General features: G+C 59.1%; 113 protein-coding genes, 1 tRNA gene and 1 pseudogene (1 of these 115 only partly in view). 70 read left to right on the top strand and 45 right to left on the bottom strand.

Annotation, left to right across the window (positions count from 1 at the left end):
* Positions 1-1,871: the 3' portion of a threonine--tRNA ligase gene (gene thrS, locus FKM97_RS10045; protein WP_144292288.1), read on the top strand. Its footprint begins 85 nt before the window's first position; only the last 1,871 of its 1,956 coding nucleotides appear in the window; its start codon lies off the left edge, out of view; the stop codon is at positions 1,869-1,871.
* Positions 1,872-1,913: 42 nt separating this feature from the next.
* Here the strand turns inward: thrS and FKM97_RS10040 are convergent, their stop codons facing one another.
* Together FKM97_RS10040 and FKM97_RS10035 are read right to left on the bottom strand one after the other, a co-directional pair.
* Positions 1,914-2,669 carry an outer membrane protein gene (locus FKM97_RS10040; protein WP_144292287.1) on the bottom strand — a complete coding sequence of 252 codons (756 nt, stop codon included), beginning with the start codon at positions 2,667-2,669 and terminating at the stop codon, positions 1,914-1,916.
* Between the two features lie 207 nt (positions 2,670-2,876).
* A complete protein-coding gene (locus FKM97_RS10035) occupies positions 2,877-3,563 on the bottom strand; it encodes an outer membrane protein (RefSeq protein ID WP_170240845.1) in 687 nt (228 codons plus the stop codon).
* Positions 3,564-4,114: 551 nt separating this feature from the next.
* On the opposite strand from FKM97_RS10035, the gene FKM97_RS10030 reads away from it, so the two are divergent.
* From FKM97_RS10030 to FKM97_RS10015, 4 genes are all read left to right on the top strand, one after another.
* Positions 4,115-6,046 carry a mechanosensitive ion channel domain-containing protein gene (locus tag FKM97_RS10030; RefSeq protein ID WP_205014880.1) on the top strand — a complete coding sequence of 644 codons (1,932 nt, stop codon included), beginning with the start codon at positions 4,115-4,117 and terminating at the stop codon, positions 6,044-6,046.
* A gap of 94 nt (positions 6,047-6,140) precedes the next feature.
* Positions 6,141-6,758, top strand: coding sequence for a nitroreductase family protein (locus tag FKM97_RS10025; RefSeq protein WP_246105016.1), 618 nt, complete (start codon positions 6,141-6,143; stop codon positions 6,756-6,758).
* Positions 6,759-6,773: 15 nt separating this feature from the next.
* Positions 6,774-7,493: an HAD family hydrolase gene (locus tag FKM97_RS10020; protein WP_144292284.1), complete on the top strand. Its 720-nt coding sequence runs from the start codon at positions 6,774-6,776 to the stop codon at positions 7,491-7,493.
* 11 nt (positions 7,494-7,504) lie between these two features.
* Positions 7,505-8,131, top strand: coding sequence for a flavin reductase family protein (locus FKM97_RS10015; RefSeq protein WP_144292283.1), 627 nt, complete (start codon positions 7,505-7,507; stop codon positions 8,129-8,131).
* A gap of 6 nt (positions 8,132-8,137) precedes the next feature.
* Here FKM97_RS10015 and panC read toward each other — a convergent pair whose 3' ends face one another.
* Entirely contained in the window at positions 8,138-8,980 is an 843-nt protein-coding gene (gene panC, locus FKM97_RS10010; RefSeq protein WP_144292282.1) for a pantoate--beta-alanine ligase, read from the bottom strand.
* A 128-nt stretch (positions 8,981-9,108) separates the two neighbouring features.
* On the opposite strand from panC, the gene putA reads away from it, so the two are divergent.
* Positions 9,109-12,279: a bifunctional proline dehydrogenase/L-glutamate gamma-semialdehyde dehydrogenase PutA gene (gene putA / locus FKM97_RS10005; RefSeq protein WP_144292281.1), complete on the top strand. Its 3,171-nt coding sequence runs from the start codon at positions 9,109-9,111 to the stop codon at positions 12,277-12,279.
* Between the two features lie 20 nt (positions 12,280-12,299).
* Here the strand turns inward: putA and FKM97_RS10000 are convergent, their stop codons facing one another.
* The 4 genes from FKM97_RS10000 to uvrC are packed head-to-tail and all read right to left on the bottom strand — an operon-like array spanning position 12,300 to position 15,603.
* The gene (locus FKM97_RS10000) at positions 12,300-12,749 is read right to left on the bottom strand and encodes a hypothetical protein (RefSeq protein WP_144292280.1); all 450 of its coding nucleotides are present in this window, start codon (positions 12,747-12,749) and stop codon (positions 12,300-12,302) included.
* A gap of 23 nt (positions 12,750-12,772) precedes the next feature.
* Positions 12,773-13,024 carry a molybdopterin converting factor subunit 1 gene (moaD, locus tag FKM97_RS09995; RefSeq protein WP_144292279.1) on the bottom strand — a complete coding sequence of 84 codons (252 nt, stop codon included), beginning with the start codon at positions 13,022-13,024 and terminating at the stop codon, positions 12,773-12,775.
* On the bottom strand, positions 13,021-13,629 hold the full coding sequence (pgsA, locus tag FKM97_RS09990; protein WP_144292278.1) for a CDP-diacylglycerol--glycerol-3-phosphate 3-phosphatidyltransferase: 609 nt from the start codon (positions 13,627-13,629) through the stop codon (positions 13,021-13,023). Before pgsA ends, moaD begins: the two co-directional genes overlap by 4 nt.
* A gap of 18 nt (positions 13,630-13,647) precedes the next feature.
* A complete protein-coding gene (gene uvrC / locus FKM97_RS09985) occupies positions 13,648-15,603 on the bottom strand; it encodes an excinuclease ABC subunit UvrC (RefSeq protein WP_144292277.1) in 1,956 nt (651 codons plus the stop codon).
* Positions 15,604-15,850: 247 nt separating this feature from the next.
* Between uvrC and FKM97_RS09980 the strand changes: the two genes are divergently transcribed.
* Genes FKM97_RS09980 through FKM97_RS09960 form a run of 5 tightly spaced genes read left to right on the top strand, consistent with a single transcriptional unit; the run spans position 15,851 to position 19,176 of the window.
* A complete protein-coding gene (locus FKM97_RS09980; protein ID WP_144292276.1) occupies positions 15,851-16,474 on the top strand; it encodes a 50S ribosomal protein L25/general stress protein Ctc in 624 nt (207 codons plus the stop codon).
* A 33-nt stretch (positions 16,475-16,507) separates the two neighbouring features.
* Positions 16,508-17,125, top strand: coding sequence for an aminoacyl-tRNA hydrolase (gene pth, locus FKM97_RS09975; protein ID WP_144292275.1), 618 nt, complete (start codon positions 16,508-16,510; stop codon positions 17,123-17,125).
* A 3-nt stretch (positions 17,126-17,128) separates the two neighbouring features.
* Positions 17,129-18,226, top strand: a complete 1,098-nt coding sequence (ychF, locus tag FKM97_RS09970) for a redox-regulated ATPase YchF (protein ID WP_144292274.1) — start codon at positions 17,129-17,131, stop codon at positions 18,224-18,226.
* A 10-nt stretch (positions 18,227-18,236) separates the two neighbouring features.
* Entirely contained in the window at positions 18,237-18,704 is a 468-nt protein-coding gene (locus FKM97_RS09965) for a MaoC family dehydratase (protein WP_170240843.1), read from the top strand.
* Positions 18,697-19,176, top strand: coding sequence for a MaoC family dehydratase (locus FKM97_RS09960; RefSeq protein ID WP_144292272.1), 480 nt, complete (start codon positions 18,697-18,699; stop codon positions 19,174-19,176). Before FKM97_RS09965 ends, FKM97_RS09960 begins: the two co-directional genes overlap by 8 nt.
* 4 nt (positions 19,177-19,180) lie before the next feature.
* On the opposite strand, the gene mtnA is transcribed toward FKM97_RS09960, so the two are convergent.
* Both mtnA and FKM97_RS09950 read right to left on the bottom strand, forming a co-directional pair.
* Entirely contained in the window at positions 19,181-20,278 is a 1,098-nt protein-coding gene (gene mtnA, locus FKM97_RS09955) for an S-methyl-5-thioribose-1-phosphate isomerase (protein WP_144292271.1), read from the bottom strand.
* Positions 20,279-20,280: 2 nt separating this feature from the next.
* Positions 20,281-20,826 (bottom strand): adenine phosphoribosyltransferase, encoded by a 546-nt coding sequence (locus FKM97_RS09950; protein WP_144292270.1) that lies wholly within the window; start codon positions 20,824-20,826, stop codon positions 20,281-20,283.
* Positions 20,827-20,976: 150 nt separating this feature from the next.
* Between FKM97_RS09950 and FKM97_RS09945 the strand changes: the two genes are divergently transcribed.
* From FKM97_RS09945 to FKM97_RS09925, 5 genes are all read left to right on the top strand, one after another.
* Positions 20,977-21,207 (top strand): hypothetical protein, encoded by a 231-nt coding sequence (locus tag FKM97_RS09945; protein ID WP_144292269.1) that lies wholly within the window; start codon positions 20,977-20,979, stop codon positions 21,205-21,207.
* Positions 21,208-21,366: 159 nt separating this feature from the next.
* Positions 21,367-21,609 (top strand): hypothetical protein, encoded by a 243-nt coding sequence (locus tag FKM97_RS09940; protein WP_144292268.1) that lies wholly within the window; start codon positions 21,367-21,369, stop codon positions 21,607-21,609.
* A 185-nt stretch (positions 21,610-21,794) separates the two neighbouring features.
* Positions 21,795-22,412 carry a hypothetical protein gene (locus FKM97_RS09935; protein WP_144292267.1) on the top strand — a complete coding sequence of 206 codons (618 nt, stop codon included), beginning with the start codon at positions 21,795-21,797 and terminating at the stop codon, positions 22,410-22,412.
* 59 nt (positions 22,413-22,471) lie between these two features.
* Complete coding sequence (locus tag FKM97_RS09930) at positions 22,472-22,954, top strand: hypothetical protein (protein ID WP_144292266.1); 483 nt, start codon at positions 22,472-22,474, stop codon at positions 22,952-22,954.
* 154 nt (positions 22,955-23,108) lie between these two features.
* Entirely contained in the window at positions 23,109-23,690 is a 582-nt protein-coding gene (locus tag FKM97_RS09925; RefSeq protein ID WP_144292265.1) for a hypothetical protein, read from the top strand.
* A 160-nt stretch (positions 23,691-23,850) separates the two neighbouring features.
* Here FKM97_RS09925 and FKM97_RS09920 read toward each other — a convergent pair whose 3' ends face one another.
* From FKM97_RS09920 to petA, 4 genes are read right to left on the bottom strand one after another with little or no spacing between them, the layout of a single operon-like run.
* Positions 23,851-24,717, bottom strand: a complete 867-nt coding sequence (locus FKM97_RS09920) for an S-methyl-5'-thioadenosine phosphorylase (protein WP_144292264.1) — start codon at positions 24,715-24,717, stop codon at positions 23,851-23,853.
* Between the two features lie 10 nt (positions 24,718-24,727).
* Positions 24,728-25,567: a cytochrome c1 gene (locus FKM97_RS09915; RefSeq protein WP_144292263.1), complete on the bottom strand. Its 840-nt coding sequence runs from the start codon at positions 25,565-25,567 to the stop codon at positions 24,728-24,730.
* Between the two features lie 11 nt (positions 25,568-25,578).
* Positions 25,579-26,838: a cytochrome b gene (locus FKM97_RS09910; RefSeq protein WP_144292262.1), complete on the bottom strand. Its 1,260-nt coding sequence runs from the start codon at positions 26,836-26,838 to the stop codon at positions 25,579-25,581.
* 14 nt (positions 26,839-26,852) lie between these two features.
* Positions 26,853-27,416, bottom strand: a complete 564-nt coding sequence (petA, locus tag FKM97_RS09905) for a ubiquinol-cytochrome c reductase iron-sulfur subunit (protein WP_144292261.1) — start codon at positions 27,414-27,416, stop codon at positions 26,853-26,855.
* 267 nt (positions 27,417-27,683) lie between these two features.
* On the opposite strand from petA, the gene FKM97_RS09900 reads away from it, so the two are divergent.
* The 6 genes from FKM97_RS09900 to FKM97_RS09875 all read left to right on the top strand — a co-directional run bounded on the left by FKM97_RS09900 (position 27,684) and on the right by FKM97_RS09875 (position 32,812).
* Positions 27,684-28,136, top strand: a complete 453-nt coding sequence (locus FKM97_RS09900; RefSeq protein ID WP_144292260.1) for a tRNA (cytidine(34)-2'-O)-methyltransferase — start codon at positions 27,684-27,686, stop codon at positions 28,134-28,136.
* A 2-nt stretch (positions 28,137-28,138) separates the two neighbouring features.
* Positions 28,139-29,035, top strand: a complete 897-nt coding sequence (hemF, locus tag FKM97_RS09895; protein WP_144292259.1) for an oxygen-dependent coproporphyrinogen oxidase — start codon at positions 28,139-28,141, stop codon at positions 29,033-29,035.
* A gap of 80 nt (positions 29,036-29,115) precedes the next feature.
* Positions 29,116-30,279 carry an MFS transporter gene (locus FKM97_RS09890; protein WP_144292258.1) on the top strand — a complete coding sequence of 388 codons (1,164 nt, stop codon included), beginning with the start codon at positions 29,116-29,118 and terminating at the stop codon, positions 30,277-30,279.
* A gap of 124 nt (positions 30,280-30,403) precedes the next feature.
* The gene (locus tag FKM97_RS09885; RefSeq protein WP_144292257.1) at positions 30,404-31,528 is read left to right on the top strand and encodes a hypothetical protein; all 1,125 of its coding nucleotides are present in this window, start codon (positions 30,404-30,406) and stop codon (positions 31,526-31,528) included.
* Positions 31,529-31,537: 9 nt separating this feature from the next.
* Complete coding sequence (locus FKM97_RS09880; RefSeq protein WP_144292256.1) at positions 31,538-31,729, top strand: hypothetical protein; 192 nt, start codon at positions 31,538-31,540, stop codon at positions 31,727-31,729.
* A 135-nt stretch (positions 31,730-31,864) separates the two neighbouring features.
* Positions 31,865-32,812, top strand: coding sequence for a DMT family transporter (locus FKM97_RS09875; RefSeq protein ID WP_144292255.1), 948 nt, complete (start codon positions 31,865-31,867; stop codon positions 32,810-32,812).
* A gap of 21 nt (positions 32,813-32,833) precedes the next feature.
* Here the strand turns inward: FKM97_RS09875 and FKM97_RS09870 are convergent, their stop codons facing one another.
* The 4 genes from FKM97_RS09870 to FKM97_RS09855 form a co-directional block, all read right to left on the bottom strand.
* Positions 32,834-33,574 (bottom strand): type 1 glutamine amidotransferase, encoded by a 741-nt coding sequence (locus tag FKM97_RS09870; protein WP_144292254.1) that lies wholly within the window; start codon positions 33,572-33,574, stop codon positions 32,834-32,836.
* Positions 33,571-34,251, bottom strand: a complete 681-nt coding sequence (locus FKM97_RS09865; protein WP_144292253.1) for a ribonuclease T2 family protein — start codon at positions 34,249-34,251, stop codon at positions 33,571-33,573. The genes FKM97_RS09870 and FKM97_RS09865 overlap by 4 nt, the downstream gene beginning before the upstream one ends.
* Before the next feature lie 109 nt (positions 34,252-34,360).
* Entirely contained in the window at positions 34,361-34,750 is a 390-nt protein-coding gene (locus FKM97_RS09860; RefSeq protein WP_144292252.1) for a Dabb family protein, read from the bottom strand.
* A 147-nt stretch (positions 34,751-34,897) separates the two neighbouring features.
* Positions 34,898-35,440, bottom strand: coding sequence for a hypothetical protein (locus tag FKM97_RS09855; protein WP_144292251.1), 543 nt, complete (start codon positions 35,438-35,440; stop codon positions 34,898-34,900).
* A 232-nt stretch (positions 35,441-35,672) separates the two neighbouring features.
* On the opposite strand from FKM97_RS09855, the gene FKM97_RS09850 reads away from it, so the two are divergent.
* Entirely contained in the window at positions 35,673-36,275 is a 603-nt protein-coding gene (locus tag FKM97_RS09850; RefSeq protein ID WP_144292250.1) for a TIGR00645 family protein, read from the top strand.
* Here FKM97_RS09850 and FKM97_RS09845 read toward each other — a convergent pair.
* Positions 36,272-36,811 (bottom strand): hypothetical protein, encoded by a 540-nt coding sequence (locus tag FKM97_RS09845; protein WP_144292249.1) that lies wholly within the window; start codon positions 36,809-36,811, stop codon positions 36,272-36,274. The two genes, FKM97_RS09850 and FKM97_RS09845, sit on opposite strands and share 4 nt — an antisense overlap.
* Positions 36,812-37,341: 530 nt before the next feature.
* On the opposite strand from FKM97_RS09845, the gene FKM97_RS09840 reads away from it, so the two are divergent.
* Positions 37,342-37,415, top strand: a tRNA-Gln gene (locus FKM97_RS09840).
* A gap of 178 nt (positions 37,416-37,593) precedes the next feature.
* On the opposite strand, the gene FKM97_RS09835 is transcribed toward FKM97_RS09840, so the two are convergent.
* From FKM97_RS09835 to FKM97_RS09825, 3 genes are read right to left on the bottom strand one after another with little or no spacing between them, the layout of a single operon-like run.
* Complete coding sequence (locus FKM97_RS09835; RefSeq protein ID WP_144292248.1) at positions 37,594-38,718, bottom strand: FAD-dependent oxidoreductase; 1,125 nt, start codon at positions 38,716-38,718, stop codon at positions 37,594-37,596.
* Positions 38,715-39,326 carry a CDP-alcohol phosphatidyltransferase family protein gene (locus tag FKM97_RS09830; protein ID WP_246105015.1) on the bottom strand — a complete coding sequence of 204 codons (612 nt, stop codon included), beginning with the start codon at positions 39,324-39,326 and terminating at the stop codon, positions 38,715-38,717. The genes FKM97_RS09835 and FKM97_RS09830 overlap by 4 nt, the downstream gene beginning before the upstream one ends.
* Before the next feature lie 43 nt (positions 39,327-39,369).
* Positions 39,370-39,918 carry a peroxiredoxin-like family protein gene (locus FKM97_RS09825; protein WP_144292246.1) on the bottom strand — a complete coding sequence of 183 codons (549 nt, stop codon included), beginning with the start codon at positions 39,916-39,918 and terminating at the stop codon, positions 39,370-39,372.
* A gap of 177 nt (positions 39,919-40,095) precedes the next feature.
* Here FKM97_RS09825 and FKM97_RS09820 point away from each other — a divergent pair, with 177 nt between their 5' ends.
* From FKM97_RS09820 to FKM97_RS09805, 4 genes are all read left to right on the top strand, one after another.
* Entirely contained in the window at positions 40,096-40,671 is a 576-nt protein-coding gene (locus tag FKM97_RS09820) for a TetR/AcrR family transcriptional regulator (RefSeq protein ID WP_144292245.1), read from the top strand.
* A gap of 3 nt (positions 40,672-40,674) precedes the next feature.
* Entirely contained in the window at positions 40,675-41,031 is a 357-nt protein-coding gene (locus FKM97_RS09815) for an RNA polymerase sigma factor (protein ID WP_205014875.1), read from the top strand.
* A 200-nt stretch (positions 41,032-41,231) separates the two neighbouring features.
* On the top strand, positions 41,232-41,459 hold the full coding sequence (locus tag FKM97_RS09810) for an anti-sigma factor family protein (RefSeq protein WP_144292244.1): 228 nt from the start codon (positions 41,232-41,234) through the stop codon (positions 41,457-41,459).
* Entirely contained in the window at positions 41,456-42,166 is a 711-nt protein-coding gene (locus FKM97_RS09805; protein ID WP_144292243.1) for a TVP38/TMEM64 family protein, read from the top strand. Before FKM97_RS09810 ends, FKM97_RS09805 begins: the two co-directional genes overlap by 4 nt.
* Positions 42,167-42,181: 15 nt before the next feature.
* Here the strand turns inward: FKM97_RS09805 and FKM97_RS09800 are convergent, their stop codons facing one another.
* On the bottom strand, positions 42,182-43,588 hold the full coding sequence (locus tag FKM97_RS09800) for a dihydrolipoyl dehydrogenase family protein (protein WP_144292242.1): 1,407 nt from the start codon (positions 43,586-43,588) through the stop codon (positions 42,182-42,184).
* A 69-nt stretch (positions 43,589-43,657) separates the two neighbouring features.
* The gene (locus FKM97_RS09795) at positions 43,658-45,010 is read right to left on the bottom strand and encodes an adenylate/guanylate cyclase domain-containing protein (protein ID WP_144292241.1); all 1,353 of its coding nucleotides are present in this window, start codon (positions 45,008-45,010) and stop codon (positions 43,658-43,660) included.
* A gap of 319 nt (positions 45,011-45,329) precedes the next feature.
* Between FKM97_RS09795 and FKM97_RS09790 the strand changes: the two genes are divergently transcribed.
* From FKM97_RS09790 to FKM97_RS09760, 8 genes are read left to right on the top strand one after another with little or no spacing between them, the layout of a single operon-like run.
* A complete protein-coding gene (locus tag FKM97_RS09790; RefSeq protein WP_170240842.1) occupies positions 45,330-46,400 on the top strand; it encodes an SPASM domain-containing protein in 1,071 nt (356 codons plus the stop codon).
* The gene (locus FKM97_RS09785) at positions 46,397-47,611 is read left to right on the top strand and encodes an ABC transporter substrate-binding protein (RefSeq protein WP_205014874.1); all 1,215 of its coding nucleotides are present in this window, start codon (positions 46,397-46,399) and stop codon (positions 47,609-47,611) included. Before FKM97_RS09790 ends, FKM97_RS09785 begins: the two co-directional genes overlap by 4 nt.
* An 8-nt stretch (positions 47,612-47,619) precedes the next feature.
* The gene (locus FKM97_RS09780) at positions 47,620-49,299 is read left to right on the top strand and encodes an ABC transporter permease (RefSeq protein ID WP_144292240.1); all 1,680 of its coding nucleotides are present in this window, start codon (positions 47,620-47,622) and stop codon (positions 49,297-49,299) included.
* On the top strand, positions 49,296-49,985 hold the full coding sequence (locus FKM97_RS09775; protein ID WP_144292239.1) for an ATP-binding cassette domain-containing protein: 690 nt from the start codon (positions 49,296-49,298) through the stop codon (positions 49,983-49,985). Before FKM97_RS09780 ends, FKM97_RS09775 begins: the two co-directional genes overlap by 4 nt.
* Positions 49,982-50,692, top strand: a complete 711-nt coding sequence (locus tag FKM97_RS09770) for a TIGR04283 family arsenosugar biosynthesis glycosyltransferase (RefSeq protein WP_144292238.1) — start codon at positions 49,982-49,984, stop codon at positions 50,690-50,692. The genes FKM97_RS09775 and FKM97_RS09770 overlap by 4 nt, the downstream gene beginning before the upstream one ends.
* Positions 50,682-51,341, top strand: a complete 660-nt coding sequence (locus FKM97_RS09765; protein ID WP_144292237.1) for a TIGR04282 family arsenosugar biosynthesis glycosyltransferase — start codon at positions 50,682-50,684, stop codon at positions 51,339-51,341. Before FKM97_RS09770 ends, FKM97_RS09765 begins: the two co-directional genes overlap by 11 nt.
* A 54-nt stretch (positions 51,342-51,395) precedes the next feature.
* Positions 51,396-51,548, top strand: a complete 153-nt coding sequence (locus tag FKM97_RS26250; RefSeq protein ID WP_170240841.1) for a hypothetical protein — start codon at positions 51,396-51,398, stop codon at positions 51,546-51,548.
* A 59-nt stretch (positions 51,549-51,607) separates the two neighbouring features.
* Positions 51,608-53,104 carry a 4-hydroxyphenylacetate 3-hydroxylase family protein gene (locus FKM97_RS09760; RefSeq protein ID WP_144292236.1) on the top strand — a complete coding sequence of 499 codons (1,497 nt, stop codon included), beginning with the start codon at positions 51,608-51,610 and terminating at the stop codon, positions 53,102-53,104.
* Positions 53,105-53,129: 25 nt separating this feature from the next.
* Here the strand turns inward: FKM97_RS09760 and FKM97_RS09755 are convergent, their stop codons facing one another.
* The gene (locus FKM97_RS09755) at positions 53,130-53,744 is read right to left on the bottom strand and encodes a MarR family winged helix-turn-helix transcriptional regulator (RefSeq protein WP_144292235.1); all 615 of its coding nucleotides are present in this window, start codon (positions 53,742-53,744) and stop codon (positions 53,130-53,132) included.
* Between the two features lie 223 nt (positions 53,745-53,967).
* Between FKM97_RS09755 and FKM97_RS09750 the strand changes: the two genes are divergently transcribed.
* On the top strand, positions 53,968-54,516 hold the full coding sequence (locus FKM97_RS09750; protein WP_144292234.1) for a flavin reductase family protein: 549 nt from the start codon (positions 53,968-53,970) through the stop codon (positions 54,514-54,516).
* Between the two features lie 19 nt (positions 54,517-54,535).
* Here the strand turns inward: FKM97_RS09750 and FKM97_RS09745 are convergent, their stop codons facing one another.
* A complete protein-coding gene (locus FKM97_RS09745) occupies positions 54,536-55,441 on the bottom strand; it encodes a S1C family serine protease (protein WP_144292233.1) in 906 nt (301 codons plus the stop codon).
* A gap of 281 nt (positions 55,442-55,722) precedes the next feature.
* Here FKM97_RS09745 and FKM97_RS09740 point away from each other — a divergent pair, with 281 nt between their 5' ends.
* Entirely contained in the window at positions 55,723-56,829 is a 1,107-nt protein-coding gene (locus FKM97_RS09740) for a class I SAM-dependent methyltransferase (protein ID WP_246105014.1), read from the top strand.
* Positions 56,830-56,894: 65 nt separating this feature from the next.
* Here the strand turns inward: FKM97_RS09740 and FKM97_RS09735 are convergent, their stop codons facing one another.
* The 3 genes from FKM97_RS09735 to FKM97_RS09725 form a co-directional block, all read right to left on the bottom strand.
* Entirely contained in the window at positions 56,895-57,518 is a 624-nt protein-coding gene (locus FKM97_RS09735; protein ID WP_144292231.1) for a cysteine hydrolase family protein, read from the bottom strand.
* A gap of 12 nt (positions 57,519-57,530) precedes the next feature.
* Positions 57,531-57,803, bottom strand: a complete 273-nt coding sequence (locus FKM97_RS09730) for an SWIB/MDM2 domain-containing protein (RefSeq protein ID WP_428977900.1) — start codon at positions 57,801-57,803, stop codon at positions 57,531-57,533.
* Positions 57,804-57,906: 103 nt separating this feature from the next.
* On the bottom strand, positions 57,907-58,212 hold the full coding sequence (locus FKM97_RS09725; protein WP_144292229.1) for a hypothetical protein: 306 nt from the start codon (positions 58,210-58,212) through the stop codon (positions 57,907-57,909).
* Between the two features lie 193 nt (positions 58,213-58,405).
* Here FKM97_RS09725 and FKM97_RS26530 point away from each other — a divergent pair, with 193 nt between their 5' ends.
* The 3 genes from FKM97_RS26530 (at position 58,406) to FKM97_RS09715 (ending at position 60,058) form a co-directional block, all read left to right on the top strand.
* Positions 58,406-58,882, top strand: coding sequence for an alpha/beta hydrolase family protein (locus FKM97_RS26530; RefSeq protein WP_205014873.1), 477 nt, complete (start codon positions 58,406-58,408; stop codon positions 58,880-58,882).
* Positions 58,879-59,358: an alpha/beta hydrolase family protein gene (locus FKM97_RS26525; RefSeq protein ID WP_205014872.1), complete on the top strand. Its 480-nt coding sequence runs from the start codon at positions 58,879-58,881 to the stop codon at positions 59,356-59,358. The genes FKM97_RS26530 and FKM97_RS26525 overlap by 4 nt, the downstream gene beginning before the upstream one ends.
* A 112-nt stretch (positions 59,359-59,470) precedes the next feature.
* A complete protein-coding gene (locus FKM97_RS09715) occupies positions 59,471-60,058 on the top strand; it encodes a class I SAM-dependent methyltransferase (protein WP_144292228.1) in 588 nt (195 codons plus the stop codon).
* Positions 60,059-60,064: 6 nt separating this feature from the next.
* Here the strand turns inward: FKM97_RS09715 and FKM97_RS09710 are convergent, their stop codons facing one another.
* The 7 genes from FKM97_RS09710 to FKM97_RS09680 form a co-directional block, all read right to left on the bottom strand.
* Positions 60,065-61,018, bottom strand: coding sequence for a 3-hydroxyacyl-CoA dehydrogenase NAD-binding domain-containing protein (locus FKM97_RS09710; protein ID WP_144292227.1), 954 nt, complete (start codon positions 61,016-61,018; stop codon positions 60,065-60,067).
* Positions 61,019-61,031: 13 nt separating this feature from the next.
* Entirely contained in the window at positions 61,032-61,742 is a 711-nt protein-coding gene (locus FKM97_RS09705; protein ID WP_144292226.1) for an ABC transporter ATP-binding protein, read from the bottom strand.
* A complete protein-coding gene (locus FKM97_RS09700; protein WP_144292225.1) occupies positions 61,735-63,546 on the bottom strand; it encodes a branched-chain amino acid ABC transporter ATP-binding protein/permease in 1,812 nt (603 codons plus the stop codon). Before FKM97_RS09700 ends, FKM97_RS09705 begins: the two co-directional genes overlap by 8 nt.
* Positions 63,543-64,427: a branched-chain amino acid ABC transporter permease gene (locus FKM97_RS09695; RefSeq protein ID WP_144292224.1), complete on the bottom strand. Its 885-nt coding sequence runs from the start codon at positions 64,425-64,427 to the stop codon at positions 63,543-63,545. Before FKM97_RS09695 ends, FKM97_RS09700 begins: the two co-directional genes overlap by 4 nt.
* Before the next feature lie 132 nt (positions 64,428-64,559).
* Complete coding sequence (locus tag FKM97_RS09690; RefSeq protein ID WP_144292223.1) at positions 64,560-65,783, bottom strand: ABC transporter substrate-binding protein; 1,224 nt, start codon at positions 65,781-65,783, stop codon at positions 64,560-64,562.
* 85 nt (positions 65,784-65,868) lie between these two features.
* Positions 65,869-66,639 carry a carboxymuconolactone decarboxylase family protein gene (locus FKM97_RS09685; protein WP_144292222.1) on the bottom strand — a complete coding sequence of 257 codons (771 nt, stop codon included), beginning with the start codon at positions 66,637-66,639 and terminating at the stop codon, positions 65,869-65,871.
* Positions 66,640-66,807: 168 nt separating this feature from the next.
* Complete coding sequence (locus FKM97_RS09680) at positions 66,808-67,815, bottom strand: LysR family transcriptional regulator (protein ID WP_144292221.1); 1,008 nt, start codon at positions 67,813-67,815, stop codon at positions 66,808-66,810.
* A 163-nt stretch (positions 67,816-67,978) separates the two neighbouring features.
* Here FKM97_RS09680 and FKM97_RS09675 point away from each other — a divergent pair, with 163 nt between their 5' ends.
* The 6 genes from FKM97_RS09675 to FKM97_RS09650 all read left to right on the top strand — a co-directional run bounded on the left by FKM97_RS09675 (position 67,979) and on the right by FKM97_RS09650 (position 74,618).
* On the top strand, positions 67,979-69,142 hold the full coding sequence (locus tag FKM97_RS09675) for an iron-containing alcohol dehydrogenase (protein WP_144292220.1): 1,164 nt from the start codon (positions 67,979-67,981) through the stop codon (positions 69,140-69,142).
* Positions 69,143-69,364: 222 nt separating this feature from the next.
* Entirely contained in the window at positions 69,365-70,666 is a 1,302-nt protein-coding gene (locus tag FKM97_RS09670; protein ID WP_144292219.1) for an LLM class flavin-dependent oxidoreductase, read from the top strand.
* A gap of 25 nt (positions 70,667-70,691) precedes the next feature.
* Positions 70,692-71,648 carry an alpha/beta hydrolase gene (locus tag FKM97_RS09665; RefSeq protein ID WP_170240840.1) on the top strand — a complete coding sequence of 319 codons (957 nt, stop codon included), beginning with the start codon at positions 70,692-70,694 and terminating at the stop codon, positions 71,646-71,648.
* Positions 71,648-72,169, top strand: coding sequence for a flavin reductase family protein (locus FKM97_RS09660; RefSeq protein WP_144292217.1), 522 nt, complete (start codon positions 71,648-71,650; stop codon positions 72,167-72,169). Before FKM97_RS09665 ends, FKM97_RS09660 begins: the two co-directional genes overlap by 1 nt.
* Before the next feature lie 4 nt (positions 72,170-72,173).
* Positions 72,174-72,500 carry a hypothetical protein gene (locus FKM97_RS09655; RefSeq protein ID WP_144292216.1) on the top strand — a complete coding sequence of 109 codons (327 nt, stop codon included), beginning with the start codon at positions 72,174-72,176 and terminating at the stop codon, positions 72,498-72,500.
* 159 nt (positions 72,501-72,659) lie between these two features.
* Entirely contained in the window at positions 72,660-74,618 is a 1,959-nt protein-coding gene (locus FKM97_RS09650; protein ID WP_144292215.1) for a flavin-containing monooxygenase, read from the top strand.
* Here the strand turns inward: FKM97_RS09650 and FKM97_RS09645 are convergent.
* Complete coding sequence (locus tag FKM97_RS09645; RefSeq protein WP_205014870.1) at positions 74,591-75,241, bottom strand: TetR/AcrR family transcriptional regulator; 651 nt, start codon at positions 75,239-75,241, stop codon at positions 74,591-74,593. The two genes, FKM97_RS09650 and FKM97_RS09645, sit on opposite strands and share 28 nt — an antisense overlap.
* Before the next feature lie 35 nt (positions 75,242-75,276).
* Complete coding sequence (locus tag FKM97_RS09640; protein ID WP_144292214.1) at positions 75,277-76,035, bottom strand: enoyl-CoA hydratase/isomerase family protein; 759 nt, start codon at positions 76,033-76,035, stop codon at positions 75,277-75,279.
* 147 nt (positions 76,036-76,182) lie between these two features.
* Between FKM97_RS09640 and FKM97_RS09635 the strand changes: the two genes are divergently transcribed.
* The 3 genes from FKM97_RS09635 to FKM97_RS09625 are packed head-to-tail and all read left to right on the top strand — an operon-like array spanning position 76,183 to position 78,708.
* On the top strand, positions 76,183-77,424 hold the full coding sequence (locus tag FKM97_RS09635; RefSeq protein ID WP_144292213.1) for an NAD(P)/FAD-dependent oxidoreductase: 1,242 nt from the start codon (positions 76,183-76,185) through the stop codon (positions 77,422-77,424).
* Between the two features lie 30 nt (positions 77,425-77,454).
* Positions 77,455-77,940 carry a RidA family protein gene (locus FKM97_RS09630; protein WP_144292212.1) on the top strand — a complete coding sequence of 162 codons (486 nt, stop codon included), beginning with the start codon at positions 77,455-77,457 and terminating at the stop codon, positions 77,938-77,940.
* A gap of 36 nt (positions 77,941-77,976) precedes the next feature.
* Positions 77,977-78,708: an aspartate/glutamate racemase family protein gene (locus FKM97_RS09625; protein ID WP_144292211.1), complete on the top strand. Its 732-nt coding sequence runs from the start codon at positions 77,977-77,979 to the stop codon at positions 78,706-78,708.
* Between the two features lie 12 nt (positions 78,709-78,720).
* On the opposite strand, the gene FKM97_RS09620 is transcribed toward FKM97_RS09625, so the two are convergent.
* The 3 genes from FKM97_RS09620 to FKM97_RS09610 all read right to left on the bottom strand — a co-directional run bounded on the left by FKM97_RS09620 (position 78,721) and on the right by FKM97_RS09610 (position 83,758).
* Positions 78,721-82,161, bottom strand: a complete 3,441-nt coding sequence (locus FKM97_RS09620; protein WP_144292210.1) for an indolepyruvate ferredoxin oxidoreductase family protein — start codon at positions 82,159-82,161, stop codon at positions 78,721-78,723.
* A 234-nt stretch (positions 82,162-82,395) separates the two neighbouring features.
* A complete protein-coding gene (locus tag FKM97_RS09615; RefSeq protein WP_205014869.1) occupies positions 82,396-82,944 on the bottom strand; it encodes a hypothetical protein in 549 nt (182 codons plus the stop codon).
* Between the two features lie 121 nt (positions 82,945-83,065).
* Positions 83,066-83,758: a J domain-containing protein gene (locus FKM97_RS09610; RefSeq protein ID WP_144292208.1), complete on the bottom strand. Its 693-nt coding sequence runs from the start codon at positions 83,756-83,758 to the stop codon at positions 83,066-83,068.
* Between the two features lie 274 nt (positions 83,759-84,032).
* Here FKM97_RS09610 and FKM97_RS09605 point away from each other — a divergent pair, with 274 nt between their 5' ends.
* From FKM97_RS09605 to FKM97_RS09580, 6 genes are all read left to right on the top strand, one after another.
* Entirely contained in the window at positions 84,033-85,748 is a 1,716-nt protein-coding gene (locus FKM97_RS09605; protein ID WP_246105013.1) for a YncE family protein, read from the top strand.
* A 15-nt stretch (positions 85,749-85,763) separates the two neighbouring features.
* Positions 85,764-86,999 carry an ABC transporter permease gene (locus FKM97_RS09600; protein ID WP_144292207.1) on the top strand — a complete coding sequence of 412 codons (1,236 nt, stop codon included), beginning with the start codon at positions 85,764-85,766 and terminating at the stop codon, positions 86,997-86,999.
* Between the two features lie 35 nt (positions 87,000-87,034).
* Positions 87,035-87,670: an ABC transporter ATP-binding protein gene (locus FKM97_RS09595; RefSeq protein WP_246105012.1), complete on the top strand. Its 636-nt coding sequence runs from the start codon at positions 87,035-87,037 to the stop codon at positions 87,668-87,670.
* Positions 87,671-87,837: 167 nt separating this feature from the next.
* A complete protein-coding gene (locus FKM97_RS09590) occupies positions 87,838-88,530 on the top strand; it encodes a hypothetical protein (protein WP_205014868.1) in 693 nt (230 codons plus the stop codon).
* Positions 88,531-88,795: 265 nt separating this feature from the next.
* Positions 88,796-90,112: a Ppx/GppA phosphatase family protein gene (locus FKM97_RS09585; protein ID WP_144292204.1), complete on the top strand. Its 1,317-nt coding sequence runs from the start codon at positions 88,796-88,798 to the stop codon at positions 90,110-90,112.
* Positions 90,109-90,795: an RlmE family RNA methyltransferase gene (locus FKM97_RS09580; protein WP_144292203.1), complete on the top strand. Its 687-nt coding sequence runs from the start codon at positions 90,109-90,111 to the stop codon at positions 90,793-90,795. The genes FKM97_RS09585 and FKM97_RS09580 overlap by 4 nt, the downstream gene beginning before the upstream one ends.
* A gap of 5 nt (positions 90,796-90,800) precedes the next feature.
* Here FKM97_RS09580 and FKM97_RS09575 read toward each other — a convergent pair whose 3' ends face one another.
* On the bottom strand, positions 90,801-92,261 hold the full coding sequence (locus FKM97_RS09575; RefSeq protein ID WP_144292202.1) for a DHA2 family efflux MFS transporter permease subunit: 1,461 nt from the start codon (positions 92,259-92,261) through the stop codon (positions 90,801-90,803).
* Between the two features lie 172 nt (positions 92,262-92,433).
* Between FKM97_RS09575 and guaB the strand changes: the two genes are divergently transcribed.
* Together guaB and FKM97_RS09565 are read left to right on the top strand one after the other, a co-directional pair.
* Positions 92,434-93,927: an IMP dehydrogenase gene (guaB, locus tag FKM97_RS09570; protein WP_144292597.1), complete on the top strand. Its 1,494-nt coding sequence runs from the start codon at positions 92,434-92,436 to the stop codon at positions 93,925-93,927.
* Between the two features lie 70 nt (positions 93,928-93,997).
* Positions 93,998-95,290: an RsmB/NOP family class I SAM-dependent RNA methyltransferase gene (locus FKM97_RS09565; RefSeq protein ID WP_144292201.1), complete on the top strand. Its 1,293-nt coding sequence runs from the start codon at positions 93,998-94,000 to the stop codon at positions 95,288-95,290.
* Between the two features lie 50 nt (positions 95,291-95,340).
* Here the strand turns inward: FKM97_RS09565 and FKM97_RS09560 are convergent, their stop codons facing one another.
* Positions 95,341-95,664 carry a DUF1330 domain-containing protein gene (locus FKM97_RS09560; protein ID WP_144292200.1) on the bottom strand — a complete coding sequence of 108 codons (324 nt, stop codon included), beginning with the start codon at positions 95,662-95,664 and terminating at the stop codon, positions 95,341-95,343.
* 128 nt (positions 95,665-95,792) lie between these two features.
* Here FKM97_RS09560 and FKM97_RS09555 point away from each other — a divergent pair, with 128 nt between their 5' ends.
* From FKM97_RS09555 to FKM97_RS09515, 9 genes are all read left to right on the top strand, one after another.
* Entirely contained in the window at positions 95,793-96,596 is an 804-nt protein-coding gene (locus tag FKM97_RS09555; protein ID WP_144292199.1) for a helix-turn-helix domain-containing protein, read from the top strand.
* 38 nt (positions 96,597-96,634) lie between these two features.
* Positions 96,635-97,072, top strand: coding sequence for a DoxX family protein (locus FKM97_RS09550; protein WP_144292198.1), 438 nt, complete (start codon positions 96,635-96,637; stop codon positions 97,070-97,072).
* A 313-nt stretch (positions 97,073-97,385) separates the two neighbouring features.
* A complete protein-coding gene (locus tag FKM97_RS09545; protein ID WP_144292197.1) occupies positions 97,386-98,492 on the top strand; it encodes an ABC transporter ATP-binding protein in 1,107 nt (368 codons plus the stop codon).
* 65 nt (positions 98,493-98,557) lie between these two features.
* On the top strand, positions 98,558-99,583 hold the full coding sequence (locus tag FKM97_RS09540) for an extracellular solute-binding protein (protein WP_144292196.1): 1,026 nt from the start codon (positions 98,558-98,560) through the stop codon (positions 99,581-99,583).
* 179 nt (positions 99,584-99,762) lie between these two features.
* The gene (locus FKM97_RS09535; protein ID WP_144292596.1) at positions 99,763-101,352 is read left to right on the top strand and encodes an ABC transporter permease; all 1,590 of its coding nucleotides are present in this window, start codon (positions 99,763-99,765) and stop codon (positions 101,350-101,352) included.
* 467 nt (positions 101,353-101,819) lie between these two features.
* Positions 101,820-102,119: a hypothetical protein gene (locus tag FKM97_RS09530; protein ID WP_144292195.1), complete on the top strand. Its 300-nt coding sequence runs from the start codon at positions 101,820-101,822 to the stop codon at positions 102,117-102,119.
* Positions 102,119-102,559, top strand: a complete 441-nt coding sequence (locus FKM97_RS09525; RefSeq protein WP_203566284.1) for a type II toxin-antitoxin system VapC family toxin — start codon at positions 102,119-102,121, stop codon at positions 102,557-102,559. The genes FKM97_RS09530 and FKM97_RS09525 overlap by 1 nt, the downstream gene beginning before the upstream one ends.
* The gene (locus tag FKM97_RS09520; protein ID WP_205014867.1) at positions 102,556-103,068 is read left to right on the top strand and encodes a hypothetical protein; all 513 of its coding nucleotides are present in this window, start codon (positions 102,556-102,558) and stop codon (positions 103,066-103,068) included. The genes FKM97_RS09525 and FKM97_RS09520 overlap by 4 nt, the downstream gene beginning before the upstream one ends.
* An 85-nt stretch (positions 103,069-103,153) precedes the next feature.
* Positions 103,154-104,185, top strand: a complete 1,032-nt coding sequence (locus tag FKM97_RS09515) for a chemotaxis protein CheB (RefSeq protein WP_144292193.1) — start codon at positions 103,154-103,156, stop codon at positions 104,183-104,185.
* 44 nt (positions 104,186-104,229) lie between these two features.
* On the opposite strand, the gene FKM97_RS09510 is transcribed toward FKM97_RS09515, so the two are convergent.
* Complete coding sequence (locus tag FKM97_RS09510; RefSeq protein ID WP_246105011.1) at positions 104,230-104,592, bottom strand: response regulator; 363 nt, start codon at positions 104,590-104,592, stop codon at positions 104,230-104,232.
* Positions 104,589-108,113 (bottom strand): chemotaxis protein CheB, encoded by a 3,525-nt coding sequence (locus FKM97_RS09505; RefSeq protein ID WP_170240839.1) that lies wholly within the window; start codon positions 108,111-108,113, stop codon positions 104,589-104,591. The genes FKM97_RS09510 and FKM97_RS09505 overlap by 4 nt, the downstream gene beginning before the upstream one ends.
* A 934-nt stretch (positions 108,114-109,047) precedes the next feature.
* Here FKM97_RS09505 and FKM97_RS09495 point away from each other — a divergent pair.
* Genes FKM97_RS09495 through FKM97_RS09485 form a run of 3 tightly spaced genes read left to right on the top strand, consistent with a single transcriptional unit; the run spans position 109,048 to position 111,708 of the window.
* Positions 109,048-109,614 (top strand): PAS domain-containing protein, encoded by a 567-nt coding sequence (locus FKM97_RS09495; RefSeq protein ID WP_144292190.1) that lies wholly within the window; start codon positions 109,048-109,050, stop codon positions 109,612-109,614.
* On the top strand, positions 109,514-109,984 hold the full coding sequence (locus FKM97_RS09490) for a diguanylate cyclase (protein ID WP_170240838.1): 471 nt from the start codon (positions 109,514-109,516) through the stop codon (positions 109,982-109,984). The genes FKM97_RS09495 and FKM97_RS09490 overlap by 101 nt, the downstream gene beginning before the upstream one ends.
* Complete coding sequence (locus tag FKM97_RS09485; RefSeq protein ID WP_144292188.1) at positions 109,984-111,708, top strand: putative bifunctional diguanylate cyclase/phosphodiesterase; 1,725 nt, start codon at positions 109,984-109,986, stop codon at positions 111,706-111,708. Before FKM97_RS09490 ends, FKM97_RS09485 begins: the two co-directional genes overlap by 1 nt.
* Before the next feature lie 153 nt (positions 111,709-111,861).
* Here the strand turns inward: FKM97_RS09485 and FKM97_RS09480 are convergent.
* Positions 111,862-112,209: pseudogene (locus FKM97_RS09480) on the bottom strand (transposase); the annotation flags it as partial.
* Between the last annotated feature and the right edge of the window lie 192 nt (positions 112,210-112,401).

Here is a 112,401-nt window from a genome sequence, read left to right as displayed (position 1 = left end):
AATCGCTGGAGAAGAAGGCGGTTGCCATGATGATCGATGGCACACTTTGCGATCTCAGCGAACCCATCCAAGCTGATGCCGACATACGACTGATAACCCGCGACGATCCCGAGGCACTGGAACTCATACGTCACGATGCCGCCCATGTGCTGGCTGAAGCGGTCCAAGAGCTTTTCCCCGGCACTCAGGTCACGATTGGTCCTGTGATCGAAAACGGCTTCTTCTATGACTTTGCGCGGAACGAGCCTTTTCATCCCGAGGAGCTCGAGGTTATCGAGCAGAAAATGCGCGAGATAATAAAGCGGGACAAGCCATTCACGCGCGAAGTCTGGAGCCGTGACAGAGCGAAGACATTTTTCCGCGACAAAGGCGAGATGTTCAAGGTGGAGCTGGTTGATGCCATCCCTGAGAACCAGACCATAAAGATGTATGCCCAGGGCGCGTGGATGGATCTCTGTCGCGGGCCCCATATGACGTCGACCGGCAAGGTGGGCAACGCGTTCAAGCTGATGAAGATCTCGGGCTCTTATTGGCGCGGCGATGCTCAGGGAGCCCAATTGCAGCGCATCTATGGGACGGCCTGGGCCGATGACAAGGATCTGAAGGACTATCTCCAGCGGCTGGAGGAGGCGGAGAAGCGCGACCATCGCCGGCTTGGTCGGGAAATGGATCTGTTTCACTTCCAGGAGGAAGGGCCGGGCGTGGTCTTCTGGCACCCCAATGGCTGGACTGTGTTCCAGGCCCTCATCGCATACATGCGAAGGAGGCTCGCTGTCGATTATAAGGAAGTTAATGCACCCCAGATTTTGGATAAGGGCCTATGGGAAACCTCGGGCCACTGGGGTTGGTACAAGGAGAATATGTTCAAGGTCCAATCGGCGGGCGAAGATACCGACGATGACCGGGTGTTCGCTCTCAAGCCGATGAATTGCCCGGGACATGTGCAGATTTTCAAACACGGTCTCAAAAGCTATCGGGATCTTTCTTTGAGGTTGGCCGAATTCGGTGCAGTGCACCGCTACGAACCCTCAGGGGCATTGCATGGCCTGATGCGGGTGCGCGGTTTTACTCAGGACGACGCCCACATCTTCTGTACTGAAGATCAGATGGCTGATGAATGCCTGAAGATCAACGACCTGATTCTCTCGACCTATGCCGATTTCGGCTTCACCGACAACATCGTGGTCAAGCTGTCCACCCGTCCCGAGAAGCGGGTTGGAACGGATGAGATGTGGGACCATGCCGAAGACGTTATGAGGCGTGTGCTGGTGCAGATAGAAGAACAGTCTGCGGGCAAGATCAAGACGTCGATAAATCCCGGCGAGGGAGCGTTCTACGGGCCGAAATTCGAATATGTTCTCCGGGACGCGATCGGCCGAGACTGGCAATGTGGCACCACGCAGATCGACTTCAACCTACCGGAGCGATTCGGCGCTTTCTATATTGATCAGGATGGGCAGAAGCAGCCGCCGGTCATGATCCATAGAGCGATCTGCGGCTCGATGGAGCGCTTCATCGGCATTTTGATTGAGCATTATGCAGGTCATTTCCCGTTCTGGATCGCTCCGGTTCAGGTGATTGTGGCCCCTATTGTCTCGGATGTTGACGATTACGCAATCGAGGTCGCTCAGGCGCTGGGAGCCGCGGGAATTCGTGTTGAGACCGATCTGCGCAACGAGAAGATCAATTACAAGGTGCGCGAACATTCCTTGACCAAGGTGCCGGTGATCCTCGTGCTCGGAAAGCGAGAGCGCGATGAGCGCTCAGTCAATGTGCGGCGCTTGGGAGTGCAGCAACAGGTGACCGTCCCGTTTGCCGATATCGTGGCCCAACTGAAAGATGAGGCCGTGCCTCCGGATCTTCGGAGGTGAGGATCGGGGGAAGCGAAACGCTTTCCCCGACTGTGGCGCTGCTCAGAAAATCGGGAGGCTGTAGCTGAGCCCCACGCGGACGAGATGTGTGCCGTCGAACTCTGCCTTGTGACGGGAGTATTGACGATCGTTAAATTTGATCTTGTAAGGCAGCATGTAGAGATATTCGCCGCGAATGCTGAAGTTGTTTTCGAGTTTATACTCGACGCCTCCTCCGAGCACCGGGGTCACGCCATACTTGTCCTTCTTATATTTTGTTTTTTCGCCTTGGACTTCAAGCGTGGCTTGGGTGGCTGCAATACCACCAGTGGCATACAGAAGTGCCTGGTCAACGGCGTAACCGAGACGGGCGCGCCCTGTGAAGAGTGAGTCAGACGAGATCTTGGCGCTGACTTTGTCGCGCCTGAAGCCGTCCAGCCAAGCCGCTACGAGTTCGTCGCCGGGCTCGAAGCCTGGGCGGAGATGGTAAAAAGTATACTTGTCCTTGGCATCCATGAAGCTGAATGAGGCATCGCCTTCGACACCATAGACCAGGTTGCCTTGCTGACCATGCAGCCCGACCAGACCGCCGATGAGGCCACCCTCAGGCTTGAAGTCATATGGCTTGTGATCGACCTTACCCCACCCGTATCCGCCGATGACACCGACGCTGATGCCTTGCCATAATGCGGGTGCTTCCACCACCGTATGGACCGGTGGCGGTGGCTCGTAGGCCGGCAAATCGGCAGCGTAAAGCGGCGTTGCATTTGCGACCACCGCCACGGCACCAGCGGAAATTGCTTTGGTTACATAGTTCATTAGGTCTCTCCAACGTGTGGCATTGCTCAGGAGCACTTGAACATCTGAGTGATGCCCTTAGACGAGGGGGGGTAGGCGGGATTGTGGCCATTTTTCGCCCAATTCCCGCGCCGATCGGCTGTGACGCAAGAGCAACAGTCGGACCGGGACGTGAGCGCCGCAGCGGTAGCCCACAGCCCCGTGGACCGTCATGCTGGCCTGCGAGGCTCAGAAGATCGGGAGATGATAGGAGACGCCCACGCGAATCAGATGCGTGCCGTCCAGGCTGGCGTCCGATCTGCTTTTATTTCCCGCGGCCCCAGGATGCTTAGCATTCGACTGAAATGTCACGTCGAATGGGAACGCGTATAGATATTCAGCGCGAAGACTTACACTATCTGAGATTCTATACTCGGCGCCGGCGCCCGCCACCGGTGTAAGTCCGTATCCGGACGCGGACTGGGTGACTTTCGTCCCCCCAATTTTGCTACTTCCTGAGAATCTTGTGTGCGCCAGTCCAAGCCCACATGTCCCGTAGAGCATAAAATTCTGGAATGCATATCCTACACGTGCCCGGCCCGTGAATAGACTGTCGACTTTGCTCTCGAACTGGATGGCTTCGCTCGACAGACCTGAATCCTTCAGGAGGTCTTTACCTTCTTGTGGCAAAAAACTGTCCGACTTAGCCTTGGCGGACAACATGCTGTAGGCTCCATCAAGCTCTACTCCGAAGACCCACTGACCAGCCTGACCATGCAAGCCGATGAGGCCTCCGACCATGCCACCCTTTGGATCGATCGAAAGGGTCTCCCTTTCCTTGGTTTTGGCGTTTGTCTTTAGACTCATGGCTCCATCGCCAATGCCGTAGCCGCCGAGGATTCCAACGCTTAGACCACTCCAAACTGCGGAAGACATGTGTGACTCGGCGGCATAGACGACGTGGCTGTCTGGAACTCGCGGCAGGTCGGCCGCGACTGAAAGAGAACTTGCCGACAGCGCTAGGATGCAGCCTGCGCTGGCGGACTTAAATTGACAATTCATAGTCTTCTCCAAAGGTCTTGTTCGAGAATAAATTTATTATGTGCTTGCGTAGTGCGGCCCCGTTACATGGGTGAGAAGAGGCGGGAATGTGGTAATCGTGGTCAGGATCTGTGGCGGCTGAAACGTCGAAGCTCGAGTGGCGAATTCGTCACACAAGAGTGGCTCTCGTAGTCGGTGATTAAATGCGCAAGACTTATGCTTTGAAGGTTTGGACGCATACTGTGCTGCGTACTTTCCTATTTATGGCGATTTTAACTTGTATGGGGACGGCTGCCGAGGCCCAGACCCCCACGGGGGCGCAACCTGAACAAGTGCAACAGCTGATCAAAATTCTTGAGGATCCGGCGGTTCAAACATGGCTGAAGAGCCAGTCAGGTGAGTTGAAGTCCGCCGCCATCACTCCCCCACCGCCTAATGAGCCGGTGATGATGGAGATGCCCGTCGAACTGATGGATCGGCGACTTGCCGAAATCAGCCAGCATGTCGAGGCGGTCATCGCAGCAATTCCCCGCCTGCCGCAGGAGGGGACCAGGGCCGAGGGTTTGATTGAGCGGGATTTTGGCGGGTATAGCGTCCCCCAGGCAATTCTCTTCTTCGCGCTTTTCATCATGGTCGGTATCGCAGCCGAGTGGCTCTACCGCTCAGCAATGTGGCGACCCAAACTTTGGCTGGCGACGTTTCCCATCCAAAGGATCGCGGACCGCCTCATCGGCATCCTCGCCACTTTTGGTTATGGTTTCGGTGCCTGGATCGCATTTTTGGTAGGATCTCACGCGGTGTTCTTGGCGCTGCCTTTGCCTCCCCTGATGCGGCAGTTCCTGCTCGGTTACCTGATTGTCGCGAGTTGCGTCAGAGGCGCCATGATCTTGCTCGACTGCCTCCTGGTGCCCTCCGGCGACGAAACACCTTTAGCGAAGTTTCGCGTAACGCCCATCTCGCCGGAAGCGGCCCGCTTCTGGCGCAACCGCTTGGCCTTGGCGGTCGGCTGGTTTCTTTTTGGCTGGGTGACGGTGCATCTTTTGGCGCTCCTGGAATTCTCTCTCGATGCGCGTCGCGCAATCGCCTATGCCCTTGGATTAGGGCTCCTTGCGATCGCCATCGAAGTAATTTGGAAGCGGCCGAAACCCGCAGCAGGAAGTGCTTCAAGTCGGCGCATTCGCCCTCGCGCCTTGCAGTGGCTCTGGACTTTTTATGCGGTGGTGCTGTGGGGGCTCTGGATCGCAGGCATGATGCCGCTATTGTGGTTTCTTCTGGTCGCTACAATCCTGCCAATGGCGATTTCGATATCACGCCGCGCAACGGCGCATGTCATGCGCCCCCCAGAATCAAGTCCTGTCGAGACGAGTTCGTTTAGCGTTGCAACGGCCTGCGCCGAGCGAAGCATTCAAGCGGGTCTCATTCTTTCAGCGATCCTCATCATTGCTTGGGCTTGGGATGTCGATCTCATCGCCATGACCTCGGGTGAAACGATGACGATGCGCCTGATCCGCGGTGCGTTGAACGCCGTACTCGTCCTGCTTGCTGCCGACTTCCTTTGGCACATCGTGGGGACGGTTATCGACGTGAAGCTTGATGAAAACAAGCCACCACCCCATGCCAGCGACGAGGAGATTGGCCGCAGCGCGCGCCTCCGCACCTTGCTTCCAATTCTACGCAATATCCTGCTGGTGACGTTCATCATCGTCGCGGTGCTGATGGCCCTTTCGGCGCTCGGGCTCGAGATTGGCCCGTTAATCGCAGGAGCGGGCGTGCTGGGTGTTGCCGTGGGCTTCGGTGCCCAGACGGTGGTGAAGGATATTATCTCGGGGATGTTCTACCTGTTCGATGACGCTTTCCGAGTCGGCGACTACATCCAGAGTGGCTCGCATAAGGGAACAGTTGAGTCCTTCAGCCTGCGATCCGTGCGCCTGCGGCACCAGCGTGGGCCGATCTACACGGTTCCCTTCGGAGAACTTGGCGCGGTGGAGAACATGAGCCGGGATTGGGTGATCGACAAAAGCGTGATCAACGTCACCTATGACACGGACCTGGAACAGGTCCGTAAGATTATCAAGGATATCGGTCGGCAGCTGAAAGAGAATCCGGAGTTTGCTCCCAAGATCATTGACACGCTGAAGATGCAGGGGGTGCAGGAGTTTGGGGATTATGCGATTCAAATTCGCATGAAATTAACCACGAAGCCTGGCGAGCAGTTCGTCATCCGCCGCCGGGCCTTTGCAATGATAAAAATGGCTTTCGAGGAAAAGGGGATCAGGTTTGCGACACCAACGGTCCAGGTGGCGGAGGGGAAGCATTCTGTAGCCGCCGCGGCTCAGCAGTCCCTCTCGATTGAGAGGGCTGCTGCGGATCCGGCGTGAACAGAATAGGACTTCATCCCGCTCCATGGCAGCGTTGATTGACATTGATCACCGGCAGGCTCAGTTCGGTCGCAGTGAAACCTGAGGATGCTCCATGTCTGTATCTGATAGTGAGACCAGCGCGCCGCCGCGGATGAACGACACCACGAACACGATGAGCCTCCTCCTCACGAGGCGCTCGCAGTCGATTTCGAAGTTGACCTCCGTGGGCCCCAATGAAGACGAGCTTCAGCTTGTACTTCGTGCAGCCGCAAGGGTGCCGGACCATGGCAAGCTCACGCCATGGCGCTTCATTCTTTTCAGAGGTGATAAACGCTCCAAATTTGGTGAGTTCTTGGAAGCTCGGCTGCGCGAATCTCGACCGGATGCCGGTGACCTCCTTTTTGAGCGGGCTCGAACGATTTTTAGCGCGACTCCTATCGTGATTGGCGTCGTTTCGCGGACAGTTCCACATGCGAAGATCCCGGAATGGGAGCAGCATCTTTCGGCGGGTGCCGCCTGCATGAACATTGTCCTGGCAGCCACGGCCCTCGGTTTTGGAGCGCAGTGGATCACAGGCTGGTACGCTTATGACCAGAAGGTTGCTTCACATCTTGGACTGACGGATCATGAGAGGATCGCAGGCTTCATCTTCATAGGCGGGCTTGCCGAGCAACCCACGGATCGTGATCGCCCGCAACTGGCCGCAGTCGTCACAGATTATGGGACGTGAAACAAGGGAACTCCGATGCCGTTCAGAGGAATACTTTTTGACAAGGACGGTACCCTTATCAATTTTCAGGCGAGTTGGGGTCCCGCGGTAAAGTCTCTAGCATTGCGCTTTGCCGAGGGAGATGAAGAAACGGCCCTGAGCTTGATGATCGCCGCCGGGTTCGATCCTTTGACGGAAAATTATCGACCAGGGTCGGTCATTGCTGCCGGCACGTCAGTAGAGTTGGCAGACCTGTGGCGGCCCGGTCTATCAGCCGCTGCGAGGCAGAGCACAATCGAGAGGATTGATGACCACTTCGCTAGAGCGGCCGGCATTGGAGCTGTACCTATTTGCGAGCTCGCACCTGTTCTTTCAGCCCTGAAGTCGCAGGGCTATATCTTGGGTGTGGCAACAAATGATGCCACCCACTCCGCTGAGATCTGCATAGCAGGGCTCGGGGTTCGTGACTGGTTTCTTTCAATCCATGGCTGGGATAGTGTGCCCAATCCGAAGCCGGCCCCGGACATGGTGCATGCATTCTGCCGCGTGGCTGGTTTGATCCCGGAGGAGGTCGTAGTGGTGGGGGATAACCGTCACGATCTTCTGATGGCTGCAGCAGCGGATGTGGGACTGAAAGTGGGAGTGCTTTCTGGAAGTTCCGACCAGTCCCATTTGCACGACCTTGCTGACCTCCTGATTAGCGACATTTCTCAATTGCAGGCTGCCCTCGAAAACCATGGGCGTTTGGCCGGCTGAAAGGATCAACTTTGTTTTACGACGCACTGACCAATGAACATGGACTTCCTCACGATCCCTTCAAAGCGTTGGTCGTTCCGAGACCGATCGGTTGGATCTCTAGCCTGGCATCTGATGGGTCCGTCAATTTGGCGCCGTACAGTTTCTTCAACGCCATGGCTAGCAACCCTCATTATGTGTTGTTTGGCTCCGGCGGCTATAAGCATTCCGTTGCGAATATCGAGGCCACGGGGGAGTTCGTGTGCAATCTCGCGACCTGGGATCTGCGCAAGGAAATGAATATGACATCGGCACCTGTGAAGGAGGGGGTGGATGAGATGCGTCTTGCTGGCCTGACGCCCGCTCCCTCCACAATGGTCAAGCCGCCGCGCGTGAAGGAGTCACCGGCGGCCCTCGAATGCGTTTACACCCAGACAGTTCGGCTGCCGGGCCATGAGGGAAAGGATGGCGACATGATCGTCATCGGTAAGGTCGTCGGCATCTACATCGATGATGCCTTCATTCGCGACGGACTTGTGGATACTGCCGCAATGCAACCCATCGCCCGCTGCGGCTACATGGACTATGCCGTCATATCTGAGCTGTTTGCCATGCGCCGGCCGACCGAGGCAGAGGCTCTCGCGGCCGCGGATGCCTGAGATACGCTACACGGCGATGTTGTCGATAAGCCGGGTCTTCCCTAGACGGGCTGCGACGAGCAGGCGCCGGGGGATCTCGGGAGAAGGATCCGTAGCCAACGTTTCCGCGTCGCGAAGTTCCAGATAGTCCACCTCAAATCCCGCCGCCTGAAGTGACTTCTTTCCAGCCTCCAGGCTCGCGAGAACCGCGCCTGTAGAGATGTCAGCGGCGGTGGCCTGAAGCTGTTGATAGAGCTGGGACGCCAGCTTTCGTTCTGCTGCGCTCAAATAAGCATTGCGTGAGGACATGGCGAGACCATCAGCCTCACGCAATGTTTCTGCCCCGACAACGCGACAGGGAATGTCGAGGTCGGACGCCATCTGCCGGATTACTAAAAGTTGCTGGTAATCCTTCTCTCCGAACACCGCGACATCGCATTGAGATTGGCTCAGGAGCTTGGCGACAACTGTGGCCACGCCCCCGAAGAAATGCGGGCGGACGTGATCTTCCAAACCCTGCACAGCCGGTCCTCCAACGGTGATGGTTGTGGCGAACCGGGGTGGGTACATTTCCCGTTGATCGGGGGCATAAACAAGTTCTGCCTGTGTCTTAGCGACCGCTGCGAGATCCGCAGCTTCACCGCGAGGGTAGGAGCCGAAGTCTTCCGTGGCTGAGAACTGCGTAGGGTTTACAAAGATGGTTACTGCAACGTGATCCGCCAGTTCGCGTGCCTTCGCGATCAGCGAAAGGTGCCCTGCATGTAGCGCTCCCATGGTTGGCACAAGAGCCACTGTTTCGCCCTTTCGGTGCCATTCGCGCGTTCTACCTCTAAGCGCTGAAATGCTGCGCACGACCTCAACCATTTGCATTCTGTGCTCCAACCATTCTGACGGCGGCTTTTGGACGGAGGAAGCGACGTTTGTCCAGGCTTGAATGGCAATGATAGAGAATTACCGCTTATAATTGCGCAGATAGTCTGAGGAGTGCAGGCAAGGTCATGACGACGTTAGCACCTGAGAAGGCCACCGCGCGGAGTGCCGCTTCCCGCCATTCAATTGCGGAGCGTCTTCTAGCTGATGAAACCCCGTTGGTGCGCAGCTTGATGGAGGCGGCGCGCCTGGATGACCACCAGCGGCGCGAAGTCGAGACGCTGGCACGAAGGCTGGTGAACGCCGTACGGGCGGGCCGTCGCCAGGGCGGGGGCGTCGACGCCTTCATGCAGGAATATTCCCTTTCCAGCGATGAGGGGATCGTTCTGATGTGCTTGGCCGAGGCTTTGCTGCGGATTCCGGATGCCGCGACACAGGACAAGCTCATTGCCGATAAGGTGGGTGGACGCCAATGGCACGAACATATCGGACAGTCCGATAGCCTGTTCGTGAATGCCTCCACATGGGGTCTGATGCTCACGGGCCATGTGATCGGCTTCCGAAAGGAAGGCTCAGCGGACATGCTCGGGATCGCGCGGAGGCTTGTTGCACGGTCTGGTGAGCCCGTAATCCGCCAGGCTCTTCGCCAGGCAATGCGTATCATGGGCAAACAGTTTGTGCTCGGTCGAACCATCAAGGAAGCGTTGGAGGTAGCAGCGCCACAGGAGAAGATTGGCTACCGCTTCTCCTTCGACATGTTGGGCGAAGCAGCGATGACGGCGGTCGACGCGGATCGCTATCTCGCCGCCTATGTCAACGCGCTGGAGACGGTCGCAAGACATGCAGGCGCGTTGACGCCCGACCAGAAGGTCTATGAGCGGCCTTCCATATCAGTGAAACTCTCGGCCATTCATCCGCGCTACGAGCCGAAACAAGAGACGCGGGTGTTGGCGGAACTCCTGCCACGGATCTTGAAGCTTTGCGAACGGGCTCGCGACTTGGATCTCGGGATCACGATCGATGCGGAGGAGGCCTTCAGACTGGATCTGTCCTTGGCCCTTTTCGAACGCCTGTCTGCGGCGCCAAGTCTGGCGCGCTGGGATGGTTTAGGCTTGGCAGTTCAAGCCTACGGAAAACGCGCCTATCCCGCCTTGGAGTGGCTCGCTCAGCTTGGCGAACGCACCAACAGACGTATTCCCATTCGCTTGGTAAAGGGCGCCTATTGGGACACGGAGATCAAACGGGCCCAGGAAGCCGGTCTCGAAGGATATCCGGTATTCACACGTAAAGCGAACACGGATGTGTCCTATCTTGCCTGTGCACGGTTCATGCTCTCGCAGAAGCGTTCGATTTATCCCCAGTTCGCCACGCATAATGCTCACACGGTGGCAGCGATCACGGTGATGGGCCAGTTGGACGCTGATTTCGAGTTCCAGCGTCTCCACGGCATGGGACAGGCGCTTTACGATGAGGTCGTTGGGGGCAACAAGCTTAATCGCCCCTGTCGCATCTATGCCCCCGTGGGGACACATGAAGATCTGCTCGCCTACCTGGTGCGCCGTCTTCTTGAGAATGGCGCGAACACCTCATTTGTGCACCGTCTGGCCAATGACGAAGCCCCGATACGCGAAATCATCGCAGATCCGGTGGAAGATATTGGCCGCCATGTTTCGATTCCCCACAGCCATATTCCTTTGCCGCGGGATATCTTCAAACCGCGCAAGAATTCACAAGGCTTCCCCCTCTGGGACGATGAAACCCGCGAGCAGTTCCTCAAGAGGATGGCCGAAGCAGCCGCTGAGCCCACCCACGCAGCTCCTTTGATCGACGGGACGGCGGTCTCGGGAGCCGCGCGGAACGTAACATCACCGCAAGATCGTCGGCGGGTTGTTGGAACGGTTGTGGAAGCTGACGCCGCAGCAGTCGAACGCGCATTGTCATTGTCCGCGAAGGTCCGGCGCGACTGGGATGATCTCGGCGGCTACCAAAGGGCCGCGATCCTGGAACGGGCTGCCGACCAATATGAAGCTCAGGTGCATAGACTTGTCGGTCTGATGACACAGGAGGCTGGAAAGACGATCGACAACGCGCTTGCCGATCACCGAGAAGCTGTCGACTTTCTACGTTTCTATGCAAGCGAGGCGCGGGCGAAATTTTCAACCGGCATGACATTGCCGGGTCCGACGGGTGAAAGGAACGAGATGTGGCTTTATGGCCGCGGGACCTTCGCCTGCATAAGCCCGTGGAATTTCCCTCTTGCGATCTTCACTGGGCAGATCGCCGCTGCACTGGCGGCGGGCAACACGGTGATTGCCAAGCCGGCAGAGCAGACGCCCTTGGTTGCCTTCGAGGCCGTTCGCCTGATGCATCATGCCGGTGTCCCCGGCAGTGTTCTCCATCTCCTGCCGGGCGGAGGGGCAGCAGTAGGCGGGCGCCTGATTGCCGACAGCAGAATTGATGGCGTTGCCTTCACGGGATCTAACGAGACCGCCGCCCTGATCAATCGAGCGCTCGCGGCGAGGTCCGGTGCGATTGTTCCGCTGATCGCCGAGACGGGGGGCATGAACGCCATGATCGTGGATTCGACGGCCTTGCCGGAACAGGCGGTGCGTGATGTCGTCATGTCCGCCTTTGATAGCGCTGGACAACGGTGCTCCGCAGCACGGCTGCTTTTCGTGCAGCGGGATATCGCTGATCGGCTTTTGCCGATGCTTAAGGGCGCCATGGAAGAACTCCGCATCGGTGATCCCGCAGACTATGCGACGGATGTGGGACCCGTCATCGACGAGGACGCAGCGAATGTCCTTATAGCCCACAAGCAGCGCATGAGCCGAGAGGCTCGCACTCTCATCGACCTTCCCCTGCCAGCCGAGACGCGTCATGGGACATTCGTCTCCCCTGCAGCCTATGAGATTGACTCGATGGCCATGTTGGAGCGGGAGGTATTCGGCCCGATTCTCCATGTTGTCCGCTACGATGGAGACAAGCTTTCGGAAGTCTGCGACGCCGTGAACGGCTCGGGCTATGGATTGACGCTTGGTCTTCACACGCGCATTGAAACGACCGCCGAAGAGGTTCGCAAACGGGTGAGAGTGGGCAATGTCTACGTCAACCGGAATCAGATCGGCGCCGTCGTTGGCTCCCAGCCTTTTGGAGGGGAGGGCCTCTCCGGAACCGGTCCCAAGGCTGGAGGCCCGCACTATCTCTACCGCTTCGCCACGGAACGCGTTGTATCAACGGATACAACCGCATCCGGCGGGAATACGAGCCTATTCTCTATGGTGAGTGAAGATGAATAGAACGTCCTCTCCGAGGGGGCTTATGGAGATGGGTAATCCTCTGAGGCGCTTGTCACCTGAACGTCGACGGAGTCAGGAGTGTAGTTGACCACATAATCATCGACGATGATGGTCGCGATGTCCCCAAATTCGCTCGGCTTGGGAATGATTTGATTCCCATACCCGACGGTCACACGATTGCTCTTGTAGATATACTTCTGAACTCTAAGCGAACATGATGGTCCGCCGCAGGTGAAGCCCAGGCTCTCGAAAAAGGCAGGACTGTAAGCGACGCCTTGTTCCTTGCGCAGGTCGCCTAACGCGAACTTCATGGCGCGCCGCTTTTCAGCCTCACTGCCTTTGATGTCCCGTTCGAACACCTTGGCTCGAAGATAAGGATTATTGCTGCCTTCGAAGGAGGTGTAGGTGGTCTGCGTACAAGCTGCGACCGCCGTAACCGCTGCCAAGGCGGCCAAGGAACTCAGGCGCATTCTAATCCCCATAGTCTCTCTCACTAGCCGCCGGTCACCGGCGGAAAAAACGCTATTTCTCGCGCCCCGTCGATGGAAGCATCGAGCGGAACCAGGACCTGATCCACAGCTGCTCTGACGACGCGCAAGTCCCCGAACGCGTATGCGTAAGTTTCGTCCTTTTTTGTCAGCCAATCAATCACATCTGCAACGGTTTTGATCTCGGTGGGCAGATTGAGTTCTTCCTGTGCAGTTCCGACACGCTCGCGGACCCACGCGAAATAAAGGATTTTCATGATTGGTCCTCCTCGACCACCCGCTCGACACCGGCTTTGAGGTAATCATAGCCCGTGTAGAGGGTGAGCAGGGCCGCCACCCACAGCCCAATCAGTCCGATGGTCGTCGTCGCCAAGAAGAATCTGTCGCCGGCCTCTCCGGCGAGAAGAAAGCCGATGGCCACCATCTGGAGCGTGGTCTTCCACTTGGAGAGTTGCGTCACGGGGACCGATACCCGCAATTCTGCGAGATATTCTCGCAGTCCCGACACGAGTACCTCGCGCAGCAGGATGATGACCGCTGCGATCACATGGATCCCGTCTATAGTCCGCTCCCCCGTGAGCATGAGCAGCACCGCCGCAACCAGCAGCTTGTCGGCGATCGGGTCGAGCATCCGTCCGAGAGAGGACTGCTGAGACCACAGCCGGGCAAGGTAGCCGTCAAAGAAATCGCTGATTGCCGCGGCGAGAAAAATGGCGACTGCAATCCATCGCGCGCGGTCTCCATCGAGGAAGAAACAGGCGACCAGCAGCGGGACGGCAGCGATCCGTCCGAACGTCAAGATGTTCGGCAGGTTGAAAATCCGTGCACGCCGCTGTCTGACCAAGTCTGGTTTTATACTCATGACAGGTGCCGACCTCGGTCAGCTTCGCCCTTCGTGGAAGTAATCATAGATGGTTCGCGCAAGAGAGCCACTCACGCCGGCGACGGCAGAAAGATCTGCGACATTGGCGCGCGCCACCGCTCGTGCGGAGCCGAAGGCTCTCAGTAGCGAGCGCTTCCTGTCAGGACCGATCCCGGGAATGTCATCCAGTGGATTGGTTCCCATGGTCTTCTTGCGGCGAGCCCTGTGACTGCCGATTGCGAATCGATGCGCTTCGTCTCGCAGTCGCTGGACATAATAAAGAACGGGATCTCGCGTCTCTAGCATGAATGGAGAGCGTCCGGCCATATGGAAATGCTCGCGTCCCGCATCTCGCTCTGGCCCCTTGGCCACGCCGACGACGGCAACGTTGTTGACACCGAGATCCTTGAGGACGCCAAGCGCGGCAGAAAGCTGACCCGGTCCCCCATCTATGAGAAGGAGATCGGGCCAGGCGGGGATGTCTTCAAACACGCCCTCGTCCTCGGCGTCTTCCGCCTCATCAAGATCCAGCGGCCCCTCAACTGCGTTCGCCGCGGTCTCCTTCATCAGGCGGGAGAAGCGTCGCGTCAGGACCTCCCGCATCATCGCATAGTCATCGCCGGCGGCATTGGCATCCCGAATATTGAACTTCCGATATTCCTTTTTGATGAAACCTTCCGGGCCTGCAACCACCATGGCGCCGACGGGGGATGCGCCCTGAATGTGGCTGTTGTCGTAGATTTCGATGCGGCGAGGGTTGCGCGCCAGCCCGAACGCCCGACCCACGCCTTCTAGCAGTCGATTTTGCGAGCCGGTATCAGCAAGCTTTCGTCCCAGCGCCTCCCGAGCATTGTTGACCGCATGGGTGATCAGCTCGCGCTTCTCGCCTCTCTGCGGGACGGAGATCGTGACCTTGTGCCCGGCGCGTGTCGCGAGTGCAGTCTCAAGCAACTCGTGCAGCGTAATCGCCTCGCTGATCAGGATAAGTTTGGGGCAGGGCTTGTCGTCGTAAAACTGCGCAATGAAGGATTCGAGCACTTCGCCTGGCTCCACGCTCCGGTCGGCCCGGGGGAAGTAGGCGCGATTGCCCCAGTTCTGCCCAGCGCGGAAGAAGAAGACCTGGATGCATGTTTGTCCTCCCTCCTGGAACAGTCCGAAGACGTCGGCCTCTTCCACTCGCTGAGGATTGATCCCCTGATGCGCCGTGACATGTGACAAGGCGGCGATGCGATCGCGGTAGCGGGCAGCCTGTTCGAAATCGAGGCGCTCAGAGGCAGCTTCCATATTCTGGGCAAGATCACTCTTGACCGAATGGCTGCGTCCCGAAAGAAAGTCGACCGCATTGGCCACGAGATGGCGATAATCCTCTTCCCCGATATAGCCGGTGCAAGGAGCGCTGCACCGTTTGATCTGATAGAGCAGGCAGGGTCTCGTGCGATTTTCGTACACGGAATCGGTGCAGGATCGCAGCAAGAAGGCCTTTTCCAAGGCGTTGATGGTCCGGTTGACGGCGCCGGCGGACGCAAACGGGCCAAAATAGGAGCCCTTACGATTACGCGCCCCGCGATGTTTGGCGATCTGGGCAGTCGGATGGTCCTGGGCGATCAGAATATAGGGAAATGACTTATCGTCCCGCAGGACAACGTTGTATCGCGGCTTCAGCTTCTTGATGAGATTGGCTTCAAGGAGCAAGGCCTCGACTTCCGTGGCCGTGACGATCAGCTCCATCGAGGCGGTCAGCGAGATCATGGTGGCAATGCGGTTGGTGTGACCGCCGAGCCGAGTATAGCTGGACAGACGACCCCTGAGGCTCCGTGCTTTGCCGACGTACAGGATTGTGCCCTTGTCATCGAGCATACGATAGACGCCGGGTCGCGCGGGTGCCGTGCGCACAACCGACCGGATCACATCGATACCGATGGTTACAGTCGTTGGTTCGAGATCGGTGTCAATGCTCTGCAGGTTTTGGCTCATCCAGACCGTGGTTCGAAGCGGCGTCCGTGTCGGCAATATGGTTGCACGAGCCATAAGTCGCAAACGGTCCTCTGTCGATATATGAGCTTTAAAGATAAGGCTTGCTGCCATTGCGTCGGGCGGGCTCTGCCGCTATAAGCCGCGGGATCACGCATGGCCGGGCGCCGTTCACCCCTGGAGGAAGCCCCGCGCGCGTGTCGAGAGGTTGCCCTGAGCGGCCTCGTTTCGCAATTCAAGGAGAGTACCCATGGCGCAGACACATGAATTGACTGCCGTCGTGCGTGAACGGGCCGGCAAGGGGGCCGCTCGGGCAACACGGCGACAGGGATTGGTCCCCGGAGTGATTTATGGGGGCAAGATGGAGCCGCAACTCGTATCCGTTGAGTACAAAGTGTTGATGAAGGAGGTCGAGACCGGCCATTTCCTCTCCACCATGTACAGCCTTAAGGTGGGTGACGAGACGGTCCAAGTGCTGCCGCGCGACATCCAGTTTGAGCCGGTGCGCGACTTCATCATTCATGTGGATTTCCTGCGCGTCGTCAAAGGCTCGCACATCACGGTTGAGGTTCCGGTGCTCTTCATCAATGAAGAGGCCTCGCCCGGCATCAAGCGCGGCGGTGTTCTGAACATCGTGCGCCACGAGATTGAACTCGATTGCCCCGCCGATAGCATTCCTGAAGAGATCACCATCGATCTGACTGGAACGAATATTGGTGATTCGATTCATATTTCGGCGGTGCAGTTGCCGGAAGGTGCGAAGCCGACCATCACCGACCGCGATTTCACCATCGCCACGATCGCGGCGCCGGCCGTGCTCCGTGAGGGTGACGACGAAGCGGGAGCGGAAGGCGGCGAGGCGGCTGCTTCCTAAGCCGCCGAGCGCGCCCAAAGGGGCGAGGAGCCTGTGGTCATCATCGTCGGACTGGGCAATCCAGGCCCGAAATACGAGAACAACCGTCACAATATCGGCTTCATGGCTGTCGATGCGATCCATCGGCGCCATGGGCTGGGACCGTGGCGGAGACGCTTCCAAGGTGAGATTGCCGAAGGCGAGATCGCCGGCGTCCGGCTTCTTCTGTTGAAGCCGATGACCTTCATGAATGAGAGCGGTCGGTCCGTGGGTGAGGTTCTCCGCTTCTACAAGGCGGAACCCACCGATGTGGTCGTGCTTCATGATGAGCTCGATCTCGAGCCTGGCAAGCTCAGGGTCAAACTTGGTGGAGGGGCTGCAGGCCATAATGGACTGAAATCCATGATCGCCCATATTGGCCCGCACTTTACGCGCATCCGCTTGGGCATTGGTCATCCCGGGCATCGGGATCTCGTTCACCATCATGTTTTGAGCGATTTCGCCAAGGCCGACTCTGTTTGGCTTGACAGCCTGCTTGACGCCATCGCAGCCAACGCCGATCAACTGGCCACGGATCAGCACGCTCGATTTCAGAATTTGGTCCATATGGCGGTTCATCCGCCGAAGCCGAAGCCGGCACGCAATGTGGAACCGGCCCCCGAGAAGGATTGAGCTATGGGTTTCCGCTGCGGCATCGTCGGCCTCCCCAATGTGGGTAAGTCGACGCTTTTCAATGCGCTGACCGAGACGGCGGCAGCCCAGGCGGCGAATTACCCGTTTTGCACGATCGAGCCCAATGTGGGTGACGTCGCGGTGCCCGACCCACGCCTTGAAAAGCTCGCCCTCATCGCCAAGTCGCGGGAGACTATCCCGACGCGTCTGACCTTCGTGGACATTGCCGGCCTCGTTCGCGGCGCCTCGAAGGGCGAGGGTCTAGGCAATCAGTTCCTTGCCAATATCCGCGAGGTGGATGCAATCGCTCATGTGCTCCGTTGCTTCGTCGACGACGACGTGACCCATGTTGAGGGAAAGATCGATCCCTGGAGCGATGCTCAGATTGTCGAGACGGAGTTGATGCTGTCCGATCTGGAAAGCTTGGAGCGGCGACGTGTGGCGCTGGAAAAGAAGGCCAAGGGTGGCGACAAGGAGGCGAAGGCCACCGTCGACCTCATGGACAAGGCGCTGGTTCTGTTGCGCGAGGGAAGACCAGCGCGCTTTGCTGAAATCGCCGAGGATCAGCGCGCAGCCTGGAAGGCGTTGGGATTAATCACCAACAAGCCCGTCCTCTACGTCTGCAACGTGGACGAGGCTTCGGCGGCCGAAGGGAACGACTATTCGCGGGCGGTCTTCGAGCAGGCAAAGGCCGAAGGAGCGGGGGCTGTCGTCATCTCCGCCCAGATCGAAGCCGAGCTGGCGCAATTGTCAGCGGAGGAGCGGACGGAATACCTTGCCGATCTCGGTCTCGAAGAGCCTGGGCTCAATCGCCTCATTAGGGAAGGCTACAGGCTTCTCGAGCTGATCACCTACTTCACCGTCGGCCCCAAAGAGGCGCGCGCATGGACCGTGCGCCAGGCCACGACCGCGCCGAAGGCTGCCGGCGTCATCCACACGGACTTCGAGAAGGGCTTCATTCGGGCCGAAACCATTGCCTATGATGATTATGTCGTGCTGGGCGGCGAAACCGGGGCCAAGGAGGCCGGCAAGATGCGGTTGGAAGGCAAGGACTACGTGGTCCGCGACGGTGACGTCATGCATTTCCGCTTCGCCAACTAGAGGAGGGGCCATGTCGGAGCTGCTTTATTTCGAGGACTTCCCGGTCGGCCGCACCTTCACGTCGCGTGATTACGAATTGACCGCCGACGAGATCAAAAGCTTTGCGCGCGAATATGACTGGCTTCCATTTCACACCGACGAGGAAGCGGCAAAAGACAGCTTCCTCGGCGGTCTGGCAGCGAGTGGTTGGCATGTCAGCGCGATCGTTATGCGTCTGATCGCAGACAGTTATATTTTGAGTGCGGCCAGCATGGGCTCGTTCGGGATCGAGGAATGCAAATGGCTGAAACCGGTTCGGCCGGGCGATGTTCTGACTCTCAGATCCGTCGTGGTGGAGGCGCGCGTGTCTGCCAAGCGGCCGGAAATGGGTATCGTGGCGATGCTGTGGGAGCTATTCCGGGCGGATGGTGAGAAAGTGACCGAGGTGCGTGGCTCCAATCTGTTTAAAACCCGAGCCTCCGAGATGTCCGATGTATGAATTCTACGAAGATATGGCCATCGGGGAGCCCATTCTCGTGGGCACTTATCGCTTCACGGCAGAAAGCATCACCGGTTTCGCGAGGCGGTATGATCCGCAGCCCTTCCATCTGACGGAGGCGGCGGCGCGCCAGTCCCATTTCGGCCATCTCTGCGCTTCCGGTTGGCAGACCGCGGCCGCCTGGATGAACTGCAATCTGCGTAAGCTCGAAAGCATGCGCGCGACCGAACAGCCGCGTCGCGGCCGGTGGCCCGAGATCGGCGTATCACCGGGCTTTGAGCAGCTGCGCTGGTCGAAGCCCGTCTATGTTGACGACGAGGTGACCTACACCATGTCGGTGGTCGACAAGCGCGAGCTCAAATCGCGTCCCGAATGGGGCATGATCACCTTCGCGATCGAGGGGCGCAATCAGGACGGCGTGCCGGTGATCTCCTTCCGCAGCAAGGTCCTTGTGCAGAAAGTCGAGACGTGACCGCTCACGCTTCCCGCCGCTCGGGAAACAGGCCGAGCAAACCTTCCCGGCTGGCATCGCACACGCCCCTCTCGGTGATGAGACCGCTGACGAGCCGCGCCGGCGTGACATCGAAGCCGTAATTGGCAGCGGGGCTCCCCGGAGCGGAAATCTGGACGGTCACGATCTCGCCATTCGCGCTGCGCCCGGTCATGTGCGTGACCTCTTCGCCCGAGCGCTGCTCGATGGGAATGTCGCGTACCCCGTCGGCGATCGTCCAGTCGATGGTAGAGGAGGGTAGGGCGACATAGAAAGCGACGTCATTGTCCTTCGCGGCCAGCGCCTTGAGATAGGTTCCGATCTTGTTGGCGACGTCGCCCTGCGCGGTCGTGCGGTCGGTGCCGACGATGGCAAGGTCGACCATGCCATGCTGCATGAGATGGCCACCGGTATTGTCAGCGATGATGGTGTGCGGCACACCGTGCTGTCCGAGTTCCCAGGCCGTCAGTGCAGCACCCTGATTGCGCGGTCGGGTCTCGTCGACCCAGACATGAACGTCAAGCCCGGCCTCATGCGCCATGTAGATGGGTGCCAGCGCCGTGCCCCAGTCCACGGTGGCGATCCAGCCGGCATTGCAATGGGTGAGCACATTGATCCGTTGGCCGGGCTTCGCATCCGCGGCGCGCCGGATGAGTTTCAATCCGTGCTGACCGATCTGCCGATTGGTTTCTACGTCCGCATCGCAGAGCGCGGCGGCCTTGGTGAAGGCCGCCTCGACCCGGTCCTCCCGCGGCTGGTTGCGGATGGCGCCCAGCATCTCGTCGATTGCCCAATGGAGGTTGATCGCTGTCGGGCGGGTGCGCCGCAGGCGGAGGGCCGCCTCCTCCAGGGCGTCGTCGGAAGCGTCCGAGGCCAGTGCCAGCGCCATGCCATAGGCGGCGGTGGCACCGATCAGCGGAGCACCCCGCACCTGCATCGTCTCGATCGCCCGGGCGGCATCCTCGAGCGTTTCGATTCCGATGACCACGAAGTCGTGCGGCAGCCGCGTCTGGTCGATGATGCGGACCGAGCGGCCGTCCGCCTCGACCCAGATCGATCGGTAGTGGACGCCGTTGACCTTCATGCCTATTCGCCCTCGAACTCGATGATCGTATGGACTCGCAGCCCCTTCTCGCGCACCTTCGCCGCCCCTTGCAGGAAGGGCAGGTCGATGATGAAGGCGGCGGCGATCACCTCGCCACCGGATTCCTGCAGGAGCTCGATGGCGGCAGAGGCCGTTCCCCCCGTGGCGATCAGGTCGTCGATGAGCAGGATCCGGTCGCCGCGCCTGACGGCATCGGCATGGATCTCGACAGTATCGACACCATATTCGAGTTGATACTCCTTGCCGATCGTCTTCCAGGGAAGCTTGCCCTTTTTGCGGATGGGGATGAAGCCGACGCCCAACTCCCGCGCAACCGCCCCGCCGAGGATGAACCCACGCGCCTCGATGCCCGCGACGTAATCGATGTCCTGGTAGATGAAGGGCCAGATCAGCTCGTCGATGGAGGCCCGCAGCCCGCGTGCATCCGCCAGCAGCGTCGTGACGTCACGGAAGATGATGCCGGGTTTGGGATAATCGGGGATCGAGCGGATCAGGCTCTTGATGTCCGTGTGACTGCGGACGGGCATGGGCAAGTGTTCCTCATTTGGGGCACGAAGCCGGACGGCGGGAGACGCCATGGCCCGAGGGCCTGCGCCGAGGCGTTGAGGCTTAACAGATACGCGACGCGATTTCGAGTATAGGAGGCCGTGAGTTCTGCCAAGAGTGAAGGAATTGCAATGACTGAACACCGCGAAGTCGTCGTCACCGACATCAAGATGCCCTTCTGGTCGATGGTGCGTTTCCTGGTGAAGCTCGCGATCGCCTCCATCCCGGCCATGATCATCCTTTGGCTCATTGGCATGGCTCTGTTTGCAGCGATCGGGCTGACCGGTCTCGTCTGGCTGCCCTGGGCAGGCAGCTGGCACTGGGGCACAGGCAACGGCACCGGGCTCGGCACTGGCGTGTAGTGAGCCGAAGGGGCGCATCCGCGACCTTCGATGCGATAGCGCAGGGCGTGGAGCGCCGAGCGCCGAGCGGGCGCGAATGGTTTAAGGATATCGAGCGACCGATCGGCGCTCCACGCGCTGCCGGCATGCGCCGAAGGCGCGGGGATAAGTTCACTAGAAATGCAGCCGTTCCACCCAGAAAGCGGCAAACAACTTAAGATTGCACAGACTTTCTTTGCAATTTTTTTAAACCAGAAGAGTAAAAAACAAGCTCCTACAACGTACCTACTTGGAAATGATTTGGCGAGGATCGATGATAGAGCCGCCACTGTGCGCAGCCATCAGCATCGGATGGCCATGCCACCGCCTGAATCTTCAGGAGCCTGGCTCCCACGCGAATGCTTTTTCTGGGATGGTGAGTGAGATAAACTTCGTCCAACAATAAAACATCAATATTTCATCCAAAAATTATTGAGAACAGGCTCATGATTTTGAGTTGGGCTCGGCGCAATTGAACATTTATCTTCATAGGTATCATCATGAGAAAAATCCCTTCTCCAGCCATGGAGCCCCTTATAAAGTCCATAAACGCGAACATGGAACCTGACATGCCGACGGTCTTTACTCCGTTGACGTCTGGCTTGACTTCTCAGATGGCATTCAAAAATTTTGACTCGGCACAAGCAAAGGTCCGCTGGGATAAGCCGGTGAGCCATTCGGAATACCCGTCTTGGATGAAGACCTTCTTTAGTCATGGTCAGGACTCACCCGAATTCAAGTCAGCGTTTTCAACAGCAAAAATGGAGAACGGTGTCGGTCCTGGAGGTCTTCCGAAATTTCAAGCGGTTGAACCAGAAGTTATTCAGCGAGATTTACATTACAATACAGCTACGGGGCCGAAAAAATCTGTTTCGTTTTCTTCGTCACCTGATACCCTCATTGAGGGAGAGAACATCGAACGTACGAATTACAAGAAAAACCCCATGGCGGGGTATAAGGACGTGGAGATCAGCAACCTGTTTGACGAGAGATCTGCCAATATGTCTGCCCGCGATAAGGCCGATGCGATGCATCGGGAAGTCTCAAGCGCCGAGTTTCACAAGCCAAGCAGTGCCGATGATTTTTGGCCTAATCCGAGGGATGTCGACGAGGAACTGCAAGCCTTTGAGGATAAGCAGACCGAAGCGAACATTGCTGCCGTATTGGACCATTATGGCTCCTTGTAGGGGCAGCTAAGCCCCTACGCACACCCGTACCCAGAAGAATTTATTTAAGGATATTTGAAATGCAGCCAATCGTGACTTCACGGACTTCTGTTCTGCCGGCCCCGAATGCGGAAATGCCGAAGGTCCACGTGACCGGGGTCGCGCTTGCAAACATCAAATGGGACAACCTTCCGGAGAAGGCGGCGCCGCCGTTTCCGGGGAAGATCTCCCTGATCCACGAGACCAAGTGGATCGCATACGGACCGGAAGAGGGCAGCGCTACGGAATGGACCCAATTTCGCAAGCCGCTCGTCCTTAAGGCGCCGCGCGCCGGCTATGGCGACGCGGAAGTCGGCAATATGATCCGCGCCAAAGAACACCATGTTCCGGCGGAACTGCGTGCGAGAGCTTTGGAAGCCGAAGTGAAATCTCCAGAGTTCTGGTCGGACAAGGTGTCCGACACACGTTCGTTTCTGGAAGACGCAGGTCCGAACTTCGGGCCCTTCCACGATTCCCTCGTTGGAACGACACATCGCACCGTCGATAACTGGTATCAGATCTGACAGACCAAAGAGACGGTAAGGCTGCGGAAGCCCCTGTCGCGTTTGCCCGGGTCCTGTTCATCTCTACAAGCGGGACCTGGGAAGACTTCATGCCTGTTGATTTTTATCATCTTAGGCCGCACGTCGTCGATAACACTGCGCTTAAACAGCAATAGTGCCGTTTTTTATTATTAAATTTGATGAGATGACCATGAGACCCAGCCAGTTGGCTTCTAAAGCTGCAAACATCGTGCAGGGGCACTTTAGTGTGCAGAAAGCGTGCCTTGAGGGACTGAGCGAAGTGGTTCGCACAAATGGGTATTCGACCGCGCCCATTGCACCGCTGGAACAGGCCGCGCTTGATAATCTGGCGATCGCAAACAGCTACACCCCGTATCGCGGCCCTGCACGATCGTCCGAAGTCATCAACCAGGCCATGAAGCAGACGAACGCTGTTCACCATCTGGTTGCCAACGCGGACGCTGAGATCTTTCCTGCACTTGATCGATTGACCCAGACGCCTGCAGCCGTTCCCGAAATCAATACTGCAGTCTCAAGCGCCAAGGATTTTCTGTTGCAGAATTCCGAGAACACGCACCGGCAGCTCTCATCGATCGTCAAGGCGCTGTCGGATCCGAGCACCGGAGAAGCCGTGGAATTGGGAAAGAAGTCGGTGAACTTTGCACCGGAAGAGAGCTTTCAGCGGATCGAGTTCGAGCGCTATCCTGCAGAGGCCTATGAGCTGACACTCAGATAAGGTTCGTGCCGCCGAGACTGATGCACATCAAGATTATTCCCTGTTCAAGCCACGGCGCCGCATCGCATCATGCCAGTCGGCAACTGGCTCGGGGATGGGCAGCCAGCGATCGGGTCATCGCTCGCACCAGGAGTGATCAGACAGGCTCGCCACGCGCTGCTTACAGAACCCGCCCCGCAACGGCGTCTAGCTTCGCCAGCAGAGCAGGGTCACGCGCCTCCGGCGCCGTGATGATGGCGTATTCCAGCGCCCGGTCGGATCCGATCGGGCAGGGCTCGTGCTCGCGAGGGAAGTCCCGAGCCAGTCGGGCAACAAGACGTCGGGCATTGTCGCCATTGGCAGTCATGACCCGGATGATCTGACTGATGTCGACCGCTCCGTGATCCGGATGCCAGCTGTCAAAATCGGTGACCATGGCGACGGTTGAATAGCTAATCTCCGCCTCGCGGGCGAGCTTCGCTTCCGGCATGTTCGTCATGCCGATGACGTCGCAGCCCCACTCGCGATAGAGCTTGGACTCAGCCAGGCTCGAAAACTGCGGGCCTTCCATGGCCAGATAGGTGCCGCCCAGATGATGCTGGATCTGCTCGGCTCGGGCGGCCGCGGCCACATGCTCGACGAGCCTGGGGCTCACGGGATCGGCGACTGACACATGCGCAACGCAGCCATTGCCGAAGAAGCTCTTGGCCCTCGCGAAGGTCCGATCGATGAACTGGTCGACAAGGACGAATGTGCCCGGTGGCAGATGCTCTCGGAAGGAGCCGCAAGCCGAGACGGAGACGAGGTCGGTGACCCCGGCCCGCTTCATCACATCGATATTGGCGCGGTAATTGATGTCGCTCGGCGACAGCCGGTGTCCACGTCCATGCCGGGGCAGGAACACCACGGGTAGGCCGTCGACGTCACCGATGGTGACCGCATCCGACGGTGCCCCCCAGGGGCTCTCGATCTGCTCGCGACGGGCATTTGCTAGGGGCAGCTCGTAGAAACCGCTGCCACCGATGATGCCGAGAACGGCTTTCGTCATAGATCGCGCCTCAATGCTTGATGCGCGACCAGATTTTCTGCTTGGTGAGATAAAGCAGGACGGTCAGGATCGCGACATAGATGAGGACCTGAAAACCCAGCTCCTTGCGCTGCTCCAGCTTCGGCTCAGCCGCCCAAGTCATGAACGCAGACACGTCGCGCGCCATCTGGTCAACGGTCGCCGGCGTACCGTCGCTATAGGAAATCTGATCATCCGCCAGCGGCGGCGGCATGCCGATCCAGTGGCCGGCAGAGAAATAGGGATTATACATCTTGCCGGGTGGCGCCGAGGCGGCCAGATCCTCCGGCGGCTCCTGATACCCGGTCAGGATCGAATAGACATATTGCGGCCCGCCGATGCCGTTAATCAGCTGGTTGAAGGTACCGTACCAACCTGGACGCGACTTCGTCAGCAGCGAAAGGTCAGGAGGCAGCGCCCCGCCATTGGCGGCACGCGCGGCGTTCGTGTTCGGGAAGGGATGCGGAAAGCGGTCCGACGGAAGGCCAGGACGCTCGAACATCTCGCCCTCGTCGTTCGGCCCGGCCTGGACCTGGTACTCGGCCGCGATCGCCTTGACCTGCTCTTCCGGGAACTCGGGACCACCGGGATCGCCGAGATTGCGGAAGCTCAGAAGCTCCATGCTATGGCAGGCGGAGCAGACCTCCTTATAGACCTGAAACCCGCGTTGCAGCTGCGCCCGGTCGAAGGTGCCGAACGGCCCTTCGAACGAAAAACTGATGTCCTTGGCAGGCATCTGCCCTTCGGCGGCGAAGGTGGGTGTGGCGAGGGCGCCGAGGGCAAGGATGCCGAGGGCCGCGGCGAGCTTGCGCATTCTGGTCTCTGTGCTCATGGACGGGCCCATCACTCGGCGGGTTGTGCTGTGGGCTGCCCGGCGGTCTTGGGGCCGAGAACCGATTCGGAAATGCTCGAAGGCAGCGGTTTGGGCGTCTCGATCAAGCCGACGAGTGGCAGAATGATCAAGAAATGCGCGAAGTAATAGACCGTTCCGATCTGACCGATGATCACCCAGATCCCCTCCGGCGGCTTGGAGCCGACGACGCCGAGCACGACGCAATCGATAGCGAGGATCCAGAAGAACTGGCGATAAATCGGGCGGTAGTTCGAGGAGCGCACCTTGGACGTATCGAGCCAGGGCAGGAAGAACAGGACCACGATAGCGCCGAACATGGCGATCACGCCCATGAGCTTGTCCGGGATCGAACGCAGAATGGCGTAAAAGGGCAGGAAATACCACTCAGGCACGATATGCGGCGGCGTCTTCAGCGGATCCGCCATCTCGTAATTGACCGCATGCCCCATGTAATTGGGCAGATAGAACACGAAGAGCGCGAACACGAGCAGGAAGGCCATGATCGCGAAGGCATCCTTCATCGTGTAATAGGGATGGAAGGGCAGCGTGTCTTGGTCGGATTTGACATCGACCCCTGTCGGGTTGTTGTTGCCCGGGACGTGCAGCGCCCAGATATGCAGGATCACCAGGCCGACCAGCACGAAGGGCAGGAGATAGTGCAGGCTGAAGAAGCGCTGCAGAGTGGCATTGTCGACGGTAAACCCGCCCCACAGCCAGGTTACGATGGACTCGCCGAAGAACGGCACCGCCGAGAACAGATTGGTGATGACTTTCGCACCCCAGAAGCTCATCTGCCCCCAGGGCAGCACATAGCCCATGAAGGCTGTGGCCATCATCACTAGATAGATGATGACGCCGATGATCCACAAGACTTCGCGCGGCGCCTTGTAAGATCCGTAATAGAGGCCGCGGAAGATGTGCAGATAGACGGCGATAAAGAAGAACGAGGCGCCGTTGGCATGCATGTATCGGATGAGCCAACCGTAATTCACGTCGCGCATGATGTGCTCGACGCTGTTGAAGGCCATCAGCGTGTTCGGCGTGTAATGCATCACCAGGACGATGCCGGTCATCAGCTGCAGCACCAGGAAGATCGCCAGGATGCCGCCGAAGGTCCAGAAATAGTTCAGGTTCCGCGGTGTCGGGAAGGCGAGAGCCTGGTCATGCGCCATGCGGATGATGGGCAGCCTTGCGTCGAGCCACTTCTCGATGCCGGTCTTCGGCTGATAGGTGGAATGTCCTCCGCTCATCGGGACTAGTCTCCTCAGCCGATCGTTACTTTGGTTTCACCAGTGTATTTATAGGGCGGTATCGCCAGGTTCTCCGGCGCCGGGCCCCTGCGGATGCGGCCGGCGGCGTCGTAATGCGAGCCGTGGCACGGGCAGAACCAGCCGTCGAAATCCCCTGACTGCCCGATCGGTACGCAGCCCAGATGGGTGCAGACGCCGATCTGGATGAGATATTGTTCCTTGTTGTCGATGACCCGGTTCTCGTCCGTGGCCGGCGCAGTGTCGGGCAGGTTGGCGTTGCGAGCCAGAGGATCGATGAGGTCGCCAAGCGCGACCGCCTTCGACTCCTCGATCTCCTTCTGCGTGCGATAGCGCACGAACACCGGATTGCCGCGCCACGTGATGGTGATGCTTTGGCCTTCGGCAAGCGGCGTGAGGTCGACTTCGGTCGAAGCAAGCGCCAGCACCGAGGCATCCGGGTTCATCTGATCGATGAGCGGCCAGGCGACGGCGGCGGCGCCGACGGCAGCGAAAGCCCCTGTAGCGATATAAAGGAAATCGCGCCGCGTGGGTTCTTCGGTATGGGTCGCTACTTCCACGTATTCAGCCCCTTGAGATCACCGGACGACCAAGTCCTGCAAGGATATGCAGGTCGGCAAGGAATATGCAAAGCCGAAACGGCTCGGTGCGACGCGACAAACCGCGTGTTTCGAGCCGTACCGTCCCTGCATGCCGAGAAGGATTCTAAATTCCTCCGAGGCGGACGTCTTTTCGCATCGTGATCCCGGAATGTCCAGCCGTCGCTTGTTCCGGCAAAGTGTCGCATAAGCCCCATCGCGCCCAATCCATCATAGGCCCTGACAAACATGGTCGACATTGCCCTCTATCAGCCCGATATCCCGCAGAACATGGGCACGATCCTGCGTCTGGGCGCCTGCCTCGGCGTGACAGTTCATATTATCGAGCCCATGGGTTTCCCCTGGTCGGAACGACGGTTGCGCCGGGCAGGGATGGATTATCTGGACGGCGTCGACGTGGTCCGCCACGCCAAGTTCGAATCATTTGCGGCGGCAAAAGGTGGGCGGCGCCTCGTCTTGCTGACCACTAATGCCTCCTTGAGCTATGTCAAGGCCGCCTACCGAGCCGACGATATTTTGCTTCTGGGCCGAGAGAGTGCCGGCGTGCCGGTGGAGGTTCATGAACAGGCCGATCTGCGCGTGACCATTCCGATGCATCCAGGCTTTCGGTCGCTGAATGTGGCGGTCGCCTGCGCTATGGTGTTAGGGGAGGCATTGCGACAGACCAGCGAGGACCCTTGAAGATGACGGTTGAAGCCAAGCCAGGACCGGATGAACTTGAACGCCGCAAACAGGCTGCTCAAGCTTGGTTTGAGACCCTGCGCGATCGCATCCATGCGCGCCTCGAGGTCTTGGAGGACGACTATGCAGGTCCTGCGTTCCAGAATGCGCCCGGTGGTCGCTTCGAGCGTCAGGCCTGGCAGCGCGAGCAGGGGGCCGGTGGTGGGGGTGTCATGGGCATCCTGCGTGGCCGATTGTTTGAGAAGGCGGGGTGCCATGTCTCCACGGTCCATGGCGAGTTTTCGCCTGAATTCCGCAACCAGATCCCTGGAGCGGACCAGGATCCGAGGTTCTTCGCCACCGGCGTTTCCGTGATCATTCATCCGCTCAATCCCAACGTGCCCACCGTGCACATGAACACGCGCTTCATCGTCACCGCCAAAGCCTGGTTCGGGGGCGGCGGCGACCTGACGCCGGTTCTCGATCGCCGCCGAACGCAAGCGGATCCCGACAGCATCTCTTTTCATGCGGCGATGCGCGCGGCCTGCGAGGCCCACGCCTGCGCTGACTATAATCATTACAAGCAGTGGTGTGATGAATACTTCTTTCTCCCTCACCGCAACGAACCGCGTGGCATCGGCGGAATCTTCTTCGACCACCACGACAGCGGTGATTGGGAGGCGGACTTCGCCTTTGTCCGCGACGTGGGAATGAAGTTCCTGGAGGCCTATGAGGAGATCGTCCGGCGTAACATGAATGAACCGTGGAGCGAGGCGGACCGTCGCGAGCAGATGGTCCGTCGCGGCCGCTACGTGGAGTTCAACCTGCTTTACGATCGCGGCACCACGTTTGGGCTGAAGACCGGAGGCCATGTGGAAGCTATTCTCTCCTCAATGCCGCCGATTGTCACCTGGCCATAGGTCGATCGTCCTGAACTAACGTTCAACATCCGATTGCGCTCCTATCCGGAAACGGGCATCACGCCACTGGAGAGGAGGGCATGATGAGCACCTTCGCGGGCTTGGATAGAGGACGTTGGAATACGTTGATCGCAGCGATTGCCTGCGTGACGGTCTTCGACGTGGCGCTTGGCCTTAGCTTTCCCTTGTTCTCGTTGATCTTGGAGGCGCGAGGCCATTCTGCCGGGATGATCGGCCTCAATGCGAGCTTCGGACCGCTGGGGGTGCTGGCGGCGGGTCCTCTGATCCCGCTGGTGACGGTGCGTTTTGGCTCCAAGCTCGTGGCGCAGGTCTGTTGCGTCCTGGTGGCCCTGCTGCTCCTGTCTTTTAAGCTGATCGACAGCTTCACTCTCTGGTTCCCGCTGCGGTTTCTCTTCGGCTTCTGCGCGGCGACCCTCTTTGCGGTGTCGGAGTCCTGGGTCGTTCGAACTGCTGAAGGGCCGTATCGCGGCCGCATCACCGCGGTTTATGCCAGCATTCTTTCCGGTGGCTTCGCTCTTGGCCCCGCCATGCTACCCTTCACCGGCTTCAAGGGCTGGACGCCCTTCGTCATCGGCGCGGCGATCATGCTGATCGCTCTGGTGCCTCTGCATTTTGTCGACGTCGATGACCGTCTCCATCCGGAAGAGCGGAGGGCCTCCTTCTTTGCGTTTTTTCCACAAGCGCCGGTGCTGCTCATCGGCGTCGGGACCTTCGCATTGCTCGACGCCGCCGTGCTCGCGCTGCTGCCGCTCTACGGACTCCGTGAGGGTCTGAGCGTGGACGTATCGGCCTGGGCGCTGACGGTGCTGATCGGCGGCAATCTCCTATTGCAATATCCCATAGGCTGGATCGGCGATCATTTGCCTCGTCGTGCCGTGATGCTGGCGTGCGCCCTCCTCACCTCGGCCTCACTCGCGGTGCTGCCCTCGGTCATGGGCACCCTCCTGATGTGGCCGGTGCTGGTGCTGGTCGGCGCCTGCGGTTTTGGCATCTACACTTTGGCCATCGCCATCCTGGGTGAGCGCTATAAAGGCTCCGCCTTGATGGCGGGCGCTTCCGCCTTTGCCGCCATGTGGGGATTGGGTGGCATGGCCGGGCCGAGCCTGACTGGATGGAGCATGGAACTGTTCGGACCGAACGGTTTTCCTCTGACTCTGGCGGCGATATTTGCTGCCTTCAGCCTGCTCATGATCATTCGGGACGCATCAAAAAGTCGGGTTTAGAGACCGGGACCCCTTCTTGGCACTTGCGGTATACAACCTATGAGGGTATATTCCTGCTCATATTTCATTCGCTCGTGGTATTTTTTGAATCCTAGTGGGTTATTTTCATCGTTGAGGTGTTCTCATGGCATTCGTGGCCAGCGCCGCCAGGCTTGTTGGATCTAGCGTAGGCAAATTTATCGGATCTGGCGCGAAGTTTTTTGGTGCGAGCAACGCAGCGTTGCCGATTCTGGCCTCGGAACTTCCCAACGTCACTAACGTGCTTACAGCACCGGCGTCCATCAAGACAGAATCGAGTTTACTGGGTGTCACAAAGGAAATGACGTCGATCGGCCATTCCTTCGGCCCATCGACAGCGTTTAAATCCAATTTTGCTGCTCCCCGAGATGGCGCCGAGATCGCGCCCAGCTTTCTTCAAAAACATCCGGTGGCATTTAATCTCGCTATGACTGCTGCCAGCCTCGGGGCGGGTGCTATTATTCCGACGGTCATTCAGATGAAGGCAGGCGAGCGGCAATTTGAACAGTCGATGCAGACGCAGGAGAAAATGGCGGACGATCAGAAGAAGCTCGTCGAACAGCAGACGGAGCGTCAGGAGCAGATCATCGCCGAACAGAAGGAGACGGCCAAGCAGCAAATGGCGGATCAGAAGCAATTCGCCTATGAGCAGCAGGAGTCCAACTTAGTGAGTCAATATGGTGTCGAGCAGGGCCAGAAGGTCATCGCCATCATGAAGCATGCGGGATATTTGGGCGGCCCGGATGAGAAATCGGAAGCCCTTTATGCAGCGCTCGAGAAATCCGGTGAGCTCAAGCCCGCAGAGGCTGCATCGAAACAGGCGAGCACAGCAGAGGCGACAGCTCCCGCCAACGAAGCGGACACCGCCGACAGGGCAGCCACCACCGACAGGGCAGCCACCACCGACAAGTCAGCCCTATCGAGCAAGGCCGCCCCGGCTGAGGTCGCGCCCTCCTCGGATGAGGCCCAGCTCGCCAAACTGGCTGAAAAGCTGTTGGTGTTGGCAAAGGCAGACGGCGGTGGCGCTCAGGCCACCTCGCAAGGATCGCAAGAGGCGCATCTGCTCGAACTGGCTCAGAAACTTCTGGCCAGCGAGATGCAGGAAGCGCGGGCGCTCGCAAAGAACGATGGTTTGATCATGCACTCGGCCCCGGCGGGCGATTACGAGGAGCCGACGCTCTCTCAGTCGCAGCCGCTATTGACCCATTCCGATTATGCTGTGATTGCATAGGAGCGTTGCATGTGGGGGCTGATCGCTCTTGGCCTAAACCTGTTGGTCGGTCTGTTTAGCGGCAATAGATCGGCGCCTCAGGTTGTCGCCGCCGACAGCATGGAAGGCAATGGGCCGGTTCCTGAAACGGCCTCTCATTCGCACACCGAGCGCGGTGACGATGACGCAGGCACGGGCCAGGACGGGTTATGGGGCCATTGAGGGCCACACCCCGTCACCTTTCAAAAAGTCGATTGCTCCTGCAGGCGCTTTGAACCAATCTCGCGCCGATGGATCGGCTGGTGACGCCGGTCCGTTTCTTTGCCGAGCCCGGCATCGAACCGATGGAGCCGGTCAGTGGTTCACGCCCTCACACAACTGTCGCGCAACGCAGGCCGCGGGAATATTTATCTCTTCAGCATGGGCCTGGTGGTCTTCGCCGGCCTGCTCTGGAGTGCCCAGGGAGTCCTCATCCGTCTCATGGGGCAGGCCGATCCCTGGATGCTTCTCTTGTTGCGGGGCTTTGGCATCGTCATCAGCGTGATGCTTTTGATGGCGTTCTTCGGGGGTGGAAACCCGCTGCGGCTGATCCGCCAGGCAGGCTGGCGCGCTGCGGCCGCCGGCCTGTCCATCGGTGTCTCCGGCGTGTTTTTCATTCTGGCGATCAGCTACACGACCATCGCCAACGCCATGTTCATGGTCGGTGCAGGGCCCTTTTTTGCAGCGCTTCTCGGCCGCTGGTTCCTCGGCCAGCCGGTGCGCCGCGAGACCTGGATCGCTATGGCCCTGAGCCTTTTTGGCATTTTTCTCATGGTCTTCAACAACCTGGAGGGTGGCCATGTTCTGGGAACGGTTTACTCACTGCTGTCGACGCTGGCCTTTGCGGTACACAGCATCTTCCTGAAAAGTGCGGGAAGCATCGACATGACTCCAACTGCCCTGCACAAGGGATGGAGCGAAGCGGCCGTCGGCGCGATCGTGCTGATCGGCCTCTCTCTGGACGGTGCGGGCAAGGTGGCTCCGGCTTTTGACGTCTCCCTTTCCGATGCGGCGATCGGCGTATTGATCGGGCTCATTCTGGGCTTCGGCATGTGGCTCTTCACCCTAGGCGCGCGCCATATCAGCCCGGCAGAGATGACATTGGCTTCGCTAATCGAGCTGGTGCTGAGTCCCCTGTGGGTCTGGATCGTCGTCTCCGAGCAGCCGGAGACCATGACCCTGGTCGGGGGTGCGGTGATCATTTCGGCGATCGTGTACCAGGCAGCGACCGGAGCCCGTCGTGCCAGACCCCCGGTCGTGGTCTGACGCGACCGGGACGTTAGGAGCTCAACGAATAAGGCCGGCCGCACGCACAACATTGTCGAACAACTGTATAGCTGTGCGATTGACCGAGGGGAGTCTGACGTCGATCTCCTGTGACAGTCGCAAATCCGCCCCGATGCCCAAGCCCTTTTCGATGGCCGGTAGATAATCTGGAAGGGACCGCCAGGCGGCCATGCTCTCAGCACTGGCCTCCGCATGGAACTGCAGCCCAAAGGCGTGGCTTCCGACCTGCATAGCCTGCACTGCGCAAGCCGGAGAGTGTCCCAGGCCTGTGGCGCCAACCGGCAGGGCTTTGACCTCCGCCCCGTGCCATTGCATCCAGGTGGTCGAGGCAGGCATGCCGGCGAATAAGGGCGACTTCCGTCCCTCTGCATTGAGTTCGATACCGTGAAAGCCGATCTCACCTGTTGTCGCGCGGCCGACTTCACCGCCTAACGCATCCGCGAGCAATTGATGGCCCAGGCAGATTCCGAGATATGGCTTGTCAAGCTCTCCGACCCAGCGGCGGATCGCTGCCTTCTCCTGTGCAAGCCAGGGATAGCGTGCCTCCTGCCAGACGTCCTGAATCCCGCCCATGACCAGCAGGAAATCAAAGGCCTCAAGCGCCGGGACGGCTTCGCCGGCATGGAGATGCACAGTTGTCCAGGCCAACCCGTGTTTGTCCATGAGGCCTTTGAAAAGCCCGGGGTCTTCCTTTTCCATATGCTGAAAGACAAGGACGCGCGGCGAGGACGAGGTGGTCATGATGGATTTCGGGGCCGGACGGGAGGCAGGACAAGGGCCTTGGCCCGGCATTGGAGACGCGCTCCCTCAGGGCAGCTCATGGGCGTGCCATCGCGCTGGAAACAGATCCTCACTTCGCTCAATGCAGCGCGATCCCGCCGGTTTCCACAGTAGACGCCGACCATACTGGCATCGATCGCAGGGTTGGCGGCGACCAGATCCTGGATCAGCTCCTGCGGTGTCGTCACGATGTCCTGGGCGGGCGATGAGTATTTGGCGGGGATGGCGATGCCCGTGAACAGTCGGCGGATCAATGCGAAATACTCGCCCTGATCCAGGCCTGAGCAACTGCCGTGCCGCCGCCATTCATGGATGATCAGCCCTTTGGACGGCATGATGTCGGACATGGACGCAATGGTCTCGTTCGGGATCCAGCTCTCTGGAGTGGGGCAATATTCCGGCCATCCCTGATCATATTGCGGCCAGAGCCCGTGGGCGATGAAGGCATAGGCGCGTTGCGCGCTGCATTGCATGCGGTCCCTTTGCCCATTTTCCCCAGCGCAATAGGTGGGTGACCAGGAGAGAGACAAGACATAATGGTCGAATCGGCCCGGCTTCTCGCCACGCGCCTCGGCGGGAGAGTTGGTGGCAAGGGCTGCGGTCAGCAGCAGGATCAAGTACGAAAGAAAGCGGATCATGGATATCGTTCCCCCTTGGGATGGAAGGGCCAGTAATGCTGACCGGCGGGGGCATGCGGTCACGCCGACTATGGGGGATGGTGAGGTTCCTCGCAAGGCGCGACGAAAGCTACCTCATGGGGAAATCAAACACCAAAATTCCTGCTTCCCCGCCCTCCGTGAGAGCGATGAGCTCCTTCGCAGCTGAAATGTGGTCAGGGTAACGCAGATAGGCATCGCGGGACCGATCGGTGTTGAAGTCGATGGTGAAGCCATGAGTATAGCCTTGCGTCTTGCCCTCGGGGCTGACATTTGCCCCCGCCTGAAAATGCCGTAGCCCGGGAACGACCTGCTCCAGATCTCGAAGGTCCTGGAAGACCCGATCTATTGCTGATTGCGGGGTGTCGGTCTTGATCTTGGCCAGGACGACATGTCGAACCGGCGGAGTCTCGGCGACCTCAGAACAGGCTGTTAGTCCGACAAGCAAGCCGCTGAGCAATCCCGCGAGGTAAGGACGCATGTTGATGGCTCCAGGAGAATCCAATGGTCTGTGACCAGAATGATATCGCGAGCCATATTATGCAACTTTTGAGTGTATAAAAGGTGAGGGAGACGCGAGGGGTGATGCCTCGCGTCGTTGATTTTGAGAGAGCAGGTTCAAACTAGGCTATCTGCCGTTTCCAGTCGCAAGGGCCGGCGTCCGTGACGGGGCGACACTGGCGCGAGGCATATGTCCCGTGGAGGTTTCCCCGCGAGTGCGCCGCTCCGGCGCAGTCTCCGCATGCGATTGACCGTTGAGGGCCATCGAGGCTGCCGCCAGCGGGTTCTCGTCGATCTGCCGCTCTATGGTCCCCGTCCGTCGGCGGTCGAGCTCGCGGTTCACCCGCTTTACCGCGGCGGACAGGATGTCGCGCCGCATCCCCGGTCCCTCGCTACCCTTGCCGTTAGCGTTGTCGGTGACTGGTCTCGTCTTGCTCGGGATGGACGACGCCTTCTCCCGGCTTTCCCTCAGGGTTTTGCGGAGCAAGACCAGCTCAGGCGTCTGGATGAGCTTGAGCGCGGGCAGATGGGTTTGGTCAACAAGTTGAAGCTCTTCTTCGGAAAGATAACGCTGCTCTGTCTTTCTGCTGCGCGCCATGTCGATCATGCCTCCATTGTTGGCCGCATCGATGTGAGGATCACGTTTGCGAAAGCTGCGTGCCCTGTTCATCGACCCAACGCCGCAAGGCCCGCAGCGGTTGCGACTTCGGACGGCGAGAAATTCTGGATCTGTGACGGCCTTGGCGGAGCCCGCATATGCTCAATGGGGACCCCGCATTGCTGGGCGCCGATCAATTCGACTTGAGGACGGGGAAGCCGCGTTGCTGCGGCGCGGCATCGTCTTGGAAAGGCCGCATGAACTCGCTAGATAGGGGCTGCTTCAATCTGGATCGAAAGACCCCATGACCCCTCCGCGCCCCACTGCCGGCATGCCCCCCCTGTCCTTGCTGATCTTCGGGTCGCGTTGGCTTCAATTGCCTCTTTATCTCGGCCTGATCGTGGCTCAGGTCGTCTACGTGCTGCTCTTCATGAAGGAGCTCTGGCACCTCATCCTTCATTCTGTGGATTTCACCGAGCAGCAGATCATGCTGGTCGTGCTCGGTCTCATAGACGTGGTCATGATCTCCAACCTGTTGATCATGGTCATCGTCGGCGGCTACGAGACCTTCGTCTCGCGCCTCAAGCTCCAGGGCCATCCGGACGAGCCAGAATGGCTAAGTCATGTGAATGCTGGGGTTCTCAAGGTGAAGCTCGCGATGGCCATCATCGGAATTTCGTCCATTCACCTGCTGCGCACCTTTATCGAGGCCGGCAGCTTGGGCGCCGAGGGCTCCCGGTACACCGAGAGTGGCGTTTTATGGCAGACGGTGATTCATTGCGTCTTCATCCTCTCGGCGATCGGCATCGCCGCCGTCGACAAGATGACTCAAGGGATCGGCGATCGGCACCACGGTCGGACCCTGTCGAAACCCTCGACCCTAACGCAAGCCCCTGAGGCGGATTAGCTGCAGCGGACCTGGGGACTGCGGGCCAGAGTCCTCTCCATCCTCTCGACAATGGCATCATAGTCGCGCTTCTTCTCGCGAGGATAGCGCAGGTGGAATTGCTGGGCCGTCGGTACGCCGCAAACGGTCTTCAGCAGAACCTTGTAATAGAGGATGTGGTCGTCCAGCAGACCGGAAAACACGAACCAGCTCTGGCCTCCGTCCCGATAGGTGACGTCAAGGCCGCGATCCTCCGCTCCCTTGATCAGTTGTTGGCGAAACGCCTTGAACGACAGGGAGGTCAAGGCTGCGCTATAAACTGAAATTTCGCCCGTCCCATCGACGGCCTTCAGGTCGATTCCCTCTCCTTGGGTCTCACCCGAGACGTCAATGAACCCCTCTCGCGGCACCTCGATGCTGATCCCGAGCCGCTGGTCGGAGTAACGTCGCCAGGATGACTGCGCATCAGCAGGCTCCGTGGAAAGTCCCCAGAGCGACGCTGTGAAAACTGACGCGGCCAAGGCGAGGGCAGTGGCATATTGGGGTCTACGGATCATCCGGTGATCCTCCTCTGAAGCGCGGTTTCTGCTGAATGCCCTCGCACCCGTGCTCTTGCCTAGGGCTCTATGAGGCGTTGTTGGGCGACCTGTCTTCGGTTTCAAAACACCATCGCGGCGGCGGCAGCGCTGAACCCAAGCAGGGTCAGCGTCGCGACGCCGGCCTCGATGCACCAGAAGACACGGCTCTCAATGTCATCCCGATCCAAACGTCTTCTCATGGGCCCCTCCTAGCGCTTCCGGCGCAGCCTGAAACTCAAATGACGATTGTCGTCTCATGATCCCGGCACAAAACTCCGAGTGCCGCATGGCGAGACGATGAATGCATTTTATTGAACCCTGTTTGTCGAATCTGGTTCCACCCCCTCCGAGGAAGTCGCAATCACTGCGGGAGGTGGACACGGGGAAGGGCGCATCTCCTGAGAACGCGGGTTGGCGCCCTGTGGCAAACATTTGGCAAAAAATCGGGGCTACTTGATCGCCGGCACCATTAAGGCTATGTACCGCTTGCCCTTTTCCGGGCACTCCCTTGGGGGATCGTCTAACGGTAGGACAGCGGACTCTGACTCCGCCAGTCTAGGTTCGAATCCTAGTCCCCCAGCCACTTGATTTTCTTACTCTTTTCCTTTTTAAAGGAACAAGAGGGTTAGTCGGGAGGCGCAGTTGGGACCTTTCGTTCTCGCTTCGAGCTTCTTGATCGCAGACTTACCGAAGGCGGGGTTTCGCTGGAGGTAACGAGCGTTCAAAGATCGAAGGAACCACTTGGAACGGGTGCCTCCAGCTCATTCCGATCGACACTTGTATTTTGCGATGAAACGGCGATCGATCCAGTCTTTCCAGTGCCATACCCAATGCCCTTCCACCGACCAGCTTCCACGCGACGCGATGGCGTAACGCTCGCCGGTTGACAGAATGCTCAACCAGATCCTCGGCGGTGTGAAGCGTATCAAGGGCAAGCTTTGAGCCTGGGCATGGAGATTCCGGGCCAGGACCGGCCCCTGCCGGACGGCGATCACACCGGCCTTGGGGCAGGGAGATCCGATCAGCCCGGCCGCGTCCCCCGCACAAAAGACATATCCGTGCGATGTCGATCGAAGGTGTTCATCCACTGCAACGAAACCTTTAGCATCCAGGGCCAGTCCGGAGTGCACCAGCCATTCCGCCGGTCGAACACCGGTGGCCCAGATTTGCTCGTCATAGAGGGTAGAGTTCCTATTCGCCTCCGGTAAAGCCGGAAGATCGTCGTCGGTGATCAAGAGGACGTCGCCACGTTCTAATCGCCGTGCCGCGCTCCGCCGAACGGCGGGGGAGAATTCCTGCAGCAACCCCTGACGATCGAACAAGGTAACCTGGCCTTGGTCCGGTCGCGCTCCCCTCCTGGCGGCCTCCTGCATACGATATCGTAGAGCAAGCGCAAGCTCGACCCCGCCGGCTCCGGCTCCGACAACGGCGATGCGGATACCAGGGTCCGCCTCGATCCGATTAACCAACTGCTCCCATCGCAGCGCGAAGTCATCCATAGGTTTGGCGGGGAGGGCATCTTCGGCAGGTGTGCTGTTCCCAAGGCTGGTGACGGCACCGCAATTGATCGAGATTATCGTCCCTGCAATGGGCCGCCCGTCCTGCAGCGTGAGCACCCGTTGTGCGGCATCGAAGGAAACGACTTCGCCGATGACGACTTCGCATCGGGCCCATTCTGCCAAGGGAGCCACTGGGACCTGCGCCTCGTTCGCACCATAATGGCCCGCAACAAAACCAGGAAGCATGCCTGAATAGGGGGCTCGCTTCCCTCTCGTGATCAATGTCAGCCTGAGTCCGTCGTTTGGACGGCGACCAAAACATCGGAGGACCTCCAGATGCGCATGTCCGCAGCCGACCAGGACGAGATGGTGAGGCTCTTGTGTCATGGCGCGGAAAGCAGCCGCCAGCCCCAGAGCCAGCGTGTGACCGTGGTGATCATGGCCAGCGCTGCGAACACCCAAGAGATGACTGCAAAATAGCTCGGGAAGAGGCACATGGCCGCAAAGGCGATGATGGTCTCGGCTCCCTCGGTTAGCCCTCCGAGATAATAGAGCCCCTTCTGCGGATAGGCGCTCGAGGTCAGTCCACGTTTGGCTGCAACCATCGCAAAGGCGAGAAAGCTGCTCCCCGTTCCAACGAAGGAAAGCAGCAAGGCGCTGGCAGCGAGCGCATTGGCGGCAGGATCGGCGACGGCAAAGCCGAACGGGACTGTCGCGTAGAAGAAGAAATCGAGACCAATGTCGAGAAAGGCGCCGCGCTCGGTCGGACCCTGCCTCCGTGCAACGGCTCCATCTAGCCCATCCAGAAGCCTGTTCAGGAGGATCATTGCCAGTGCCGCACCGTAGAATGCCTGCGTCAACAGCAGTGAACCGCAGACGCCGATGACGAACCCTCCCATCGTTACCTGATCGGCCGAAACTCCACGGGAGGACAACCATGCGGCGGCCCCGCCAAAGAGTGTATCCTGCCAGCGGATCAGATGATGATCGAACAATTCCGCCTCCATTGGTTCAGCGTTGGGCCGTCGCCCACGACGCTCAGAGGGTTATGATCTCACCTCGTGCCGGGTAGTCCTTGGCAACCACAAAGTCCATTGCCTGCAGAACGTCTGCAAGATGAGGTCTGGCAAATGGCATCGTCTGGACGCTGGCGAAATAGAGTGTGCCGTCGGGCCGGACCAGGAACAGACCCGGCTCGGTGAAGCGTTGCGGCTCCTCCACGCCTGCGGACGTTGTGCCCCTGCCCGACGAGACGAAGAGACCCCAGCGTCGTGCCGAGGCCAAGTCCAGACCATAGCCCAGCCGAAGCTTGGGAAGACCCCAGGATGATTTCGTCTCTTCCGCGCGCTCCGCCGTATCGGACGAGATCGCAACGACGGAGACGCCGCGTCCTTCCAGTTCGCCAAGCTTCGCCTCCAGGTCCTTGAGCTGGCCTTTGCAGATCGGGCAGTGCAAGCCGCGGTAAAACACGATGAGCGTAAAGGTTTTGGGTGCCTCGTCCTTGAGACTGAAGCTGCCTCCTCCAGCCAGGGGAACGGTCAGGTCCGGAACGGGTTGGCGTGGAAATAGCGTCACGAGATCGGTCATTTGCACCTCCAGGAATTAGCGCAGGGTCATCGGCTCGCATTTCACGGAAACGGGGCCAGGGGTTCTAAAATCGGGCATGGAGTCGAGGGAGCGGCGGGCAACAGCTCCATCTTGCGATATTAGATCAATTGCTCTAGTATTTGCAACTGCCACCGCAACGCTGTTGGAGCGCTAGGATTGGGACGACATCGGACTTTCGACGAGACGGCTGCACTCGATGCCGCCGTCTCGTGCTTCTGGGGCAAGGGTTACGCGGCGACCTCGGTAAGAGACTTGTCCGACGCGATGGGGATAGGGGGCGCAAGCCTCTATCATTCGTTTGGTGACAAGAGGGCACTCTTTGCTCGTGCGCTGCAGCGCTATCTCGACTTTTCTGCGCGCAGGCGTCTGTCACAGCTCGATTCTGCAGAGGACGCGTTGGCGGCTCTGCACGGCTTTTTCGCGGATTTGCTCAAGGCCTCGCTTTCAGATCGGCGGGGTTGTCTTCTGATCAATTCGGCCTTGGAACTGGCTCCCCATGACGAGGGGCTGGCCCGGGATATCCGCGACGCGCTCACGGAAATAGAAAGCGGTTTGCGGCGCGCGGTGCAGCGTGCCCAGCAGCAGGGAACAGTGCCCATGGTGGAATCCGAAGTTGAGATCGCTCGCCGGCTTCTATCGGCCGTGGTGTCTCTGAGGGTTCTGGCGCGTGTCAGCAATGACGAGGAATTGCTGAGCAGCATTGTCCGTCATTCCCTTCCTCCGGCCTCCTAGATCATGAGCGAGGGTGAGGCGCCGGAGGGAGACGCCGACGACAAGGTTGCCGACCTGCTGTTGGTCCGTCTGCGTGCCCGCGACGCCATGGCCTTTAGGAGCCTATTGCGCGAATTGCACCGTCCCATGATCGCCCTCGCCCGAAGCTTCGTGAAAAGCCGCGAGATAGCCGAGGAGGTGGTTCAGGACACCTGGGTTGCCGTGGTCGCCGGATTGGACGGGTTCGAGCAGAGATCGTCACTGAAGGCCTGGATTTTCAATATTCTCGTCAACAAGGCGCGAACTCGTGGAGCACGAGACGGTCGCATTCTCAGTTTCTCGGACCTTGAGCGCGACGGCGAGCCGGCAGTCAGTCCTTAATGTCAGCGCCGCAAACCAGAGGGTGCTTCTCCATCGCGGACGGTCCAGGCTTCGGGAGGAGATTGAGCAGCTGGTCGCGCCCTCGCAGGCGGGAAAGTTACCCTCCGCGGCGAAGAGCTTGTAACGTGACCAGACCCATGGAAGACGCAGGGTCAGCACTTGACGATGGGTTTGCGGCCCTCGGAATTTGGAGAACTGCCTTGCTCACATGTCGTGAGGTGACCGAAGAGGCGAGTGCCTTTCTCGACCGAGAGCAGGGCTTGTTTGCCGCTGCAAAATTCCGGCTGCACCTGATGTTGTGTCGGCATTGCCGGCGCTATGTTGACCAGCTCGCCGAGACGATCGCTCTCCTTCGAACATCGCGAGAGACCTCGATGGATCCGGTCGCGGAGGACGCATTGATCACAATGTTCCACGAACGGAAATGAGCTTGTCCCTCCCCATGAAGAAGCTCAAGCTCTCCTACCTGTTGATCCTCCTGCTTCTTCTCGCGGCGATGGCAGCCCATCTCTCCGGTGTCGCGGCGTGGCTCGACATCAAGTGGATTGCGGCGCATCGGGACGAGCTTCTGAACTGGGTGGAAGCCCGGCCGATCGCTTCCGGGGCTCTGTTCATCGTGTTCTATGCCGCTGTGGTCGCCCTGTCGCTGCCAGCTGCAACCGTGCTCACGCTTCTCGGCGGCTTCCTTTTCGGTCGCTGGATCGGAACGGCTCTCGTCGTGGTGGGTGCGACGCTCGGCGCGGTGGCCATTTTCTCCATCGCGAAGACGTCATTCGGGGAGGGTCTGCGCAGCAAGGCCGGACCGCTTTACCAGAAGGTGGCGGCGAATATGCAGGAGAACGCCTTCGGCTATCTCCTCTTCATGCGCCTTGTACCCGTATTTCCATTCTTCCTGGTCAATATCGTCCCCGCCATGTTCTCTATCGAAACGGGAACTTTCGCCCTGGCGACATTCATCGGCATCATTCCCGGGTCCTTCGTCTATGCCAATCTCGGCGGCGAACTGTCGACCATCACGGACCCGGGCGATCTAATCTCGGCGAAGACACTCATCGCCTTCTCTTTGCTTGGCGTGATGGCCCTGGTGCCGACCCTCTACCGGCAATGGTGCGCCCGCGGAAGCAAGGCCGGCTAAGTGGCAGTATCTCTGCTACAACTGTGGCAGCTTCTGCAACAACCTCACCAGCCACCGGGTGCGGTCGCCGAACAGCGTCGGTTTGTACCATTCGCTGGCCGCCTGTTTGCTGATCTCGGAGAAGGTGGGATAGGGCAGGATCAAGCTGGCAACGTCCTTCAGTTTCAGCTTTTGCTGGATGGCAAGGCCCCAGACGCCGATCATTTCGCCGGCGCCGGGAGCGACGATCGAGCATCCCAGGATTCGACCATTGCTCCGCGCCACAAGCTTCAGAAGGCCCTCTTCACGGCGCTCCGCCACCGCGCGGTCCACACTTTTAAAGGAGTGGACCGGGCCTCTTACATCCTTGCCGAAGCGCTCTCTGGCCTCCGTCAAGGTCAGGCCGACATGGGCAAGCTCGGGATCGGTGTAGGTCACCCAGGGCAAAGCGGAATAATCGACCTTCGCCGGTAGTCGGAAGGCAATGTTGCGGATGACGATGCCCGCGTGATAGCCGGCCACATGGGTGAATTGAGGGCCACCTGCGATATCGCCGATGGCGAAGATGTGTTTCTGGCTGGTCCGAAGCCGCGCATCCGTCTTGATCCCCTTGCCATCGAAAGCGATGCCGGCCGCGTCTAGCCCGAGACCATCCACATTGACTTTCCGCCCGACTGAGATGAGCAGATGAGATCCCTCAAGGCTGCGTCGGGTCCCGGCATGCTCGATCCAGACGCGCGTGCCTGTGTCGAGATACTCGACCGCCTCCACCTTCACATTCTCGAGGATTTCGACACCCTGGGCCTCGAGAGTGCGGCGAACGATCTCGACCAGCTCGGGTTCGTCCTTGGGCAGGATGCGATGTATTTCCAGCACGGTCACCTTGCTGCCCAATCTGCGATGCGCCTGGGCCATCTCAATGCCGATTGGCCCTCCTCCGATGACCACGAGATGGTCGGGCGTCTCGGCGATCGAGAAGATTGTCTCATTGGTCAGGATTCGACGGGGATCCAGCCCCGGTATCGGGGGCACCGCGGCGTGGGAGCCTGCCGCCACGACGAAATATCGCGCCGTGATCGCGGTCTCCCCGGCCAACAGCCGCGTGGCACTTTCGAATGTTGCATGCTGGCGGACGACGTGAACGCCGAGACCCTCAAGGCGCTCCTGGGAATCGTGGGGCGCGATTTGGTCGATCGTCTCCCGGATGTAGTCTCGGATCTGATGACGCGTGAACGCCGGTCGATCGCTGTCCAAATGCGCGCGTTTGGCTAATGCCAGGAGAGCCTTGGACGGGACGCAGCCAGTATTGAGGCAGTCACCCCCCATCAGGCCGGGCTCGATGAGCACTGTCTTGAGTCCGAGCTGCGCCGCGCCGGCCGCGACGGAAAGCCCGCCCGACCCTGCGCCGATCACACACACATCGCATTGCCTATCGGACGTCATCTCGAACCTCTCGCTTTCTTAGAAAGCCACCAGGCTGGTCAGGAAGGTCCATCAAGGGGCGCGAGGACCTCATGACCCAATCACCGCCAATTCGTTCAGGCCGAAAAAATCGGCACGCCGGATCTCGATTGGTCGATCCGGCCGGTAGCCCTGGCTGGTCGCCACGGCAAGGGTCTGCGGGGTCGTCAGCGCCAGTGTTCCGATCTCCTTATTGTACTTTTCGAGCTTGGCGGCGAGATTGACACTGGAGCCGATCACGGTGAATTCGAGATGATCGCCGTCTCCCACCACGCCGAACACCACCGTACCGGCCACGACCGCGCCCCCAAGCGGGCGTTCCGACAGGAGCGACAGGGGGCCGTGCGCCTCACGCCAACTCGCTACGCGGTGGAGGAGTTCATCGACGGCCCGTAATGCGTTCGCTGCATAGGGAGTGCCGTCACTCACTGTCCCAAAGGAGGCCATGATCCCGTCGCCAAGGAATTTGTCGATGGCACCGCCATGGCGGCGAATGATGCTGCCGATCTGTGCCCGGTATTCTGATAGCAAGACGATCACGGTTTCCGGATCCCGGCTTGCGGCCAGATCGGTGAAACCCCGCAAATCGATGAACAGCACCGCGGCGTCGCAACGTCGGCCCTTGCCGATATCGGATGCATGCGACGATCTGATCCGTGTTGCGACCGGCTCATCGAAGAACCGCGAGAAGTTCTGTGCCGCGGCCCCCTCGGCGATTGAATCGATGAGCAGTTTGCGTGCCCGTCGCAGCGCGAGCCAGAGCACGCCCGTTACGATGATGACGGAGAGGATTTTGTCGACCTCCGCCCCGATCAGCACCGAATTGCTCGTGAGATATTCGACATAGTCCCTGGTGATAACCATGCCCGAAGGATCGTACAGAGCCACATAGGCCACCATGACGATCCAGCCGGCCGAACTAATTATTCCGGCGAACAAGACAAACCGTGGCTGAAACCGCAATGCCCGGAGCGCTATGAAGATAAAAATATATAAAAAGGTCGGAACCTTGAGGTAGAATGAGGGAGGCTGGCCGTATTGAACGTGAAAGCTCCATATCAAAATCATTAATAGGCTAATGTCGATCACTATTGAGAGGAATACGAGCCATTCAGGGATAGATTTCTTTAGAAAATAAATCAAAAGGAAGAAATTGATGGCGATATAAATTCCCAGGGCGAAGGGTGTTAGTTGAAAATCCGTGCCGGCATCCGTTTTAGGGGAGATCGCATACAGGAGGGCAAACAGCAATGTGATCGTCAGTTGGATGGCACGGATCAGGATTTCGCTCGTGGCGTCCTGTTTCCGGATGGCGGTGACGACTGTGGCCGGCAAGGCATCGAAGCGGGCACGAGCAGTGCCGCTGCCGATTGCCTCCGCCGCCCTCTTTATGTCTGCCCACATTGGCCTGCCCCTCGTGTCTGCATATGAACTGCCTGCGGCGCGTGCATGGGTCACTGGTGGTAAGTCATCTCCAGGGCTGGAACATTACCATCGGACGCCCCGGATCGGTCTTTTCCTACGGCGTTATGTCATGGCGACTGTAACGACCTGCGATGCCAGCCGACTAAGTCATGCTTTTAGTTCGTGGTCAGTTCTCCTGGGCAGCGAGGGCTGAGTCAAAGCAGAGGACACCGAGATTTCACTGGACCACTTCGTGTTCAGGGACGCTCATAAACCTGCGTAGTGCAAACGAGCAGATCATTCGACATGGAAGATATCAATGGAATCGCTTTACTGGGTCATGTCCTGGGCCTGCCACCGGAAATGCAAACATTGCTATGAAGACAAGTTTCGCCCTTATGTCCGAGATCGGCTCGGCGAGGTGGTGGAGGAAGCCCGGACAAACTTTCCCCTGATCGTCAATAACCTGCCGGGGCGCATGACATATCTCGATCTGGAGGCGCCCCGCCCCGATGGCAGTCTTCCTGAAAAGACCGGAAGAATCATCCTTTCGGGAGGTGAATCGCTGCTCGATCCCATTCGCCTGGCCGTGACCTACCCGCTGATCGAAGCTTTGATCTCGCGCTACCGCCACGCCAGCGGGGTCAAGATCGTGGTCCAAACCACGGGTGACCTCATCACCGAGGAGATCATCGACGATTTGCTTTCGCGAGGGATCTACATGATTTCCGTCTCTGGGATCGATGATTTCCATGTCGGCATGAAAGGCCCCGACAGGCAACGCGCCTTCAGGGACAGGCTCACGGCCATGTTCGATCGTGCCGGCCTCAAAGCCTCCGGCTTATCCGCATCGACCCGCAATTGGCACGAAGAGGATGGCCCTCTCTACAGTTTTTTCGGCGCAACGCCCGACAGCTGGATCGGCAAGCTTTGGCCGCGCGGACGGGCCTGGAGCAACGGCCTATCGACCGCGTCCCTGGCGGATAATTTCTGCAACCGCTGGTCCGGCGGACTGAACTTCCTGCAACATGGCTATTCGGGTTCCGAGGTATCCATCGAACCGACGGGCGATCTCTATCCCTGCTGCGTCAAGACCAAGGTGCCACTCGGCAATCTGCTGGACGAAAAGCTCATCGACATTCTCGAATCCCTGGCCGGAGAGCCAGCGCTCGAGGCGATCTCTATGGGCCACCCGGAGCGCATGGGGATTGCCTATGACTGGTCCCTGGAGCGCTTCCTGGACCGGAGCCGCACCAAGACGCCCCAGGGGAAGGATTATGCCAATCTCTGCATCGGCTGCGATGCGTTCCATGAAGAAGTGTTGGGGCCCATCCTACAAAAGGCAAAAATAAATCGGCGTAGTCGAACCTATCTCGGAGTGCCGGCATGATCGGGTTTCGGTCGATTGGCATGGCGCTGGGCCTCCTAGTGGCATCGCTGTTGACCGCCTCGGCGGCCGAGACCGGCGATTGGCAGGAGGTCTTGGCAAAGGCGCGGGGCCAGACCGTCTATTTCAATGCCTGGGCCGGCGACACGCAGACGAATGATTTCATCGACTGGGTCGGTAGAGAGGCCGAGAACCGCTATGGCGTCTCTCTGCGCCATGTGAAACTCAAGGACACCGCCGAGGCGGTGACACGGGTGGTCGCGGAGAAGGCCGCTGGTCGGGAGGAAGGTGGATCTGTGGATCTGATCTGGATCAATGGCCCTAACTTCCTGACCATGAAGAAGCAGGGCCTGTTGTTCGGTCCGTTCGCCTCGCATCTTCCGAACTGGCGCTTTGTGGACATTGCTGACAAGCCCTCCAACCTCGTCGACTTCACCATTCCCGTCGATGGCTATGAATCACCCTGGCGAATGGCGCAGCTGGTCTTTGTCTTTCACAGTGCGAGGACCCCGTTGCCGAGCCTCCCTAAATCCATGAAGGAAATGCTTGGATGGGCGACGGAACATCCCGGCCGACTGACCCATCCGGATGTCAGGAACTTTCTCGGAGCGACCTTCCTCAAGCAGGCGCTCTACGAACTTGCAGACGATCCCAAGCTTCTGCAAACGCCGGCGACCGAAGAGACTTTTGCGACGGTCACGGCCCCGTTCTGGGCGTGGTACGACAAGCTCAAACCATTGCTCTGGCAAGGCGGGAACGAGTTCCCGAATACCGGACCGGCACAGAAACAACTGCTGAGCGACAATGAAATCGACATCGCGATCTCCTTCAATCCGTCGGAGGCCGCCGTTTCGATTCAGAACGGCACCCTGCCTGACACGGCACGTGTCTATGTCCTCGACGGTGGCACGATCGGCAATACCAGCTTCGTGGCGATCCCCTTCAATGCCGCCCATAAGGAAGGCGCCATGGTGGTGGCCAATCTGCTTCTCGAGCCAGAGATTCAGGCGCGGGCTCAGGACCCGATGACCATGGGCAATTTCACGGTGCTGGATCTCGACAAGCTCGATGCGGCGCAGCGCCAGCTGTTTGAGCGGCCGGCTGATGCGGTAGGCCTGCCGACCAACGCCGAGCTGGGAACGGCCCTTCTGGAGCCTGATCCCAGCTGGATGACCCGCCTCGTCGCCGAATGGCAAATGCGCTACGTCCGGTAGTCCGGAGCATGTGGCTCAGCTTCGCACCGGTTCTCACGCTCACTGTGCTCGGCATTCCGATTGCCCTCGGCTTGGCATTCACGCTGATGCCGGCCTTTGGGATCTTCGCGGCAATCGGAGGGACGGAGCTCTCCCTCGACAGCTGGCGCGCGTTATTTTCGGCACCAGGATTCGCGATTGCCTTGATCCTGTCGCTGACAACCGGGCTCGCTGCCACTGTCATCTCCTTCGTCCTCGCCGTGGGATTCTGCGCGATGGCGGCGCAATCCGCCTTCGTCCAACGGCTTCGGCGATGGCTGGGACCGCTCCTGGCAAGCCCCCACAGTGCCATGGCCTTGGGCTTTGCGTTTCTGATCATGCCCAGCGGGTGGCTGGTCCGCTTCGTGTCCCTGTTCACCGGGAGCACCCGGCCGCCAGCCGAGTTGGTGACCGTACAGGATCCTTCCGGGATCGCATTGATCGCTGGGCTCCTGTTGAAGGAGACGCCCTATCTCGTCTTGATGATTCTTGCCGCCTCGTCGCAGATACCCGTCCGTCAGATCCTGGCGAGCGCCCGCGCCCTTGGGCAGCGCCCGGCCGCTGCCTGGCTCAAGGCGGTATTTCCACAGATCTATCCCCAGATCCGGTTGCCCATCTTTGCGGTCCTGGCTTTTTCGCTGTCGGTCGTCGACGTGGCAATGATCCTAGGCCCAGGAAACCCACCGCCACTGGCGGTGATGGCCACCCTGTGGTTCTCCGATTATGATCTCGATCTCTATTACCCGGCCTCGGCGGCGGCCATCCTGCAACTCCTCCTCGTCGTCGCGTGCATTGCCCTGTGGTGGCTCGCAGAAACACCGCTGGCAGGCGTCGGGCGTCGTCTGATCGAACGGGGTGGCGCCCTGAAGGGGCAGGCAACTGTGACGATGCTGGCAGGGGCAGCAGCGATCCTCGTCGGCGGGATGGGCCTCGCTTCGATCCTCGGTATGGCACTGTGGTCGATCGCCAAAACCTGGCGGTTTCCAGACATTTTGCCCACGGCCTGGCAAATGTCCCTTTGGCTCGATCGCGGGGGGCAGATCCTCTCGACGGTCGTCACGACAGCCTTAATCGCCACCCTGTCCACGCTGATATCCCTAGCGCTCGCCCTCGGCTGCCTCGAAAACGAACAGCGACAAGGACTACGGCCGGGTAAAACCGCACTGTGGCTTTTGTACATGCCGCTGCTGGTTCCGCAGATCGCCTTTCTCTTCGGCATTCAGGTACTGTTGATCCGCCTCAGGCTCGATGGCACCCTCTTCGCCGTGGTCTGGGCGCACATGGTCTTCGTCTTGCCCTATGTCTTCCTGTCGCTTGCAGATCCGTTCCGTGCCCTCGACCCACGCTTTGCTGCCAGCGCGGCAGCGCTCGGGGCAAAGCCTTTGCGGATCTTCCTCGAAGTCAAGCTGCCACTCCTGGCGCGGCCGATCCTCGCCGGAGTGGCAGTGGGATTTGCAGTGAGCGTCGGACAATACCTGCCGACGCTGTTTGCCGGCGCCGGCCGCGTTTCCACCCTCACTACAGAAGCAGTGACCCTTGCCAGCGGCGGGGACAGGCGTGTGATCGGCATGGTAGCCCTGCTGCAATCCGCTCTGCCCTGGGCCGTCTACGGCCTCGCCCTCCTTCTACCCCTGCTCCTGTTCCGCAAAAGGGGGGATCTGTCACGATGAAGGGCATCCAGGCCGCACCGTTCGCTCTCCACCTGCGCGACGTCACGATCACCGTCCTCGGCCGCACCGAGCCCCTCGTCGACGGCCTGTCGCTCATTATAGAGCCAGGAATGGCTACGACGCTCATGGGAGCCAGCGGCTCCGGAAAGTCGACACTGCTGGCCTATATCGGCGGTTTTATCGACCGCAGCGCGTTTCATGCTTCGGGTCAGATCTCGATCGGGACGGAGCTCTTAAGCCACAGACCGCCGGAAGAAAGGCGCCTCGGGGTTTTGTTTCAGGACGCGATCCTCTTCCCGCATCTCTCGGTGGGCGGCAATCTGCTGTTCGGCATCCCACGTACGCGACTGAGGCGACGCGATGCACGCCGCGCGGTTGTGGAAGAGGCTTTGGCAAGCGCCGGGCTGGCCGGATACGCTGATCGCGATCCCGCCACCCTGTCCGGGGGACAGAAGGCTCGTGTCGCCTTGCTGCGCACCCTGCTCGCTGAGCCGCGTGCCCTGCTTCTGGACGAGCCGTTCGGAAAGCTCGATGTCGAGCTGCGCGAGGAGTTCCGAGACTTCGTCTTTTCTCACATTCTCGAGCGGGGCCTGCCGGCTCTGCTCGTGACCCATGATCCGGCCGATGCTACGGCCACCGGGGGCCCCGTCGTCTCCATCGACAAGCCACTGCCGAAGCCTGCATGAATTCGACAAAATTCCAGGGGCTCTCGATCATCATACCGACCCTCAACGAGGGAAAAAGGATCGGCCGCACTCTCCGTAGTCTTGTCCCGTTGCGCGAACGCGGCGCCGAAATCGTGGTCGTCGACGGCGGCAGTTCGGATTGTACCCAGGAAGTGGCTGTGCCCCTGGCAGACCTCGTCATGGGAGCGAGACGGGGTCGTGCCCGCCAGATGAATGCCGGGACAACCGCCTCGAAGGGACACTTACTTTTGTTTCTTCACGCCGACACGGAGTTATCTGAAGAGGCTATGCTGGCGCTGCAATCGGTGTTGGAGAACGAGACGGTAATCTGGGGTCGCTTTGACGTGCGGATCGGCGACGGACATTCCCTCCTCCGCATCGTCGCTGAGATGATGAACCTCCGCTCCCGCCTGACCGGGATCGCGACCGGCGACCAGGCGATCTTCGTCAGGCGGCCAGCACTGGAGGACATTGGTGGTTTTCCCGACATTCCAATCATGGAAGATATCGCTGTGTCGCGGCGGCTGAAATCTTTGGCGCGACCGGTTTGTCTTGGGGAGAAGGTGACGACGTCGAGCCGGCGCTGGGAGAAGAACGGCATCGTGCTGACCATCGCGTTGATGTGGTGGCTTCGTCTAGCCTATTGGGCGCACGTGAACCCCCGCACTCTCGCGCGCTGGTACGGGGTCAATATCGATGCCTCCTGAACCTATCTCGGTCGCCATCCTTGCCAAAGCACCCATCGCTGGATACGCGAAGACGCGCCTAATCTCCGCTCTCGGCGCGAACGGTGCGGCTGAACTTCACGAACGCTTAATTCAGCGGACGGTTGCAACTGCCCTAAAGGCAGCCATCGGCCCGGTTATCCTGTGGTGCGCGCCAGATTGCGGGCATCCTGTTTTTGTCAGCCTCCGCCGGTGCCACGAGATCATGCTACGCGCCCAGGCCGAGGGTGATTTGGGCGATCGGATGCATGCTGCCTTCGTGGCAGGCCCTCCAGCGAGTGCAACACTTCTCGTGGGCACCGACTGCCCAACCTTAACTCCCGAACATTTGCAGGACTGTGCCAACGAACTTGCGTGCAATGACGCAGTCTTTCTTCCCGCGGAGGATGGCGGCTATGTGCTTGTTGGTCTGAACCGTCCTGAAGCGGGGTTGTTCAAGGACATCCCCTGGGGGACGGCCGAAGTGATGGAAACAACGCGTTGTCGGTTGGCGAGCCATGGCCTCGGCTGGAGCGAGCCGACCACGCTCTGGGATCTGGACCGGCCGGAAGACCTGGAGCGTTGGCGCGCCCTTACTGGAGAGGAACCGACCAAACAGCCACAGCTTAACACCTCGCGTGACCGCGGTTGAGACGAACTTCGTTACTGGTCTTGGCCGTTACCATTTTGTCCAAGGCGGCACACATTGCGTTGGACGTTCATCGATCCGTTGATCCTCGCCAAGTTCCCGAAGGATCAACTCGGCATCGAGCCGGGTGACGCATCTGCGTCGGCACTTTTGGCCGATGGCAACCTCACCGCGTTCAAGGCTCACCTCACAGTTGACATTCGCAAATAAATGTACAGAATGTAGCTATTGAGGTGGTTCGCTGCCTTGTCCATTGGAGGATCCGACTGATGAGAACCGCCAGCCAAGTGACTTCGGTGCCGAGCCAGGCGCAGTCCACCTCGATGCGGACGGGCGATGACTATCTTCGCTCGTTGCAGGACGGTCGCGTCGTCTTTGTGGACGGTGAGAAGGTTGCCGACGTCACCAAGCATCCGGCCTTTGCAGCCGCCGCTCGATCGGCTGCCCAGCTTTATGATATCGCCGCCGATCCGACCATGTCTGAGCGGATGACCTACGAATCGCCGAGTTCGGGCAAGCGCGTCCTTCGCGCCTATCAGATCCCCAAGACCCATGCTGATCTGAAGGCAAAGCGACTCGCGTCCGAGACTTGGTCAGAGGCGTCCTTTGGAATGATGGGCAGGACGCCCGATCACGTCGCCGGCTTTTTCTGCGGCTATGCGGCGGTGCCGGAAGTCTTCGCAGCCGGTGGCCAGGAATATGGCGAACGGGTCGTCGATTTCTATGAGACCCTGCGCGAGAACCACCTATGGGCAACCTACGCTATTGTGCCGCCACAAATCGATCGGTCTAAGCCTGCTCACAAGCAGAGCGATCCGACGCTGTATGCCGGCGTGCTGAAGGAAAAGGATGGTGGCATCATCCTGGGTGGCGCTCAGCAATTGGCCTCCGCGGGAATCTATTCCGATTACCTTTATTTGAGCTGCATTCACCCCCTGCAGCCGGGCGATGAGAACTACGCGATCGGCGTTGCCATTCCGATGAATGCACCGGGGCTGAAGCTTTATCCACGTCGGCCCTTTGCCCTGCAGGCTCCGGATTCCTTCGACTATCCCTTGAGCAGTCGTTTCGATGAGTCGGATTGCTTCGTCGTCCTGGATAATGTTTTCGTGCCCTGGGAGCATGTCTTCATTTACCGCAATCTGGCGGTCTGTCGTGATCAGTGGTGGAAAACACCGTCCCATCTCTACGGCAACCTGCAGGCGCAGGCGCGTTATGCAACGAAGCTCCGCTTCATGATCGGCCTTGCCTCACGCATGAATGACACGATCGGCAGTTCGGCTTTGCCGCCGGTTATGGTGCAGATGGGCGAATTGGCAGCTTTGGTTTCCATCGTCGAGAGCATGTTGGAAGCCCAAGAGGTCTTGGCCACCGTCGATGACAAGGGCGTGCTGTGGCCATGCAAAAAGACGCTTTACGCGGTGATGGCGCTGCAATCGGAGATCAATCCGCGCATGATCGAGATCATTCGCGAGCTGACCGGGTCGGCCATGGTGACCCTGCCATCTTCCGTGAAGGACCTGGAAAGTCCGCTGACGGCACCGGACATGGAGCGCTATATGGCCTCCGGCAACAGCACCGCGCGCGATCGGATCAAATTGATGCGCCTTGCCTGGGACTTCGTAGGGTCCGAGTTCGGCAACCGGCATCATCAATATGAGAAATTCTATGGTGGCGCGTCGTTCATCATAAAGCAGAACATGCTTCGCAGCTATGACATGGACCGTGCGACCAGTCTCGTCGATGCTGCCCTCGACATGGATTGAGACCGGGGGCTTGGTCCGTCTGAATTCAGGGTTTCACGCCCTCTCGCATCTCGCGTTCCGCAACCTTGATCTCAGCGATGGCAAGCTCGCCGTTCCTCGATAAGCGGCCGAAAATGGACTGCGCTGCCACCAGATCGGCAGCGTTCAGTCCCGCGAACAGGACGTCATTGATCCGCCGGACCAGGGAGGTGACATGCAACACCATGGCCTCGCCGTCCCCGGTGAGGCTGACAAGGACACTGCGCCGGTCCTTGTTTGCTGCACGTTTGGCTAGCAAACCCAGGCGGATCAACCGGCCGACTTCAGTGGTCACGTGTGTGGGGGCGAGATGGACATATTGCGCCAGCGCCTTGATGGAGATGCCGGCATTGCCCTGACGATAGGCCACACCGATGAGGACTGCAAACTGGGACCCTGTGAGACCCACTGATCTTCCGAAGGCTTCACGGCATGCGGTCAGCCGACCGAGAACTTCTACAATCAGATAGATGACATGGCGGAAGGTATCGTCGCTGCCATTCACCAGGAGGTCGTCATGAGATACGGTTTTCGGAGGGACGAAAGTGGAAGTGTGCTCCCGGGCATCGGCCGACCCGGCATGAGTGATGTTGCCTGAGGGGAGATCTTTTCTATTCGGCATGACGCGCGATATCCCAAGAGAAGTTAGGGTTGAGAGCAGCGGCTCCGATTCGACAGTCCTACAGTCGCGAGCTTCGCCACACACAGGCCGGACTTCGATCTGAAAAGTGTACTAAACATAGCTAAATTTCGTAAGTATAAATTCGGCGTGTCAGCTCTGCAGAGGTTGCATGTAGATTTTCTTCCCCGAAATTTTTGGCCATCCTATCTCTCGGAATCATCACATGCCGTCAGAACCTCTTTCCGTCGAAAATGGCCACCAATTGCGCGATGCCTTTGGACTTTTTGCGACGGGGGTCGTCATCGTGACAGCGATGGACGGCACCGAGCGACTTGGAGCAACTGTCAGCTCGTTCACGTCGGTTTCGCTGGATCCACCTCTCATTTCCTTCAGCCTCGCCCGTACTGCTAAATCCTTTGCCGCCTGGAACAGGGTGAGCGAATTCGCTGTCAGCGTTTTGGCCGAAACGCAGTCTGACCTCTCCACGCGCTTCGCAAGAAGCCTCGGCGACAAGTGGACCGGCGTCGGCGTCGAGCCCGCCCGTGCTATTCGCGCCGATCTCATTAGCGGGTCTCTGCTGTGGCTGGAATGCAAGGTCTATAGTCGCTGCGATGGGGGCGATCACGTCATCATTCTGGGGGAGCTGCTGGCCATGGCGCGCGCAGACAGTGCTGCACGGCCACTCCTTTTTTATGGAGGAGCTTACCGGCATCTCTCTGATGCGGATCGTGAGATGGTCCCCGAGTCGGCCTTGTGGCTTCACGGATGGTGAAGGCGGGTTGGTCTCGATGTCACTGAAGCATCGGCTTTCTCAAGAAGCTGCTGCGATCTGCGGACTTGATCCGCAGCCAGGTCTCGCGACCGTCTCGCAGGATTCTCATCGGCACTTCCGCTCCCGCTGGTCCGCTGTCCCAGACCTTTCGATAAAAATCGGCTAGGCCGTCAACTTTGCCGTCGCGAACGTCGGAGATCACATCTCCCTGCCGCAGGCCTGCCTGTTCGGCAGGGCCTCCGTCGGCAACGCTCATGACGATGACCTCACCGTTGTTTTCAGCCGTGTAAGCTCCGAGCCATGGCCGCGGCGGCTTGTTGATCTGGCCCTGTGTCAGCAGATCATCCAGAATTGGCAGCAACAGGTTGATAGGAACGACCATGTTGACATCGGCGGTCTCTCGCCGCCGGCTCATCTGCAAAAGCAGCGAGCCGATACCGAGCAGCCTGCCATTGGCGTCGACCAGTGCGGCTCCTCCCCATGACGGATGGGCCGGTGCAATGAAGATAGCCTCGTCAAGCAGGTATTCCCAGTAGCCGGCAAACTCCTGTTTGGCCACGATATGCGCCTGGACCGCACGACCGGTTCCGTCGGCGAGCACCACGGGATCGCCGATCTCGGTGGTGGCCGCGTCTCCGAATTCCAGGGCAGGCAGCCCAAGTGTTCCGAGCGGCTGGACCAGGCCGAACCCGGTCTCCTGATCGTAAGCCAGCACATGGCCGAGAACAGCTTTGCCATCCTTGCTGGTCAGCCAGATCTCGTCAGCCTCGGTGACCAGATAGCCGATCGTGAGGACAAGCCCGTCGTCGCGAATGACAACGCCGCTGCCCTCTCTCAGGGTCCCCAGGGTCTCGGCCGTGAAGGCATCATCCGGAATGGATGATCGCACTGCCACGATTGATCGCAAAAAATGATCGATATTCATGCTTTCATCCTGACATCGCATGGCGCTGCGGGTCGTAGCGCCCGCCAAACTCACATGCATATGGTCTTATATAGGGAGGAAACCACCCGAGCCCCAATCCCATGTCTTGAGGTGTCGTACGGACGCGGTACGAACTTTCGGGATGTCGCTGGGCATCGGTTTTCTGACAATTTACCAAACGGCCTGTTCATGTTCTGGACAGAATTTCTGAGATAAATAGGTTTATGTCTTCGATGATATCGAAGCAGGATCAATAAAAGAACTATCAGTCAGGTAGAAAAATGTCGATGCATGCAGAAGCGATCGAACAGGGTGCAGAAATGCAATCGTTCGATACTCAAAAGTCGGAGAAATTTGCTGAGCGGATGCTTGGCGTGTTTAATGACGCGGCGCTGACCCTTATGGTCTCCATCGGCCATCGCACGGGACTGTTTGATATTTTCGCCGAGCTGGAATGGGTGAGCAGTTCAAGGCTGGCATCGGTTGCCAAGTTGGACGAGCGCTATGTGCGCGAATGGCTGGGGGCCATGACCACGGGTGGCGTGGTCCTCCACGACCCCGAGAACGGAACCTACCAGCTCCCAAAGGAGCACTCGGCTTGGCTGACGCGCACCGCCAGTCCAAACAACCTTGCTGTCACGGCACAATGGATTCCGCTTCTGGCCCGCGCTGAAGACAAGATCGTTGAACGCTTTGAGCATGGCGGCGGCACGCAGTACCATGATTATTGCGGCTTCCATCACGTCATGGCCGAGGAGAGCTCGCAGACGGCGGTTGCGCCGCTGTTCGATAGTATCCTTCCGCTAGTTCCGGGATTGGAGATGCAGCTTGCGCGCGGCATCGATGTCCTCGACGCGGGCTGTGGCTCGGGCCGGGCGTTGCAAGCGATGGCGCAGCGCTTTCCGCAGTCGCGCTTCACGGGATACGATCTTTGTGCCGATGCCTTGGACGGTGCCCTCAGGGAGAGTGACCGTCTGGGCCTGAAGAATATCCATTTCGAACAGCGTGATCTGACCGCCTATGATGAGCCCGGTCGCTTCGACTTCATCACCACCTTCGATGCGGTTCATGACCAGAAGGATCCCTCAGGCATGCTGCGCGGACTTGCTCGAGCCTTGAAGCCGGGCGGCGTCTATCTGATGCAGGACATCGGCGGCTCCAGTGTCTTGAGCCGCAACGTGGATCACGCCATGGGAACATTCCTCTACACCATCTCCTGCATGCATTGCATGGCGGTTTCCCTGGGCCAGGGCGGGGCGGGGCTCGGTGCCATGTGGGGTGTGGAGCTGGCGGAACAGATGCTGGGCGAGGCAGGCTTCGTGAAGATCGAACAACATCGACTGCCTCACGATCCCATCAATGTCTACTTCGTCTCGCGGCGCGCTTAGCCCCTGAGTTCGGATCCCTTTCCTCGACCTCGGCTGGGCGGGGGGAGGGGCCCGAGCACCGTCAATCAGTCTTGACTGCGCCAATGATTGATAATGAGTTGTGTTTTTACCGTCTCGACCTGCTGTCCATAGCGTCGATGATAAATACCTAACTGGGCGTCGTGAGTTTCATCCGATGAACTGCAGAGCGCATCTGTCGCGATGATGACCCGGTAGCCGCGGTCGATGGCACCCAGCACTGTACTGAGCACGCACACGTCCGTTTCTCCTCCACTCACAATGATGGTATCGATCTTTCGACGCAGGAGTCGCTCTTGGAGATCCGTTTCGACCCAAGGTGAATAGACCCTTTTGTCGAGAAGCTCAGCCGGCGGAACGAAGCGGTGCAGCGCGGGAATGAGTTCGACCATGTCGCGGCCGAGGCGCTCGATCGTCATCGATGACCACCGCTCATAATAGCGCTTCCAAGTGCCCTGGCCCACCCCAACCTTTTCCGCGGGGATGAAGCGCGTGAACATGGTGGCCTCGGGAGCGGTCTGCACCAAACGCAGCACGTTCGGCACCACCCTGTTCATCCATGGCGTACGCCAGGGGGTGTTCTCGGCAAATAATCGCTGCATGTCGACGCACAGATGCAGGCTCCTGTCACCAATGCTGCCGAAGCGGAGGCGGTTCTTGTCCAGCACCACGTGGCTCGCCGCTTATTTTTCGGCGCTCAGATGCTTGGATAAGATCTTATTCATCTCGAACATGGAGACCTTCTTCGCGCCAAAAAGGCTCTCTAGCTTGTCATCTGCGAGGATCTCGCGGCCGTCCTTTGGATTCTGGAGCTTGTTCTTCTTGATATAGTCCCACATGCGACTGACGACCTCGCCGCGTGCCAGAGGCTCCTTGCCGACGATTTCAGCAAGTTGCGCCGATGGTTTTACGGGGGTATGGATGGCATCTGCCTTGCCATCGCGGTCGGCCTTCACTGCAGCGTCCTTTTTGGCCATTGGTCGTTCCCTTCGATGCGTGTTTCGTGGTTTCGGCAGGTGAACAGCTTCTGGCAGCCTAAGTTCCCAGTTAGGTCTGTCTTCAGACCTGATCGTTGTGGGGCTTCTTTGTCTCGCCCACGCTTTTGGCCATTTCCGAGAAATTCGACAGCCACTTGTCGCCACTTCGCGCATTCGCCAGTTGCAGCAGCCGAAGTGGAAAAACGATCGCATCTCGGTTCGCCGGACTAAGCTCCTCGGTACGATCGTCGCCCAGCGCGGCCTCTTCCGCGGAGCGAAGCGCGATCTCGACTTCGCCGCGAGTGAGCAGCCCTTTCTCGACAAGAGCACGGTTGACTGCGGCGATGGCGAGATACAATCCCTCCAATTGCAGATTGGCAGTATTCATGTTCCGGTGGATCCCTCGTAAGAAGCGTGCACGTGACGCAAGTCGAAATCTGGTTCGAGGAGAATTCCCCTACCGATTTACGAACCCTCGACCGGTGCACTCTGTTCCCGGCGGCGGGATTTCTTAGGCGCATTTCCTGGCAGTCGACAGGGGACGGCGATCCGGGGAAAATGACGACCACGGGAGGACAGCAATGGTCAATCTTGTGGATTTTGGGAGTTTTTACGTCGGCGGAAGGCCCTTGGTGGTCAGCGGTAGGCAGAAGCAACGCATCTCCTATTCGAGCGGCTTCAAGGATGTTGAGTATGACCCGAACGGTCAATTCTGGGCTGAGCAGGCCTATGTCCAGTATTTCATACCCGCGGAACGTCGATTCGAGACACCTTTGCTTCTGGTGCATGGTGGGGGACTTACCGGGGCCTGCTGGGAGACGACGCCCGATGGCCGTCCAGGCTGGTTGACTTCTTCCTTGCGGCAGGCGTTGCAACTTATGTCATCGACAACACCGAGCGGGGCCGTTCTGGCTTTTGTACGCATCCGGGTGTCTGGGCGGGTCAACCAATCATCCGCAGCGATGAAGAGGCCTGGCTTCTCTATAGGTTTGGCCGGCCCGCGGATTTTGCCGCCCTCCGTCCTTTCGTCGGTCAGAGATTTCCCGTCGACAGGATGACAGAGCTGTCGAAGCGCACCGTGCCGCGTTGGGCGGCAAACGGTCCCTTGATGTTGGCCGGTTTGGAAGCCGCCATCGATCGGATCGGATCCTGCTTCATCCTCGGCCATAGCCAGGGCGGTGGCTTGGCACTGCATGCCACTCTCTCTCACCGACAGGTGCACGCGGTGGTCTTGCTGGAGCCTCACGGAGTGCCGGGCTCCTTTGACCCTGCGCAGGTCGCCGGGCGATCCTGCCTGACGATCATGGGCGACTTCATCGACGAGGCAGCGGAATGGCATACCCTTGATGAGCAAGCAAAGCGCGCCCACCGCAGCTGGAATGAAGCGGGCGGCACCTCGTGGCTCATGGAACTGCCTCAACGCGGCATCAAGGGCAACTCCCACATGCTGATGATGGACAACAACAGTGATCAGGTGGCGGGTCTTGTGCTGGAGTGGCTCGATGGCGAGAAGGCTGCCGGCCGGCTAATGTGAACCGTGCCACCTGAAAGCTATGGCCGCTTAGCAATGGCTTTATGATTGCCGCGACGGTAAGGGATAGGCCGATGGCCGGCCACACCCGGCGGAAAGACCCGAGAGGCACTGGATGGATCAAAATACGCTCTCAGCATATGACAAGGGTGCCGAAGCCTTTGCTCAGGACTGGCACGAGCAGCCGGCACCGAGCGATCTTCATGCGGTGGTTCGCGAATATTTTATTCCCGGCACAACTGCTGATATCGGCTGTGGAAGCGGCCGCGAGGTAGCATGGCTGAATGGCAATGGCTTTGCGGCGGTGGGCTTCGATGGTTCAGAAGGTTTGTTGTCGGAAGCTCGCAGACGCTACCCCGATTATGAGTTCAAGAGGGCGCTGCTGCCGGGTCTTGCAGGTATCGACGCTGCCAGCTTCGAAAATGTTCTCTGCGAAACCGTGATTATGCACCTGGATGCAGAGGCAATCGGATCGGCTGTTAGGCGGCTGCTGGACATCCTGAAGCCCGGCGGCATCCTTTATCTGACCTGGCGGGTAACGCAGGGTGAGGATCAGCGTGACGCCCATGGCCGGCTTTATAGCGCCTTCGAAAGCGATGACGTTCTTTCGCTCTTTTCGACCGATACCCTCCTGCTGAACGAGGAGGTCGTCAGTGCCTCCTCGGGTAAGAAGATCCATCGTTTGGTGGTCCGCAAGCCCTGACGACCGTCAGAGCTTTGGAGTCACGGCCGCGAGCACACCCAGCAGCTTCTCGTCGCGTTCGGCGACGAGATCCTCGAAGCTGCGGGTGCCGATTTCATCGTTTACGCCCCGAACCATCTGGTCGCGGAGCTCGGGAGTGATCTCGACGGTGCCGAGGTCGGCCCACCAGCGCTCGATGGCCGGACCGAGATGATCGAAGAAATGCGCCATGCCGCCCCTTCCACCAGCCAGATGAAAGGTGAGATGTGGGCCCATGGCCGCCCAGCGAAGGCCGGGGCCGTGGGCGATGGCAGCATCCACGTCGTCGACGCTGCCGACGCCAGTGGCGACCAGATGCAGGGCCTCACGCCACAGGGCGACCTGCAGCCGGTTGGCAATATGCCCCGGCACTTCTTTGCGCACATGAATCGCGCGCTTGCCGATATGGTTATAGAAGCTGATGGCCCATTGCACCGCCTCCTCTGAAGTCGCGCCGCCGCCGACGACTTCGACGAGGGGGATGAGGTGCGGCGGGTTGAAAGGGTGGCCGACGACGAGACGCTCAGGATGGCGCATCTCGGCCTGCATTTCAGTGACGCCGAAGCCGGACGTTGAAGATGCAATGACCCGGTCGCCGGGTAGCACGGAATCGATCTCTGCCAGGACTGCTCGCTTGATCGGAGCCCTCTCCGGCGCATTTTCCTGAATGAAGTCGGCGCCCGTCGCAGCATCGGCAGCGGTGCCGTGAAAGCTCAGCCGCGCGAGTGCTGCGTCCAGAGGTTCTCGGGTTATCCCAAGCCTGGTGAGTGCGGTCCACGCCTCCCGCACATAGCCTCGGACGGAGTCCGGCGCGCTCGCCACTGGATCCGTCAGGCGCACGCTGAGGCCCTTGGCGAGGAACCACGCCGTCCAGGATGAGCCTATGGTTCCGGCACCGATCACACCGATGGTGCGGACCGCTGACAAGTCGATGAATGCCATGGAATATCCGTTGTTAGAGATAAGTGGCGGAGAGCGAATCGGCGATTCCGTCGGCGAGCAAGGTCTTGCTTTCGCCCTCCAGGACCACCTTGCCGCGGCGGAGCACATAGCCCCGGTCCGAGACTTTGAGCGCCAGTGTGGCCATCTGCTCGGCGATGACCACCGTTGCCCCCGAGCGTCTGGCATAGCCGGTAATGAATTCATAGATCTGGGTGACGATGATGGGAGCCAATCCCAGGGAGGGCTCGTCGAGCAGGAGGTAATCGGGGTCCCGGATCGTTGCGCAGGACAGGATGACCATCTGCTGTTGTCCACCGCTGAGATAGCCTGCCTGGACCTTTGCCTTTTCTGCAAGGATCGGAAATCGCCCATAGATGTCGTCGATTGCGGCGGGAAGCGGTGTCTTGCGGCTGCCGAAGGACCAGGCGAGTTTCAGATTGTCTTCCACCGTCAACTGGCGGAAGAGGCGGCGCCCTTCCATGGCGTGTGCAAGGCCGAGTTTCGCTCGTTTCTCGGCAGGCACTTTGGAGATATCCTGCGAATTCATGAGGATGGTGCCGCCACGCAAGGGCGCAACGCCCGAAATGGCGCGCAGCAGAGATGATTTCCCCGCACCATTGGCCCTGAGGATGGCGGTCATGCTGCCTGCAGCCGCGGTGATGGACACGTCGCGGACGGCCTCCACTGCGCCATAGCTGACCTGGACGTTGCGAAGTTCAAGCATGCGCCATTTCCTCTTCGCCGAGATACGCGCTGATGACCGTCTTGTCAGCGCGCATGCCGGCGATCGTCCCGCGGTAGATGACTTTGCCGCTGTCGAGGACGACCACATCGTCCACGAGGTCCGCCAGGAAATCCATGTGGTGGTCAATGAGCATGATGGTCAGTCCCATCTCCTTCATCCGTCGGATGATACGTGCGAGATGTTCCATCTCTACCTCCGAAAGCCCGGCGGCGGGCTCGTCAAGAAGGATGGCGCGGGGCTCCGCAACCAACGCGCGGGCGACTTCCGCGAGCCGACGATAGCCATAGGGCAGGGTCTCGATGGTCCTATCCGCCATGTCGCTGAGTTCGGTCAGCTTCATGATCGCCTCGATCCGGCCGAGAAAGCGGGCCTCCTCCTCGGTTGCCGACGGCAAGGAGAGAGCGCTGGCAACGCCGGAATGCTTCATCAGCCGATGCGCGCCGAGCAACAAATTCTCGCGTACCGTGAAATGCGGTACGAGGCGCGGGTCCTGGAAAGTGCGTACGATGCCGGCCTGTGCGATCTTGTGATCCGTAACCCCTGTGACGTCACGCCCCTCAAAGTGGATGCGGCCCTCCGTGGGCTGATAGATGCCGCTGATCACATTCACAAGTGTGCTCTTGCCCGACCCGTTGGGACCGACCAGCGCCGTGATATGGCCAGGTATCAATGTCAGGCTGACATCATCAAGGGCGGTCAGCCCGCCAAACTGCTTGGTCACGCCCTGGACTTCGAGCGGGCCTACCGAGCCATCGCCCTTGGTCGAAATTGAGGCCATGTCAACGCCTTTGCGGACCCGTCTGATCGACTGGGATTGGATGAATCGTGGGGGCAACAGCAGCAGCCCCGCAATGCCGCGTGGCAGCACGATCAGCGAAAAGGTGAGGATGAGGCCGTAGACGATGAATTGATACTCTGCGAAGACTTGTAAAGTTTCCGGTAGGAAGGTGAACAAGGCGGCGCTGAGCACCTGGCCGGCAATGGAGCCCAGTCCGCCGACGATCGAGATTACCAGAACCTCGATCGAGCGATTGAGCCCGAAACTCTCAGGCCCCAGATAGCCCACGAGGTGAGCGTAAAGCGCGCCTGCAATGCCTGCGAGAAGTCCGCTGAGCGCATAGGCCTGGCGTTTTGTTGCCGCCCGGGGAACGCCGAGGCTTCCTGCCGCCAGCTCGCTGTGATGAATCGCGAAGAAGGCGCGCCCGGTCCTGCTCTGAGTTAGGTTGCGCATCACCCATATACAGAGAACGGTGATCACGAGGATGGCGCGGAAATACCAGACCTCGTTGATGCGCACCCCGAACACCTTGAGAGTTCGCAGCGTGGGCGAGGGCAGACCGCTGAGCCCCATGGTGCCGCCGGTGACGTCGTTCCACTCCCGCACGATCTCGAAGAAGATCATGCCGAAGCCCAACGTCATCATCGCCAGATAGACGTCCCGCACCCGGCCCGCGGGAAAGGACAGAAGATAACCTACGAGGGCGGCGGCGGCAGCGCCCGCAATGATCGAGAGAGGAACGTTCATCCCATAGGTCTTGGCGAGGATTCCGGTTACATAGGCGCCCATGCCAAAGAGCCCAGCATGGCCAAGCGAGATCTGGCCGGCAAGCCCGGTCAGCAGATTGATGCTGAGCGCAAAGATGATCGAGATAAGCACAAAGCTCAGGATGTGCACCGTGCCGGAAGTCATCCATTGGACACTGATGCCGAGTGCGACGACCAATACCGCCAAAAGGTAAACATTGGTGACGAGTTGAGTGAGGAGAGTCCGGATGGAGTTCATGCCTTGGAGACCTCGGCCTGACTGAACAGCCCGTTCGGACGAAAGGCGAGCATCAGCATAAGAATTGCAAAAGCTACGGGCTGCTCCGCGGCGGCTGTCCAGTAACCGCCCACGAGCTTCGACAAAACTCCGAGGGCAATACCTCCGACGAGTGCGCCGACCGAACTTCCCATGCCACCGACTACGGCTGCGACGAACCCGAACAGAACGAGGTTGAACCCGAAGGCTGGATCAACGGTGCCTCCGATCTGTGAGACCAGCAGGCCGGCGACGCCGGCGAGCAGGGCCGAAAGGACGAAGGAACCCACGACGATGAGATTGACCGGCATGCCGTTGACACGGCCGAGTTCCGGATCATGCGACACGGCGCGCACCGCATGACCCCAACGGGTGAGCCGCAGAAAGGCTTCCATGATGACGATGAGGAGAATCGAGAGGCCCAGCACCACGAGATATTGCAGGGAGACATAGAGGCCGAAGACGGTGATGAAATCTTCAGATCCGAAGAGGATCGATGGAAATGCCACCGCCTGAGAGCCGAACAGCTTGGCAGCGATGCCTTGCAAGACGATGCCGAAGCCGAGCGTCGAGACCACCCAACCCATGCTGTTGTTGCTCTTGAGCGCCGGTCGCACGGTGAAGCGTTCGATGAAGATGCCGAGCGCCGCGACGACGATCAAAGACAGCAAGACCGCCAGCGCCATGGCCATGCCCTGGCTCGCAAAGAAGACCATAATCATGGCGCAGAACATCATGACCGAGCCATGGCCGAAATTGAGGGTCTTCGTCGTCCAGAAAGTGACGTTCAGCCCCAGCGCGACGAGGGCATAGACCGACCCGACGCTGACGCCAGCAAGAACGAGCGAAAAGAAGAAGCTCACTATTTCCTCCTCAAGGAAGCTGCCTTCGTCTGTTGCGAAGGTTAGAGCTTCCGCCACCCCGGATGCAGAATCAAAGGCTGAGGTCCCGTCGCTTCTGGCGATCCGAACCTCAGCCGATGCACAGCGAGCCGGTTACTGCGATACGATCGACAGGTTGATCTTCCCGTCTTTTTTGTCGATTTCGTAGACTGCCAGATCTTCTGCCTTCAGCGCGCGATGCTCTTCCGGAGTGAAGGTGATTGAAGCGATGCTGGCGCCAGCGAAACCTTTGGTTTCGTTGAGTGCCTTGATGATTGCCTCCGGCTCAGTCGAACCCGCCCGCTGGATCGCATCGGCAAGCACGTTCAGACAGTCGTAACCGGTGCCGACAGTGGTCGCCATGGAGATCTGTGCACGGTCGGGATTGGGTCCCCACCACCGGTCAGCGCCATACTTCGCCTTGTACAGATCAGTAAAGGTCTTTGTGGCGGGCGGCAGCGTCTCGAGCCCCATGACCTTGATCGTTGCAGCCCTGGTCCCAATGACCAGGTCCCCGGCTCCCTCCATGTAGGGAGGTGTAATTCCCCCGGCCGTCGAATAGAGCGGAATGCCGATATTGAGGCGCGCCATGTTTTTGCGGATGACGGCGAGGTCCGCGCCAAGGCCCACAACCAGCAGCACTTCCGCGCCGGCGCGTTGGACGCGGGCCAGCTGAGCGGTCATGTCTTGGGCGCGCTGATTATACGATTCGGACGTCACGGTAAGATCCGGATTGGCGGCCTTCATCGCCTCGTCGACGAGTTTTGCGCCAGTCACCCCATAGCCCGTGCTCTCGTGAAGAATCCCGATGTTCTTGTATTCCTTGGCAAGAACGTCGGCGAGCTTCTTGGCCTCGACCGTGTTGCTAATCGAGACCGAGAAGACATTGGGGCGCGGTTCCGTCTCGCCGCCATTAGGATAGACGATGGCTGGCGTCTGTGCCTGAGGATTGCACATGGGACGGCCGTCGGCGACCACCATGTCCACAACGGCAAGGGTGGGGCCGCTGCCGGAAGGGGCGATCAGGGCGACGACCTCCTCATTGTCGAGGATACGGCGCATGTTCTGTACAGCGCGGTCGGGGACCAACTGATCGTCGAGCAGCTCTGCCATCTCGAGCTTCTTGCCGTTGATGCCGCCTTTCTTGTTCCATTCCTCGATCGCGATATCAGCGCCTCGACGAATGCCTTCGCCGAATTCATTGAACGGGCCGGTCAGAGCGCCCGTGAAGCCGAACTTGATGGTCTCCTGCGCCGAAACCGAACCGACGGCCAAGGCGGCGACAGCGACGCCGGCGAGAATGCCGGTGCGCCAAAAAGATCTTCCTGCATTTTTCATAATATTCCTCCCTTGAGTTTCCTGAACGAGAAGCGCCGCTTCAGCTTGGCGGCTTTCTTCGGTGATAAAGGCTTGCTGAGCCTGGCTATTTTCCCGCCTGGCCGACTTCGTCGGTCAGGATCGGTAGGCTCTGGGTGATGGTGTGAATGCCGAGCACGCTGATCAATTCGAAGATCTCCATGATCTCCTGACCTGTTGCGCCCAGTTTCAAGGCATTGCGAATATGGATGCGCAATCCAGGTTCATGGAGATGGGTGCAGGCAGCATCCACAGCGATATAGACGAATTCCTTTACCTTCGGTTCGAGCTTGCCGGACTTCCACGGCACCGACGAGATATCGAGATAGGCCTCGAAATAATCGGGCGACAGCCGCAGAATTCCGTCCATCGGTTCGCTCCAGAAACCGCGCGTCTCCACGAACCGCTTCTTGAGGTCTTCCTGCCGCTCGCTGAGCTGCGCCTCGGGCAGTGGGCCGCCCATGCCGGTGCTCTTCATCTCTTCCAGAAGGATCGGCACCCCCACGGTGCAGGACTGAACGCCCAGCATGGCCGTGATCTCCATGACTTCAAGCACCTCTTCACGCGTGGCGCCGTAACGCAGAGCGTTGCGCATGTGGATCCGCGTGCCGGGGTCATAGAGATGGGTGGTCGACGTGTCGATGGCGACGTAGAGCAGCTCGCGCACCTTTGGCTCAAGGCCGTCTTTGCGCTTCCACGGCGATGAGGAAAAGTTCTTATATGCTTCAAAGAAATCCGGATCGATATCGAGCAGATCGGTCCAGAGATCGCTCCAATAACCGCGAGCTGCGGTGAATTCTTCCTTCAGCGCCTGCCGGCGCGCGTCCAGTGTTCCCATCCCGACCTCGCTTTTATCTATCGCCATGAGTCATACAGCAAATCTCGCCGTGATATGTCCCCATGGTCGCTTTTCAGCGGCACATGGTAGGGGCAAGTGCCGAGAAGAAAATATCAATGGTCGACAAGCTTCTTTGCGATTTATGCAAAGATCTCATGGCGCGCCTGGTCACATCGTTGACCATTCGGTTTCGAGGTGCCGCCTGTCCTCGGGATCATCGATCCCGAACAATGGTTCAAAGTCCGTGGCGCTGGTCGCTCCGTCTTTGCGATTGGCGAAGAAGCCAACCAGGAAATTGACGAAGGTTCGGACTTTCAGTGGCACATAGCGTGAGCGTTCATAGACCGCATAGATGTTATGGTCGAACGTCGTGGGACTGGTTTGCCAATCTGGCAAGACATGGACCAAGCGGCCGGACTGAAGCTCGTCCCAGATGCACCATTTCGGCAGCAGGCCGAGTCCCATGTTTGCGAGCGCGCATTCTCTTACCAGCTCAGGATTATTGACCTGGATCGGACCAGTCACCCTGAGATCTTTGGTTCCTGCACGGTTTCGCAACCGCCACATGGCAGACCCGTCGTCAAATCGTCCGTCGAGATAGGTGAGGCAGCTATGCTGCAGCAGATCATCCGGTCGGTCGATTATCGGATGGGTAGCGAGATAGGTTGGGCTGGCGAAGATAATGCGCTGACTGGCATCCCACAGCTTCCGCACCGCCAGAGAAGGCTCATCCAAGTTTCCAAGCCTGATAGCAACGTCAATTTTATGTTCGATAAGATCACGCGATTCTTCGGTGAGCCACAGCTTGACTTTGATCTCGGGGAAATGCTCGTTGAAGGCGGGGAGCGCCGAGGAAAGCAGCCGAGTGCCGATGGACACTCGGGTGTGAACATGCAGCAGGCCCCTGGGTTTGGTCTGGTGCTCTGAGACCACGCTCTCCAGCGCGTCGAGCTCGTTGATGATGTCGGATGCGCGTTCGAAATACATCTGCCCGACTTCGGTCAAAGTGAGCTTCCGACTGGTCCGATAAATGAGGCGAACGCCAAGGGCATGCTCCAAGGCATTGATCTGTCTGGAGACGGAGGCGGGCGACAGACCGATGAGCCGTCCGGCCGCGGAAAAACTCCCGGCCTGGACGACCTTGATGAAGAGCCGGATATTCTTGAGGGTTTCCACAGAATGCAGACCTTCTTTGCATGAAGTGCAACAATGGTAGTCGCAGAACGATCATTCGCAAGCCCTTACCGATCCGTAATATGGAAGGATCGACGCAACAGGATCCCAGCGACCTCCAATCGCCTCAAAGAGGGTCCGTCATCAAAGGGTAGGAAACGAAAGCATGCAGGGCATTTACGAGTATTTTCCCCTCGAGCGGGTGAACTTCGGCGAAACGATAGAGGTCGCCCTGGCTCGTGAGGTCAAGAATCTGGGAGCCGAGCGCGTCTTTGTGCTCTCATCAAAGACCTTGAGCCGTGAGACCGATGCCCTTGAGCGCGTCAAACAGATTTTAGGCCCGCGTTATAAGGGTGTCTTTGATGACATGCCGGCGCATTCGCCGCGCAGTGCTCTCTTGAAAGCTTTGAGCCTGGCACGCGAGGCCAATCCCGACTTGTTGATCTCCCTCGGTGGCGGTTCGTCGATCGACGGCGCCAAGCTGGTTCAGGTGGGCCTCTCCGAGGACATCAGAACCCATGAGGACTTCAACCGATTTCATCTTCAACGTGGCGCTGACGGCGCGATCTTCAACCCCGGCGTTCGCGACGGGGGACTGCGGCAGATCGCGATCCCGACGACATTGTCGGGGGCCGAATATACAACTACAGGCGGCTCCGTCGATGACGTCGCCCACAAAAAGGACCTCTATGTAGCCCCGCAACTGGTTCCCGTCGCAACCCTGCTTGATCCAAGTGTCGCTGTGCACACGACGGAATGGCTGTGGCTTTCGACGGCTTTCCGGGCCGTCGATCATTCAGTTGAATCCATCTGTTCACCAACGGCGAACCCCTTCACCGATGCGACCTGCATCCACGGTCTTCGCATGTTGCAGCGGTCCCTGCGGCGAACCCGCAAAGATCCCCAGGATCTCGACGCGCGTCTTCAGTCTCAGATGGGGGTCTGGCTCTCCACCAGCGGCATGGGCCGTGGCCAGCACGGCGCCAGCCACGGCATCAGCTATTCCTTGGCAGCGATTGCAAACGTGCCCCATGGACATTGTTCCTGCGTCTTGCTGCCGGCGACGATGCGCTTCAACAGTAAGGTGAATGCCGATCGGCAGGAGATCGTCAGTGAAGCGCTGGAGCGGCCTGGCCAACCGGCTGCCGATGCTCTGCTCGAGATACTCGAGGAATTGGGCCTGCCTCGACGCCTGAGGGATGTCGGTGTGACCCGTGATCAGCTGCAGCCCATCGCACGGACGGTGATTGCCAGCGGTCAGGCCCGGTTCAATCCTCGGCCAGTGACGGATGAATCCGACGTGATGGAGATTCTTGAAACGGCCTGGTGACATCGCGAGCTTACATCTTTGCGCCAAGTGAAAAGATCCTCATCGTGGTTGGGGGCTTTTCACTCCAGGAGTGCAAAGCTAGCGTCACTGATAAAGTCGGACCCGCGCAGTCTCTCCGCGGGTGCAACAAACGTCGAGCCGGTGGCGGTTGAACCCAGATCCACCAAGGCTTCGCACAGAGGAAACGGGCCTTAGCCCCACGTCACAGCGAGGAATTGTCTCATGAAGTTCGGCATGTTCTACGAGCATCAATTGCCTGAACCTTGGACCGAGGGTTCAGAACTAAAGCTCTATCAAGATGCACTTGATCAGGTAGAACTCGCCGACAAGCTCGGATATGATTATGTCTGGGAGGTGGAGCATCACTTCCTGGAGGAATACTCGCATTCATCGGCTCCGGAAGTCTTTCTGGCTGCTTGCTCGCAGCGGACGAAGAACATCCGCCTGGGACATGGCGTGATGCTGATGTCCCCGAACTACAATCATCCTGCTCGCTCCGCGGAGCGGATTGCCACCCTGGATCTCGTATCACGCGGCCGCGTGGAGTGGGGCACCGGCGAATCCGCCACTGCGATGGAAATGGGCGGCTTCGGGATGACGCCCGACGACAAGACTCAGAAGTGGCAGGAAGCGACTGAGCAGGCCGCCAACATGATGGCGATGACCCCCTATCCTGGCTACAAGGGCGAATATTTTGAGATGCCCGCCCGCAACGTCGTTCCGAAGCCAGTGCAACGGCCGCACCCCCCGATGTGGGTCGCGTGCTCTCGCCGGGAATCCATCCATCGCGCCGCGAAGCATGGCCTCGGAGCTCTGGCCTTTGCCTTCGTGGAGCCGGAGCAGGCGGCCCATTGGGTCCAGGAATACTACGATATCATCAAATCCGATGAATGCGTGCCGCTCGCCCATACCGTCAATCCGAACATCGCCCTCGTGAGTGGGATGTCGATTCATGAAGACGAGCAGGAGGCTTTAGATCGGGGTCTCGATGGTTTCCGCTTCTTTGGCTATTCGCTGGGATATTACGGCCTTTATGGGCAGCACCGGCCGGGCCGTTCGCAGGTCTGGGAAAAATTCCTCGAGGTGAAGGACGGCCTGAAGGACAATGCCGGCAATGGCGGGATCGGGACCCCCGATCAGGTGCGGGCCCACCTGGAGCGCTATGAGAAGATCGGTGTCGATCAGATCATTTTCGTGCAGCAGAGCGGCAACAACAAACACGAGCACATTATGGAATCACTGCAGCTCTTCGCTGATACAGTGATGCCCGACTTCAAGGCGCGCGATCTCATTCGTGAGGCCAAGAAGCGCGAGGAGCTTGCTCCCTATATCGAAGCGGCCTTGGCCCGCAAGAAGCGCATGGCCGAAATTGAGGAGATGGACATCCCCGTGGTTGACGCATTCGGGCGCAAGAAGGATGCGACCGTTGGGGTGGCTCAGGTGTCGACCTTCTCTGACCGTGGCGGCTCCATTTCGGTGCCTCGCGCCGACCCCCACGCCAAGAAGGAAAAGGTCGAAAGCTGAGGCGAGTTCTGTCGGAGGTCAGGCCATGACACTGGATCCGGGAGCCGCGCGCGTGCTCGAACTGATGGCCGCGTCTGGCAGGCCTCTCTATGAGAGCCTGTCACCGCAGGAGGCGCGGGATGCCTATGGCGCAGCACGAAGAGCATCCACGGCCGAACCCCAGCCCATGGAGATGGTGGAGGATATTGAAGCGCCTGGGCCCCGCGGCCCGGTTGCCATGCGTCACTATCGTCCCCTGGGATCCGGCACAGAACCTCTGCCCTTGTTGATCTACCTCCATGGCGGGGGCTGGGTCCTGGGCGACCTCGACAGCCATGACGGTCTCTGTCGGCAATTTGCCCACCAGGCCCGGTGTGCAGTCGTCTCGGTGGACTATGGACTGGCTCCGGAGGCCAAGTTCCCTGGCGGCGTTGAGGATGCAATTGCAGCTAGCGATTGGCTGCTGAAGCAGGCTTCGTCATTGAGGTTCGATGTCTCGCGGGTGGCGATTGGCGGCGACAGCGCCGGCGGCACCCTATCGATCGCAACGGTTCTCCATAATGCGCGCGCCGGCAGGTCGCCCTTCAGCTATCTCATGTTGATTTATCCTGTGACCGACATGAGCTTCGACACACCCTCTCATGAGGAGTTTGCCGAAGGCTATTTCCTGACCCGTTCCCTGCAGGAGTGGTTTCACACTCATTATCTGAACGATCCCGTCGATCGGAGTGACTGGCGCGCCTCCCCCATGCGGGCAGAGAACCTGTCAGCACTTCCGCCCACATTTGTCCTCACGGCCAGTCACGATCCACTGCGTGATGAAGCTGAGCGCTTCGCCAAAAAACTTGTGGAAGCGGGAGTCACTGTGACGATGAAGCGAGCCCAGGGGCAGATCCACGGATTTCTGCCGATGGAGACCTTTATCCCGGCGGCCAAGGCTGTCATTGCCGAGCTTGCTAGACATCTTTCCTATGCCCTACGGTCGGAAGGCAAAAGCTCGTGATGCACAGCCAACCCATTTCCACCGCTGTGCCTTATGAGGAGATGGCGGGGCAGGAGCTGCGGCAGAGATTTCGCGGAGCAATGCGTCGCCTCGCCAGTGGCGTCGGCATTGTGACCACAGCTGAAGGTGAGCGCTGGTTCGGCATGACCGCGACTGCCATTACTTCCCTATCCATGGAGCCGCCAGCATTAGTGGTCTGCGTCAATAAGAACGCCTCGATCCATGCACCCCTCCATGAATCCGGCCGCTTCACAGTGAATTTGCTGCGACGCGATCAGGCTCATATAGGCAACGCTTTCGCAAAATTGCCGGCAGCGGAGCGGTTCACTGTCGGTGAGTGGCAGTTCGACAGTGGACATTCTCCGTATCTCATCGGTGCCCAGGCAGTAATCCACTGTCGTTTGGGACCGCTGATGCCATTCGGCACCCACACGCTGCTGGTGGGAGAGGTGATGGAAGCCATCATCCATCAGGAAGTGGCCCCCCTTGTTTTCGTCGACGGCAATTTTTTGGTCGAGTAGGGACATGATCATCAGTGTGGCAGCCCAAGGTCGAGTGAAGCTTGTCGACGCCGACGACTTTAAAGGCTTCAAGATTCGTGTTGACGATCCCCAGACATCGCCCGGCAATCTGTCGAAGGTGCTGGCCGGGGTAGCAACGGTGGATGACACCGGCCATGCCTGGGTGAATGAGCAGGCGTTGCGCAAACTCGGCGCTCAGGCGGGGGGCCCCGGATGGCAGGATTCCGCTACGGGAATGATTGCTTATGCGAAGCGGGCGGGCTGGGTCGATGAAACGTCTGGCGCCATCCGTGCGCATGTGGAGTGGCCAACCGGCTCTGTCCAATCCTGACCCGTGTTGGGCTCGTCGCTCTAGCCCCCACCCCATCCTCTAAGAAACTTGACTGATGATTCACGGTTCGTCTAAGACTAGAGGCGCCTAGGACATTCACCAGGAGCCTTGCACCACGCGCTGTGGATAGGCTTCGTCCGCGGAGGGAGCCTGTTGCCTATGTCTGACGCTCACGAGCTGAATTGTGAAACTCTGGACAGCGCTTTAGCAGAGGCTGACATTCGCGTCCTCCTCATGGTGCTCTTCCATATGACGGGAGACGCTCGCTGGCTGGAGCCGCCTTACCACCCCAAGCGCGATGTCCGACTGATCCCCGATCCCCAGGCTGGTCTGGGCCCCGACATTCAGGAGGAGGTCAGGGCGGCAGCCCGAAAGATTTTTGCCGACGGGATCCCTGAACCGGTAATTCGCGATCCCGGTGAAGATCTCATGCACACCATGATGAGCATTTGTCTTGGTGAGAAAGTGGCTCCGGAGTATGCGGCCCTCAATCGCGAAGAGATGGGGCTCGTCTCTCGCGACATAGACTGGAGCGAACAGCCGGCGACGTCGACACTGGCCAATCGCCACGCGCTGATTGTGGGAGCAGGAGTCTGCGGGCTCGCTTTGGCAATCAAGCTGGGCCGCCTCGGCATTCCCTATACGATCGTGGAAAAGAATGCCGATCTCGGTGGCACGTGGCATGTGAATCGCTACCCTGGCTGCGGCGTGGATACACCCAATCATTCCTATTCCTTTTCCTTCGCGCAAGGTCACCGATGGAGCCGCTATTTCTCCCCTCGTGAAGAGATCGAGGCCTATCTGCATGGGCTCGCCGACCGCTTCGACCTCCGCCGCAACATTCGCTTTAATTGTCGCCTGACCGCGGCGCGATGGGACGAAAGCTGCAATCTCTGGAAATCGACCCTGGTCAGCGGCGATGAGCAGACCACGTTCGAGAGCACCTTTTTGGTCAGTGCAGTGGGTCAGCTCAATGATCCTTCGCCCGCACCCATCAAGGGGACCGACAGCTTTTCCGGGGAGTTGCTGCATTCGACCTACTGGAACGAGGGCGTGGCGGTCGCTGGCAAGCGAGTGGCTGTGATCGGCACGGGAGCGACGGCCATGCAGTTGGTGCCGACCATCGCGGACAGCTGCGAATCCGTGGATGTTTACCAGCGCACGCCACAATGGGCGAGGCCGATTGCAGGCTACTCTGATCCGATCAGTGAGGGCATACAGCTGCTGCTCAAGACCATTCCCTTCTACTCGGAATGGTTTCGCTTCAACATGTTCTGGCGCTATGGGGACGGTCTTCTGCCGCTGCTGCGCAAGGACCCGAATTGGGCGCACCCCGATCGTGCCGTCAATCGGATCAACGATCGCCATCGTGAGGAGATGACGGACTTCATCCGTGCCGAGCTGGGCGATAGGCCTGACCTCATCGCGAAATGCGTGCCGAGTTACCCCCCTTATGGCAAGCGCATACTCTTGGACAATGGTTGGTACCGGACGCTGCTCAAGGAGAATGTCGACCTTATAGACACGGCCATTGAGCAGATAGAGGCAACCGGCATTCGCACTACAGATGGAACATTGCGGCCAGCCGATGTGATCGTGCTCTCGACCGGTTTCAAGGTCACCGAGATGGCGGCTCGCCTCAACATCACAGGCGCGGGTGGAAAGACCTTGCGTGAGGTTTGGAGCCCGGACAATCCGACCGCTTACCTCGGATTGACCGTACCCGGCTTTCCTAATTTCTTCTGCATGCTGGGGCCGAACTCTGGGCCGGGACATGGCGGCAGCGTGATCTTCCAGGCAGAATGCCAGATCCGCCACGTGACCGGCTGCATGGTGGCCATGATCGAGCGAGGTGCCGTTTCAATTGAAATCGGCAGTGAAGCTCACGACGACTATGTGCGCCGGGTAGACGAGGAGCACGAACAACTGATCTGGAGTCATCCGGGGATGACGACCTATTATCGCAATTCCCGAGGCCGAGTATTCTCGGTCATGCCATGGCGCTTCGTGGACTATTGGGCGATGACCCATGATGTTGACATGCAGGCTTATCAACTACATTTTTCGTCGACTGCGCCGCAGGACAAGCCTCAGCGGGCTGCGGCGCTCAGCCTGTAGATGCCTTGGGTAACCAGGGTCATATATGATTCGGTCACCCAATCCGGCAGATCGACGGTTTGGCCATCCTGCCGCGCGAAACGCATGCAAAGATATTGCCGAGCGCCCATCAGGCTGAAAGCCAGAGCTTCTAATTGCCGGCGATCTGAGAAGACAACTTCGCCGTTCCCGAAGCCGCGCTCGAGCGTGCGGATATAGGCGTCGGCGATCCGGTCCATATGCATTTGAAAGGCCCTCGGCGCAAAAACCTCGGCCTCGTAGAGGATCCGATAGAATTCGGGCTTCAGCTTAATGAACTCGAAGAACGAGAGGAAGCTGCGCCGCTCTCGCTCAATTGCATCTGGTGCGCCATGGGCCTGGGCGCGGATGAAGTCGAGCAACTCTGCCCCCAAAGCGGGTAGCAGCTGGTCGAACAAGTCCTGGCGGGAGTCGAAATGATTATAGAAGGTCCCCTGGGCAACTTTGGCATTCGCGGTGATCAACGACACCAGAGCATTGGCGTAGCCGACCTCGCCCACAACCTTGGCTGCGGCGTGAAACAGGTCGGCCTTGATCTTCTGGCCTTTCTCCGCCCGGGTGAGTTTCTGGGCAGGCTGGGTCGTCATGGCGCGGTTTGCGGTCAATGGTAAAGGGCCTCTGATGAGTCGATACGGGTATCCTAAAGAAACACAGGCGCACGCTTTTGCAAGAAGGCGGCCTTGCCCTCTTCCGGATGGCCGCTTGCGCGGACCTTCGCAGCCAGCGCACGTTCGCCGGCTTCCTGAGGGAGATATGCCTGAGTCCTTGGCCCCAAAGCCGCCTCTTTCGTGGCCTGGACGGCCGCCCAGCTGTTTCGCGAGATCATTCTGGCCCGCTCAAGGGCTGTGGTCCAGACCTCTGTGCGCGAACAGATTTCGCTGACCAGCCCCATCCCGTCCGCGTCTCGGCCGGAAATCATCCGCCCCGTGAGCAGAAGGTCCATCGCCTTGGCCTGACCGATTTGCAGGGCAAGCTTCATCGCGCCGCCCCCGGAGGGCATGATCCCCCATCGAACTTCCGGCATTCCGAAGCGCGCATCTTCCGCGGCGATCCTGAGATCTGCAGCTAAAGCCAGCTCCAGCCCGCCAGCCACACAGGCGCCGACGATCGAGGCGACAAGCGGCTTTGAAAACAGCGTCGTCTTCAGCAGGGCACGATCGAGCAACTCATCAATATCTGCGAGGCGATCGAGATTAGCGGATAAGTCTGCACCGGAGCAGAAAGCATCTTCACCATGGCCGCGCATCAGCACGACGCGCACGCTCGGATCTGCGGCAAGTGCGGGCCACAACTCGGCAAGCTGGAGGAACATGGCGTGGTCCAGTGCATTCCGGCGTCCCGGGTTGTCGAGGCTGACGCAGACGATGCCCGGCTCGATGAGATTGGTAACGATCGGCATCGGGCTAACCTTACGGCCATTGACGATTCATGATTCATCGCTCATCATTTGACCGGTGTCAACGAACGCGGAGTGTGATCTCGTCCGCGTGCGGACATGCTATTGGCGCGGGCGTAGTTTCCGTCAGCCACATCGCGGGAGGCATTCTTGGGTCAGAACGTGGTTGTGATCGGCGCCGGTGTGGTGGGGATGGGCTGTGCCAGCTATCTCCAACGCGATGGACACCAAGTCACTGTGATCGATCGTGTGGAACCGGGGCGATCAACCTCCTTTGGAAATGGCGGTGGCATCGCCAGTACCTTTGTTTTGCCCTTGGCTATGCCCGGCCTGATGAAGAAATATGTTAAATACTATCTCGATCCTGAAGGGCCTGTGTCGCTACGTTGGTCCCACATGCCACAGATGCTGCCATTTCTGTGGAAGTTTCTGCGCAATTGCAGGCCGGAGCGGGTGAAGGAATGCACAGAAGCGCTGACGTCCTTCATGCCACCGGCCTACGCAGCCTGGAAGCCCCTCTTCGAAGAGGCTGGGTTGACCGATCTAGTGCGGGCGGGGGGCGGCTTGTGGATTTACAAGGATGATGCGGCCCTCCGGCATGATTGGCCCTTCTGGCAAGGCCGCCGTGACAAGGGACTGCCCTTCGAAGTCATCAGCGACGACGAGTTGCGGCAGCTTGAACCCAGCATTTCGCGCGATTACAAGGCTGCGGTGTTGGAGACGGACTGGCACTATGTGAGGAACCCTTACAAGATCGTCGCCGGGCTGGCCGAATTGGTGCAGCGCAAGGGTGGCAAGATCGTGCTCGATGAAGTTGTCGATTTCGATCGTGGACCCGAGGGAGTGACCGCCGTCCTGACCAAAGGTGGCCGGTATCCCTGCGACGCCGTGGTCATCGCGGCAGGTGCTTGGTCGGACAAGTTGGCCCGCAAGCTCGGGAGCAAAGTGCCGCTTGAAAGCCAACGCGGTTACCACGTGACCCTGCCCAATTCTGGTGTGGACATCCGCCACCTGATCATTGCCGGAGCGGCCAAGATTGCGATTACGCCGATGGATATGGGATTGCGGATCGTAGGCGCCTCGGCCTTTCCGGGCATCGATGCACCCGCGGACTGGCGTCAGTCAGAGATGGTTCTGTCCTGGGGCAAGCGAATTTTGCCGGGCATCAACGCTGAGGGTATGACACAATGGTTCGGTGAGCGGCCATTGACGCCGGACTCGCTCCCAGTTCTGGGGGCTTCGCCCCACTTCAGAAACGCATTCTACGCCTTTGGACATAGCCATATGGGGCTGACCACTGGCGCAATTACGGGCAAGCTGATCGCAGAGGCGGTGAGCCACAAGCCGACCAGCATCGACCTTGCACCGTTTCGGATCGACCGGTCATATTGACCATGAGCAATAACCCACGAGGAGAGTTTAATGGCTGAAGTTGAAGCAAAGATCGCGAAGATGGGGTTGTATCTGCCGGAGCCGTTCAAGGCTCCGCCTGGCATGGTGTTACCCTTCAAGACCGTGATCGTACGCGGCAACCATGCCTATATCGCTGGCCATGCTCCACAGGCGCCCGACGGGTCACCGGCGCAACCGCTGGGGAAGGTCGGCTCCGACCTCACCCTCGAGCAAGGCGCACATGCGGCGATGCTGGTTGGTTTGTCGATGCTCGCCAGCCTGAAGCGTGAGATCGGTGATCTTGATCGCGTGACACAATGGCTGCGGGTGCTGGGCATGGTCAATGTGGCGCCAGGCTTCAACAGCACGACGCCGGTCATCAACGGCTTCAGCAATTTGATCGTTGAACTCTACGGGCCTGAGCGTGGCGCGCATACGCGCTCTGCGGTGGGTATGGCGGTTCTGCCACTCGATCTGCCGGTTGAGATCGAGGGAGAGGTCGAAATAGCAGTATAGTGGATCTGTAACACTCACGTCCCAGGGAGGGCGGTCATGGCCAAGTATCGTGTACGTAAAGCGGACAGTTATGGGCATGCGGTCGGCATTCTGATGCTGGACTATCAAGGACCGTTCATCCCGGGAGATGTGGGCAACGCCAGTACCTATGATTATCCGGTGCTCTACAAGGTGGTGAAGGGCCTGACCTTCGATCGTGTCTGCGCTGGCGATCCCGAGTGTGCGCCCTTGATCATTGAGGCGGCGAAGGAATTGGAGGCGCATGGTGTCCGGGCGATCTCGAGCGATTGCGGCTTCCTCGTCCAGTATCAGAGCCACGTGCGTGATGCCGTGAAAGTTCCCGTGCTGATGTCGAGCCTGCTCCAGATTCCCTTCATGTCTGCGATGTTCGATCCCAAGCGCCCGATCGGCTGCGTCACGGCCTCACGGCGGTCCCTCGGCAACCAGGTACTGGAGCTTGCCGGGATCAAGTCAGACATCAACGTCGTAATCGGCGGCATGGAGGATCAACCGCATTTCGCCGATGCGATCTTAGGCGGCGGCGAGGTGCTCGACAGCGATTTGATCGAGCAGGAGACCGTCAATTGTGCGCTCGAACTGCAAGAGCGCCATCCCAACATGAGTTCAATCCTCATCGAATGCTCGATGCTACCGCCTTACTCAAAGGCGGTGCAGGATGCGACCGGTCTTCCGGTTTTCGATTTCATCTCGATGATCGACTATATGCAGGCCGGCACTACACGGCGTCGGTACGAAGGGCTGTATTAAACCAGCCCCTCATCATTCGGCGGCGATCAAGCATTGCGGCGCGTCCAGCGCCGCGTGCAGGGCTTGTCGCCGTTGTTCTACTCGGGCTTGGTTGGCTTCCTTCACATGGCCGAATCCTCGAATATCCATGGGCAGTGAAGCAATGGCGACAGCCGTCTCGTATGTATCTGCGGTCAGCTTGGGCACGAGCTGCTCGATCTCGGTCCGGTAATCCTCGATCATACGCCGTTCCATGCGCCGCTCTTCGCTGTGGCCAAAAGGATCGAGCACGCTGCCGCGGACGAACCGGAAAGATGCCAGAACGCCAAAGGCGCGCGCAACCCAGGGGCCGTATTCCTTCTTTTTCAGATGGCCGGTGACGGGATCCCGCTTGGCGAACAGTGGCGGTGCGAGATGGTAGTGCAGGGTGAAATCGCCGGTGAACCGCTGACGCAGATCCTCCTCGAAGCTCCCGTCTGAGAACAGCCGGCCCACCTCATATTCGTCTTTGTACGCCATCAGCTTGGAGAGCGATTGAACGACAGCCCGGGTAAAGGCGCCGGCCTCGCCGAACGCTTGTGTGTCGGCAGCCCGCACCTGTTCGACGAAGGTCTCAAAGCGACGGGCATAGCGCCGGTTCTGATAGGCCTTCAGCAAGCGGCTTCGATGGGCGATCAAGGCATCGAGCGACGACAGATCCTCCGTCGGCGCAGACCGGGAGGCGACCTTGGGATTGGCCTCTCCCAGAGCGGCGCCCCGACCCGCTTGGAGGGCGGCCTTGTTCATTTCGACAGCAGCGCCATTGAGTTCGAACGCCCGCTCAAGCGCCGTCATCGAAAGGGGGATCAATCCTTTCTGGAAGGCGAAACCGACGAGCCAGGCATTGGCGGCAAGGGCGTCGCCCGCCGCCTCAGTCGCCAGAGTGGTGGCGTCGAGATAGCTGACTTGGCTCGTTCCCGCCGCAGCCTCGAGTCTCTGCCGAACAGAGCGCGTGGGAAAGGCCAGGTCTGGTTGCCGGGCGAAGTCGCCGGGCATGACCTCGGCCGTGTTGGCGATGATCTGAGTTTTGCCAAAGCGGATTGTCGAGATCGCTTCTTCGCCGATCGCCGCCAGGAGATCAAATCCGAGCAGAATGTCTGCTTGCTCGACACCGATGCGGGCGGCAGGTGAGGTCTCGGGCGAGGCGCTGATGCGGACATGGGAGGTAACGGCCCCTCCCTTTTGCGCAAGACCCATCATGTCCAATGTGGCGCAACCTTTGCCCTCGAGATGGGCTGCCATACCGAGAATGGCGGCAAGAGTGATGACCCCGGTTCCACCGACTCCCGCCATGACAATGTTGAAGGGCTCTGCCAATGAAGGCAGGATTGGATCTGGAAGGGAGGCCGAGCCGGCGAGTGTCTTGGTCTCCGGCTTGCGCAGTGTCCCGCCATGAATAGTGACGAAGCTTGGGCAAAAACCCTCGATGCACGAGTAATCCTTGTTGCAGGAGAACTGATCGATCTCGCGCTTGCGGCCCAGCGCTGTTTCGCGGGGCAGGATCGACACACAGCTCGACTTGGCCCCGCAATCGCCGCAACCCTCGCAAACCGCATGATTAATGAAGACGCGCTTCGTGGGATCCTCCATGAGGCCACGCTTCCGTCGGCGTCGCTTCTCGGTTGCGCACATCTGGTCGTAGACAAGGACGGTGACACCAGGAACGCCGCGCAACTCGCGTTGCACATGGTCGAGATCATTGCGGTGGTGCACGCGCACGCCCTCGGGCAACTCCTCGTCGGCATGCCGGTCCGGGTCGTCGGCCACAACGATGGCACGCTGCACCCCCTCCGCCAAGACCTGCTTCAGGATGACCGGTACGGTCAGCGCAAAGTCATGCGGCTGACCGCCAGTCATGGCGACCACACCGTTGAACAGGATCTTGAAGGTGATGTTCACGCCGGCCGCTACCGCAGCACGGATGGCCAGCAGCCCTGAATGGGTATAGGTGCCGTCTCCCATGTTCTGGAAAACATGGGTACGATGGCTGAATGGCGCCTCGCCAATCCAGTTCACGCCATCCGCGCCCATCTGCGTATAGCCGACGCTGCCGCGATCCATCCACATGGCCATGTAGTTGCAGCCGGTGCCTGCTCCGCCGCGGCTCCCTTCCGGCACGACGGTGGAGCGGTTATGGGGACAGCCGGAGCAGAAGGACGGTTTGCGGTCCATTGGCGAGAGCGGGATAACCTTGGCGTTCTCCCGGGCTTCCATCTCTTGAAGCTTCGCCACGAAGGGACCCGTCTGCCCGAGCTTTGCGAGTTCTTTTCCGATGGCTAGAGCGATGACGCGGCTCGACAGAGTGCCGGTGCTCGGCAGGAGCGACATGCCCATCTCGTCACGCTTTCCGACGACGATTCCCGACCGGTCATTGACCAGAAGTTCCTTGAGCTGGCTCTCAATGAGGCTGCGCTTTTCCTCAACGACGAAGATCCGCTCCATGTCGCGGCAGAACGCCTTCACTCCCCACGGTTCGAGCGGCCACGTCATGGCGACCTTGTAAAGATGGATGCCAAACGTTGCGGCTTCCTCTGCCCCGATACCGATCTCCTCAAGCGCCTCCACTACATCGAGCGTGGTCTTGCCTGTTGTGACGATGCCGAGGCGTCGCTCTCCTTTGCCCCAGACGATTCTGTCCAGCGGATTGGCGCGCTGAAAAGCCAGCATCGCGGGAATTTTGTGGTTGTGAAGCCGGGCCTCCTGGCCAAGCGGTGTGTCGGGATAGCGGAGGTTCAGACCTCCCGGCGGCAGCTCGAAATCGAGGGGCGTCACATAGGAGCGAAGACGATCATCGACGGAAATCGAGGCCGCGCTTTCGACGACATCGTGAGTGCATTTGAGCGCTGCCCAACTACCTGAGAAGCGCGACAGCGCTATACCGTACAGCCCATACTCGATGAGTTCCGCGACATCAGCCGGATTGAGCAGCGGGATCATGAAGTCCAGCATCGTATATTCGGAATAATGCGCAACGCTGGAGGATTCGGCGCGATGGTCATCACCGACCAGCAGGAGCACGCCCCCTTTGGGAGAGGATCCCGCGAGATTCCCGTGGCGCAGCGCGTCACCGGAGCGGTCAAGGCCTGCACCTTTCCCGTACCAATAGGAGCATACTCCGTCGTAGCGACTGTCGCCCCGCGCTTCCCCCTGCTGCGAGCCCCAGATTGCCGTAAGCGCCAGGTCCTCGTTGAGACCGGGTTGGAACGTCACACCCCGGGACGCCAGGACGTCCTTTGCCTGTCTGAGCTGCACGTCTAATGAGGCCAGCGGCGAACCGGGATATCCTGTGACATAGCCTGCGGTATTGCGGCCTTGGGCGCGGTCAGCGTCGATCTGCATCATCGGCAGGCGAACGAGGGCCTGCACCCCCGAAAGGAAGATCTGGCCTTCCCGAAGCTCGTACCGATCGGACAAAGAGACCTGACGCAGCGCCATCTCTGATGACCTTTCCTTCTTGACGTATCGACTTACAGCCGGCCCTGTGGGCTCCGGCGGCAACACTACACTCTTCCAAGCCTAACATGAACGGTGAATCACAATCCATATTTCGTGGAGCGTCTCCTGGTGCCCCACCACGACGGTTTGGATACGGCTTGGCCAGTCCAGCAGAGACGAGCTGAGTGAGAGCCAGCTTTAGCCGAGAGGGTAGGTCGTTCGTGGGGGAAAAGCTCAGCTATCCAGCTGCAATTCCGGCGCACGCAGGGGCCGCTGCGCAAGTTGCCAGCCGGGGAGGGGTTCCCAACTCGGCGCCAGCATCCGAGGAACAAACAATGCATCCGTCATTTCGGACGCGATGGACTGACCGCGCAGCAGATCCTGCCAGAGCGCGCGGCCCGCAATCAAAAACTGTGCCCTGTCCTGGACGCATCGAATGGAATGGATCAACACCACGAGGCCGCCGGCCACCTGCGCTGCGTCGGCGGCCTGGCTGCTCTTGACGACCTCTTTGAGCACCTTGATTTCGTCGATGTAGAGGGAAAGAAAGTTCCGTTCTTCCGGAAATGTCACCAGTCGGCGGCCTGACAAAAACACTTCTGGAAACTGCAGCTTCGTGGCAGTGGTCACCTGCAGCCACCCCGCCGCCAGAGATGTGGCGACAAGGATCTCCGCGCAGTGCTCCTCCGTCGTATTTCGAATCTGCGCTGCAAATCGATTCAGCGAATCGGCAGGCGATTTGACTCTCCGGCCAATCAATGCCCGCTTGATAAGGCCTGCCATCCCCAGTCCCTTCAGCCCCCAAGGCTCAAGGAACATTATCATGACAATTTTCATAAAACGACTCCTCATCACGAGGATGCGACCTGTTGGTGCACCCCGCGATTGTGGAGCTGTGCAAAAGCTAGGGATCGGCCGGGGGTGCCTTGCTGCGTCCAGGCGATGTGCGGGAGGGAGAACGTGCTTTGCGCGGCGCCGATTTCAGAAGCACATCCTTCGCATGATTGATTATCGCGGCAAGATAGGTTGATCCGCCTCGGTCGGGATGCATCATCTGCACAAGTCGTCGATGGGCCCCGCGAACCTCTGACGGAGTGGCATCCACTTTGAGACCGAGGATCTTAAGCGCCTCTTCTCGGCTCATCGTGTCTTCAATGCTCGAACTCCCCTGTTGATGATCGCCGACCCGTTCGACAGCGGCATGGCTCAAATAGGCCTCGAGAATCGCCGCCGCCCTCTGCACAGTCTCCTGAGCGTCTGGAGAGTTTGGCTCGAACTCAGGCAGATCATACGGCCGGGCACGTTTCAACTCGCCTTGGAAGAGGCTGCGCAGCGGGCCCAAGATTGATCGCCATTTGAGTATGGTCGGCACGATGAGCATGACGGCTCCCAGCAGCATGGCCAAGGACCATTGCTGGTACATGAGAAGCGCGGCTAGCATCGGAAGGGAAATGACGGCGAGGACGAGCAACATCCACCTCCCCGTCCGGATCATCGTCTTGGGGTCCGTATGAACGAACCAGTCGATGAACTTTGCCAGAGACGCCACTGCGGAGAGGCCGAGAGCGATAGCGCTGAAGATTACGGCATAGCTCATCCGACGCCTCGCACGGCCCGGAACAGACACATGCCGCCATTGATCAGCATACGTTCCTCCCGCCGGAAAGGGGCTTTCGCTTTGTTGACTTGCTACACATTTCGGACATAATCCCTCAAATATAAAGCGAACGCGACGGGGGAACACTAAGATGTCGAAAACGAGAAGTAAGGCATCCACCAAGAAACCCTCTAGTGCAACACCAAAAATAGAAATCCAACATGAAGGTTTTGATGTTAACCTTCCTATAAAGAAGTCAGCTGTCCAGGATTTTGTGAAGCATCGTGATCAAGTCGCGGAAAAGGATCACGAAGAGTTCCAGGTTTACTTGACGGAAAAGGCGGCGTCTGAAGAGCAGAAGAGCAGGTCTCGAAATCTTGTTGCAGCCGAGGCCGCTGAGAAGAAGGCCAAGTTGAACCGCCGCACGATCCTGAAAGCTGCGGTCGGGACGGCCGCCGTGGCCGAGGCGGGAGTGCTGGCATACGGTGCCTTGGGTGGCTCCGTCAGCGATCAGGGTCTCCGTCATGCGGGCGCCAACTATACGGAAGCGCAACGCCATGACATCATTCGCGAGCTGGTGAACACAAAGGCCGATGTCGACGGTCGCGGCCTGGGAAAGTGGATTGCGCTGCTGCCGACGAAGTTGGGCGGTGGCACCTATGCTTTGGATCTCAATTCCAACCGTGTGCTCGCCTCGATCTGGTATTGGAATTATGGGGATACCAACCCAATTTCCCACCATCTCTGCGCTTTTCCGAGCGCAGATCCGTATCATGGCTTCGAATTCGTCAACAGCACTCAGGGCGGCTTGAACTCGCGGATCTACGGCATCCCGACAGATGAGACTCAGGAACCCGGACCCGGCTTCAACATCTATCGAGTCCGCTTTGACGGCACCCAGATGGAGTTGGTTGAAAACGTCGCCGAGACCACGGGGCTCGGTTTGGGGGTGCACGTGACCGTCAATCCCAAGGATGCCCAGTCCTATTTCGTCACCGATGGCCAGAAGGACATCGCTGCCTGCTTCGATCGCACGACCTCACGCGTGAAGGCGGCGTTGCGTTTTGATTGGGAGCCGAATGTCCGTGAGCTGCGTGAAGCCTGGATCAAGGGCGGCACGATGACCATCAAACGGATGGAGCCGGATCCGAGAACGGGAAAATTCGATTACCGCGGCACCAAGGGCCAGAAGATCGATTGGGAAATGGTGCCCATGGGGGAGCTCTTCGTCGAGGAAGGATCGCTCACCGGACCCGATCCTCTGTCCTTGACGGGAGCCGACGGGACGATCTGGCATCCTGAAGGGCGTTGGGCAGCTACAGTCGTGCGTCTCTGCGGCGGCATCTGCATCTTGGACGCCGAGAACGATTTCGAGCCCGTAGCTTTCCTGCAGTTCAATAAGGACAGCCAGGACCAGTATCCGATCGACCGGGTTGATGACGGCACCTGGAAAGTCACATTCGACAAGATCCACTCTCCCGGCCATGAGATCGGCTTCTCGCCTGATGGTAAATTTCTCTGCATGATGAACAATCTGCGCGAGAACAATTGTTCGATCTTCTCCTGCGCGGATCCGAACCCGAAGAACTGGCGCAAGATCGCCCATGTCGAGGACCCATTGTGGCGAGGCAAATATCCCAATCCCTTTCACATGGTCTTCTCCCTCGACAGCAAGAAGCTCTATCTGTCGATCCTGCATCCCTCGCCGGCCTATAGCGGTATCATGGTGGTAGATACCGAGACATGGACGATCATCAAGGAAATCCAGGGGATCGGTCCCGACCTTCAGACGCCGGCGATCACCTATGACGGCAAATATGTGCTCACGCCCTTTAGTGGCTTTCAGCGCCAATCCAGCGGCATCGCAGTGATCGATACCGCGACCGATACCTTGCTTGGGATCCTGCCGAGCAACGGTGGCCACCATGATTGCGTGATTATCCCGACCGAACTGGCCCATATGAAGCACACCCGCTCGTGCACACTTTAAGCAGCGTCTTTAGCCATGGCGGTTGAGCAGGGCAGCCTTCATTGGCTGCTCGCGAGCTTGGCACTGCAAAATCTGGTGCGTCGCAAGTCACGCACGCTTCTGCTGATCGCTGCCGTCGCCATAGGCAGCGGTGGCGTCTTTACCGGCGCCACCCTAATGCGCAGCATCCAGAGCAGCATGACGGTCGGCTTTACCCGCATGGGCGCCGACCTGATGGTGGTGCCGGAGGGGGCCCTCACCAATATCACTGCGGCGCTGTTGACTGTGGAACCTACCGATCTCACCCTGGATTCAGACGTCCTCGACCGAGCAAATCTTAAAGGGGTGGGTCGTCTGGCGCCGCAACAGATCGTTCGCACCGAGCATTCTGGTGTTGGGGGTGCCCACGAACCAATTGATCTCATCGGCTTCGAGCCCCTTCGAGACTTCACAGTCCAACCGTGGCTTGCCGAGAAACTCAATCGCGACTTGGCGCAAGATGACGTAATTATCGGTGCCCGCCGGGACGCGCCCCTGGGCAGCCAGATGTTGGTCTTTGGCAAGCCCTTTACGGTATATGGAAAACTCGCAGCGACGGGTGTTGGAACGCATGAGCGCGGGCTGTTCATGAGCATGGCGTCCCTGGCGACCTTGGGTCCTGCGATTCACGCCCAGACGGGCAGCTTGCCCTCGGTGCTGCAACCGAACAAGGTCACGGGTTTCCTTGTGGAGTTGGCAGGAGGCGCGACCGAGCTCCAGGTTCGCTTTGCCATTCTCTCAGCAGTCAAAGGGGTCAAAATTATTGCTGGAGACAGCACCTTGACCGGCATACGCCAGGGGCTGACGGCGCTTCTCAGCGGTATTTTGGCGCTCATGGTGCTGATGTTCGTGTCGACCGCCCTCATGGTCAGCGTCTTGTTCTCCGCCATCATTACCGAAAGGCGCAACGAGTTGGGGCTGCTGAAGGCGATTGGAGCAAGGCGCGGCCAGATTGTCGGCGCCATGCTCCTCGAAGCGGTGATCGCCACTGGGGTAGGGGGGATCGTTGGCGTTGTCCTCGGCGTGCTTGCGATGCAGTTCTACGAGCGGTCTTTGGTCTATTATCTCGACAATATTGGCGTTCCATTTATCTGGCTTGAGGGAACTGTCACCATTGCTTTCGCTGTCACGGCGATCATCCTGGCCGCCATTATCGGTGGGCTCGGAACTCTCTATCCCGCTTGGCGAGCCAGCCGGCGAGATGCCTACGATCTGATCCGTGGCGAAGGTTGAACATGCTCAGCTGCGAAGGACTAACAAAGACCTACGTGACCGAAAGAGGCAGAGTCGATGCGGTACGCGGCGTCTCGCTCGATATAGTGGCCGGCTGCTTCGCAGCGATCATTGGTCGCTCGGGTTCGGGTAAATCCTCGCTGATGGCGATGGTCGGCGGCCTTAGCCGCCCCAGCGCCGGCAGAGTGACTGTGGATGGCAGCGACATCTGGACTCTGTCGGAGAATGCGCTGGCGGATTTCCGCAATCGGCGCCTGGGTTATGTGTTCCAATTTGCGAGTCTTTTACCGACGTTGCGCTTGATTGATAATGTGGCACTTCCGGCGATGCTGAACCGCAGGCGGCCCGCCGTCGAGATCTATGCCCGAGCCACCGAACTGCTGAGCCAACTCGGACTGGGGGATCATCTGGATGCTTACCCCTCCGAGGTCTCCGCCGGCGAGCAGCGCCGTGCTGCAATCTCTCGGGCGCTGATTAACGACCCGTCTGTCCTGCTCGCGGATGAGCCGACATCCGATCTCGATGAACAGACCGAAATCGAGATCATGGATGAGCTTCTCGCCGTAAACCGTGATCGAGGAATGACGCTGATCCTGGTCACCCACAATCTGACCTTGGCCGAGCAGGCAGATCAAATCGTTCATCTCGCCGATGGGGCGGTGGTGACGTGAGCCCGCAGCAGCGTCGGCCGGATCTGGGAAATTTGTCCCCGGAAGCAAAGGATAATCTGATCCGGGATCTCTGGAAGCAGCTGGCTTCACTGCAATCAGAGTTGCGGGTGGTCCGACGCAGATCAGGCCTGAGCACGCCGACGAGCCAGGATGAAGGATCTGGCGAGTTGTTGACGAGGCTTCGCGAAGCCGCTCCGCGAAAGACGTCGGCGCCATCGAAAGCTGTTGCGGTTGGTCTTGGCCGCGTCAGGGGGTTGTGGGACTCTCCCGTAGTGCTTGGGCTGGTAGCGCTTTTCGTCATCGCCTTTGCCGTGGATGGCGGAATTGGCTGGTACCAGAACCGCCTGCTTGAACAGCAGAAGCAGGAGCGGCTGCAGCTTGAGAATGCTGCGTTTACCTCCCTCTATGTCGAACTGCGTCGAATCACCTACGAGGCCGATGGCGAGTCCTACCGTCTGACGCTCACCATGCAGAATATTGATCCCGAGATACCGCTTTACGTGATGCTGAATCCGGTGCGGATCTTCATTCAGTCGGGGCTGGTTTGGAAGGAGGTTCCATCAAGTCCTGCACCAGGGACAACCTGGGGCGTCGTAAAGGTCTCCGACAGTTTTTCCTATGACGTTATCTTTAAGGCTAATGTGGAGAACTGGGCGGAGCTCATTCCAGGTTACATGCATGTGCGCGTAGAAGACGACATGCTTATCAGCCAGAGCGCAGAGCCGGTCGATGACATCGTGGGGCGCCGCAACCCGTTTTACGTCTATCTGAAACCGCACGACTCTGACGATGGAGCCATAAAGATGCGTTCGAAGATGCAGGGCAAACCCCCGGTCTTTATCCCGATGCCACCCCATTGACCAGAAAGCGAAATCCGCCCACCCCTCCAGCGGTTCTTCCGCCTTTGCGCTGGTCATGCTCAAGCGTATTTCATTCGCTAGCAAGATAGGTTTCTCTGTTCTGGCATGAAAGAGTTGGATCGCAGGCCGCGAGGTAGACTCTTCTCTGTGCCCGATTGTATCAATCGCTTGCCGCTCTTAGCTTTACGTTGGCCAGCAAGGTGTTAGACTGTTCCACATAGAATGGAAAAGCAGCCTGTACGTATTTGGAGCCAAGAAGGCGAAAATGCGTCGGCTGCCAAGTGATGGCCCTGTGGACGCGAAGATCGGAGGGGAGAAATCGGCGCACAAGTCTTCCAAGCGACGTCGCAGATCGCGGCGGCGCCGGAAGTCGTTGCCCGTTTCGGTCTCCCCACAACGGGCCGAGCTGCTGTCGGCTGCCACAACGGTGCAGACCCGACCAGCGAATGGAACTTTGAACGGCCCATCAAGCGATGTCAGCCAACTTGCTGTAGGGCCGAATGGCTTCAAGGCAATTAGCGGAGTGCCCGACAATCTGGGGCTTCGGGATTTTATCCAACCGCGGAATGCCGGCAGGGCTCCCGGTGATCCGATCTACGGCGCACTTGACCTTGGCACGAACAATTGTCGGCTGTTGATCGCAAAGCCTGCTTCGAGCGGCTTTCAGGTGATTGATGCTTTTTCTCGTATCGTGAGGTTGGGCGAGGGCGTTGGCGCGAGCGGAAGGCTGAGCGACGCGGCCATGAGCAGGACGATCGATGCTTTGCGTGTTTGTGCCGGTAAATTGGCGTGGCAGAAAGCCTCCCGGTTCCGGCTGATTGCCACCGAAGCCTGCAGAATGGCAGAAAATGGACCGAGCTTCATTGATCGCGTGGCGCGTGAGACGGGCCTCCGACTTGAGATCATCGATCGTGGGCTTGAGGCTCAGCTTGCTGTTGCAGGGTCCGCGGCGCTGCTAGCGCCCGATGCAAGCAATGCGCTCGTCTTCGATATTGGCGGTGGCTCTACCGAGCTCATGTGGCTGGTCATAGAGCACGGCAATTATCGGATCGCAAAATGGACGTCGCTGCCATTCGGCGTTGTAACGCTGGCGGAGTTGTTCGGTGGAATCGACGTCACTGAGCGCAGCTTCGAGGACATGATCAATCACATCAGGCCGGCGCTCGAAGATTTTGCCGTTGCCTGTGGGGCAGGGCCCGAGACGCCGCCTGATCATCTTCTGGGCACGTCTGGTACGGTCACAACAATTGCCGGCGTACATCTGTCCTTGATGCGCTATGATCGAAACAAGGTCGACGGGTGTTGGCTGCGCCGGAACGATGTCTGGACAGTGACCAGACAGCTGCTGGCTATGTCCTATGAACAGCGAGCGGCGAGCCCTTGCATCGGCCGTGACCGTGCCGACTTGGTTCTGGCGGGATGTGCGATTTTGGAAGGCATTCAGTCATTGTGGCCGAGTGAGTTGATCCGTGTTGCCGATCGGGGTTTGCGGGAAGGAATACTGACAACAATGATGGTCGAAGATGGAGTTTTCGGCCGCAGCGCGGCGCAGCGGAGTGTGGCGGCGGTAAGTTTAGTATGATGGGCAAAAACGACGGCAGCCGCCAACTCACCGTCCGGGTGAAGTCGGCAAAGAAGCGCAGCCTTTCCTCAAAACTTTGGCTTGAGCGGCAACTGAACGACCCCTATGTCGCTGAAGCTAAGCGTCTTGGCTATCGGTCCCGCGCCGCATTTAAGCTTGAAGAGATCGATAAGCGCTATCGGATCTTGAAGCCCGGCATGCGCATTGTGGATCTCGGTGCAGCCCCTGGTGGCTGGTCTCAGGTCGCGGCCAGGAAGATTGGTGCCGAGAAGGGGCGCGGCAAGCTTCTCGCTGTCGACATTAACGAGTTTGAGGCGGTGCCCGGTGCCCAGTCGATGATCATTGATTTCCTGGACCCGGAGGCTCCGAACAGGATCTTGGAAGCGATGGGAGGAGAGGCTGATCTGGTGATGTCGGACATGGCGGCGCCCTCAACAGGCCACAGCCGTACCGATCACTTGAAGATCATGGCTCTCTGTGAGGCGGCACTCGAACTTGCCTATGATGTACTGTCGCCGAAGGGGGCCTTCCTGGCCAAAGTCCTGCAAGGGGGGGCCGAGAACGACCTACTCTCCGGCATGAAGCGCTCCTTCGAAACCGTTCGCCACGTCAAGCCGCAAGCCAGCCGCGCTGATTCGGCGGAACTTTACGTCTTGGCGACCGGCTTTCGAGGCCGCAACTGACGGCATCACTCGTCGTCAACAGCTCCTTGGGCTCGCCGGATCGCTGCTACAGCTGGAGCAGTTGCACCTCCTGACCCAGACACCTGAATGGCGCGTCCAGACATTTCCGCTCCCGCGTCTCGATGCAGTCGGGCGAAGAGGACCGCGGAAGACGCCGATAGCAAACCGACAAACAGGAAAGCGAAGGCGAAATCGCTAGTTTCCAGCGGGCCGTCGCCTTCAAGCGAAGCGATTTGAAGCAATGCCGCGCCGACGGCGATGCCGATACTCAGCGCCAATTGTTGAGTCATGCTGGTGAAGCTCGTTGCATTTGACAGCGAGTGGGAAGGAAGGTCGGCGAAGGCCACCGTATTGATTGCGGTGAACTGTAATGATCGGAACAGACCGCCGACGAGCAGGACGAAGATCATGACCCAATAGGGGGTGGCGGGGGAGAACAAGGCGCAGGCTGCCATGCTGAGGCCGCTGAGGACGGCGTTATAAATCATGACTTTGCGGAAACCCCATCGGTTGAGGATCTGCGCGACCCCAGCCTTCATGACCAGAGCGCCCGCTGCGGCGGCAAACGTCACCGCACCTGACTCCAACGCATTTTTTCCAAACCCGATTTGCAGCAGCAGCGGCAGCAGGAACGGAAGTGCGCCCACACCGATCCGGAACAGAGTTCCGCCTACAACACTGGCCCGAAACGTTGATACCTTGAGCAGCCGTATGTCGATGATGGGGTGAGGCATTGCGAGAGCGCGGTAAACGTAACCCGTAAGCAAGAGCGACCCCAGGCCGGCCAACGTCAGGGACGCCACCGGAGAGAGTATGCCATCGCTGACATTCTCAAGCCCGAAGACCACGGCGGCAATACCGATGCCGCATAGGAGAAAGCCTATCATGTCGAGTGGCGGCACCTCCGGCTCGCGCACCTCGTCGATGACGAGCATGGCGAGGATGATGGCGATAATGCCGAAGGGAACGTTGATCCAAAAAATCCAGTGCCATGTGGCATAGGTGACGAGAAAGCCTCCGACCAGCGGGCCAAGCACCGGCCCGACCAGCGCGGGCATGGTCACCCACGCCATGGCGCCGAGAAGCTCTGCTTTGGGAACATTGCGCACCAAAACGAGCCGTGCCACGGGCACCATCATCGCACCGCCGATGCCTTGAACGACGCGCGCGGCGATCAGGCTGTTGACCCCGGGAGAAAGGCCGCATGCGACGGATGCTCCGGTGAAGATGACAATGGCGAGGCAAAAAACCCGCCTCGCACCGAAGCGGTCCGCCATCCAGCCGGAAATCGGCATAAACACCGCTAGACTGATGAGGTAAGCGGTCATCGCAAGATGCAAAGTCAGCGGATCGACGTTGAAAGACCGTCCAATTGCAGGCAGCGCCGTTCCCAGGACGGTCGAGTCCAGTTGCTGCATGAACAGCGCGCAAGCAACGATGAGGGCGATGAGACGTCGGCGGGGCATTAGGCGATCCTATCCGCAAAATGTGCTCGCCTGATCGATGGGTCAAGGGGCGAAGACTGCAAAGGAGCTACGCATGGGAAGCCCTTTCCAAAGCACCGCACCGGTGTTAAAGACGCTCGCCAACCTTGGATTTTAGGGAGCCGACTGTGAGGCTCGCATGGAGGCTGGCATCATGGCGACCCCGGCGGCAACGTCATTTCCGCTTTTTCTGACATTCGACGATGTGCTTCTGAAGCCGGCGGCTTCTTCTGTTCTGCCGGCGGAAGTCGCGACGAGTACTCGCCTGACGCGTGACATCATATTGAATATTCCCATCATTTCCGCGGCCATGGACACTGTTACCGAGGCCCCCTTGGCCATTGCCATGGCGCAGGCGGGGGGACTTGGCGTGCTGCACCGAAACATGGAACCTCAGCAGCAGGCCGAGCACGTTCGGCAGGTCAAGAAGTTCGAATCAGGCATGGTCGTGAATCCCGTGACCATCGCGCCAGATGCGAGCTTGGCTGATGCGTTGGAACTGATGAGCCGTCACCGGATCTCCGGGATCCCCGTAACCAGACGCAGCGGCAACGGCGTCGGCGGGAAACTGGTCGGTATTCTAACCAATCGGGACGTGCGCTTTGCGACAGACTTGCGGCAGCTCGTTTCCGAGCTGATGACGAAGGAAAATCTGATCACTGTTCGCGAGACGGTGGACCGAGATGAGGCGAAGCGTCTCCTGCACAAGCATCGTATCGAGAAGCTGCTGGTGGTCGACGATGACTTCCGTTGTGTGGGTCTTATTACCGTTAAGGACATCGAAAAGGCAGCTCAGCATCCCAATGCTTGCAAGGACGATCAGGGACGCCTGCGCGTGGCTGCAGCGACGGGTACCGGCGATAAGGGGTTCGAGCGCGCGGAGTTTCTGATCGATGCCGGGGTTGACCTGGTGGTTGTTGACACGGCGCACGGTCACTCGGTGCATGTGCTGGATCAGGTGAAGCGCATCAAGCGTTTGAGCAACAAAGTCCAGGTGATCGCTGGCAATGTGGCGACCGCCGAAGCGACCAAGGCGCTGATTGATGCAGGGGCAGATGCAGTAAAGGTTGGGATCGGGCCAGGTTCAATCTGCACGACGCGCATTGTTGCAGGCGTCGGTGTGCCCCAATTGTCCGCCATTATCGACAGCGCGACCGAAGCACAGAAGGCCGACGTGCCGGTGATCGCCGACGGCGGCATCAAATATTCCGGTGATCTGGCGAAGGCGCTGGCAGCAGGCGCGAATGTCGCGATGGTCGGATCTCTGCTGGCGGGCACGGACGAGAGCCCCGGCGAAGTGTTCCTTTACCAGGGGCGGTCCTACAAATCCTATCGCGGCATGGGTTCGCTTGGCGCCATGGCTCGAGGCTCGGCTGATCGCTACTTCCAGCAGGATGTGAAGGATCAACTGAAACTGGTGCCGGAAGGGATTGAAGGTCAGGTGCCTTATAAGGGCCCTTTGGCCAGCGTTCTTCATCAACTCGTAGGTGGCTTGCGCGCAGCCATGGGCTACACCGGCTCTGCATCGCTGGAAGAATTTCGGGAGCGTGCTGAATTCATACGGATTTCTTCCGCGGGCGCCCGAGAAAGTCATGTTCACGATGTGACCATTACCAGAGAGTCGCCAAACTATCCCTCTCGCATGTGATATGGAGCAGCCTCACGACGGTTAAAGCCCGGGCGGCACGCCGCGGGCGGAATAAGGATTTGCAGGAACGATGACTCCCGGAGCACGGATACAGGCAGCCATCGAAGTCCTGGAGGAGATGCAGACGAGGCACCGGCCGGCCCCCGAAGCCCTTAAGGATTGGGGCCGTGCTCATCGCTTTGCGGGCTCTGGCGATCGGTCGGCCATCGGAAATCTGATCTTCGACACTCAACGCAGGCGGAATTCACTCGCCGCCCGGATGGGCAGCGATGATCCCCGCTCTTTGATACTGGCGGCTGCGTCCGACATTTTAGGTGGAGGCGGCGAGGCCTTGGCCGAGGCGTTGGCCGGTCCTCATGCGCCGAGGCCCTTGACCGAAGATGAACATGAGAGGGTGACCACCCCACTGACTGCGGCTGCAGACCCATGGATCGAGGGAGATTACCCCGAATGGCTCCATCCTTCTCTTGAGCGGATCTTTGGAGACTCGGTCGCGATCGAGGGGAGGGCGCTTGCACAACGAGCGCCGATCGACCTGCGCGTCAACTCGCTCAAGAGCACTCGTGAGAAGCTTCTCAAGGCCTTGGCTCGCTTTGGGGCCGAACCAACCCCAATGTCTCCCTTGGGGCTGCGAATAGCGCCCGCGATTGGTTTCGGCCGTAATGCCAATGTGGAGCGTGAGCCAGCCCATGAGCGGGGGGCCTTTGAAATCCAGGATGAGGGATCGCAGATTGCGGCGCTGTTGGCAGGTGCAAAGCCGGGTGACCAGGTGGCCGACCTCTGTGCCGGAGCCGGCGGCAAGACGCTTGCCCTGGCGGGGGTCATGGAGAACAAAGGGCAGATCTACGCATTTGATGCCGATGCCAGCCGGCTCCGACCGATCTTTGCGCGGTTGGCCCGAGCGGCTGCGCGCAACGTGCAGGTCATCGGAGCGCATGAAAGCGACCGCGTTGATGCGCTGAAGGATAAGCTCGACTGCGTTTTCGTTGATGCCCCATGCACCGGGACCGGTGCCTGGCGCCGCCATCCGGACGCCAAATGGCGCCTGAAGCCTGCCGGTTTGGAAGCCCGGCAGAAGGAGCAGCGGGCACTTCTCGACCGCGGTGCCGAACTCCTGCGTCCGGGAGGTCGGCTCATTTACGTCACCTGCTCGGTCTTGCCGGAGGAGAATGAGGATCAGATCAACGGTTTTCTTTCGCGCAATCCGAGTTTCATGGCAACGGACTGGCGCGAGGTTTGGAAGACTGCCCTCTCCGCCGACCCCGTCGAGACAGTCTCGCCAGGTATAGGTTTGCTGTTAACCCCGGCGCGCCATCAGACTGACGGGTTCTACGTGGCCATAGTAAAGCGGTCAGACTCCTGACCACCTACAACTGCACGCTTCCTGGTCCACTCCCAAGAACACCGGGACGATTAGGGATGCAAAATGTCGATGGCGCGGTGGCCGTCTTCCACCCCGTCGATGATGAAGACTTCGCCCTTCGAGCTACCTTTGCGCTTGTCCAAGATGGCCCGATAGGCAGGAGAGTCATACCATCCGAGAGCACTCTGGCGGTCGGGGAAGGCTATGACGATCAGATCATCGGCGACATGCCCTTCCAACACGATCTTTTCCCCGCCATGAATGATGAAATGGCCCTCAAACGGAGCGAGTGTGCCGTCGATTGCTTGGACATACTCGATCAATGCTGGGCTCATCACGACGTCACGAAGGTGAGCAACTGCATAACTGGTCATCAAGGATCCTCTTTATGTATTGTGGCTAAGCAGCAGGCTATGGAGTGTGATCCTTGCCGGATTTCGGTCGACGGTCGATTACGTGAGGAGTAATTGCTGATACTGACCCCCATGGATAATCTTGGCACATGCCGCAAGAACAGCTCCCCGTCGGTATTCTGTTGCGTGATTGGCGGCAACGCCGTCGTTTGAGTCAACTCGCGCTTGCCGCCGATGCCGAGATCTCGCAACGCCATTTGAGTTTTCTCGAATCCGGGAGGTCACGGCCGAGCCGAGAAATGGTTCTGCGGCTGACAGAGCAGCTTGCAGTGCCGCTTCGCGATCGCAACGCGATCCTCCTGGCAGCCGGATTTGCACCGGCCTATCCTCATCGTCCTATGGTCGCGCCCGAGTTCGACGCCGCTCGCGAAGCGATCGAGCGGCTACTCCAGGGTCATGACCCGCATCCTGCACTCGCAGTGAACAGACACTGGATGTTGTTGTCAGCTAACAAGGCGGTCGGTATTCTCCTTTCAGGCGTGGCAGGACACTTGCTAGTGAGCGAAATCAACGTGTTGCGCCTAAGCCTACATCCTGAGGGACTAGCGCCGCGGATCCTTAACTTTCGCCAATGGCGGGACCATGTCTTAGCCCGCCTTGCTCGTGAGATCGAGGTCTCGGCCGACATGCAGCTCGCAGCTTTGTTTGCGGAGCTCAAAGCCTACCCTCCGCCACCGCAAGTTTCGTCTTCGCGGGGCGAGCAGACCGCCCATGGCGGCATCGCGGTACCATTGAAACTGGCCAGTGATGAGGGCCCGCTTTCCTTTCTTAGCGCCACAACGATCTTCGGCACTGCAATCGATGTGACGCTGTCGGAAGTGACAATCGAATCTTTCTTTCCGGCTGATCCTGGAACTGCCAAGGCGATGAGGAGGTTGGCGGAAAGAGTTTGACCGTCCCGTCTTGTCGGTCAGCGAGCAAGGTGGGACGAATGATCAAAGCGTTATCGGCTTCCAGGATTCATACGCTCCGACGCGCTGCAAGATGGCTTCTGATCATCTTTTACCTCTCGGCGGCGCTGTTTCATTTTTCTGTACCGGACGCCTTCGTTTCCATCGTTCCTTCCTGGGTCCCCTATCCCTACCAGGTCGTCATAGCGACTGGCATTTGTGAGGCTCTGGGTGCGATTGCTCTGATGCATCCGAGGCTGCGGTGGTGGGCAGGATTAGCTCTCGCGATATATGCGGCAGGGGTCTTCCCTGCGAATATCGAACATGCGACGAATGCGGCGCTCCCGACGCCCGGGCAGATTGGCTGGTGGTACCATGGACCGCGTCTGGCCCTGCAGCCTGCGATAGTCTGGTGGGCCCTGTTCGCCGCGGATGCAGTGACATGGCCTTTTGCGGTGCGCAAACTTGAAAGCGGCTGAAGGGGTGACGCCACGCATCCGTTTCCGTCTGCTTTGACGCAGCCAGCCAAGGCAGTGGGCGCTCGATCAATCTGAGTGAGGCAAGATTCGATTCATCCCCCACGCTCTCGGAGGATGGATGATCTCGAATAAAGAAACGATGTTAATTGCGCTCGAGAGGCTAAGAGCAAGTATGAGGATCTCGCGACAGGATGGACCAGCTTCTTGGGCGTCTGGTCATGGAGCCGGCGAGTGCGGAATATGGTAAGTGATCCCGCCATTCCATGTCCCGACGGCTGAACCGAAATCCCTCTAAAGCGTGAGCCCGCCAATCATGACAAAGCCACCTGTTGTTTGCAGAGCCGCCTCCTTGCGGGTGGACGGGCTCGGAAAAACGATTGGCAACCGAAGGATTGTTGATGATTTTTGCCTGGAGGTCGACGCGGGTGAGATCGTCTGCCTGGTTGGTAATTCCGGCTGTGGAAAATCCAGTCTATTGCGCCTGATCGCTGGAGTAGATCAGCCCACAACGGGCACGATCCAACTAGACGGTGAAGTGATGGCGGGCAGCGGGACTTTTGTCTCCCCGGAGCACCGCGACATCGGCCTCATGTTTCAGGATTATGCACTGTTCCCGCATTTGACGGTCGCCAAAAACGTTGCTTTCGGCTTGACAGAGCTGCCGAATGCCGAACGCCGCGCGAGGGTTGCTGAAACGCTAGAGCAGCTTGAGATCAAGGATCTTGCAGAGCGCTATCCGCACTCCCTGTCTGGCGGAGAGCAGCAGCGTGTGGCTCTGGCGCGGGCGCTGGCTCCGCGGCCGAAATTGTTGTTGATGGATGAGCCCTTCTCCAATCTCGACAGGCGCTTGCACGAGAAGGTGCGTGCCGAGACCATCATGGTTCTTCGCCGTTTTGGAATGACTTGCATCTTGGTCACCCACGAACCCGAGGAAGCGCTAATGGTATCCGACCGCGTGGTCCTCATGCGGAGCGGCCGAATTGTACAGGTCGGTAGCGGCCGTGAACTCTACACCCGGCCAGCATCACCCTTTGCTGCTCGCTTCTTCTGTGACTTCAATGAAATCGCAGGCACTTGCCAAGGCGGTGCCATGGTCACGGCCCTTGGCAGGTTTCCTGTCCGGCCAAACCGGCCTGAAGGGGAGGAGGGGCTCATTCTGCTGCGGCCCAGTGCGATTAAACTTTCCAGGGAAAGCGGGAAGATAGCTGGCAAGATCGTAAATTGTGTCTTTCGAGGGGAAAGCGAAGAAATTCACATTGAAGTTGAGGGTCTGTCTAATGTGATTGTGGTGACGCATTGTGGTGCTACCCGAGCAAGCCGGGGGGACAGGTGTTGGCTCGCTCCCGACCCGGCGTCAGCAATCATCTTCGACAAGCTAGGACATAACATTTCATCTCTTCAGGGAATTGTTGACATCTAAAGTCAACTTATGCTCTTGCACGGGAGAGCCGAACCCAGGCTCGATCTGCTCAGGGGAGATTTCTAATGCCAATCAACAGGGTAGTCCCTTCTGTTATCTTAGGCCTCGGATTGTTCATCGGCTTGGGCACGGCAGTTATTGCTGCCGAATTGAACCTTTACACAACGCGGGAGCCTGGCCTGATCAAGCCGCTGATCGAGTCTTTCGAAGCGTCGACGGGAACGAAGATTAACGCTTTGTACCTGAAGGACGGCTTAGCAGAGCGAGTGGCTTCGGAAGGGACAGGTTCACCTGCTGATGTCTTGATGACGGTAGACTTTGGTCGGTTGATCGATCTGGTCGAGAAGGGCCTGACCCAAAAGGTAAAATCCGAAGCGCTGGAAAGCGCCATCCCGCCTCAATTGCGGGATGCCGACGGCAACTGGTTCGCATTGTCATCACGCGCTCGGGTTCTCTATGCCGCCAAGGATCTTGATCTTAAAAGTTTCAATTATGAGGATTTGGCGGCGCCCGAATGGAAAGGGAAGGTCTGCATACGCTCTGGTCAGCATCCCTACAACACGGCTTTGTTTGCAGACTACATCGCCCATTATGGCGTTGAGAAAACGCAAGCCTGGCTTGAGGGCGTTAAAGCAAATCTGGCGCGCAAGGCAGGCGGCGGCGACCGAGACGTCGCTCGCGACATCATGGCGGGAATTTGCGAGATCGGGATTGCGAATTCATACTATGTTGGCCTCATGGCGAGCGGCAAGGGTGGCCCCGATCAGGAGCAATGGGCGCAAGCCATCAAAGTCATACTGCCGACCTTCAAGGACGGCGGAACTCAGGTCAATGTCAGCGGCGCTTCCATCGCAAAACATGCGCCCAACAAGGCGGAAGGAATAGCTTTCCTCGAATATCTCGCTTCGCCCGAGGCCCAGAAGATCTACGCCGAAGCTGGCTACGAGTATCCTGTGCGCGCCGGCGTGGCTGTAGATCCGATCATTGCGGCCTTTGGTGAGTTGAAGGTCGATGACAAGCCTTTGGTCGAGATCGCCGGCTTCCGAAAGGAAGCAAGCGAATTGGCGGAGAAGGTCGGCTTCGATAATTGACCTTCGGCCACGCGGCGAAATCCGAGCCTTTGAGCACTCGAACTTTGCAGTCTGTACAGCAGCCAATTGAGGTGGCGGTTCATTCCAGGGACAGGGTGAACCGTCGCTCTCTTCGGTCGTGGTGGCCTCGTCCCCACTTTGGCTGGCTCGCAGCAGCATACGGGATCGCTACGCTGGTGATGATCCCCATAGCGACGCTCATTGGTATTGCGTTCGCAGGGGATTTTAGCCTCTGGCCCCATCTGCTCGCCAGCGTGCTGCCGCGAGCGGCGTGGAATACGCTCATTCTACTGACCGGCGTCGGCGTTCTGACGGGGACAATAGGCTGCGGTACGGCATGGCTGGTCAGTGCCTATCACTTCCCGGGGCGAGGGATCTTTGAATGGGCGCTGATTCTTCCCCTCGCGGTTCCGACCTACATTGTTGCCTTCGCTTATCTTGATCTGCTTCATCCAGTTGGGCCGGTGCAGACGTGGCTAAGATGGCTTCTGGGATATGACAGTCCGCGCCAACTGATCCTTCCCGATATTCGGTCGATGGCAGGTTGCATCCTCGTCCTGTCATTCGTGCTGTACCCTTATGTCTACGTCATGGTCCGTACGATGTTCGTGACTCAGGCCGCCAATCTCGTGGACGTTTCCCGGACACTGGGGGCGAGCTACTCCGGAGCGTTCTGGCGGGTGGCTTTGCCACTTGCCCGACCGGCGCTTTCAATCGGCATAGCCCTTGTGCTGATGGAGACGCTCAATGACATTGGTGCCTCTGAATTTCTAGGCATTCAGACCTTGACTGTATCGATCTACACAACCTGGGTCACGCGTTCCGATCTGGCCGGTGCGGCGCAAATCGCTTTGGTCTTGCTGCTTTTTGTTCTTACCCTGATTTCGATCGAACGCTGGGGGCGCCGACGTCAGAGTTTTGCCCTGTCAGCTTTGCGCCCTCGAAGAATGGAGCCGCGGGCGTTAGGGACTTGGACAGGTCTTCTCGCTTTATGCGCTGTGAGCCTGCCAGTATTAGCGGGCTTCGCAATGCCAGCCCTGTATCTGGCCTTCGCCGCTTTCGCGCGAATGGACTTCATTGGAATCTCACCCGCGTTGCTGAATGAGGTTTCGAACACTGTCCTTGTGTCTCTTGCCGGAACGGCGTCAGCTTTGTTCTTGGGGCTCGTCGTATCTTATGCTGCGCGCACCATACCGGGTCGCCTGAGCTTGAGTGCGGCGCGCCTGTCTATGATTGGTTATGCGGTGCCTGGAACGGTCCTGGCCATCGGCGTCCTGTTCTGCGTGACGGCCTTCGACAGAACTCTCGCACAGCTTGCCGCTCTGGTGAGTGAGACCCATATTGGGCTCTTGATCCTGGGATCCGGTTCGGCCCTCGTCATTGCATACACCCTGCGCTTTCTGGCCATTGCGACCGGAGGCTTTGAAAGCGGATTTAGCCGAATTCCCGACTCGATCGATGGTGTGGCGCGTACTCTGGGTGCCGGCTCGTGGCGGACATTGACGCGGGTCCACATCCCAATGCTGAGACCGGCCCTGGCAGCGGCAGCAATCCTGATCTTTGTCGATTGCATGAAGGAGCTCCCGGCAACCCTGTTGCTACGCCCTCTGAACTTCGAGACTCTAGCGACGCATCTCTATGGCGAGGCCGCCCGTGGCACCTATGAGGATGGCTCTATCGCAGCATTGTTTATCGTCGTAGTGGGACTTCTGCCGGTGATCATCCTCGCCCGCAGCATGCCGAGAACTCCAAAGGAATATGACATGTGATTCCGCCACGCGAGCATGAGAATGCCCTCGCGTGGCGTGACCTCAATCGAAACCCATATGTGTTCGGATTCCGCCCCAAAACGACGCCACGGTCGCCATTTGTATCCGTCATTCCCACTCGATTGTTTAAGCAGCATACAACCAATTGAAATTGCTGGCAAATTCCTCTTGTCGGCGCGAAAATTCCGACACTGAGGCCGTCAAAAAGTTACGCTTTTGATTTTAAAGGGAAAATTGCCAAAAAAATATTTTTGAGGTTTCGCCAACTATCGGCACCAGTCGGACGATCTTTGCACCTAGCGGCGCCCGGCGGCGTACTCGACTCGCGTCAAAAAGTACCGTCATTCAAACCATATCACGCATCGCGAGCGGATGCCATCCGGCCGCAGGCGAGCCGCGCGTGGTAATCGAACCTTGTTAAAACGCTACCTTCTGGTTATATTACTGGAAATAAGTCGGAGGTTACCGTGGGCAGCTCGCAAAAACGCGCCATTCAAAACTATCGATCTCGCCTAAGCGAGCGCGGCTTGGCGCGCTTCGAGGTGCTTGGTCGCGATGCCGATCGCGACCTCATCCGATCATTGGCCCGCCGCCTGGCCGAAGATGGCCCGGATGCCTCTCGTCTCCGCGCGGCTGTCAGCCAGACCATCGCCGGTGAGCCACCGAAGAAAGGCGGCATCCTTGCCGCGCTGCGCCGATCCCCGCTCGTTGGAGCCGATCTCGACCTTAGCCGTCCTCGCGAAGAAGGACGCAAGGTGGAGATCTGATGCGATATCTGCTCGATACGAACATCATCAGCAACATTACGAAGCCGACCCCGTCGGAGTCCCTCCTCGCGTGGATGGCTGACCAAAAGGACGATGACCTTTTCATCGCCTCGCTCACTGTCGCCGAAATTCGCCGCGGCGTGCTAGAGAAGCCGTCGGGCAAGCGGCGTGACGAACTCGAAAACTGGTTCGCGGGGCCGGACGGTCCGCAGATGCTTTTTGCAGGCCGGGTTCTGTCGTTCGACGAGAGAGCTGGCCTCATATGGGCACGGCTCATGGCCAACGGCCGAGCCAAGGGGCGCACTCGAAGCGCACTCGACACGATTATCGCCGCCGTTGCGGAGGCCAACGACTGCATCGTCGTGACCGACAACGAAAAGGACTTCTTCGACATAAAGATCGTCAACCCAATCAGGGACGGCGACGGGGGACGGAAATGACAGGGCCAGCCGCGACGCCATTGGAATACCAGCTTGTAGGGCTAACCGAGAGCGGCGACATCGGCGACATCCTGTCCGGCCTCGATCAAAAGCAGGGTCGCGTCCGCCTCCAGGCGCTGATCGCAGAGTGGCTGCGGATGGAGAATCTTGTCGTCCTGACCGGGTCCGGGACGTCAGTCAGTGCCGGCGGCAAGACGATGGCCAATCTCGAAATCGCGGTCTTTGAGACAATCGAGGAACTTGCGGACCTACCTGCCTCCATCAAGCCGATCATCGCTGCTCGCAAGACAGCTGTCAGTTACGCGAACATGTTGGACGAGCCAGTCATTGGCTTTGAGGGATGGCTATCCTTCATCGCCAACGCCCTCGTTGTCACGGAATCGGCCGACGCTCCGTTCAAAGGTATTATTTGGCCGGCCACTCCAGTACCGACCGTCGTGGATCTTCAATGGTTCGTCGATCGGCTTCGCATCGCGATCTTTGCCGAGTGTGTGCAGTGCCGTTTCTGATGTCGATCCGCGCGCCGGTGAACCTTCCTCCACATTCCGCGTTGATCCTCGATCCCCGAGATCAGCCCCTACATCAAAGGTCGTCATGGCTCGTTCCTCGATCATCGCCATAGGCGCTTCGGCGGGCGGCGTGGCTGCATTGCGCTCCTTGGCAGCCGCACTGCCAAGTACGCTTTCCGCCCCTATTCTCGTCGTTCTTCATATCGGCGCCTATCGAAGCGAATTGCCCGCCCTTTTGAACGCGGCTGGCCCGCTGTCTGCCAAGCATGCCGAGGACGGCGAAGCTATTTACCCTGGTCACATCTATGTAGCGCCTCCGGATCGCCATTTGATCGTCGCCGACGGACGGCTACGTCTTTTACGTGGTCCCAAGGAAAACTGCGCGCGGCCGGCCATCGACCCATTGTTCCGGAGTTTCGCTGAAAGCTATGGTCCGGGCGCCGTGGGCGTGGTCCTGACAGGCAACTTGAACGACGGGACGCTTGGCCTGCTCGAAATCAAGCGATGCGGGGGAGTTGCAATCGCCCAGGATCCGACCGATGCCGACTATCCCGAAATGCCGAGGAGCGCGGCTGAGCACGTCGCGCTAGATTACTGCCTGCCGCTCGCGGAAATACCAAAATTGCTTGTTGAGTTGGTCGATCGAAAGGGCGGAAGGGACGTTGCCATGCCGAAAAACTCTTCGCAACGGGACGGACAAGAGCCCGAAATCATCGACAGCCGGACTTTCGAGCGCCCTCTGACAGTGACCTGCCCGGACTGCGGCGGCGCACTGAAAAGGTTCGAGGTCGGTTCGATCGTCAAATTCGGCTGCCACATCGGGCACAGCTATACCGCAGAGAACATGGCTGCGGCGCAGTTCGAGGAAATGGAAAAAGTCATGCGGGCTGCGGTACGGTTCCTCAACGAACGGGCCGAATTTTGCCTCCAGATGGCCGAACATGGCTGGGACGGCAAGCCCGATGCTTCCAACGATTGGCACGCCGCCAGCAAACAGGCGCTGGATCGAGCCTACAAGCTCCGCGACCTCGTGGAACAGGACTGGCTTACGCCAGAGACCTCTCACCAACTTGCCTTGACCCTTGACGGCTATGAGCAAACCCGGCTTCCCGGATAGATCGTTCTCTCCCGTTCAAGCTCGGCGGGTTCGTATCTTCACGGTCATCCGCGAAACATCAGCGCGATGGTTCGTTCCAGGTCCTCCTGGGCATACGGCTTTCGCAACACCGGGAAATCACGATATCCGTCCATCATACCCTCGGCTCCGTATCCCGTTGCAAACGCGAAGGGAATGCCGCGCTTGCCGAGAATATCGGCTACAGAAAATGATTTCGTCCCGGCCACGTTGATATCGAGCACTGCGAAATCGATGTCGATTTCGCGGGCGAGTTCCACCGCCATGTCGATACGTGTGGCTTGTCCGACGACCTCATGCCCGAGGGCGGTCAGCAGATCCTCCAGATGCATCGCAAGCAAGACCTCATCCTCGACGATCATAACCCGTTTCGGTGTCTGTCCGGTCAACCCGCTTCGCCCTTTTCCTGACTGTCGGGCATGGGCGCATCTATCGTGCAGACGACACCGGACGTCTCATAGTCAACGCTCACCATTCCGCCGAGTTCCGCCGCCAGCACCCGCTGGATCAGGCGTGAGCCGAAACCCTTGCGTGTCGGTGAGATGACAGCCGGGCCTCCGCTCTCTGACCACCGCATGGAGAGCTGTCGATCCTTACCGTCACCAACAAGCTGCCAGGCGATATCGACGTGGCCTTTCTCAATTGTAAGCGCGCCGTATTTCGCTGCGTTCGTGGCCAGCTCGTGCAACGCCATTGCGATAGAGAGTGCGGCGCTCGGCGCCAGCCATATGTATGGGCCTTCGATCCGGAAGCGGTTCGAACCTGCCGAATGAGGTGCGACCGTATCCGAGACAATGTCCCGCAAGTTCGCGCCGGCCCAGTTTTCACGGGTCAGCAAGTCGTGCGATTTTCCCAGCGCAATCAGACGCGACCCGAAAGTTGCGCGTGCTTCCTCCATCGACGTGGCGCTGCCCAGCGTCTGCGACGCGATGGCCTGCACCGTCGCCATAACATTCTTGATGCGATGGTTGAGTTCGCCGACCAGGACATTCCGATGCTCGTCGAAACGCTTGCGCTCGGTGATGTCCTCGATGGCAAGCAGGATCAGGTCGTCATGGTCTCCTTCTTGACGCAACTTGCACGCAGTGAGGAGCATCGAGCGTCGCCCGGTCAGATCGAAATCCTGCTCGATTTCGAAGTCGTGGATATCCTCGTTCTCCGACAGAACCTTGTCCAGAAGGCCTCGCAGCGGCGGGCTATTCCACTCGCCGGTTCCAAGTTCGAAAACAATGCGCCCTTTGGGTTCTTCGTCAAAAACAGCGAAAAGTTCGCGGAAGGCCTTGTTGGCGGTTTGGACGCGCAAATTGCTATCCAGAACCAGCAATGGATGCTGAACCGTCCGCACGATGGTTTCGGAATAGGCGCGGGCACGGTCGATCGCATCGGCGTCGCGCTTGCGCTCGGTAATGTCGCTGAATGTGACGACGACGCCTGCGATCCGGTTGTCCTGCGTACGATAGGGAAGCACGCGGCGTACATACCAGCGGCCCGCATCGCTACGGACCTCTGCCTCGATCGGGGACAGCTTCTTGAGCACCGTTTCCACATCCTGCAACAGGTTCTCGTCGGCAAACTTCTGCGCAAAATGGAAGATTGGGCGGCCGATGTCCGACGCGACAAAATCGAATAGCTCCCTGGTCGCGGGGGCAAACCACTTGATGCGGAATTTTTCGTCGAGAAACAGCGTCGCGGTCTCCGACCCGGCCAGCAGATTGTTCAGGTCGTCGGTCGTGGTTTCCAACTCGCCGATCTTGTGCTGAAGCTGGCTGTTGACGGTGTTCAATTCCTCGTTGAACGACTGCAATTCCTCTTTTGAGGTCTCAAGTTCCTCGTTGGTGGATTGAAGTTCCTCGTTCATCGAGATGGCTTCCTCGTTCGCCGCCTTCAGCTCCTGGTTGGTAGTCTCCTGATATTCGATGGTGTTGTGCAGTTCGGCCCGGGTCTCCCTCAGTTCCTCCTGAAGGGCACGTTCGCCAGAGGAGGCTTCGCCTGCGTCCTGACGCGTGGGCGACGGCGCGGAATCGGGCTGCGACGGCGCCGGCGCAAAGCTCACCAGGAGGAAGCTGCCCTGCGGCGACGCAGCCAGCGGCATGACCGTCATCGCGACGGAATGGCCGGTCTCGTTCTCGCGGATATGGGCAATGACCGTGACGCTTCTATTCTCTTTCGACGCTTCGCGTATCGCAGCCCGCAATCTGGCCGCCAACCCGACACGGACCATGATCAACAGGTCCCTGGTCGGTTCGCCAGACGGATTCTCCAGATAGTCCCTTGTAGCGCCGTGGAAATAGAGGACGCGGCCGCTCTGGTCGATCAGCACCGATGCCGGGGCATAGCGCTCCAGCAAAGCGCGGCGGGCCATTTCGGCAGCCGAAGTGGGTGGCTCAAGGCCCAAGGACGACGGGCTTTCGTTCGTGCGCGGTTCCGATCGGTCGCGCGGCGGTGGATACGCGATCAGGTCATGCCGGGTCGATCCCAACCTGCGATAGAGGCGCCATTTCTTCGACACCGTTTCAAACAGGTCTTCGTGCCGCCCGATCGTCTCTGCGTTGCCGAGAAACAGATGTCCGCCCTGTCGCAGCGCGAAATGACAAAGCGCGATGATCTTCTGCTGCGCGCCCGGTTCCAGATAGATCAGGAAATTGCGGCACGACACGAGGTCCAGCCGCGAAAACGGTGGATCGCGCAACAGGTTGTGCGGCGCGAACACCACCATGTCGCGGAGCTCCCTGCTCACTTGATAAGAGCCGTCCAGCTTTTCGAAGAAGCGCGCCAGACGCGACGCCGGAAAGCCGGTCATGGCGGCGGCTGGGTAAATGCCTTCGCGCGCCTTGCGAAGATTGTTCTCCTGGGCATCGGTCGCGAACACTTTCAGATCAAAGCGTTTTCCCGCCGCCTCGGCATGCTCGGTTACCAGCATGGCAAGGGAATAGGCTTCCTCGCCCGTGGAGCAGGCCGTGGTCCAGACCCGGATCGAAGCGCCCGTCTCGCGCTCCGCAACCATTGGCGCAATCACCAGTTCGGCTAGAGCCTTCCACGCGTCGGCATCGCGGAAAAACCCGGTGACGCTGATCATCAGATCGCCGACAAGCGTGGCGACTTCATCGGAGCTGGCGCGCAACTCGTCAATATATTCGTCCAGTGTTTCTATGTTTTTGAGACCGAGACGACGGTGAACGCGCCGCCTAAGTGTAGATAGTTTGTAGTCGCGAAAATCGTGCCCGCCCCGAGCACGCAAGAGTTCCAGAAGATGGCCGAGCGTCGCCTGACCGTCCGGGAAGGTGACCTCGATCTCGGCGGGGGCTGCGACGTAGCCATGGCTCATGAAGGCCAACAGGGCTTCGGGCATCTTTTCGATGGCAAGCACGTGATCCGCCATGTCCGCCGAAATCGCGCTCCTGGGCATGCCGTCGAATTTTGCGGTCTCGGGCGACTGCACCAGGCTCATGCCGCCTTCCGCCCTGATATCTCTAAGCCCCTCGGTACCGTTGCGCCCCGTTCCAGAGAGTACGATGGCGATCGCACGCTCGTGCTGGTCCGCAGCGAGTGACGAGAACAGCACATCGACGGGGTGACGCTGGCCGCGAGGATCCGTCGGCTTGGACACGCGCAGCCCGCCGTCACTGACCTTCAGATCGGTGTCGGGCGCGATCACATAGACGTGGTTCGCCGCGAGCCGCATACCGTCCTGGACCTGAACGACCGGCATCTTCGTTTTGGCGCTCAGGATATGGGCCAGTTCGCTCTCGCGCTTCGGATCGAGATGCAGCACAACCACAAAAGCACTGCCGCTGTCAGCCGGCATCACATCGAAGAAGCAGCTCAGCGCCTCGATGCCACCCGCCGACGCGCCGATGCCGATTACCGGAACAGCCGCGACTTTAGGCGTGGCATCGCCGATGGCGGTCAAAGGGGCATTCCCAATCGGCTGCAGGGTTGCGTCGCTGCCTCTGCCACTCTTGCGCGGGATCGGCTTCGCCTTTGACTGTCGCCGGCCATTGGCTCCTTCTTCCTGTTCATCCGCCATACCCGCACAACCTCGAGAGTTTACGCTGGATCCCCCGGAAAGGTTTTTCCGCAACATCAACCGCCGGCCTGGCCGCAATGCGCGGAAGGCTCAATCTTACTACTTTGCACGCGCCGCCCCAACGGGCAACGCCACGCTGATCGCTGGTGCAGAAGGTCCGCCACGTGCAACTGAGGAAAGTATTGCCGTGGAACTGGTCTCCCCCCGGAGACGCCCGGCGAGAGCCCGCCTGTTGGTACACGCACACCGTGTCGACGAGACATCGAACTCCTCCAAGAAATCACCGGAATTCGGAGAATATCGACTGCGGCGACATGATCTATGTCCACGATGGAAGCGAAGAGGGCATGACTATCTTCACCGACCAAGGAATTGAAATCCTGAAGGGAGTTCCTCGCAGACGTCCGCACCTGGGACGGCGGCACGCGACAGTTCCTCCCGGATTCCCAATGCGATCCGGGAATGATCAAGCGTCATGGCGGACGAGACGAATCCTGATCTCTGAGGTCTTGGCCGAATGGATAACGTCATCGGGCGTCCTAAAGGCGGGCCTCACCACCCGACGCCTGCTGGAGGCTCTTCCCGCCGAGATGCTCGCGTCGGCCCGAGAATAGCGAGTTTGAGGCGCAGTATGAACTATTCGGGCGATTTCTAGCCCGGCAGCCCAGTATGCGGCGGAACAAAAGGTCTCCAACACGAGTTAGATTTTGTTGGAATGATCCCACCAGGAAAGCTAGCACGCAGGAAGGGATTGCTGATGGGCAGTTAACACAAGTTCGCTAGCCCGTTCAAGACCGCTAGTGCTTAGGATCGACATATGGGAAATCTCATCGCAGACAGCTTGGCCGCATCTGTCATGGATGCGCTGACCTCCAATATATGCGTCGTCGATTTGGCCGGGGAGATACTGGCCGTGAACCGAGCATGGATGGAATTCAGCGCAACGAATGAGGGTGGCGCGGGAGAGGCCTACCTCGGGACGAATTACCTCAATGTGTGCCGAAGCTCGACCGGACCTGCTTCGGCAGAAGCATCTTCTTTCTACGGCGGATTGGCCGATGTGCTCGAAGGCCGCAAGGACCTCTTCCAGATTGAATATCCCTGTCACTCCCCCTCGGAACTTCGCTGGTTCTTGGCCAGGGTAACGCCGCTCATTCAGCGACGTGACACAAAGAAAATCGGTGCGGTTGTGTCCCACATGAACATAACCGACCGCAAACTGGTGGAACTGGACTATGCGAGGCTCGCATCCACCGATCCTTTGACCGATCTACCGCCGCTTCTTGGAAGACTATGCCAAGATCGAACTCGAGCGTTTGCGCCGGTTCGGGGGCGCGATGTCAGTGCTGATGCTGGACCTCGACAAGTTCAAGCTCATCAATGACACCCATGGTCATCTCGCGGGCGATGCTGTGCTCAAGAAGGTTGCAGCCCGCTGCAAGGCCGCTGTTCGAGAAAGCGATGTCTTCGCCCGGATCGGTGGGGAGGAATTTGTGGCCTTGCTGCCGGGGACGGACGAAGTTGGCGCAATTGTCCTGGCGGAAAAGCTCCGGTCGATCATTGAAGGCCTGAAGATCAAGACAGAGGCGGAAACGCTGCGCGTAACAGGAAGCATCGGCGTCGCATCGGTTGCGCCGAATGACCGGTCCATCAGTTCTGCCCTTAACCGTGCCGACAGGGCGCTGTATGCCGCCAAGGACGCCGGCAGAAACCGGGTTGGACGATTTGCTGTTCACAGCCAGGAGGCTAAGTGATGAAGCGGCCGCACCCAAGCGTCGTTCAGGTCTTTCCATTGAGGGCGGCGGAGCTGCCGCCGTCGATCGTTGATGAATGCATGGACAACTCCAAGGAGGCCATTATCGTCGCTGACATGCGACTGGCTGACGCGCCGCTGTGTTTCGTCAACAACGCCTTTGTCGACATCACTGGATACTCCAGGCAGGAAGCGATTGGCCGCAACTGCAATTATCTGCAGGGGACAGACCGGAAGCAGCCGGAAGTCAAACTTATTCGCCAGGCCATCAAGGCGAAGCAGCCCCTCGAAGTGACTCTGAGAAACTACAGAAAAGACGGCACTCTGTTTTACAATCGCCTTCGCCTTCTCCCGGCCAGGGACGCTTCCGGCTTCATCAGTCACTACATCGGCTTTGTGGAAGACGTTTCGGAGCAGCACGACGCGGAAGTGACCATCGGACGTCTGTCCTTCGTCGACCAGACGACTGGCGTCCTCAACCGCGGAGCATTCTCGGAACAGATCAGGATCGCTTCGAAGGCTGATCGCAGCGAGATGGTCATCGTAAGGGTTGATATTGTCGGATTTCACGACATCAACAACGGCTTTGGCCATGATGTGGGCGACAGCCTTCTCCGTGCGGTAGCCAAACGTCTGACAAAGACTAACGCGTTTGCCGTCGGCAGAATGGGGGCCAACGAGTTCGCGTTGGCTTTCCGAGCAAAAACAAGCGACCAGGCGGACAATATTGCGGCCGACACCGTACAGCTTGCTTCAGAGGCTTATCAGCTTGAGGAAATCCTGTTGTCTCCGCGGTTTTCGTCAGGCTGTGCGTTTGGAATTCCTGAAACGGATGGCACCTATCTTATCCGGAAGGCAGGCTCAGCGCTGCATCGATCGAAGCGATCTACTTCCAGAGAACTCAACGTGTTTACTGTCGATGACGATTCAGAGGCGAGAAGGCGTATTAGGCTTACAACAGAATTGAAGCAGGCAATCAAAAACAATGAGTTCTTGCTTCACTTTCAGCCAAAGGTCGACTTGCGAACCTTGCGCATCGTTGGTGCCGAGGCTCTCATCAGATGGCAGCACCCGATATTGGGCCTGCAACTCCCCGGCCTGTTCATTTCCCACGCCGAAGAAGTAGGGTTGATCGGAGACATTGACGAATGGGGCCTGAAGACGGCCGCCCGCTTCTGCAAGATGGTCAACCGGCGGAGTGAGCACCCGATCACTATCTCGTGCAACATATCCGGCCAGGAAATTATGGAGCCGGGAAAACTCGACCGGATCATGAGGATGTGCGAGCAGGAGGAAGTTGATCCTCGGCTGATTATATTGGAACTGACTGAATCGGTCATCGTGACATCCGGCAGCGCAGCAATGGATAGGTTGAAGGAAATACGTAAACTCGGCTTCGGGCTGGCGATCGATGATTTTGGAACTGGCTATTCCAATCTTCGCTATATCGAAGAATTGCCATTCTCGGAGATAAAGATCGATCGATCGTTTGTGACAGATCTCGACAGGAGCCCGACGAAGCGGATCATCGTCGAGGCACTCATCAAACTTGGACAGCAGACTGGTATAGACATTGTCGCTGAAGGGATCGAAACCGAACGCGAGTTCGCCACCTTGAAGGAACTGGGATGTGGGTACGGACAGGGATACCTGTTTCGGCGTCAAGCGGTGACGAACTCCTTGTGCGCTTGGCTGGTGCCGCGCGCCTCTGACCCAGCTAGCTAGCCCGTCTTATTCATGAGGGTTAGCCTTTTGGTGTGATCATTTGGACGGGCGAGCTTTTTGGTGGCGTGTTTTTCACCGCTGCTTGGTCTGAACTTGTAGAACGCGTTGGGGGTTGAAGGTTCTGGGTTCGACGGGGCGCTTTGGCCCCATCGCCTACGGTCCGGCGGGTTGGAGCGCGATGGCAATGGTGCGGAAGAGCTCGGCTTCCGGGCAAGCGGCGGCGAAGGCCAGACGGACGCGTGAGGCGGTCTCTATGACGCGGGCGCCGAGCTTGAGCAGGCGCAGGCGCAAGGTGGCGAACTCGGCTGTGGCCAGAGCATGGGCCTTAGGGATGGTGTCGCGAACCGTGAGCATCAGCCAGTAGGCGGCGGTGTGGAGCACGAGACGGACCTGGTTGGCGATCGGTGAGCGGCAGCTGGTGCGGTCGGAGGCCAATTGGCTCTTGTGCATCTTGATCAGGTTTTCCGCCTGGCCGCGGGCGCAGTAGATCACATCATAGATAGGGGAGCATGAGGAATTGTGTGGTATTCATGCTGCCGCCTGTTTGCTGGCGGAATCCTGATTATCGTTTGCCATCCCCGGATACCATTTATCGAACGTCGCCCGCTGTCAACGGCGGAGCAATTCCAGGCCACTGCGGCGGAGTAAAAGCAGGCCACTTGCGTGAGGGTGCGCCGAAGCAGAGAAGGGTCC

The sequence above is a fragment of the Rhodoligotrophos appendicifer genome, from assembly GCF_007474605.1.
Classification (GTDB): Bacteria; Pseudomonadota; Alphaproteobacteria; order Rhizobiales; family Im1; genus Rhodoligotrophos; species Rhodoligotrophos appendicifer.
This window is presented reverse-complemented; position numbering and strand designations above follow the sequence as displayed.

Coding starts and splice junctions, on each gene's coding strand:
- FKM97_RS09915 (WP_144292263.1), bottom strand. CDS start 25,567: ATGAGCACAGAGACCAGAATGCGCAAGCTCGCCGCGGCCCTCGGCATC.
- FKM97_RS09705 (WP_144292226.1), bottom strand. CDS start 61,742: ATGCTTGAACTTCGCAACGTCCAGGTCAGCTATGGCGCAGTGGAGGCC.
- FKM97_RS09900 (WP_144292260.1), top strand. CDS start 27,684: ATGGTCGACATTGCCCTCTATCAGCCCGATATCCCGCAGAACATGGGC.
- FKM97_RS09795 (WP_144292241.1), bottom strand. CDS start 45,010: ATGTGGGCAGACATAAAGAGGGCGGCGGAGGCAATCGGCAGCGGCACT.
- FKM97_RS09940 (WP_144292268.1), top strand. CDS start 21,367: ATGCAGCCGTTCCACCCAGAAAGCGGCAAACAACTTAAGATTGCACAG.
- ychF (WP_144292274.1), top strand. CDS start 17,129: ATGGGTTTCCGCTGCGGCATCGTCGGCCTCCCCAATGTGGGTAAGTCG.
- FKM97_RS09950 (WP_144292270.1), bottom strand. CDS start 20,826: ATGCCCGTCCGCAGTCACACGGACATCAAGAGCCTGATCCGCTCGATC.
- FKM97_RS09625 (WP_144292211.1), top strand. CDS start 77,977: ATGGCCAAGTATCGTGTACGTAAAGCGGACAGTTATGGGCATGCGGTC.
- FKM97_RS09890 (WP_144292258.1), top strand. CDS start 29,116: ATGATGAGCACCTTCGCGGGCTTGGATAGAGGACGTTGGAATACGTTG.
- FKM97_RS09555 (WP_144292199.1), top strand. CDS start 95,793: ATGCCGCAAGAACAGCTCCCCGTCGGTATTCTGTTGCGTGATTGGCGG.
- FKM97_RS09670 (WP_144292219.1), top strand. CDS start 69,365: ATGAAGTTCGGCATGTTCTACGAGCATCAATTGCCTGAACCTTGGACC.
- FKM97_RS09770 (WP_144292238.1), top strand. CDS start 49,982: ATGAATTCGACAAAATTCCAGGGGCTCTCGATCATCATACCGACCCTC.
- FKM97_RS09825 (WP_144292246.1), bottom strand. CDS start 39,918: ATGACCGATCTCGTGACGCTATTTCCACGCCAACCCGTTCCGGACCTG.
- FKM97_RS09805 (WP_144292243.1), top strand. CDS start 41,456: ATGAGCTTGTCCCTCCCCATGAAGAAGCTCAAGCTCTCCTACCTGTTG.
- pgsA (WP_144292278.1), bottom strand. CDS start 13,629: ATGAGTATAAAACCAGACTTGGTCAGACAGCGGCGTGCACGGATTTTC.
- FKM97_RS09960 (WP_144292272.1), top strand. CDS start 18,697: ATGTATGAATTCTACGAAGATATGGCCATCGGGGAGCCCATTCTCGTG.
- uvrC (WP_144292277.1), bottom strand. CDS start 15,603: ATGAGCCAAAACCTGCAGAGCATTGACACCGATCTCGAACCAACGACT.
- FKM97_RS09945 (WP_144292269.1), top strand. CDS start 20,977: ATGACTGAACACCGCGAAGTCGTCGTCACCGACATCAAGATGCCCTTC.
- FKM97_RS09575 (WP_144292202.1), bottom strand. CDS start 92,261: ATGCCCCGCCGACGTCTCATCGCCCTCATCGTTGCTTGCGCGCTGTTC.
- FKM97_RS09715 (WP_144292228.1), top strand. CDS start 59,471: ATGGATCAAAATACGCTCTCAGCATATGACAAGGGTGCCGAAGCCTTT.
- FKM97_RS09880 (WP_144292256.1), top strand. CDS start 31,538: ATGTGGGGGCTGATCGCTCTTGGCCTAAACCTGTTGGTCGGTCTGTTT.
- FKM97_RS09885 (WP_144292257.1), top strand. CDS start 30,404: ATGGCATTCGTGGCCAGCGCCGCCAGGCTTGTTGGATCTAGCGTAGGC.
- moaD (WP_144292279.1), bottom strand. CDS start 13,024: ATGAAAATCCTTTATTTCGCGTGGGTCCGCGAGCGTGTCGGAACTGCA.
- FKM97_RS09920 (WP_144292264.1), bottom strand. CDS start 24,717: ATGACGAAAGCCGTTCTCGGCATCATCGGTGGCAGCGGTTTCTACGAG.
- FKM97_RS09790 (WP_170240842.1), top strand. CDS start 45,330: ATGGAATCGCTTTACTGGGTCATGTCCTGGGCCTGCCACCGGAAATGC.
- FKM97_RS09700 (WP_144292225.1), bottom strand. CDS start 63,546: ATGAACTCCATCCGGACTCTCCTCACTCAACTCGTCACCAATGTTTAC.
- FKM97_RS10040 (WP_144292287.1), bottom strand. CDS start 2,669: ATGAACTATGTAACCAAAGCAATTTCCGCTGGTGCCGTGGCGGTGGTC.
- FKM97_RS09935 (WP_144292267.1), top strand. CDS start 21,795: ATGCCGACGGTCTTTACTCCGTTGACGTCTGGCTTGACTTCTCAGATG.
- FKM97_RS09785 (WP_205014874.1), top strand. CDS start 46,397: ATGATCGGGTTTCGGTCGATTGGCATGGCGCTGGGCCTCCTAGTGGCA.
- FKM97_RS10030 (WP_205014880.1), top strand. CDS start 4,115: ATGATGGAGATGCCCGTCGAACTGATGGATCGGCGACTTGCCGAAATC.
- FKM97_RS09660 (WP_144292217.1), top strand. CDS start 71,648: ATGCACAGCCAACCCATTTCCACCGCTGTGCCTTATGAGGAGATGGCG.
- FKM97_RS09740 (WP_246105014.1), top strand. CDS start 55,723: ATGTCGATGCATGCAGAAGCGATCGAACAGGGTGCAGAAATGCAATCG.
- FKM97_RS09545 (WP_144292197.1), top strand. CDS start 97,386: ATGACAAAGCCACCTGTTGTTTGCAGAGCCGCCTCCTTGCGGGTGGAC.
- FKM97_RS10020 (WP_144292284.1), top strand. CDS start 6,774: ATGCCGTTCAGAGGAATACTTTTTGACAAGGACGGTACCCTTATCAAT.
- FKM97_RS09535 (WP_144292596.1), top strand. CDS start 99,763: ATGATCCCCATAGCGACGCTCATTGGTATTGCGTTCGCAGGGGATTTT.
- FKM97_RS10035 (WP_170240845.1), bottom strand. CDS start 3,563: ATGTCTTCCGCAGTTTGGAGTGGTCTAAGCGTTGGAATCCTCGGCGGC.
- FKM97_RS09710 (WP_144292227.1), bottom strand. CDS start 61,018: ATGGCATTCATCGACTTGTCAGCGGTCCGCACCATCGGTGTGATCGGT.
- FKM97_RS09855 (WP_144292251.1), bottom strand. CDS start 35,440: ATGAACAGGGCACGCAGCTTTCGCAAACGTGATCCTCACATCGATGCG.
- FKM97_RS09815 (WP_205014875.1), top strand. CDS start 40,675: ATGAGCGAGGGTGAGGCGCCGGAGGGAGACGCCGACGACAAGGTTGCC.
- FKM97_RS10025 (WP_246105016.1), top strand. CDS start 6,141: ATGTCTGTATCTGATAGTGAGACCAGCGCGCCGCCGCGGATGAACGAC.
- guaB (WP_144292597.1), top strand. CDS start 92,434: ATGGCGACCCCGGCGGCAACGTCATTTCCGCTTTTTCTGACATTCGAC.
- FKM97_RS09865 (WP_144292253.1), bottom strand. CDS start 34,251: ATGATCCGCTTTCTTTCGTACTTGATCCTGCTGCTGACCGCAGCCCTT.
- FKM97_RS09600 (WP_144292207.1), top strand. CDS start 85,764: ATGGCGGTTGAGCAGGGCAGCCTTCATTGGCTGCTCGCGAGCTTGGCA.
- mtnA (WP_144292271.1), bottom strand. CDS start 20,278: ATGAAGGTCAACGGCGTCCACTACCGATCGATCTGGGTCGAGGCGGAC.
- FKM97_RS09980 (WP_144292276.1), top strand. CDS start 15,851: ATGGCGCAGACACATGAATTGACTGCCGTCGTGCGTGAACGGGCCGGC.
- FKM97_RS09760 (WP_144292236.1), top strand. CDS start 51,608: ATGAGAACCGCCAGCCAAGTGACTTCGGTGCCGAGCCAGGCGCAGTCC.
- FKM97_RS09525 (WP_203566284.1), top strand. CDS start 102,119: ATGCGATATCTGCTCGATACGAACATCATCAGCAACATTACGAAGCCG.
- FKM97_RS09550 (WP_144292198.1), top strand. CDS start 96,635: ATGATCAAAGCGTTATCGGCTTCCAGGATTCATACGCTCCGACGCGCT.
- FKM97_RS09860 (WP_144292252.1), bottom strand. CDS start 34,750: ATGCGTCCTTACCTCGCGGGATTGCTCAGCGGCTTGCTTGTCGGACTA.
- FKM97_RS09585 (WP_144292204.1), top strand. CDS start 88,796: ATGCGTCGGCTGCCAAGTGATGGCCCTGTGGACGCGAAGATCGGAGGG.
- FKM97_RS09650 (WP_144292215.1), top strand. CDS start 72,660: ATGTCTGACGCTCACGAGCTGAATTGTGAAACTCTGGACAGCGCTTTA.
- FKM97_RS09930 (WP_144292266.1), top strand. CDS start 22,472: ATGCAGCCAATCGTGACTTCACGGACTTCTGTTCTGCCGGCCCCGAAT.
- FKM97_RS09485 (WP_144292188.1), top strand. CDS start 109,984: ATGAAGCGGCCGCACCCAAGCGTCGTTCAGGTCTTTCCATTGAGGGCG.
- FKM97_RS09655 (WP_144292216.1), top strand. CDS start 72,174: ATGATCATCAGTGTGGCAGCCCAAGGTCGAGTGAAGCTTGTCGACGCC.
- panC (WP_144292282.1), bottom strand. CDS start 8,980: ATGCAAATGGTTGAGGTCGTGCGCAGCATTTCAGCGCTTAGAGGTAGA.
- FKM97_RS10000 (WP_144292280.1), bottom strand. CDS start 12,749: ATGCGCCTGAGTTCCTTGGCCGCCTTGGCAGCGGTTACGGCGGTCGCA.
- FKM97_RS26525 (WP_205014872.1), top strand. CDS start 58,879: ATGACAGAGCTGTCGAAGCGCACCGTGCCGCGTTGGGCGGCAAACGGT.
- FKM97_RS09800 (WP_144292242.1), bottom strand. CDS start 43,588: ATGACGTCCGATAGGCAATGCGATGTGTGTGTGATCGGCGCAGGGTCG.
- FKM97_RS09630 (WP_144292212.1), top strand. CDS start 77,455: ATGGCTGAAGTTGAAGCAAAGATCGCGAAGATGGGGTTGTATCTGCCG.
- hemF (WP_144292259.1), top strand. CDS start 28,139: ATGACGGTTGAAGCCAAGCCAGGACCGGATGAACTTGAACGCCGCAAA.
- FKM97_RS09675 (WP_144292220.1), top strand. CDS start 67,979: ATGCAGGGCATTTACGAGTATTTTCCCCTCGAGCGGGTGAACTTCGGC.
- FKM97_RS09565 (WP_144292201.1), top strand. CDS start 93,998: ATGACTCCCGGAGCACGGATACAGGCAGCCATCGAAGTCCTGGAGGAG.
- FKM97_RS09610 (WP_144292208.1), bottom strand. CDS start 83,758: ATGAGCTATGCCGTAATCTTCAGCGCTATCGCTCTCGGCCTCTCCGCA.
- FKM97_RS09520 (WP_205014867.1), top strand. CDS start 102,556: ATGACAGGGCCAGCCGCGACGCCATTGGAATACCAGCTTGTAGGGCTA.
- FKM97_RS09850 (WP_144292250.1), top strand. CDS start 35,673: ATGACCCCTCCGCGCCCCACTGCCGGCATGCCCCCCCTGTCCTTGCTG.
- FKM97_RS26530 (WP_205014873.1), top strand. CDS start 58,406: ATGGTCAATCTTGTGGATTTTGGGAGTTTTTACGTCGGCGGAAGGCCC.
- FKM97_RS09495 (WP_144292190.1), top strand. CDS start 109,048: ATGGGAAATCTCATCGCAGACAGCTTGGCCGCATCTGTCATGGATGCG.
- FKM97_RS09620 (WP_144292210.1), bottom strand. CDS start 82,161: ATGGCGCTGCGTCAGGTCTCTTTGTCCGATCGGTACGAGCTTCGGGAA.
- FKM97_RS09640 (WP_144292214.1), bottom strand. CDS start 76,035: ATGCCGATCGTTACCAATCTCATCGAGCCGGGCATCGTCTGCGTCAGC.
- FKM97_RS09580 (WP_144292203.1), top strand. CDS start 90,109: ATGATGGGCAAAAACGACGGCAGCCGCCAACTCACCGTCCGGGTGAAG.
- putA (WP_144292281.1), top strand. CDS start 9,109: ATGACGACGTTAGCACCTGAGAAGGCCACCGCGCGGAGTGCCGCTTCC.
- FKM97_RS09560 (WP_144292200.1), bottom strand. CDS start 95,664: ATGACCAGTTATGCAGTTGCTCACCTTCGTGACGTCGTGATGAGCCCA.
- FKM97_RS09615 (WP_205014869.1), bottom strand. CDS start 82,944: ATGGCAGGCCTTATCAAGCGGGCATTGATTGGCCGGAGAGTCAAATCG.
- FKM97_RS09685 (WP_144292222.1), bottom strand. CDS start 66,639: ATGGGAACACTGGACGCGCGCCGGCAGGCGCTGAAGGAAGAATTCACC.
- FKM97_RS09845 (WP_144292249.1), bottom strand. CDS start 36,811: ATGATCCGTAGACCCCAATATGCCACTGCCCTCGCCTTGGCCGCGTCA.
- FKM97_RS09750 (WP_144292234.1), top strand. CDS start 53,968: ATGCCGTCAGAACCTCTTTCCGTCGAAAATGGCCACCAATTGCGCGAT.
- FKM97_RS09870 (WP_144292254.1), bottom strand. CDS start 33,574: ATGACCACCTCGTCCTCGCCGCGCGTCCTTGTCTTTCAGCATATGGAA.
- FKM97_RS09765 (WP_144292237.1), top strand. CDS start 50,682: ATGCCTCCTGAACCTATCTCGGTCGCCATCCTTGCCAAAGCACCCATC.
- FKM97_RS09515 (WP_144292193.1), top strand. CDS start 103,154: ATGGCTCGTTCCTCGATCATCGCCATAGGCGCTTCGGCGGGCGGCGTG.
- FKM97_RS09835 (WP_144292248.1), bottom strand. CDS start 38,718: ATGACACAAGAGCCTCACCATCTCGTCCTGGTCGGCTGCGGACATGCG.
- FKM97_RS09780 (WP_144292240.1), top strand. CDS start 47,620: ATGTGGCTCAGCTTCGCACCGGTTCTCACGCTCACTGTGCTCGGCATT.
- FKM97_RS09725 (WP_144292229.1), bottom strand. CDS start 58,212: ATGAATACTGCCAATCTGCAATTGGAGGGATTGTATCTCGCCATCGCC.
- FKM97_RS09665 (WP_170240840.1), top strand. CDS start 70,692: ATGACACTGGATCCGGGAGCCGCGCGCGTGCTCGAACTGATGGCCGCG.
- FKM97_RS09910 (WP_144292262.1), bottom strand. CDS start 26,838: ATGAGCGGAGGACATTCCACCTATCAGCCGAAGACCGGCATCGAGAAG.
- FKM97_RS09690 (WP_144292223.1), bottom strand. CDS start 65,783: ATGAAAAATGCAGGAAGATCTTTTTGGCGCACCGGCATTCTCGCCGGC.
- FKM97_RS09540 (WP_144292196.1), top strand. CDS start 98,558: ATGCCAATCAACAGGGTAGTCCCTTCTGTTATCTTAGGCCTCGGATTG.
- FKM97_RS09745 (WP_144292233.1), bottom strand. CDS start 55,441: ATGAATATCGATCATTTTTTGCGATCAATCGTGGCAGTGCGATCATCC.
- FKM97_RS09755 (WP_144292235.1), bottom strand. CDS start 53,744: ATGCCGAATAGAAAAGATCTCCCCTCAGGCAACATCACTCATGCCGGG.
- FKM97_RS09965 (WP_170240843.1), top strand. CDS start 18,237: ATGTCGGAGCTGCTTTATTTCGAGGACTTCCCGGTCGGCCGCACCTTC.
- FKM97_RS09775 (WP_144292239.1), top strand. CDS start 49,296: ATGAAGGGCATCCAGGCCGCACCGTTCGCTCTCCACCTGCGCGACGTC.